The sequence below is a fragment of the Pacificoceanicola niger genome, from assembly GCF_048553275.1.
In the GTDB taxonomy this organism is placed as follows: domain Bacteria; phylum Pseudomonadota; class Alphaproteobacteria; order Rhodobacterales; family Rhodobacteraceae; genus Pacificoceanicola.
The window spans coordinates 55717-167272 of the sequence record NZ_JBLZMW010000004.1; the positions used below are offsets into that span (position 1 = coordinate 55717).

106 protein-coding genes, 2 tRNA genes and 2 riboswitches (2 of these 110 running past the window's edge) are annotated in these 111556 nt (G+C 63.9%); of the genes, 43 read left to right on the forward strand and 65 right to left on the reverse strand.

What is annotated here, in order from left to right; translation table 11 throughout:
• From ACN2XU_RS07270 to ACN2XU_RS07285, 4 genes are all read right to left on the reverse strand, one after another.
• Positions 1–67: the beginning of a serine hydrolase gene (locus tag ACN2XU_RS07270; protein WP_419409754.1), read on the reverse strand. The gene continues 1088 nt to the left of window position 1, outside the view; the window shows 67 of its 1155 coding nt (coding positions 1–67); it begins with the start codon at positions 65–67; its stop codon lies off the left edge, out of view.
• A 137-nt stretch (positions 68–204) separates the two neighbouring features.
• Positions 205–1794, reverse strand: coding sequence for a bifunctional phosphoribosylaminoimidazolecarboxamide formyltransferase/IMP cyclohydrolase (purH, locus tag ACN2XU_RS07275; RefSeq protein WP_419409755.1), 1590 nt, complete (start codon positions 1792–1794; stop codon positions 205–207).
• A gap of 30 nt (positions 1795–1824) precedes the next feature.
• Complete coding sequence (locus ACN2XU_RS07280; protein WP_419409756.1) at positions 1825–3573, reverse strand: heparinase II/III family protein; 1749 nt, start codon at positions 3571–3573, stop codon at positions 1825–1827.
• A 192-nt stretch (positions 3574–3765) separates the two neighbouring features.
• Positions 3766–5019, reverse strand: coding sequence for an RsmB/NOP family class I SAM-dependent RNA methyltransferase (locus tag ACN2XU_RS07285; RefSeq protein WP_419409757.1), 1254 nt, complete (start codon positions 5017–5019; stop codon positions 3766–3768).
• An 88-nt stretch (positions 5020–5107) separates the two neighbouring features.
• On the opposite strand from ACN2XU_RS07285, the gene ACN2XU_RS07290 reads away from it, so the two are divergent.
• Entirely contained in the window at positions 5108–5290 is a 183-nt protein-coding gene (locus ACN2XU_RS07290) for a DUF1674 domain-containing protein (RefSeq protein WP_419409758.1), read from the forward strand.
• A 159-nt stretch (positions 5291–5449) separates the two neighbouring features.
• Here ACN2XU_RS07290 and ACN2XU_RS07295 read toward each other — a convergent pair whose 3' ends face one another.
• The 13 genes from ACN2XU_RS07295 to ACN2XU_RS07355 form a co-directional block, all read right to left on the reverse strand.
• On the reverse strand, positions 5450–5983 hold the full coding sequence (locus ACN2XU_RS07295; protein ID WP_419409759.1) for an A24 family peptidase: 534 nt from the start codon (positions 5981–5983) through the stop codon (positions 5450–5452).
• An 18-nt stretch (positions 5984–6001) separates the two neighbouring features.
• The gene (locus ACN2XU_RS07300; RefSeq protein ID WP_419409760.1) at positions 6002–6862 is read right to left on the reverse strand and encodes a tetratricopeptide repeat protein; all 861 of its coding nucleotides are present in this window, start codon (positions 6860–6862) and stop codon (positions 6002–6004) included.
• 34 nt (positions 6863–6896) lie between these two features.
• Positions 6897–7460 carry a tetratricopeptide repeat protein gene (locus ACN2XU_RS07305; protein ID WP_419409761.1) on the reverse strand — a complete coding sequence of 188 codons (564 nt, stop codon included), beginning with the start codon at positions 7458–7460 and terminating at the stop codon, positions 6897–6899.
• Between the two features lie 3 nt (positions 7461–7463).
• On the reverse strand, positions 7464–8435 hold the full coding sequence (locus ACN2XU_RS07310) for a type II secretion system F family protein (RefSeq protein ID WP_419409762.1): 972 nt from the start codon (positions 8433–8435) through the stop codon (positions 7464–7466).
• 14 nt (positions 8436–8449) lie between these two features.
• On the reverse strand, positions 8450–9415 hold the full coding sequence (locus tag ACN2XU_RS07315) for a type II secretion system F family protein (RefSeq protein ID WP_419409763.1): 966 nt from the start codon (positions 9413–9415) through the stop codon (positions 8450–8452).
• 5 nt (positions 9416–9420) lie between these two features.
• Positions 9421–10884, reverse strand: coding sequence for a TadA family conjugal transfer-associated ATPase (locus ACN2XU_RS07320; protein WP_419409764.1), 1464 nt, complete (start codon positions 10882–10884; stop codon positions 9421–9423).
• Positions 10885–10899: 15 nt separating this feature from the next.
• Positions 10900–12138, reverse strand: coding sequence for a CpaE/TadZ family protein (locus ACN2XU_RS07325; protein WP_419409765.1), 1239 nt, complete (start codon positions 12136–12138; stop codon positions 10900–10902).
• A 321-nt stretch (positions 12139–12459) separates the two neighbouring features.
• Positions 12460–13146, reverse strand: a complete 687-nt coding sequence (locus tag ACN2XU_RS07330; protein ID WP_419409766.1) for an OmpA family protein — start codon at positions 13144–13146, stop codon at positions 12460–12462.
• A gap of 19 nt (positions 13147–13165) precedes the next feature.
• Positions 13166–14602, reverse strand: coding sequence for a type II and III secretion system protein family protein (locus tag ACN2XU_RS07335; protein ID WP_419409767.1), 1437 nt, complete (start codon positions 14600–14602; stop codon positions 13166–13168).
• A gap of 216 nt (positions 14603–14818) precedes the next feature.
• Complete coding sequence (cpaB, locus tag ACN2XU_RS07340) at positions 14819–15670, reverse strand: Flp pilus assembly protein CpaB (RefSeq protein ID WP_419409768.1); 852 nt, start codon at positions 15668–15670, stop codon at positions 14819–14821.
• A gap of 217 nt (positions 15671–15887) precedes the next feature.
• Positions 15888–16067, reverse strand: a complete 180-nt coding sequence (locus ACN2XU_RS07345; protein WP_419409769.1) for a hypothetical protein — start codon at positions 16065–16067, stop codon at positions 15888–15890.
• 83 nt (positions 16068–16150) lie between these two features.
• Positions 16151–16330 carry a Flp family type IVb pilin gene (locus tag ACN2XU_RS07350; protein WP_419409770.1) on the reverse strand — a complete coding sequence of 60 codons (180 nt, stop codon included), beginning with the start codon at positions 16328–16330 and terminating at the stop codon, positions 16151–16153.
• Positions 16331–16439: 109 nt separating this feature from the next.
• Positions 16440–16619, reverse strand: coding sequence for a Flp family type IVb pilin (locus ACN2XU_RS07355; RefSeq protein WP_419409771.1), 180 nt, complete (start codon positions 16617–16619; stop codon positions 16440–16442).
• A gap of 349 nt (positions 16620–16968) precedes the next feature.
• On the opposite strand from ACN2XU_RS07355, the gene ACN2XU_RS07360 reads away from it, so the two are divergent.
• Positions 16969–17817: a lytic transglycosylase domain-containing protein gene (locus ACN2XU_RS07360; protein ID WP_419409772.1), complete on the forward strand. Its 849-nt coding sequence runs from the start codon at positions 16969–16971 to the stop codon at positions 17815–17817.
• A 1-nt stretch (position 17818) separates the two neighbouring features.
• Here ACN2XU_RS07360 and ACN2XU_RS07365 read toward each other — a convergent pair whose 3' ends face one another.
• From ACN2XU_RS07365 to coxB, 10 genes are all read right to left on the reverse strand, one after another.
• Complete coding sequence (locus ACN2XU_RS07365; protein WP_419409773.1) at positions 17819–18664, reverse strand: MBL fold metallo-hydrolase; 846 nt, start codon at positions 18662–18664, stop codon at positions 17819–17821.
• A 105-nt stretch (positions 18665–18769) separates the two neighbouring features.
• A complete protein-coding gene (locus ACN2XU_RS07370) occupies positions 18770–19357 on the reverse strand; it encodes a GNAT family N-acetyltransferase (protein WP_419409993.1) in 588 nt (195 codons plus the stop codon).
• Positions 19357–20619, reverse strand: coding sequence for a M16 family metallopeptidase (locus tag ACN2XU_RS07375; RefSeq protein WP_419409774.1), 1263 nt, complete (start codon positions 20617–20619; stop codon positions 19357–19359). The genes ACN2XU_RS07370 and ACN2XU_RS07375 overlap by 1 nt, the downstream gene beginning before the upstream one ends.
• The gene (gene thrC, locus ACN2XU_RS07380; RefSeq protein WP_419409775.1) at positions 20616–22004 is read right to left on the reverse strand and encodes a threonine synthase; all 1389 of its coding nucleotides are present in this window, start codon (positions 22002–22004) and stop codon (positions 20616–20618) included. The genes ACN2XU_RS07375 and thrC overlap by 4 nt, the downstream gene beginning before the upstream one ends.
• 4 nt (positions 22005–22008) lie before the next feature.
• Positions 22009–22680, reverse strand: a complete 672-nt coding sequence (locus ACN2XU_RS07385) for an SURF1 family protein (protein ID WP_419409776.1) — start codon at positions 22678–22680, stop codon at positions 22009–22011.
• Between the two features lie 151 nt (positions 22681–22831).
• Positions 22832–23641: a cytochrome c oxidase subunit 3 gene (locus ACN2XU_RS07390; RefSeq protein ID WP_419409777.1), complete on the reverse strand. Its 810-nt coding sequence runs from the start codon at positions 23639–23641 to the stop codon at positions 22832–22834.
• Positions 23642–23659: 18 nt separating this feature from the next.
• Positions 23660–24244, reverse strand: coding sequence for a cytochrome c oxidase assembly protein (locus ACN2XU_RS07395; RefSeq protein WP_419409778.1), 585 nt, complete (start codon positions 24242–24244; stop codon positions 23660–23662).
• On the reverse strand, positions 24234–24401 hold the full coding sequence (locus ACN2XU_RS07400; protein WP_419409779.1) for a cytochrome c oxidase system small membrane protein: 168 nt from the start codon (positions 24399–24401) through the stop codon (positions 24234–24236). Before ACN2XU_RS07400 ends, ACN2XU_RS07395 begins: the two co-directional genes overlap by 11 nt.
• Positions 24398–25333 carry a heme o synthase gene (gene cyoE / locus ACN2XU_RS07405; protein WP_419409780.1) on the reverse strand — a complete coding sequence of 312 codons (936 nt, stop codon included), beginning with the start codon at positions 25331–25333 and terminating at the stop codon, positions 24398–24400. Before cyoE ends, ACN2XU_RS07400 begins: the two co-directional genes overlap by 4 nt.
• 97 nt (positions 25334–25430) lie before the next feature.
• Complete coding sequence (gene coxB / locus ACN2XU_RS07410) at positions 25431–26333, reverse strand: cytochrome c oxidase subunit II (RefSeq protein WP_419409781.1); 903 nt, start codon at positions 26331–26333, stop codon at positions 25431–25433.
• A gap of 193 nt (positions 26334–26526) precedes the next feature.
• Between coxB and tldD the strand changes: the two genes are divergently transcribed.
• The 7 genes from tldD (at position 26527) to ACN2XU_RS07445 (ending at position 34821) form a co-directional block, all read left to right on the forward strand.
• Complete coding sequence (tldD, locus tag ACN2XU_RS07415; RefSeq protein ID WP_419409782.1) at positions 26527–27948, forward strand: metalloprotease TldD; 1422 nt, start codon at positions 26527–26529, stop codon at positions 27946–27948.
• An 88-nt stretch (positions 27949–28036) separates the two neighbouring features.
• Complete coding sequence (locus ACN2XU_RS07420) at positions 28037–28372, forward strand: hypothetical protein (RefSeq protein ID WP_419409783.1); 336 nt, start codon at positions 28037–28039, stop codon at positions 28370–28372.
• 191 nt (positions 28373–28563) lie between these two features.
• A complete protein-coding gene (gene dprA / locus ACN2XU_RS07425; RefSeq protein WP_419409784.1) occupies positions 28564–29763 on the forward strand; it encodes a DNA-processing protein DprA in 1200 nt (399 codons plus the stop codon).
• A gap of 168 nt (positions 29764–29931) precedes the next feature.
• On the forward strand, positions 29932–32637 hold the full coding sequence (gene topA, locus ACN2XU_RS07430; protein ID WP_419409785.1) for a type I DNA topoisomerase: 2706 nt from the start codon (positions 29932–29934) through the stop codon (positions 32635–32637).
• A gap of 111 nt (positions 32638–32748) precedes the next feature.
• Entirely contained in the window at positions 32749–33312 is a 564-nt protein-coding gene (locus ACN2XU_RS07435) for a L,D-transpeptidase (protein WP_419409786.1), read from the forward strand.
• 181 nt (positions 33313–33493) lie between these two features.
• The gene (locus tag ACN2XU_RS07440; protein ID WP_419409787.1) at positions 33494–34198 is read left to right on the forward strand and encodes a CoA transferase subunit A; all 705 of its coding nucleotides are present in this window, start codon (positions 33494–33496) and stop codon (positions 34196–34198) included.
• On the forward strand, positions 34198–34821 hold the full coding sequence (locus ACN2XU_RS07445) for a 3-oxoacid CoA-transferase subunit B (protein ID WP_419409788.1): 624 nt from the start codon (positions 34198–34200) through the stop codon (positions 34819–34821). The genes ACN2XU_RS07440 and ACN2XU_RS07445 overlap by 1 nt, the downstream gene beginning before the upstream one ends.
• 155 nt (positions 34822–34976) lie before the next feature.
• Here ACN2XU_RS07445 and ACN2XU_RS07450 read toward each other — a convergent pair whose 3' ends face one another.
• The 3 genes from ACN2XU_RS07450 to ACN2XU_RS07460 are packed head-to-tail and all read right to left on the reverse strand — an operon-like array spanning position 34977 to position 37028.
• Positions 34977–35519 carry an adenine phosphoribosyltransferase gene (locus ACN2XU_RS07450; protein WP_419409789.1) on the reverse strand — a complete coding sequence of 181 codons (543 nt, stop codon included), beginning with the start codon at positions 35517–35519 and terminating at the stop codon, positions 34977–34979.
• Positions 35516–36139 carry a LysE family translocator gene (locus ACN2XU_RS07455; RefSeq protein ID WP_419409790.1) on the reverse strand — a complete coding sequence of 208 codons (624 nt, stop codon included), beginning with the start codon at positions 36137–36139 and terminating at the stop codon, positions 35516–35518. Before ACN2XU_RS07455 ends, ACN2XU_RS07450 begins: the two co-directional genes overlap by 4 nt.
• A gap of 7 nt (positions 36140–36146) precedes the next feature.
• Positions 36147–37028: an S-methyl-5'-thioadenosine phosphorylase gene (locus ACN2XU_RS07460; RefSeq protein ID WP_419409791.1), complete on the reverse strand. Its 882-nt coding sequence runs from the start codon at positions 37026–37028 to the stop codon at positions 36147–36149.
• Between the two features lie 245 nt (positions 37029–37273).
• Here ACN2XU_RS07460 and ACN2XU_RS07465 point away from each other — a divergent pair, with 245 nt between their 5' ends.
• Positions 37274–38890: a SulP family inorganic anion transporter gene (locus ACN2XU_RS07465; RefSeq protein WP_419409792.1), complete on the forward strand. Its 1617-nt coding sequence runs from the start codon at positions 37274–37276 to the stop codon at positions 38888–38890.
• A gap of 209 nt (positions 38891–39099) precedes the next feature.
• Here the strand turns inward: ACN2XU_RS07465 and ACN2XU_RS07470 are convergent, their stop codons facing one another.
• From ACN2XU_RS07470 to ACN2XU_RS07480, 3 genes are all read right to left on the reverse strand, one after another.
• Positions 39100–39762: a CatB-related O-acetyltransferase gene (locus ACN2XU_RS07470; RefSeq protein ID WP_419409793.1), complete on the reverse strand. Its 663-nt coding sequence runs from the start codon at positions 39760–39762 to the stop codon at positions 39100–39102.
• A 149-nt stretch (positions 39763–39911) separates the two neighbouring features.
• Positions 39912–40178, reverse strand: a complete 267-nt coding sequence (locus ACN2XU_RS07475; RefSeq protein WP_419409794.1) for a hypothetical protein — start codon at positions 40176–40178, stop codon at positions 39912–39914.
• Positions 40179–40509: 331 nt separating this feature from the next.
• Positions 40510–41115 carry a flavin reductase family protein gene (locus ACN2XU_RS07480; protein WP_419409795.1) on the reverse strand — a complete coding sequence of 202 codons (606 nt, stop codon included), beginning with the start codon at positions 41113–41115 and terminating at the stop codon, positions 40510–40512.
• A 94-nt stretch (positions 41116–41209) separates the two neighbouring features.
• On the opposite strand from ACN2XU_RS07480, the gene ACN2XU_RS07485 reads away from it, so the two are divergent.
• Both ACN2XU_RS07485 and ACN2XU_RS07490 read left to right on the forward strand, forming a co-directional pair.
• Complete coding sequence (locus ACN2XU_RS07485; RefSeq protein ID WP_419409796.1) at positions 41210–41704, forward strand: GNAT family N-acetyltransferase; 495 nt, start codon at positions 41210–41212, stop codon at positions 41702–41704.
• Between the two features lie 56 nt (positions 41705–41760).
• Entirely contained in the window at positions 41761–42513 is a 753-nt protein-coding gene (locus tag ACN2XU_RS07490; protein ID WP_419409797.1) for an EcsC family protein, read from the forward strand.
• A 511-nt stretch (positions 42514–43024) separates the two neighbouring features.
• Here ACN2XU_RS07490 and ptsP read toward each other — a convergent pair.
• The 6 genes from ptsP to ACN2XU_RS07520 form a co-directional block, all read right to left on the reverse strand.
• A complete protein-coding gene (gene ptsP / locus ACN2XU_RS07495; RefSeq protein ID WP_419409798.1) occupies positions 43025–45286 on the reverse strand; it encodes a phosphoenolpyruvate--protein phosphotransferase in 2262 nt (753 codons plus the stop codon).
• Between the two features lie 483 nt (positions 45287–45769).
• Positions 45770–47008, reverse strand: coding sequence for an aspartate kinase (locus tag ACN2XU_RS07500; protein ID WP_419409799.1), 1239 nt, complete (start codon positions 47006–47008; stop codon positions 45770–45772).
• A gap of 505 nt (positions 47009–47513) precedes the next feature.
• Positions 47514–47987 carry an SgcJ/EcaC family oxidoreductase gene (locus tag ACN2XU_RS07505; RefSeq protein WP_419409800.1) on the reverse strand — a complete coding sequence of 158 codons (474 nt, stop codon included), beginning with the start codon at positions 47985–47987 and terminating at the stop codon, positions 47514–47516.
• Complete coding sequence (locus tag ACN2XU_RS07510) at positions 47988–48416, reverse strand: DUF1178 family protein (protein ID WP_419409801.1); 429 nt, start codon at positions 48414–48416, stop codon at positions 47988–47990.
• 49 nt (positions 48417–48465) lie between these two features.
• Complete coding sequence (locus tag ACN2XU_RS07515; protein ID WP_419409802.1) at positions 48466–49686, reverse strand: 3-deoxy-D-manno-octulosonic acid transferase; 1221 nt, start codon at positions 49684–49686, stop codon at positions 48466–48468.
• Positions 49687–49889: 203 nt separating this feature from the next.
• Positions 49890–49964: transfer RNA gene (locus tag ACN2XU_RS07520), tRNA-Thr, on the reverse strand.
• 270 nt (positions 49965–50234) lie between these two features.
• On the opposite strand from ACN2XU_RS07520, the gene murA reads away from it, so the two are divergent.
• Together murA and ACN2XU_RS07530 are read left to right on the forward strand one after the other, a co-directional pair.
• On the forward strand, positions 50235–51503 hold the full coding sequence (gene murA, locus ACN2XU_RS07525) for a UDP-N-acetylglucosamine 1-carboxyvinyltransferase (RefSeq protein WP_419409803.1): 1269 nt from the start codon (positions 50235–50237) through the stop codon (positions 51501–51503).
• Positions 51500–51979: a DUF2948 family protein gene (locus ACN2XU_RS07530; RefSeq protein WP_419409804.1), complete on the forward strand. Its 480-nt coding sequence runs from the start codon at positions 51500–51502 to the stop codon at positions 51977–51979. The genes murA and ACN2XU_RS07530 overlap by 4 nt, the downstream gene beginning before the upstream one ends.
• 142 nt (positions 51980–52121) lie before the next feature.
• Here ACN2XU_RS07530 and ACN2XU_RS07535 read toward each other — a convergent pair whose 3' ends face one another.
• Complete coding sequence (locus ACN2XU_RS07535) at positions 52122–55313, reverse strand: 4Fe-4S double cluster binding domain-containing protein (protein ID WP_419409805.1); 3192 nt, start codon at positions 55311–55313, stop codon at positions 52122–52124.
• A gap of 104 nt (positions 55314–55417) precedes the next feature.
• Between ACN2XU_RS07535 and ACN2XU_RS07540 the strand changes: the two genes are divergently transcribed.
• Genes ACN2XU_RS07540 through ACN2XU_RS07575 form a run of 8 tightly spaced genes read left to right on the forward strand, consistent with a single transcriptional unit; the run spans position 55418 to position 62413 of the window.
• Entirely contained in the window at positions 55418–56008 is a 591-nt protein-coding gene (locus ACN2XU_RS07540) for a Maf family protein (protein WP_419409806.1), read from the forward strand.
• Positions 56005–57039 (forward strand): ribonuclease E/G, encoded by a 1035-nt coding sequence (locus tag ACN2XU_RS07545; protein WP_419409807.1) that lies wholly within the window; start codon positions 56005–56007, stop codon positions 57037–57039. The genes ACN2XU_RS07540 and ACN2XU_RS07545 overlap by 4 nt, the downstream gene beginning before the upstream one ends.
• On the forward strand, positions 57036–57230 hold the full coding sequence (locus tag ACN2XU_RS07550) for a DNA gyrase inhibitor YacG (RefSeq protein WP_419409808.1): 195 nt from the start codon (positions 57036–57038) through the stop codon (positions 57228–57230). The genes ACN2XU_RS07545 and ACN2XU_RS07550 overlap by 4 nt, the downstream gene beginning before the upstream one ends.
• Positions 57230–58474 carry an aminotransferase class V-fold PLP-dependent enzyme gene (locus ACN2XU_RS07555; RefSeq protein ID WP_419409809.1) on the forward strand — a complete coding sequence of 415 codons (1245 nt, stop codon included), beginning with the start codon at positions 57230–57232 and terminating at the stop codon, positions 58472–58474. The genes ACN2XU_RS07550 and ACN2XU_RS07555 overlap by 1 nt, the downstream gene beginning before the upstream one ends.
• Before the next feature lie 31 nt (positions 58475–58505).
• On the forward strand, positions 58506–59843 hold the full coding sequence (locus ACN2XU_RS07560) for an MmgE/PrpD family protein (RefSeq protein WP_419409810.1): 1338 nt from the start codon (positions 58506–58508) through the stop codon (positions 59841–59843).
• Between the two features lie 43 nt (positions 59844–59886).
• Positions 59887–60633 carry a 5-oxoprolinase subunit B family protein gene (locus ACN2XU_RS07565; protein WP_419409811.1) on the forward strand — a complete coding sequence of 249 codons (747 nt, stop codon included), beginning with the start codon at positions 59887–59889 and terminating at the stop codon, positions 60631–60633.
• On the forward strand, positions 60630–61640 hold the full coding sequence (locus ACN2XU_RS07570) for a 5-oxoprolinase subunit C family protein (RefSeq protein WP_419409812.1): 1011 nt from the start codon (positions 60630–60632) through the stop codon (positions 61638–61640). Before ACN2XU_RS07565 ends, ACN2XU_RS07570 begins: the two co-directional genes overlap by 4 nt.
• Positions 61637–62413 (forward strand): LamB/YcsF family protein, encoded by a 777-nt coding sequence (locus ACN2XU_RS07575; RefSeq protein ID WP_419409813.1) that lies wholly within the window; start codon positions 61637–61639, stop codon positions 62411–62413. Before ACN2XU_RS07570 ends, ACN2XU_RS07575 begins: the two co-directional genes overlap by 4 nt.
• Before the next feature lie 99 nt (positions 62414–62512).
• Here the strand turns inward: ACN2XU_RS07575 and ACN2XU_RS07580 are convergent, their stop codons facing one another.
• From ACN2XU_RS07580 to ACN2XU_RS07600, 5 genes are read right to left on the reverse strand one after another with little or no spacing between them, the layout of a single operon-like run.
• The gene (locus tag ACN2XU_RS07580) at positions 62513–63301 is read right to left on the reverse strand and encodes a cobalamin-binding protein (protein WP_419409814.1); all 789 of its coding nucleotides are present in this window, start codon (positions 63299–63301) and stop codon (positions 62513–62515) included.
• The gene (locus tag ACN2XU_RS07585) at positions 63298–64056 is read right to left on the reverse strand and encodes an ABC transporter ATP-binding protein (RefSeq protein WP_419409815.1); all 759 of its coding nucleotides are present in this window, start codon (positions 64054–64056) and stop codon (positions 63298–63300) included. The genes ACN2XU_RS07580 and ACN2XU_RS07585 overlap by 4 nt, the downstream gene beginning before the upstream one ends.
• Positions 64053–65033, reverse strand: a complete 981-nt coding sequence (locus ACN2XU_RS07590; protein WP_419409816.1) for a FecCD family ABC transporter permease — start codon at positions 65031–65033, stop codon at positions 64053–64055. The genes ACN2XU_RS07585 and ACN2XU_RS07590 overlap by 4 nt, the downstream gene beginning before the upstream one ends.
• A gap of 58 nt (positions 65034–65091) precedes the next feature.
• A complete protein-coding gene (locus ACN2XU_RS07595) occupies positions 65092–65940 on the reverse strand; it encodes an ABC transporter substrate-binding protein (protein ID WP_419409817.1) in 849 nt (282 codons plus the stop codon).
• Entirely contained in the window at positions 65927–67789 is a 1863-nt protein-coding gene (locus ACN2XU_RS07600) for a TonB-dependent receptor plug domain-containing protein (RefSeq protein ID WP_419409818.1), read from the reverse strand. Before ACN2XU_RS07600 ends, ACN2XU_RS07595 begins: the two co-directional genes overlap by 14 nt.
• A gap of 146 nt (positions 67790–67935) precedes the next feature.
• A riboswitch (cobalamin riboswitch) is annotated at positions 67936–68117 on the reverse strand.
• 734 nt (positions 68118–68851) lie between these two features.
• Between ACN2XU_RS07600 and mraZ the strand changes: the two genes are divergently transcribed.
• The 8 genes from mraZ to murD all read left to right on the forward strand — a co-directional run bounded on the left by mraZ (position 68852) and on the right by murD (position 78174).
• On the forward strand, positions 68852–69364 hold the full coding sequence (gene mraZ / locus ACN2XU_RS07605) for a division/cell wall cluster transcriptional repressor MraZ (protein WP_500797236.1): 513 nt from the start codon (positions 68852–68854) through the stop codon (positions 69362–69364).
• Positions 69364–70344 carry a 16S rRNA (cytosine(1402)-N(4))-methyltransferase RsmH gene (gene rsmH / locus ACN2XU_RS07610; protein ID WP_419409820.1) on the forward strand — a complete coding sequence of 327 codons (981 nt, stop codon included), beginning with the start codon at positions 69364–69366 and terminating at the stop codon, positions 70342–70344. Before mraZ ends, rsmH begins: the two co-directional genes overlap by 1 nt.
• Before the next feature lie 3 nt (positions 70345–70347).
• A complete protein-coding gene (ftsL, locus tag ACN2XU_RS07615; RefSeq protein ID WP_419409821.1) occupies positions 70348–70692 on the forward strand; it encodes a cell division protein FtsL in 345 nt (114 codons plus the stop codon).
• Positions 70689–72488 carry a peptidoglycan D,D-transpeptidase FtsI family protein gene (locus ACN2XU_RS07620; RefSeq protein WP_419409822.1) on the forward strand — a complete coding sequence of 600 codons (1800 nt, stop codon included), beginning with the start codon at positions 70689–70691 and terminating at the stop codon, positions 72486–72488. The genes ftsL and ACN2XU_RS07620 overlap by 4 nt, the downstream gene beginning before the upstream one ends.
• Positions 72489–72563: 75 nt before the next feature.
• On the forward strand, positions 72564–74045 hold the full coding sequence (locus tag ACN2XU_RS07625) for a UDP-N-acetylmuramoyl-L-alanyl-D-glutamate--2,6-diaminopimelate ligase (protein ID WP_419409823.1): 1482 nt from the start codon (positions 72564–72566) through the stop codon (positions 74043–74045).
• On the forward strand, positions 74042–75478 hold the full coding sequence (locus tag ACN2XU_RS07630; RefSeq protein WP_419409824.1) for a UDP-N-acetylmuramoyl-tripeptide--D-alanyl-D-alanine ligase: 1437 nt from the start codon (positions 74042–74044) through the stop codon (positions 75476–75478). Before ACN2XU_RS07625 ends, ACN2XU_RS07630 begins: the two co-directional genes overlap by 4 nt.
• 11 nt (positions 75479–75489) lie before the next feature.
• Entirely contained in the window at positions 75490–76572 is a 1083-nt protein-coding gene (gene mraY, locus ACN2XU_RS07635) for a phospho-N-acetylmuramoyl-pentapeptide-transferase (protein WP_419409825.1), read from the forward strand.
• A gap of 204 nt (positions 76573–76776) precedes the next feature.
• Complete coding sequence (gene murD, locus ACN2XU_RS07640) at positions 76777–78174, forward strand: UDP-N-acetylmuramoyl-L-alanine--D-glutamate ligase (RefSeq protein ID WP_419409826.1); 1398 nt, start codon at positions 76777–76779, stop codon at positions 78172–78174.
• A 38-nt stretch (positions 78175–78212) separates the two neighbouring features.
• Here the strand turns inward: murD and ACN2XU_RS07645 are convergent, their stop codons facing one another.
• Positions 78213–80786, reverse strand: a complete 2574-nt coding sequence (locus ACN2XU_RS07645) for a putative PEP-binding protein (RefSeq protein WP_419409827.1) — start codon at positions 80784–80786, stop codon at positions 78213–78215.
• Positions 80787–80904: 118 nt separating this feature from the next.
• Positions 80905–82620 carry a trypsin-like peptidase domain-containing protein gene (locus ACN2XU_RS07650; RefSeq protein WP_419409828.1) on the reverse strand — a complete coding sequence of 572 codons (1716 nt, stop codon included), beginning with the start codon at positions 82618–82620 and terminating at the stop codon, positions 80905–80907.
• A 305-nt stretch (positions 82621–82925) separates the two neighbouring features.
• On the opposite strand from ACN2XU_RS07650, the gene ACN2XU_RS07655 reads away from it, so the two are divergent.
• The 4 genes from ACN2XU_RS07655 to glyS all read left to right on the forward strand — a co-directional run bounded on the left by ACN2XU_RS07655 (position 82926) and on the right by glyS (position 87832).
• A complete protein-coding gene (locus tag ACN2XU_RS07655) occupies positions 82926–83855 on the forward strand; it encodes a glycine--tRNA ligase subunit alpha (RefSeq protein WP_419409829.1) in 930 nt (309 codons plus the stop codon).
• On the forward strand, positions 83852–84370 hold the full coding sequence (locus tag ACN2XU_RS07660) for a DUF6446 family protein (protein ID WP_419409830.1): 519 nt from the start codon (positions 83852–83854) through the stop codon (positions 84368–84370). Before ACN2XU_RS07655 ends, ACN2XU_RS07660 begins: the two co-directional genes overlap by 4 nt.
• A gap of 87 nt (positions 84371–84457) precedes the next feature.
• A complete protein-coding gene (locus ACN2XU_RS07665) occupies positions 84458–85318 on the forward strand; it encodes a DUF1206 domain-containing protein (protein ID WP_419409831.1) in 861 nt (286 codons plus the stop codon).
• 90 nt (positions 85319–85408) lie between these two features.
• On the forward strand, positions 85409–87832 hold the full coding sequence (gene glyS / locus ACN2XU_RS07670; RefSeq protein WP_419409832.1) for a glycine--tRNA ligase subunit beta: 2424 nt from the start codon (positions 85409–85411) through the stop codon (positions 87830–87832).
• 33 nt (positions 87833–87865) lie between these two features.
• Here the strand turns inward: glyS and ACN2XU_RS07675 are convergent, their stop codons facing one another.
• From ACN2XU_RS07675 to ilvC, 4 genes are all read right to left on the reverse strand, one after another.
• A complete protein-coding gene (locus ACN2XU_RS07675; RefSeq protein ID WP_419409833.1) occupies positions 87866–88774 on the reverse strand; it encodes a DMT family transporter in 909 nt (302 codons plus the stop codon).
• A 42-nt stretch (positions 88775–88816) separates the two neighbouring features.
• Complete coding sequence (locus ACN2XU_RS07680) at positions 88817–89464, reverse strand: hypothetical protein (protein ID WP_419409834.1); 648 nt, start codon at positions 89462–89464, stop codon at positions 88817–88819.
• A gap of 126 nt (positions 89465–89590) precedes the next feature.
• A complete protein-coding gene (locus ACN2XU_RS07685; protein ID WP_419409835.1) occupies positions 89591–90190 on the reverse strand; it encodes a GNAT family N-acetyltransferase in 600 nt (199 codons plus the stop codon).
• Between the two features lie 73 nt (positions 90191–90263).
• Positions 90264–91286, reverse strand: a complete 1023-nt coding sequence (ilvC, locus tag ACN2XU_RS07690) for a ketol-acid reductoisomerase (RefSeq protein ID WP_419409836.1) — start codon at positions 91284–91286, stop codon at positions 90264–90266.
• A gap of 147 nt (positions 91287–91433) precedes the next feature.
• On the opposite strand from ilvC, the gene ACN2XU_RS07695 reads away from it, so the two are divergent.
• Both ACN2XU_RS07695 and ACN2XU_RS07700 read left to right on the forward strand, forming a co-directional pair.
• Complete coding sequence (locus ACN2XU_RS07695; RefSeq protein WP_419409837.1) at positions 91434–91889, forward strand: Lrp/AsnC family transcriptional regulator; 456 nt, start codon at positions 91434–91436, stop codon at positions 91887–91889.
• Entirely contained in the window at positions 91886–92341 is a 456-nt protein-coding gene (locus ACN2XU_RS07700) for an Lrp/AsnC family transcriptional regulator (protein ID WP_419409838.1), read from the forward strand. Before ACN2XU_RS07695 ends, ACN2XU_RS07700 begins: the two co-directional genes overlap by 4 nt.
• 9 nt (positions 92342–92350) lie before the next feature.
• On the opposite strand, the gene ACN2XU_RS07705 is transcribed toward ACN2XU_RS07700, so the two are convergent.
• A complete protein-coding gene (locus ACN2XU_RS07705) occupies positions 92351–93118 on the reverse strand; it encodes a hypothetical protein (RefSeq protein WP_419409839.1) in 768 nt (255 codons plus the stop codon).
• Between the two features lie 148 nt (positions 93119–93266).
• On the opposite strand from ACN2XU_RS07705, the gene ACN2XU_RS07710 reads away from it, so the two are divergent.
• Complete coding sequence (locus tag ACN2XU_RS07710) at positions 93267–94394, forward strand: aminotransferase class V-fold PLP-dependent enzyme (protein WP_419409840.1); 1128 nt, start codon at positions 93267–93269, stop codon at positions 94392–94394.
• Positions 94395–94412: 18 nt separating this feature from the next.
• Here the strand turns inward: ACN2XU_RS07710 and ACN2XU_RS07715 are convergent, their stop codons facing one another.
• The 3 genes from ACN2XU_RS07715 to ACN2XU_RS07725 all read right to left on the reverse strand — a co-directional run bounded on the left by ACN2XU_RS07715 (position 94413) and on the right by ACN2XU_RS07725 (position 96634).
• Positions 94413–95603, reverse strand: coding sequence for a UbiH/UbiF family hydroxylase (locus ACN2XU_RS07715; RefSeq protein WP_419409841.1), 1191 nt, complete (start codon positions 95601–95603; stop codon positions 94413–94415).
• 56 nt (positions 95604–95659) lie between these two features.
• Complete coding sequence (locus ACN2XU_RS07720; protein WP_419409842.1) at positions 95660–95869, reverse strand: hypothetical protein; 210 nt, start codon at positions 95867–95869, stop codon at positions 95660–95662.
• Positions 95870–95983: 114 nt separating this feature from the next.
• Complete coding sequence (locus tag ACN2XU_RS07725; protein ID WP_419409843.1) at positions 95984–96634, reverse strand: pyrimidine 5'-nucleotidase; 651 nt, start codon at positions 96632–96634, stop codon at positions 95984–95986.
• Positions 96635–96735: 101 nt separating this feature from the next.
• Between ACN2XU_RS07725 and ACN2XU_RS07730 the strand changes: the two genes are divergently transcribed.
• The gene (locus ACN2XU_RS07730; RefSeq protein ID WP_419409844.1) at positions 96736–97380 is read left to right on the forward strand and encodes a GntR family transcriptional regulator; all 645 of its coding nucleotides are present in this window, start codon (positions 96736–96738) and stop codon (positions 97378–97380) included.
• A 23-nt stretch (positions 97381–97403) separates the two neighbouring features.
• On the opposite strand, the gene ACN2XU_RS07735 is transcribed toward ACN2XU_RS07730, so the two are convergent.
• Both ACN2XU_RS07735 and carA read right to left on the reverse strand, forming a co-directional pair.
• The gene (locus tag ACN2XU_RS07735; protein WP_419409845.1) at positions 97404–99290 is read right to left on the reverse strand and encodes a glycosyltransferase family 2 protein; all 1887 of its coding nucleotides are present in this window, start codon (positions 99288–99290) and stop codon (positions 97404–97406) included.
• Positions 99291–99356: 66 nt separating this feature from the next.
• Complete coding sequence (gene carA / locus ACN2XU_RS07740) at positions 99357–100505, reverse strand: glutamine-hydrolyzing carbamoyl-phosphate synthase small subunit (RefSeq protein WP_419409846.1); 1149 nt, start codon at positions 100503–100505, stop codon at positions 99357–99359.
• A 187-nt stretch (positions 100506–100692) separates the two neighbouring features.
• Between carA and ACN2XU_RS07745 the strand changes: the two genes are divergently transcribed.
• Positions 100693–101154, forward strand: coding sequence for a GatB/YqeY domain-containing protein (locus ACN2XU_RS07745; protein ID WP_419409847.1), 462 nt, complete (start codon positions 100693–100695; stop codon positions 101152–101154).
• 57 nt (positions 101155–101211) lie between these two features.
• On the opposite strand, the gene ACN2XU_RS07750 is transcribed toward ACN2XU_RS07745, so the two are convergent.
• The 3 genes from ACN2XU_RS07750 to ctaD form a co-directional block, all read right to left on the reverse strand.
• Entirely contained in the window at positions 101212–102114 is a 903-nt protein-coding gene (locus ACN2XU_RS07750; RefSeq protein WP_419409848.1) for a hypothetical protein, read from the reverse strand.
• A 24-nt stretch (positions 102115–102138) separates the two neighbouring features.
• Positions 102139–102630, reverse strand: coding sequence for a DUF2244 domain-containing protein (locus tag ACN2XU_RS07755; RefSeq protein WP_419409849.1), 492 nt, complete (start codon positions 102628–102630; stop codon positions 102139–102141).
• 221 nt (positions 102631–102851) lie between these two features.
• On the reverse strand, positions 102852–104525 hold the full coding sequence (ctaD, locus tag ACN2XU_RS07760; RefSeq protein WP_419409850.1) for a cytochrome c oxidase subunit I: 1674 nt from the start codon (positions 104523–104525) through the stop codon (positions 102852–102854).
• Positions 104526–104837: 312 nt separating this feature from the next.
• On the opposite strand from ctaD, the gene ACN2XU_RS07765 reads away from it, so the two are divergent.
• Entirely contained in the window at positions 104838–105053 is a 216-nt protein-coding gene (locus tag ACN2XU_RS07765; RefSeq protein ID WP_419409851.1) for a hypothetical protein, read from the forward strand.
• A 44-nt stretch (positions 105054–105097) separates the two neighbouring features.
• A riboswitch (cobalamin riboswitch) is annotated at positions 105098–105300 on the forward strand.
• 123 nt (positions 105301–105423) lie between these two features.
• Positions 105424–105726: a hypothetical protein gene (locus ACN2XU_RS07770; protein ID WP_419409852.1), complete on the forward strand. Its 303-nt coding sequence runs from the start codon at positions 105424–105426 to the stop codon at positions 105724–105726.
• A 28-nt stretch (positions 105727–105754) separates the two neighbouring features.
• Here ACN2XU_RS07770 and lipB read toward each other — a convergent pair whose 3' ends face one another.
• Both lipB and ACN2XU_RS07780 read right to left on the reverse strand, forming a co-directional pair.
• Positions 105755–106408 (reverse strand): lipoyl(octanoyl) transferase LipB, encoded by a 654-nt coding sequence (gene lipB, locus ACN2XU_RS07775; RefSeq protein WP_419409853.1) that lies wholly within the window; start codon positions 106406–106408, stop codon positions 105755–105757.
• 3 nt (positions 106409–106411) lie between these two features.
• On the reverse strand, positions 106412–107200 hold the full coding sequence (locus ACN2XU_RS07780) for a LytTR family DNA-binding domain-containing protein (protein WP_419409854.1): 789 nt from the start codon (positions 107198–107200) through the stop codon (positions 106412–106414).
• 91 nt (positions 107201–107291) lie between these two features.
• Between ACN2XU_RS07780 and ACN2XU_RS07785 the strand changes: the two genes are divergently transcribed.
• Entirely contained in the window at positions 107292–107807 is a 516-nt protein-coding gene (locus tag ACN2XU_RS07785) for a DUF2306 domain-containing protein (protein WP_419409855.1), read from the forward strand.
• 80 nt (positions 107808–107887) lie between these two features.
• Positions 107888–107974 (forward strand) — tRNA-Leu (locus tag ACN2XU_RS07790).
• Between the two features lie 271 nt (positions 107975–108245).
• Here the strand turns inward: ACN2XU_RS07790 and ACN2XU_RS07795 are convergent.
• The 3 genes from ACN2XU_RS07795 to ACN2XU_RS07805 form a co-directional block, all read right to left on the reverse strand.
• Entirely contained in the window at positions 108246–109727 is a 1482-nt protein-coding gene (locus ACN2XU_RS07795; RefSeq protein ID WP_419409856.1) for an inorganic phosphate transporter, read from the reverse strand.
• A 24-nt stretch (positions 109728–109751) separates the two neighbouring features.
• The gene (locus ACN2XU_RS07800) at positions 109752–110258 is read right to left on the reverse strand and encodes an NUDIX hydrolase (protein ID WP_419409857.1); all 507 of its coding nucleotides are present in this window, start codon (positions 110256–110258) and stop codon (positions 109752–109754) included.
• Positions 110259–110534: 276 nt separating this feature from the next.
• A protein-coding gene (locus tag ACN2XU_RS07805) for a UxaA family hydrolase (RefSeq protein WP_419409858.1) crosses the window boundary here: on the reverse strand, positions 110535–111556 show its 3' portion. It continues 487 nt past the right edge of the window; the window shows 1022 of its 1509 coding nt (coding positions 488–1509); its start codon lies off the right edge, out of view; it ends in the stop codon at positions 110535–110537.

Here is a 111556-nt window from a genome sequence, read left to right on the forward strand (position 1 = left end):
ACACAGCCTGGCCCAGTGTCAGACTCGCGAGGAGCCAGAACGTCAATGCGCGGAACGGCCTGATCATTCCTCTGATCCTTTTTGAACAGAATGGCGGCACAGGGCCAGTTGCGCAAGCACTTTGGCCGTTAAGTCGTGCGCGTGAAGGCCTTTTTCAAGGCGGCCCCCCGGCGCCTCCGACCGGAGGCGCCGGGGGCGGCGGCGTCAGTGCCGGAAGTGGCGCATACCCGTCAGAACCATGGCGAGACCGGCCTCGTCGGCGGCCTTGATCACCTCGTCATCGCGCATCGAGCCGCCCGGCTGGATGACGCATGTGGCGCCCGCAGCGGCGGCTTCCAGAAGGCCATCGGCGAAGGGGAAAAAGGCATCGGAGGCAACAGCGGAGCCGATGGTCAGCGGCTGCGGCAGGCCAAGGCTGTCGGCCATGCGCTCGGCCTTCTTGGCGGCGATCAGCGCACTGTCGACGCGGCTCATCTGGCCGGCACCGACGCCCACGGTCGCGCCATCCTTGACGTAGACGATGGCGTTGGACTTGACGTGCTTGGCCACCTTCCACGCGAAGAGCAGGTCGCGCATCTGGGCATCGGTCGGAGCCTTCTTGGTGACCACCTTGAGGTCATCGAGGTCCATCTGGCCGTTGTCCTTGTCCTGCACGAGCAGTCCGCCGGACACCTGGCGGTAGCTCAGCCCCGCTTCGGCGGTGTTGGCCAGACCCGGCGTCACCAGAAGGCGCAGGTTCTTTTTCCTGGCAAAGATCTCCTTGGCCGCATCGTCGGCGGCGGGGGCGATGACCACTTCGGTGAAGATCTCGCTGATCGCCTCGGCCGTGGCCACGTCCAGCTTGGAGTTCAGCGCCACGATGCCGCCAAAGGCAGAGGTGCGGTCACAGTCAAAGGCCTTCTGGTAGGCTTCGAGGATCGTCGCACCGCGCGCCACGCCGCAGGGGTTGGCGTGCTTGATGATCGCCACGGCGGGGCCGTCCTTGGGCAGGAATTCGGAGACCAGCTCAAAGGCCGCGTCGGTGTCGTTGATATTGTTGTAGCTCAGTTCCTTGCCCTGAAGTTGTTCTGCGCGGGCGATGCCGGGGCGCTCGGAGCCGTCAACGTAGAAGGCGGCCTTCTGATGCGGATTTTCGCCGTAGCGCAGGCCCTGCGCCAGTGTGCCGGCAAAGACGCGGCGGCGCGGGGTGTCCTCGCCGATTGCGCCGGCCATCCAGGTGCTGACGGCGGCGTCATAAGCGCCGGTGCGCGCGTAGGCGATCTGCGCCAGCCGCTGGCGGAAGCGGTAGGAGGTCTGGCCGTCGTTTTCGTCCAGTTCAGCCAGCAATGGGGCATAGTCCTCGACGTCGACCACGGTGGTGACAAAGGCATGGTTCTTGGCCGCGGCGCGGATCATCGCCGGGCCGCCGATGTCGATGTTCTCGATCATCTCGTCATAGTCTGCACCCCGGGCGAGCGCGGCCTCGAAGGGGTAAAGGTTGACCACCAGCAGGTCGATGCCGCCGATGCCGTGCTCTTCCATGGCGGCCACGTGTGCGTCGTTGTCGCGCAGCGCCAGCAGGCCACCGTGCACCATCGGGTGCAGGGTCTTGACCCGTCCGTCCATCATTTCCGGAAAGCCCGTTACGTCGGAGACGTCCCGCACCGCGATGCCCGCATCCCGAATAGCCTTGGCGGAGCCGCCGGTGGAAAGCAGCTCGACGCCGCGATCGGAAAGCGCCTTGGCAAGGTCGGTGAGGCCCGTCTTGTCGGAAACGGAAAGCAGCGCGCGGCGCACGGGATAAAGGTCAGTCATGGCAGCAAAGGTCCCCTTGGGGTTTTCGGATCAGGTCAGCATCTCGGCATCGTCACGGGCCAGATCGCGGACGGCGGTGGCCGTCTCCTGCGCCTTGGCCAGAGACCAGCGGATGCGGGTCGCATAATCCATTGCGCGCCCGGATAAAACGATTTGTTTGCTCGCGCGGGGGCGCATTCGGCCCTTTTCGAGATAAACCGATGGATCGATGGCCAAATCCACCTTGCCCGAGAAGCGGAAGACCCAGATTTCGCCCGACCGCAGCGCCAGCGAGACGGCGTTGCCGCCCATGTCCAGCGCCACATCCACCTCCGGATGCAGGTGAAAGCGGATGTCATAGGGCAGGCCCGCGAGCTTGACCGCGTCCATGGCCTTGTCGAACTTCTTGTTGGCGGCATCGTCGAGGGCGACGAGGTAATCCTCGCCCTTGATCTCGCGTCCGTCGAGGCTGAGTTCGAACGCGCGGGCATGGGTCAGCCCCTGCAGCCCGACATAGCCGTCATGCCCGGCTTCGAGCCGGAAGCCACCGTCCGCGTGGTCCATCTGCACCGGCACATGGCGCGGTGTGTCTTCGAGCAGCTCGCGGCGGGACAAGCCGATCCAGCGCTCGGGGCCAAGGCGCGAGCTGGAATAGCCCTGAAGACACAGGGTGGAATGGGACGGGGTGGCGCGGCCGGCCCGGCGCCAGTCAGCGCCGAACTCCGCGCCCGAGCCGCAATTGACGATCATCGGCCTGCGTCCCGAGGTCAGCTCGAAGGCCAGGGTAGAGGCATGGGCCTGCGAAGAGGCCTTGCCCGCCGGGGGCGCGGCGGTATCCACGATGATCGAGGTGCGCCCGGCGGACAGGCGGCTGTAGCCCATGGCGAGGCCGTCGGTCTGTCGCTTCTTGCTGCCCGACGCGGCGAGCGCCTGATCGAGCCGCCCGTCCAGACCGCGCCCGCCGCCGTGAAACCGCGCCAGCCCGCCATCCGCGTGACGCAGGGCGCGCAGGGTCGGGGCGATGCGGTTGATCGCGGAGAGATGCGCGGGGTCCGGGTCCTTGCGACCCTCCTGCAGCGCCGCCTGCGCCCAGGTCAGCAGGGTGAAGACCTCAAGCAGTTCTTCGGGATTGCGCGTCGGGATGCCGCCCTGATCGTCCACCTGCCGGGCGCATTCCGCCCCCAGCGCGAGGCGGGCCGGTTCGGCGCGCTCTTCCATCCCTTCGATCGACAGGCCGCAGTAGAGCAGCCCGGTCAGCGCCTCGAACCGGGGCAGGCCCGGGCTTGCCCCCTGCCAGCGACGGGCGAGGAACGTGGTCTGGGCTGCCAGCGCCTTGTAATAGGCTTCGGCCTCTTCGGCGCTGGTGCCGCGCAGCAGGAACAAGGCATGATGCACCCAGCGGATGACCCGCCGTCCGGTCAGCTCCGGCGACCAGCCCGGCCCGGTGCCGCCGCCATAGCGCCCGATCCAGCCCCAGAGCCATTGTTGCGCCAGCTTGCGGGCCTTGGCATCGCCCACGGCAGCGAGATCGTCGAGCCAGCCAAAGCCGTGCACCGCTTCGGCAAAAGCCTCGTCCGGCAGATCCAGATCCCAGAGGATGGCGTCCTGAACTTCCAGAAGATGCCCGGCAAACATGACATTTCCGGCCAACAACTGCCGCCCGCGGGCGAAATAGCCGATGGTGCGCGGTTCCGGCTGCGAGACAAAGCCCCTGGCCGGACGCGCCCGCGCCGCAAGACGCGCGTGCACACGATTGAGAAAGCGCGCCTGCCTGGCCCGCCAAGTCCGCCCCTTGGACATGTCACTGCCTCTGTCTTACGGCCTGCTGTGCCGCCTCACCCACGCCCCTTCTGGAGCTGTTGTTGTGGTGAATGTACCGTTAACGACGGCCCGCGTCACGTGGCTTTGTTCGGCTTGCGGCGCTTTGCGCGGGAATTGGCGTTGAGCGGGGGCGTTTCGCGGTCGGATTGGGCGCAAATTGACGCCCATGCGTCAGGACTTGCGCAGCCGCGCCATGTAAAAGCCGTCCATGCCGCCCCGATCGGCCCAGAAATCCGGTCGCAACCGCAGACCGCCTTCGTCGCTGCGCCACGGTTCTTCGATCCACGCGGCCTCGGGCGGTTCGACAGTCAGGCCGGTGTGGCGTTTGAGAGCCTCGTCAATCTGGCATTCGCCCTCGTCCGGAATCAGCGAGCAGGTGGCGTAGACCAGCAGGCCGCCGGGTTTGAGCAGGCTCAGCGCGTGGTCGAGCATGTCTTGCTGAAGGCCGATCAAGGCGCCGATGCGCTCGCCCTGATGCAGGTGCGGCAGGTCGGGATGGCGGCGGATGGTTCCGGTGGCCGAGCAGGGCGCATCGAGCAGGATGGCGTCATAAGCCCCCGCGTGCTCCAGCGCGTCGTCCGCAACCAGCGTCGCGGTGAGCCGTGTGCGTGACAGGTTTTCCTCGACCCGTCCGAGGCGGGCATGGGAGAGGTCCAGCGCAGTGACCTGTGCTCCGGCGGCTGCCAGTTGCATGGTCTTGCCGCCTGGCGCGGCGCACATGTCCAGCACGGTCAGGCCGGTGACATCGCCCAGCAGCTTGGCCGGGAGCGCGGCCGCCGCGTCCTGAACCCAGAAATCGCCCGTGTCATAGCCGGGCAGGGCGCTGACCTGCCCGCCGCTCAGCCGCACCGAGCCCGTGGGCAGGAGGGTGCCGCCCGTGGCCTCGGCCAGCGCGGCGGGATCGCCCTTTGCCGTCAAATCGAGCGGTGCGCCGGCGAAGTGTGCGGCTTCCATGGCGGCGACGGCCTGCGGCCCCCAAGCCTCGACCAGCGGGCCGCGCAGCCATTTCGGCAGGCGCGGGATGCGCAGTTTTTGCCATTCGGTCGGGCCGGTTTCGGCGACCTTGCGCAGCACGGCGTTGACGAGACCCTTGAACTGCTGTGTCCGCTTGCCTGCGCTGATGAGGTTGACCAGATCGTTTACGACGCCATGCGCCGCACCGCCCGCGCAAAGCTCGATCGTGCCAAGCCGCAAAGCGTTCATCACCACCAGCCCCGGTGCCTTGCGCAGGTGCGGCTTCAACACGCGGTCGGCCCGTTCAAGCCCGCGCAGCACGTCCGCGGCCAGACGCTGCGCCGCCGCGCGGTCGGCCGGTTCGAGCGCATCGAGCCGTGTGGCCGCTTCGCTCAGCGGGCGCGCCTCGCCCAGAACCTGTGTCAGGATTTGCACGGCGCCCTTGCGCGCGGGGCTGAAGGATTTGCTCATTGGGTCTCCGGGGGTCGGGATTGCGGGCGCCGGGCTTGCCCCGCCATGGCTGAGGCGTATATCAATGGTGCAGTTCGAGGAAAAGCCAATGTCTGATACCCGCAAGGATCTTCCCCCCGCCGCGCAGCGCGCCCTGGCCGAGGCCGAGGCACGCCGCAAACAGGCCGAGGAAAATGGGAACGCCATGCCCAAGGAGCTTGGCGGGCGCGATGGCCCGGAGCCTGTGCGCTATGGCGATTGGGAGAAAAAGGGACTCGCGATCGATTTCTGATCGGCGTGGCCTGGCGGTTTCGAAGATTTGCCGGGTCAGATTTTTGGGGCGCTGTCCCCGCACGCCCCCGAGATATTTTTGGACCAGTGAAGGCTTGGGCGTGGCTTTGGTATGATCCGGGGCGGCGCGAGAGTCTGATTTTGGCTCTTGGTCGGTGCGTTACCGGCCGTAGAGCGCCCCCATGATCAGATAGGTGCTGAGCATCAGGGCAAAGCCGGTGCCCATGGGGATTGTGAAACGATTGCCTTTGCCCACCGAGGTCTTGGTATCGGCTGCCGCGCCTTTCCAGGTCTTCCATTCGGGCGCGAGCCGGTGCAATGGCGTCCAGCGGACGAGGAGCACGGTGATCGTGGCCGCCAGCATGGCCGACGCGGCGACAAAGAGCATCATGCGGATGTCGCCGGGATGGATGAAGAGCGCCAGAACGGCGGCGAACTTGACGTCGCCGGCGCCGATCTGGCGAAAGAACCAAAGCAGCAGCCCATATGCGAACACGACGGCGTAATGCGCAAAGCGCCATGCGAAGTCATAGAACGGCAGGGTGGCGAGGCCGATGATCACGAATACGGCAAAGAGCGCCCAGACGGTCACATTGGTGATCTTCTTCGTGCGCATATCGACGTAGAAGGTCAGAATGCAGATCGGCACCACGAAGATCGCGAAGAGCGCCGCCTGAAAGGCCGGAATGGTCATGGGCGCCCTCGCGCGGAATTAGCGTGTGACGGTGGATTCGAGCGCTTCGAGCGAGCGGGAGGCGGCTTCGAAGTGCTGGGGGTGGGTGTCGATGGCGTCGCGCAGGAGACCTTTGCCGATCTCCGTGTCGCCGCGTTTGATCGCCGCGAGGCCCATGGAATAGAGCAGTTCCGCGCGCTCTTTCTGCGTCATCGGGACGACGGGCAGGGTGTAGTTGCCCTGTGCGCCACGCGCCAGAACGAGGTTGTTCTTGGCCGTGAAGTTATCGCGGTCGCGTCGGATGGCGTCGTTGAACAGGCGTTCGGCCTCGGCGTAATCGCCACGGCTCAGTTTGGAATAGCCCCAGTTGTTCAGCACATTGGCGGGCGTCGTCGTCAGGCCGATGGCGATTTCGTAGAAGCTGTCCGCCTTTTTCCATTCCTTGTTGCCGTCGGCGATCATCGCTTCGAGGCGATAGCGCTTGTAGGTCTCATGGGTCGGGGGGATCGAGTCGAGCACCTTCTCCGCCGCATCCCAGTCGTTGGAGCGGATCAAAACATCGGCGAGTTGGACGCGGTCGTTGTCGGTGGCATCCTTGTGCTCGACGACGCGGGCCCAGGCGACCTTGCCCTCGCTCACGCGTTTGGCCTTGACCAGTGAGGTCGCGAGGCCGCGCTGCAGGTCGATGCGGTCGGGGTCCTGGCTCAGGGCGCGCTGAAAATAGGAGACCGCCTCGTTCGGGTCGCCCACGGTCAGCATCACTTCGTTCAGGTTGGTTTCGTCGATGACGTTGACGCCCTGGAACTCACGGTCCACGGCGTCCTTGTCGATGCCCTTTTCGCAGGCCGAAAGCGCGGCAAAGCCCGCAACGGCCAGTGTCACAACCAGGGATTGGCGCATGTTTCCTGCGTCCTTTTGCTGCTCTGCCTCAGTGTCACCCGTTTGTCAGCGTGATCTGGTAGACGCTGCTACCCCGCCGCACGAGTTTGTATTCTTGTTCTATACTCTCATCGTAGCTGGAATTGTCCATTTTTGCGAGAGCCAAGCGCAGATTGTCCCGAATTGAGTCGTTTTGGCCATTGTCGAGTGCATAGGCACGGCGGAATACTTCGACCGCTTCGGCAATTTTGCCACGCTCCATGAGCACGACACCCAGATTGTTCCAGGCTTCGGGCCAGTCGCCTTCGACCTCGATGGCGCGGCGCAGGAGCTTTTCCGACTGATTCAGCCGCCCGAGCGCGAGGTTGGCGGAGCCAAGCGCGGTGAGCACCTCGGCGTTCATCCCGTGGGCGCCGGCGGCGCGGATGTAAGCCTCCAAAGCCAGCTCGTGTTCGCCCGCATCCATCAGGCGATGTCCAACCACGAGACCGTCGACGGCCTCGCCGCGCGGGTCGAGCGACGGCGCGTAGACCTGCCCCTCCGGCACGGCTTGGCCGCCTGCGGAACAGGCGGCCAGAACGATCAGCGAAAGAATTGATCCCATGCGGATCAGCGTCATGATTTATTGTCCGATACTGCCCATCTGCGTGATGCCGACAGCCGAGGGACCCACAAGGATGATCAGCAGCGGCGGCACCGTCAGCATCATAGTGGTCAGCGTCATCTTTGTCGGCAGCTGGTTTGCCTTTTCTTCGGCGCGCATGACCCTTTTGTCACGCATTTCCCCGGCATAGACGCGCAGCGCGTCAGAGATCGAGGTGCCGAAGGTCTGGGCTTGGTTGAGCACGGTCACGAAGCTGCTGACGTCCTGCACACCGCAGCGTTCCGACATGTCGTTCAGCACCTGGGTCTTGTCCTTGCCGGCCTTCATCTCGTGGGCAATGATTTCATACTCATCGGCGAGCGCGGGGTAGGAGGCGCGCAACTCCTTGGACACGCGGACAATGGATTGGTCCATGGACTGGCCCGCCTCGACGCAAACGAGCATCATGTCCAGCGCATCGGGAAAGCCGGACTGGATCTCGTCCTTGCGTTTTTCGACGCGCTTGTTGATCCAGTATTTCGGCGTCATGTAGCCTGCGGCGCCGGGACCGAGAATGTACATCAGCTTTTGCTGCATGGTGGCCGACGCGCCATCGACGAACATCAGAAAGTAAACCGTGCCGCAGGCGAGCAGACCAAGCCCGAGGGCGAATTGGGCGAAATAATAGATCTGCACCGCATCCTTGGTCCGATATCCCGCCTGAAGCAGCTTCATGCGGATGTCGGAGAGTTCCTTGGCGTCCTGCGGTTCGAGGAACTGTGCGTATTTGTTCAGCTTCTCGTTTTTCTTCTTCTCGCGCAGAACCTGGCGGGTCTCCGCGTTCATGCGCTCCTGTCCGGACTTGCGGAGCTTGTCCATCGGGTCCGGCTTCGAGCGCAGCATCATCGGGATTGTCGACAGGATCAGCAGCGCCGCAAGGCCGGCAACCACCAGCAGCGGGCCGGCGGGCCCGAGCATGTCGGTGATCATGGTATTGAGTTGATCAAACATGGAAGTGTTACCCTTCAGACCTTGATATTAACGAGCGCCTTCATGACGATCATGTTGAGCGCGAGCATGATGAACACGATGAAGCAGGCCGGGATGAACCATTCGTGGTCGAGCACTTCGTCGTAATAATCGGGCTTGGCCACCTGAATGAAAACCAGCGCACCGAGGGGGAAGGCGGAGAGGAACTTGCCCGACCATTGCGCCTCGGCGGTGATCGCCTTAACCCTACGGAACAGGCGGAAGCGGGCGCGGATCACCTTGGCCAGACCTTCGAGGATTTCGGCGAGGTTGCCACCGGCCTGTTGCTGGATCGCCACGGCCACGGCGAGGAAGCGCAAATCCTGCATGTCGAGCCGTTCGGCCATGTGCTTGAGCGCCTCGCCGATGTCACGGCCGTAGGTCGCCTCATCCGCGATGATGCCGAATTCGGTAGCCAGCGGGTCCTTGATTTCCTTCGAGACGATGGAAATGGCGGATGTGAAGGGATAGCCGGTGCGCAATGAGCGCACCATCAGTTCGACGGCGTCCGGAAGCTGCTCTTCGATCATCGACAGGCGCTTCTTGGCCTTGTGGTTGACCCACATGTAAACGCCGCCGACGCCCATGGCGACGCCCATCGCCAGCCGCACGGCAAAGCCCGCCTCGGTGCCGATGGTCAGGCCGAAAAAGGCGACGACGCTGACTGCGGCCATCACGAGGATGAGCTGCTGCGGGGTAAAGGCGATCGCGGCCTTCTGGGCCTTGTCCGCCAGCACCGAATAGAGCGGCAGCGAACGCGATTGCATATGCTGGTCCATCTCCTTTCGGAGCTTGGCAAGCACGTCCTCGCGGCCTTCGCCCTTGTCGAGCATCTCAAGGCGGCGGTTGACCTTGTTATTGAGGCTGATGGATTTGCCGAAGGCGACGAGATAGACCCCTTCGACCAGAACCAACACGGCAATGAAGATAATGCCGTAGATGATCGGTTGTGCGCTGAGCATTAAGGTTACTCCGGTCTGAAGGGTTCGTAGATGGAGGCGGGAATGTCATAGCCCCACATCCGGAAACGTTCGGAATAATGCGAACGCACGCCGGTGGCGGTGAAATGGCCGATGATCTTGTTGTCGGGGGTCAGGCCGACGCGTTGGAAGCGAAAGATCTCCTGCATGGAGATCACGTCACCCTCCATGCCGGTGATCTCGGTGATCGAGGTCATCCGGCGCGAGCCGTCCTGCAAACGGGATGCCTGCACAATGAGGTTTACAGCCGACGAAATCTGAGAGCGCACGGCCTTGAGCGGCATTTCGATACCGGCCATGGCGATCATGTTCTCCAGACGGGCAACACCGTCGCGGGCGCTGTTGGCGTGGATCGTGGTCATGGACCCGTCGTGGCCGGTGTTCATGGCCTGCAACATGTCGATGACTTCCTCGCCACGCGTCTCGCCAACGATGATCCGGTCCGGGCGCATCCGCAGGGCGTTCTTGAGACAGTCCCGCGGGGTGACCGCGCCCTTGCCTTCGACGTTGGGCGGGCGGCTTTCCATGCGCCCCACGTGGGTCTGCTGGAGTTGAAGTTCCGCCGTATCCTCGATCGTCAGGATCCGCTCGGCATCGTCGATGAAGGACGACAGCGCGTTGAGCGTGGTCGTTTTACCCGAACCCGTACCACCGGAGACGATGATGTTCAGGCGTGTGGCGACGGCAGCCTGCAGATAGACGGCCATTTCCTCGGTAAAGGCGCCGAACCTGACCAGGTCGTCAATGCCCAGCTTGTCCTTCTTGAACTTACGAATCGAGACCAGGGAGCCGTCGATTGCAATCGGGGGAACCATGGCGTTGAAACGCGAGCCGTCCTGAAGACGGGCGTCGACATAGGGGTTGGATTCGTCGACACGGCGGCCCACGGCGGAAACGATCTTGTCGATGATCCGCATCAGGTGCTTTTCATCCTTGAAGGTGACGTCCGACAGGGACAGCTTGCCCTCTTGTTCGATAAAGATCTGATGCGGGCCGTTGACGAGAATATCCGAGACCGTCTCGTCCTTGAGCAGGGTTTCGAGCGGGCCAAGGCCCTTCACTTCGTCATACAGGTCGTTGATCATCGCGCGCCGCTCTTCGCGGTTCAGCACGATGCCGCGTTCCTGCAGCGACTCGGTGGCGATGGCGTTGATTTCTTCGCGCAACTCGCCTTCGCCGGCCTGATCGAGCGCGGCGAGGTTCAGGTTTTCGAGAAGCGCGCGGTGCAGTTCGAGCTTGACCTCGCCGAGGCGCTCCTTGCGCTTCTTTTCCTTGTCCATCGGCGCGGTCGATGCGGGCGCTTTGACCTTGGTCTTGCGCGAGGCCGTCGTGATCGCCGATGTTACATGCGGTTTTTCGGTGGGCGCCGCGGCGGGCGCGGGGGCCTTGACCGGATCCTTTTGGACCGGCACGGCCCCCTTCATCTGAGGTTTCTTATATCTGGAAAACATTTAACCCCCGGGCTCTCAAGCCGCTTCTGCGTCTGAATTACCAAGCGCGAGCAAGTTCGCGGCCAGTTTTGAAATTTCCTTGCGCAGCGGATTTTTTGCCGCGTGATTGGCAAGAGGCTGGCCATGATCGCAGGCCTGCATGACGACCTTCCCGCCATCGGGGAATTGCACGTCGAGCGCGATCCCGAGGCTGTCGGCCATGCGCTTGACCCGCGCCTTGCCCTGAAGATCGGTGAATTTGGGTGCGCGGTTCAGAATGAAGCGCAGCTTGTCGAAGGGCAGGTCCTCGGACATCAGCGCCTTTTTCAGGCGCAGCGTGTTCTGGGCTGACCGCATGTCGAGTTCGACCATGGCAAAATAGACCTGCGCTTCGGTCAGCACGGTTTCGGTCCAGTTGACCAATGTGCCCGGCATGTCGATGATGACATAGTCAAAGTGCTCGCGCGCCACGTCGAGGAGCCGCTGCACATCGGTTGGAGACAACATGTCGAGCGGCAGAATATCGGCGGGCGAGGTGAAGACCTGCATTTTGTCTTCGAAACTGACGAGCGCCTGCCCGAAGCTGTCGCCGTCCATGGATTCGGTATCCGACAGCAGTTCAAGCACCGACTCGCGGCGGGGCAGGTCGAGATAGGTCGCGATGGAGCCGAATTGCAGTCCAAGGTCGATCAGGCAGACGCGCGGCGGCTTGTCCTTGCTGACGCTGACCAGTTCGTAGGCAAGGTTTGATGCCAGGGTGGAGGCCCCGGCGCCGCCAGCCAGCGATTGCACCGCGATCAGGACGCCATCGCCATCGCCCTTGAGTTTGACGCCCTGTGCCTGCGGCGCGGCCTGCAGAACCGGATCGGGGCGGCGGATTCGCTCCACCGCCGCGGCCAGCTCCCCCTCCGGCAGCGGGTAGGGAATGAACTCGTCGGCGCCCAGCCGCAACAACTGGTGCAGGGCCGAGGGCGTGACATCCTCGGCAATGAGCACGATCTTCACGCCGCGCGCCTTGGCGCCTGCGATGATCTTGCCCAGCTTGGCAATATCAGGCTCGTCAATGGCGTCGATGGCCATGGCGATGAATTCAAGATGGGCGGCGTCGGGCTGGCCAAGGAAGGGCAGGGCTTCGTCAAAGCCGAGGTCCCCCCAGCTCTCTCCCAGGATTGCCTCCATGTCCTCGATGAGGAGATCAAAGTTCTGGACGTCGCGGCTGACAGTGCAGGCCACGATCGGGGCCGGGTCAGTTGCCGATGCAGATGTACTCGTCATTATGCCTCACGTCCTGTTTTTTCAGAGCGGACCCGGGCAGGCGCGACTTCCAACAAACCTCAACCACCCAAGTTCCGGACCCTGTAGGCGCCGACTCGGATGCCGGGACCTGATCCTTCGAGGGTCAAACTGCTCCTGAAACGGGGCAACATTTTGGCCAAAAAACCGAAATTGTACGGTATTTCTGGACAGAGAGGTTTCGTTGAGCTTGGTTAACTTGTTTGTATTCAGAGGCTTATGAATTGTGGCGCGAAACAGTCGGCAAAGAAAAAGGCCCCGCTTGGGGGCCTTTTCGGAAACGATCTGACATTTTGCGAAGGATCAGCCGCCACCGCCGCCCGCGCCGGTTTCGGTCTGGAAGTCCTGGCCCTGGATTCCAGTCAGGCCGGTCTTCGGCACGCCGGAGCGGACATACTCGCGGTAGACCACCTCAGCATATTTGCCGTCCATGACCGTGGGATGGCCGGCCACAAAGCCAGAGACCTCGGTCACGGTGCGGCGATTGCGGCGCTCCTTGCCTTCGGTGACGATCAGCGGCTGCGTTTCGCCATAACTGACCAGTGCCTCCAGTCGCGAACGCTCAACCCCTTGCGATGCAAGGAAATTCACCACGGCATTCGCGCGGCGCAAGCCAAGGTTCTTGTTGTAGGCCGCATTGCCGACCTTGTCGGTGTGGCCATAGACGTTAAAGCGGACTTCGGGGAACTGGCGGATCCAGTTCGCCTGCTCGCGCAGGGTGTCGCGGGCCCCGGCATCGAGCGCATCGCTGTTGAAGGCGAAGTTGACCGTCGTCATGACTTCGGTCGCAAATCGCTGTCCGAGATCGTAGACGTATTGTTTCTCGCCGTTCTGATACTGGGTGTTGTTCATCGTGGCGTAGCCGAAATCGCCGGTATCGGTCAGCGATCCCGCTTCGCGGTTGAAGGAGGCATAGACCGGATCCCGGCTCTGTGCGCTGCATCCGGCCAGCACGCAAAGCGTTAGGCCCGCCATGGTGATCCTGCTCATCTGCTGTCCCCGCATCTGATTATTCCATCACATAGCCGTAGGAACCGCTGAAGTCTTGTTTTGCGACTTCGCCAGCGGCGCCTCGGGGTGTTTTCTTGGAGGTATCGCTCGCAACGCGGCCATACAGGAAGAGATCCTTTTCCGACGGCGGACGCACGCGGTCCGTCGGAAGCGCCAGGGCTTCGCCTTTTGTCGGTGTCACAAGGTGCGGCGTGACGATGATCACCAGTTCTGACTGCTCGCGCACGTATTCCGCGCTACGGAAGAGAGCGCCGAGAACCGGCACATCGCCGAGCCATGGCACCTGACCGTTCAGGTCGCGGAAGTCGTCTTCGAGAAGGCCGGCAATGGCAAAACTCTCGCCGTCGCGCATTTCAACGGTGGTCTGTGCCTCCCGGCGGCGGAAGGCCGGGGCGGAAATGGTCTCAAACTGGAAGGCATTGTCGAAGTCGAGCGCCGAAACCGCTGATTCCAGTTCCAGATTGATCAGATCGCCATCCACCACGCGGGGGGTGAAGTTCAGCTCGACACCAAAGGGTTTGTATTCGATCGAAATCATGCCGCCCTGTTGGGCGACCGGGATCGGGAATTCGCCGCCGGCGAGGAATTTTGCTTCCTGACCGGAAATCGCAACCAGGTTCGGCTCCGCGAGGGTACGCACGACACCTTTCTGTTCCAGTGCTTCGAGAAGGATGCCCACTTCGAGGCCACCGGCGTTGAAACCGAAGAGCACCGCGCCCTCGGCGGCGTTGGAGCCCGACTGCGGGTTCAGCTTGCCGACGATCGTGTCCACATCTGCCAGCGGTGACGCGTTGCCGGTGCCGATCTCAAGGCCAAGATCCCCGCCCAGAACAGACCCGCCGGTGCCGATGGAGGCGCGCAGCGTCTTTGCGACCGAGCGGCTCATTTCAGCAAAGCGGACCTTCAGCATCACCTGCTGGATGCCGCCAACACTCATCAGGTTGGACACCCGTTCAGGGGCGTAGCGCTCCGCGAGGTCCAGCGCGCGCTGCATCTTCAATGTCGAAGAGACCGTCCCGGACAGGACGATCCCGTCATTGGCGGTGCGCACCTCGATCTGCTCTTCGGGCAGGATCTGGCGCAGCCGCTCCTTGAATTCGGTGACATCCGCCGCGACCCGCACATCGACGTTGGTGAGCAGATTGCCCTGCGCGTCGAGAATGGTCAGCGTCGTGGTGCCGGGCGTCTTGCCCAGAACATAGATCGACCGATCCGAAAGGGAGTTGATGTCGGCGATGGCCGGGTTGGCAATCGAGAGCTCGGCGAAGGGCACGTCACTTTCAACCACGACTGCCCTGTTCATCGGCACGCTCAGTACCGATTCCGTGCCTGTTCGCACAATGCGCAGCTGCTCTGCCTGAACATGACCTGCCACCGGGGCAACAGCCATGGTCAGCCCGAGAAGGGCTGCTTTGAGAAACCTATCGTATGTCATGTGACCTGCCTTTCGATCACGCCTCAAAAATGCAGGTCTATTGCCTGCTTATTGCCGGGGAGGATGCGCCACTTTCCCTTTCGTTGCAAGAATCAATGACTTCGTACGTTGCGTTTATGTGGATAACGCGCAACAGGCTGCCAAAAAACAACAGTGCCGTATCGCAAAACGGGCGCCCGTTTCCGGACGCCCATGCGTGGTGAATCGTGATTTGGCTCAGTTGCAGGGGATCGGAATTTCGATCCGCTCCGTTCCTTTGTTGGTCCGGATGGTGCAGACTTCGAGCGATTTTTCGGCGCGCTGCTCCTGCTTCTGAATGCCCAGGAGGGAGCGTTGGTCGACCTCGATGGCCTCGGCCACGGTGTCGTCATTGTGCGACATCAGAGACAGCGACAGACGGCCGGTGGATTGCGCCTGTGCCAGCGCGGCCACCTGCTGCGGGCTTGCGGCCACGGTGACGGTGCGGGCAATTGTTGCGTCGGGGCTGTCGGAATGCGCCATCTGGTCGATGGCGATAAGGCCGATACCGGTCTGGATCAGTTTGGTCACGTCACCCACGGGCAGGTTGGGATCGTTGCCCGGAATGCGGCCGGTCCAATAGATGTCGACGCGGTCACCGGGGCGCAGGAAGCCGGACACGCCGGAGGCGACGTCCACCTTGATGGCAAAGGCACGCTGGCCTCTTTCGAGTCGCGAGGTCAGACCGGCATCGCCGCCAGGCTCGGAAACTTTCACCGCCACGAGGGCTTCGTTCTTTTCCATCGCACGGACAGCGACCCTGGGGCCTTCATTGTCGGCGAAGAAGGGATTCGCCTCGTCGAAGTAGCCTTCGGGCAGGATCTGCGTGGGCCAGGGCGCCAGGGCCACATCCTCCGCAGAGATCTGTTCGCCGAAGGCCAGGGGCCGGGTCGCGATATAGATTTCCTGTGTCGGAACAGCAGCGGTCACTTTGGCTCGCTCTTCCTCAAGCGCACTTTCATAGGCGCCGATGTAGTTTTGCGCCATGTAGACGGCAAAGCCGGCCAACCCCAGCCCCGCTATCAACACCAATCCGAATACAAGTCGCATGGTTCATCCTCATGGGTTCACGTTCGTCCCCGCATCGCGGAGTATTCCGGTCCGTTTTTCGCCGAGGATTGTGGCCAAAACAGGTCCGGCGCACGGCTGTTGTGTGAATTGAACACGTCTTGGCAACTGAAAAGGACGGGATAACTGATTGCTAGAAATGAAAAAAGGCTGCCCCGTTCTGGATCAGCCTTTCTCGCGTAAGGAAGTCTTGTCGCGGTCAGAAGTCGTTCTCGGCGGCAATCGCACCACCGGCGGACGTCATGAGCGCATTCGAGTTGTCCTCGATCACGAAGAACGAGATGGCCGACATGCCGACGACGGCAGCGGTTATGATAACCCAATCGACGGTCACGGCTCCGGACGTATCGTCCCGAAACGTTTTCAGAAGCTGAAACATCCTCTACCCTTTCTTTCTCAGAGGTTATGCCCCGAGCCGATGGGGCGCATCGGCTCGAAAGACATGTCTTATGCGAGAAAGACTTAGAAGTCGTTTTCGGCTGCCACTGCACCACCGGCTGCGGTGATCAGGTTCGAAGCGTTGGTCTCGATGGTCGAGTAGGCAGCGATGGCCAGGCCAACGACGGCGGCGGTCAGAACCACCCAGTCAACAGTCACGGCGCCGGCTTCGTCTTTGCGGAAGTTCTTGATCATGTTCAGCATTGGTATTCTCCTGCTTGCCCGCCTGGGGCATGAAATTTCAAAGGGTGCCGGCGCGTCCTGGGCCATGCCCGCGCGCCGGGCTTTATGCGGCGATCATGCCGCGATCGACTTAGAAGTCGTTTTCAGCTGCCACTGCACCACCGGCTGCGGTGATCAGGTTCGAAGCGTTGGTCTCGATGGTCGAGTAGGCGGCGATGGCCAGGCCAACGACAGCAGCGGTCAGAACCACCCAGTCAACAGTCACGGCGCCGGCTTCGTCTTTGCGGAAGGTGCTAAGGAATTTCATCATGGTCTCTCTCCGTAGATATATGTTTGCTCACGTGGACCGCGTCGATGCGTTGATGGGCCTCTCTCACTTGCCCCGTCTCGCTGCGGTATGAGGATAATTAACACTTGGTTTGCGGCGAGAATTTGGCCTGATTGGTTTCATTTTGCAGCGGCGCGAAAACTTGCGCTGGGATTGTCTAAGTGTATGAAAATAAATGTGTAATAAGTTTATTTCGGCACGGAGGCAGAGCGCACCTATGCAATAGTGTAGGGAATTTGCACCGTTTAGTTTACGTCTTGGCAACACTGGTGGAGGTGGTGCGGCATTTGTGTCATTATCGGAAAAAACAATAGGCAGACGAGCACAGAGCATGGCCCCCAGATTTTTCCTGGCGCTGATTTGCGCCTTGTCGCTTGCTGCGCCGATTGCGGCGGAGACGACGTTTCCCTCGTTCAGCGCAAAGCGCGTGAAACCGCCCGCACCGGGCACGAAGAAGCGCATCACGGTTCAGATCGCGCCGCGCGCCGAGCCCGCGATCCCGCCGCGTCCGGTGGCGCCGGAGGCTCCGGCAAGCAAGGTCACGGCCGCCGTTGCGCCGGTGGCTCCAGTGACCCCGGGCGGCAGCTATGACTGGTATTGGGATGTGGTCTCGCCCGCGTTTTCGGCGACGGGGCCGGGCCGCTTGCCGCAGGCGCTCGCGGGCTTGTCCAAGTCACCCCGGGGCGGGGCGGTCAGTGCGCCACGGCTGCAGGCACTGCAGGATATCGCCTCTGCCCATGGCAAGGACATTCTCATGGCGAGCATCGGCACGCGGGTCTCTCCGGCGTTGGCACTGGCGGTGATTTCGGTGGAATCCGCCGGTCGGGCCGATGCCAGGAGCGGCGCGGGCGCCGAGGGGCTCATGCAATTGATGCCCGCCACGGCAGAGCGGTTTGGTGTCGCGGACAGCTTTGATGCGGCCCAGAACATCAAGGGCGGCGTCGCTTTCCTCGATTTCCTGATGGATAAGTTCGAGGGCGATCCGATCCTCGTGCTTGCCGGGTATAATGCAGGGGAAAACTCCATCGCCAAGCATGACGGTGTACCGCCCTATGCGGAAACGCGGGATTATGTGCCGAAAGTCCTCGCCGCCTTTCAGGTGGCGCGCGGTCTGTGCGTCACACCGCCCGAGCTGATTTCGGACGGCTGCGCCTTTCACTTCCTGACGGCAAGCAACTGACTCAATCCGGATCGCGCAGCCATTGCGGGCGCAGTACCTTGATCGTTGGCCGGGAGGGAAGGTCGCGCAGCGAAACCTCGATTGAAGGGCCTTCGACATAGTCGATGGCGAAAGTCTCTTCCATGCCGCGCAAAAAATTTCCCAACGCAAAGTCGGAAAACCAGTGCATCGGAATGACGATGGACGAACGCAACCGCTCCGTCACCCGCATCACCGTAGGCAACGGAAGGGTATAACCGCCATCGACCGGCACCATCAGCACGTCGATCCGGCCAAGCGCGGCGTATTGCTGCGGCGTCGGTTCGTGGTGCAGGTGGCCAAGGTGTCCGATACACAGCCCCTCCACCTCAAAGATGAAGATCGAATTGCCCGCATCCTCGCGCCCGCCGAATCGGCTGCGAATGTCGGTCGAGACGTTGCGGACGAGCATCTCGCCCAGGTCGAGATGATGCTCGATGCCCGCGCCATGCGTCTCGCCCCAGCCTTGCAGCACATGCGGAATGGCCGGGTCCGGAGCAGCGGTCCAATGGGTGTCATGAGCGTGGTTCATGGTCACGATGTCGGGCATCAGTGCCGTGTTGCCGGTAAAGCCGGTGAAATCGGTCACCGCGTCCAGCCCGCCACGTGTCTGGATCAGGAAAGACGCATGAGCCAGATAGTGAATGCGGACGGAATACTCCGGCACCGGCTCCGTCCATGATGCCTTGTGCAGGTATTCGATACCAGGCGCGGCCTCGGCGATTGCGATGCAATGGCTGGGCCTGCGTTGGTCGGGGGCCGTGTTCTGCGCCTGGGTGGCAGGGGCAAGGCTCAGGGCGATCAGGCAAGCGGCAAGCAGTCGAAGCATGGTCTCTCCTCCGGATACTCCGAAAGGATAGTCCAGCTGTCCCCTTTCCCAAAGCGCCGGAGACGCACGGGTGTATCAACGCTTTGTGATCTGCCCGCGTAGCGATCAGATTCCGACGGTGGTCTTGCCGCGTCTGTCGCCGCGCAGGGCGGCGTACAGCACATGGGTGCGCCAGCGTCCATTGATCTGCAGGTAGCTTTGCGCAACGCCTTCGTATTTGAAACCGGAGCGCTCAAGCAGCCCGCGCGATGGCACGTTCTCCGGTAGGCAGGCCGCCTCGATCCGGCTCAGTCCCATCTTTTCGAAGGCATAATGCACCATGGCTTCGATCGCCTCGGACATGTAGCCATGCCGGGCAAACGGTTCCCCAATCCAATAGCCCAGCGTTCCGGACTGGGCCGGACCGCGCCGGATGTTGTCGAGCGTGATCGCGCCGAGCAGCCGGTCATCCTCGCGGCGAATCAGAAACAACGGAATCGCGCTGGAGCCGTTGATCGAGCGCGAGGCCCAATAAACACGATTGGTGAACGAGCGACGCGAGAGGTGATCGTTGGCCCAGGTCGGCTCCCACGGGGTGAGAAAGTCGCGGCTGTCGCGCCGCAGGCTGGACCATGGCGTGAAATCGGCGTGCACAGGGGGGCGGAGCGTCAGACGCTCTGTCTCAAGCTTGAGCTTGCGCCTTACCCTCAACATCATGCGGTTCGGCGCTCCTGCAACTCCTCCAGCGCCGGAGCGCCCGAGACCGGTCCGTAGAGCGCCATGGCCGCCGGCGCCTTCGTGGCCTGATCTTCGGCAAAGGCGCAGACATCCGCGAGCGTCACCGCGTCGATCCGGGCCACGGTCTCTTCGATCGGAGGGACCTTGCCCCAGATCTGGATCATCCGGGCCATGCGCTCAGCGCGGCTCGACGAGCTTTCCAGCCCCATCAACAGGCCGGCCTTCATCTGCGCGCGGGCCCGGTCGATCTCGGCCTGGCTCATGTCGTCGGCGGCGCGCTTCATCTCGTCGATGGTGATATTCGCCAGCTCGCCGATCTCCGCGCCGGAGGTGCCGGCATAGATCGTGGTCATCCCGGTGTCCGCATAGGCGCCGGAATTGGCGAAGATCGTATAGCACAGGCCGCGCTTTTCGCGAATTTCCTGAAACAGCCGCGAGGACATGCCGCCACCAAGCGCCAGCGAGTAAATCTGCGCGGTATAGAAGGAGGGGTCGCGGTAACCGGGCCCTTCGAAGGCCAGCGCCCAATGTGCCTGTTCGAGATCCTTCTCACGGCGGCTTTCGCCCCCGGCGAAGGACGCGCCGTCGGCGCCGGACGCGTTGCGCGGGATCATATCGCCGAACAGCGCCTGCGCCTGTGCGACGAGGGTGTCATGATCAACCGCACCGGCGGCGGAGAGGATCAGCTGATCAGGGCCGTAATGCTCTTCGACAAAGCGCGACAGGTCATCGCGCTGAAAGGCTTTGACGCGCTCCTGTTCACCCAGAATTGTGCGTCCGATCGGCTGATCGGGGTAGGCCTTTTCCTGCAGCCAGTCAAAAACGATGTCATCCGGCGTGTCGTTGGCTTGGCCGATTTCCTGCAGAATCACATGCCGTTCCGTCTCGATTTCGTGCGGATCGAAAACCGGGTTGCGCAAGATATCGGCGATCACGTCCAGCGCCAGTGCGGTGTCCGCTTCGAGCACGCGGGCGTAATAGGCGGTTACCTCGCGGGAGGTGTAGGCATTGATATAGCCGCCGACATCCTCGATCTCCTCGGCGATCCGCAGCGCGCTGCGGGTCTTGGTGCCCTTGAAGGCCATGTGTTCGAGAAAATGCGCGATGCCGTTCTGCTCGGCGCGCTCGTGCCGCCCCCCGGCGGTTACCCAGATGCCAAGCGAGGCAGACTGCAGGCCGGGCATGGTTTCTGTGACGATACGGAAGCCGTTGGGCAGGGTGGCGGTTTGAACGGTCACTTGGCGATGCGCTCCGAAATGAGGGTTTCCAGCGCGGACAGGTCGTTGGGCACCCGCGTCACGCGCTCTAACCGCTCATACAGGTCTGCCATGCGGGAGGGAAGAGGGGGGCGGATGCCGCTGGCCTTTTCCACCGCATCGGGGAATTTCGCCGGATGGGCGGTGGCCAGCGTGATCATCGGTGTGACCGGATCGCGCAGCGTCTCCGCAACCTTCACCCCAATGGCGGAATGCGGGCAGAGCAGCTCGCCCATGGTGGCGTTGGCCTCGGAAATGGTCGCCAGGGTTTCTTCCTCGGAGACGCGGCCGCTGTCGAAATGCTCGCGCAGCGCCTGTAGCGCGCCCTGGCTGACGTTGAAACCACCGTCTTTCAGCTCGTCCATGAGCTGGGCCACGGCCTTGCCATCGCGATTGTAGGCGTCAAAGAGCGCGCGTTCAAAATTCGAGCTGACCTGAATGTCCATCGAGGGGCTGATGGAGGGGTGGACCTCGGAGGTCTTGTACTCCCCCGCTGACAGGCAGCGGTGCAGGATGTCGTTCTGATTGGTCGCGACGATCAGACGGTCGATCGGCAGGCCCATTTTCTTGGCGATATAGCCTGCGAAAATATCACCGAAGTTGCCGGTGGGCACCGTGAAGCTGACCGTGCGATCCGGCGCGCCAAGCGATACGGCGGAGGAGAAATAGTAAACGACCTGCGCCAGGACCCGGGCCCAGTTGATGCTGTTCACCCCGGCGAGCCGCACGGAATCGCGAAAGTCGAAATGGTTGAACATGTCCTTCAGACGGGCCTGGCAATCGTCGAAATGACCGTCCATGGCGAGGGCATGGACGTTGGCCTCGTCCGGTGTGGTCATCTGGCGGCGCTGCACCTCGGACACGCGGCCATGCGGGAACAGGATGAAGACATCGACATTGTCGAGCCCCTTGAAGGCCTCGATCGCCGCAGAGCCGGTGTCGCCGGAGGTCGCGCCGACGATGGTCACGCGCTCTCCGCGCCGTTCCAGCGCCTCCTGAAACAGCTGGCCGATCAGCTGCATGGCAAAGTCCTTGAAGGCCAGCGTCGGCCCGTGGAAAAGCTCCAGCAAGAAATGGTTCGGAGCCAGCTGCACAAGGGGCGCGCGGGCGTTGTGGCCGAATCCGGCGTAGGCCTTGGCGATCAGGTCGGCAAAAACCTCGTCGGTGAAGGTCTCTCCGACGAAGGGGCGCATGACGCGAAAGGCGATCTCTTCGTAGGACAGACCGTTCAGCGCACGGATGTCCGCGGCGCTCATCTGTGGCACGCTCTCCGGCACGTAGAGGCCGCCATCGCGGGCAAGACCGGACAGCATGGCCTCTTCGAAGCTCAGGGCAGGGCTTTGGCCACGGGTGGACACGTAACGCATTGGATCAGTCTTCCTTGCTGCGGCGCCAGAGGAAGGCACCAGTCATGAGCAACCACACCACGGCAAGTGAGAACCATGTGATGGCGTATTGCATGTGATCATTGGGAATACCGGCGGTATCGACCGGCATCAAGGTCAGGCCCGGGTCGGGGGGCGTCATGCTGCGGGCAATGACGAGCAACGGCTCGGTTTTCAGGACTTCCGACATCTGGTTGATGTCGCGGGCGAACCAGGTGTTCTTGGCCACGTCGTTGTCGGGGGTGGAGCTGTTGCGGTCGTCCGGCCAATGCAGATTGCCGGTGATCGTGACAGGCTCGGGACGGGCGGGGGCGGCCTTTTGCGCGACGGGGATAAAGCCGCGATCGAGCAGGAGCGTGCGGCCTTCTGTTGTCGTGAAGGGAGAGATCACCCGCCAGCCCGCGCCGATGCGCTTGGCCGAGACCAGAACAAAGAGGGCGTCATCCGCGATCGTGCCTGTCAGCTCCACCGGCTGATATTTTTGCTCGGCGGGAGAGATCAGCGTGGGCAGCGGCTGGGCCGGGCCGGAAATGGTGGTTTCGATCTCGGACAGAATACCCCGTTTCCAGTCGAGCCGCTGCAGTTGCCACGTGCCAAGCGCCACGAGGATCGCCGCGCCGATCAGGCCGAAGAGCAGGGGAGGCAGGATGCGTTTCACGTCTGGTTTATCCGTCTCGAAACAACAAAGGCGCATCCGTGGGGATGCGCCTTGTCTTTTTTCACTCTGTCGCGCCGGGTTCAACCTCTGAAAGCGGGTGCGGGGTATAACCCCGCCCTACGAGGCCCGGAGCGCCTGGCATCCGGTCGGATCAGCCGCCCCAGATGTAGACAGCTGCGAACAGGAAGAGCCAGACCACGTCAACGAAATGCCAGTACCATGCCGCCGCCTCAAACCCGATGTGCGATTCCGGCGTGAAGTGACCGGCGTAGACCCGCATCAGGCAGATGAAGAGGAAGATGGTGCCGACCACGACGTGGAAGCCATGGAAGCCCGTCGCCATGTAGAAGTTGGCGCCATAGATGTTGCCGGCGAAGCCGAAGGCCGCGTGGCTGTATTCATATACCTGAAACACGGTGAAGATGGCCCCGAGAGCGATGGCAAGGATCAGGCCCCACTTCATGTCCTGGCGGTTGTTGTTCTCATGCACAAGCGCGTGGTGCGCCCACGTCGCCGCGGCACCGGAGCACAGCAGGATCAGGGTGTTGATCAGCGGCAGGTGGAACGGATCGAATGTTTCGATCCCTGCAGGCGGCCAGACCCCATCAACCTGTGGCGAAAGGCCATCGGGGTGCATCGGGTACATGGCATGTTTGAAGAACGACCAGAACCAGGCGAAGAAGAACATCACCTCGGACATGATGAACAGGATGAAGCCATAGCGCAGGCCGATCTGCACGACCGGGGTGTGATCGCCAGCCTTGTTTTCTGCGACAGTTTCGGACCACCAGCCGAACATGACATACAGAACGCCGACGAGGCCGATCAGCATGATCCAGGGTCCACCATCGTGGAAGAACCGGACTGCGCCGTAAAGCATGATGAACCCGGCCACCGATGCGGCGAGCGGCCAGATAGAGGGGTTCAGGATGTGATAGTCGTGGTTTTTTTCATGCGCCATCTTCAGTCCTCTTAGGCGTTAGTTCACGGACGCTTTCGAGCCCGGATCGGTGGCAAGAGCGGCCTGCGTGTCTTCGGGCAGGTCGATCTCGAAAAAGGTGTAGGAGAGCGTGATGTGGTTGGTGAACTTCGCGTCGGGATCGTCAACGATCTCCGGGTCGACATAGAACACCACCGGCATCTCGACACGCTCGCCAGGCTGGAGAACCTGCTCGGTAAAGCAGAAACATTCGATTTTGAAGAAGAAATTGCCGGCATCGAAGGGGGCAACGTTATAGGTCGCCTGCCCGGCGATGGGGCGATCCGTGGGGTTGTAGGCCTCGTAGAAGGCCAGGCCTTCTTCGCCGATGCGCAACTCCATTTCCGGCTGCATGGGTTTGAATTCCCAGGCCATCGACGGTTCCTTCGACGCGTCGAAGCGGACCTTGATGGTGCGGTCGAGAATTACGTCGCTGGAGGCCGTGGCCACGGAGGTCGAGCCGCCGTAGCCGGTCACTGCACAAAACCAGCTGTAGAGCGGGACGGAGGCCCAGGCCATCGCGCCCATGAACCCTACGACGCCGACCAATTGCAGAACGGTTTTGCTCTTGGGATCAATTGCCATTCTGAACCTCCGTCGGTTGCATCTGGAAATCGCCTCGCGTGACCTTGACGACGGACATGCCGAAGAAGATCGCGACAAGCGCAGCCAGTGTCAGCCCAACGCCAAGATTTCGGCTGAACCGACGTCCATGCAGTTCGTGTTGTTTGCTCAGGCTCATGCGAAAATTCCCATACGGTCAATGCCCGCCTCGATCAGGATCGCGCCGAAGTGCGCGAAAAGGTAGAGCAGCGAGAGTTTGAAGAACTTCTTTTCCGTTAGGAAGTTGTCCGTTTCGGACGCCTCTTCGTCACGGCGCCAGATCTGCCAGGCACCCTTGAGGAAGAGCGCGTTCAGCACCACCGCAACAGCGAGATAGACCGGGCCGCCAACCTGCGTGAAGCCGAGCGCCAGGGCAAAAATGGCCAGCAGGATCGTGTAGATGAGGATATGCGTACGGGTCGCGCGACGGCCGTGTGTGACGGTCAGCATCGGCACGGTGGCATTGTCATAATCCATGCGCACGAAGAGGGCGAGGGCCCAGAAATGCGGCGGTGTCCAGAGGAACGTCAGGCAGAACATCAGAACCGAGGCGGTAGAAATATCGCCCGTGGCCGCGGCCCAGCCGATCATCGGGGGAAAGGCCCCGGCGGCGCCGCCAATGACGATGTTCTGCGGGGTCAGCCGCTTGAGCCACATGGTGTAGATCACCACGTAGAAGAAAATGGTAAAGGCCAGAAGCCCCCCTGCCAGCCAGTTGGTGGCGAGGCCAAGGAACACGCAGGCAAAGACCGACAGGGTCATGCCGATGGCAAAGGCCTCTTCGCGGGTCACTTTGCCCGAGGGAACCGGTCGCTTCCTCGTGCGCTTCATCACCGCATCGATGTCACTGTCGTACCACATGTTCAGCGCGCCAGAGGCCCCGCCGCCCAGAGCGATGAACAAGATCGCCACGAAGCCGATGAAGGGGTGCACAGGGACGGGCGCAGCCAGCAGGCCGACAAAGGCCGTAAAGACGACAAGGGTCATCACGCGCGGCTTCAGCAGAGCGAAATAATCGCTGAACTGTGCTTCGCCTTCGATTGGCCGACTGTCAAAGCTTGCGTCGCTCATGGCATTCCCTTGGGGTGCGGTTGTTTCGTCTTTGGAAGGGCCAGCGCCGCCCGGGCGCTGGCCTTTGTCAGGGCGGGGCGAGCAGCCCCGGAGGCGCTCAGTTCGTCAGAACTTCACGAACGTCGGTGTAACCACCTTGCTCGACCGAACGTTCGAGCCAGGCCTGATACGCCTCTTCGCTGACCACTTTGACGGTGATCGGCATGTAGGCGTGATCCTTGCCGCAAAGCTCCGAGCACTGGCCGAAGTAGACGCCTTCACGCTCGGGCTTGAACCACAGCTCGGCAAGCCGGCCGGGAACCGCGTCCTGCTTCACGCCAAAGGCCGGGATGGTCCAGGAGTGGATGACATCGGCGCCGGTGATCTGCATCACGATGGTCTTACCAACCGGCACCACGACGGCAGTGTCCGTCGCGAGCAGGAAATCGTCGCCTGAATAACCGGCGCGCTCGAGGCGCGCGGTCATGGCGTCGCTGCGGACGAAATCCTGTGCACCGGCGTCGTAATCCTCACCGGTCATGGTGGCCGGGTGGCCTAGCATGTAACTGTCGTAGCCGAGATCGGTGCCGACGTACTCATAACCCCAGTACCACTGGTAGCCGGTCGCCTTGATCACGATGTCGCCATCGGGAATCTCCTGCTGCTTGAACAGCACCGGGAGCGAGAATGCACCGATGAACACGAGGATCACGATGGGACCAAGCGTCCATGCGATCTCGATCGGCGTGTTGTGGGTAAAGGTGCCGGGCGTCTTGTTGGCGCGTTCGTTGAAGCGGATGTAGGCAACGACCAGCAGGGCCACCACGAGGAGGCTGATGACCGTGATGATGAACAGCAGCAGGCCGTCAAGCCACTGAAGGTCACGCGCCAGTTCGGTCGCGGCGGGCTGAAAGCCCATCTTGCCGTCGGTCGGGCGACCGACCACTTCGAGATCTTGCGCCAGGGCCGGCGCGGCGATGAAGGCTGTGGCAAGGCCGGTCAGCATCGATTTCAATTGCATGTGTCACCCTGATCGGTTGTGCGTCTGTCAGTATATCATGTTGGCGTAGAGAGGCGTTAACGCGCGCGACGGATTGAGAATCCGCTCCTCCCATTGCGTATCCTGTGCTTAAAACCATATTCTGACGCACCATTAAAGACATACTCTTGCGGCAAAGCGCCGCTTTTTTGATCTGGATCAAACCGAGGACCTCATGACCGACGCGCTCTTCCGCCCTTTCGAGACCCATCTGGACCGCGATGCGGCCACGTCCTTCCTGCGACAGGCGCTTTCGGGGGCCGAAGATGGCGAGCTCTTTCTTGAACGGCGGCGATCCGAGACGCTGGTGCTGGATGACGGTAGAATCAAGACCGCGAGCTATGACGCGTCCGAGGGATTCGGCCTGCGTGCGGTGAAGGGCGAGGTGGCGGGCTATGCCCATGCCACCGAAATCAGCGAAAGCGCTCTCAAGCGGGCGTCCGAAACCGCGCGGCTCGCTGTTGGCGATGGTGGCGGGGTCATGGCGCCCCCGCCCTCGGGCACCAACCGCACACTTTATACCGATGCCGATCCGATCGCTGGTGCCGCGTTCCCGGTCAAGGTCGAGACGCTGCGCGAGATCGACGCTTTCATGCGCGATCTCGACCGGCGCGTTGTCCAGGTGACGGCATCCATCGCGGCGTCGCTGCAGGAGGTGGCTATTCTGCGTCCCGAAGGCGGGTTGGTCACGGATGTGCGCCCGATGACCCGTGTCAATGTCAGCGTGATCGTCGAAGAGAACGGCCGCCGCGAGACCGGTACCGCCGGGGGCGGGGGGCGTGTGACACTCGATGGACTTCTGGACCCGCAGGATTGGCAGAGCAAGGCGCGCGAGGCGCTGCGCATCGCCTTGGTCAACCTGAAGGCCGAGGCGGCACCCGCGGGCACCATGGACATCGTGCTTGGGCCGGGCTGGCCCGGGATCTTGCTGCACGAGGCCATCGGTCATGGGCTGGAAGGGGATTTCAATCGCAAGGGCAGCAGCGCCTTTGCCGGGCTGATGGGGCAGCAGATCGCCTCCAAGGGGGTGACCGTTCTGGACGATGGCACCATCCCGGACCGGCGCGGCAGTATTACGGTGGACGACGAAGGCACGCCGTCGGGCAAGAACGTGCTGATCGAGGATGGCAAGCTGGTCGGCTATATGCAGGACCGGCAGAACGCCCGCCTGATGGGCGTAAGCCCCACCGGCAATGGCCGCCGCGAAAGCTATGCGCATATTCCCATGCCGCGCATGACGAACACTTACATGCTGGGCGGTGACGCGGATCCGCAGGATATTGTGGCGGATCTGAAGGATGGGATCTGGGCCGTGGGTTTCGGCGGCGGTCAGGTGGATATCACCAATGGCAAGTTCGTCTTCAGCTGTACTGAAGCCTACCGGGTCAAGAACGGCAAGGTCGGCGCGCCGGTGAAGGGAGCCACGCTGATCGGGGACGGCGCCACGGCGCTGCAGCAGATTCGCGCGCTCGGCAATGACATGGCGCTTGATCCCGGCATGGGCAACTGCGGCAAGCAGGGGCAATGGGTGCCGGTGGGTGTGGGCCAGCCGACCGTGATGATCGGCGGGCTGACCGTGGGCGGCTCGGGTGTCTGAACCCGGCTGGAGGCCGGTGCGCTCAACCCATCTGATCGCTCCGCGCCTCGGTCATCATTTATCCTCCGTCCTGCTGGCGATTGTGGCCATGCTGTTATTTGGCGGGCTTCTCGCGCTTGTCGGCAACACGGCCAAGGGCTCCCTGCCGGTCGTCGGTGCCGCGCTTGAAGCCTTCGGACTTCTGGTCGCCTATTCTTTCTTGCTCAGCTGGCTCGGCCACCTGCCGTTGGCTGTCGTGCTTCATATGGCGTTTCGGCGGGGGCGCGGCGGCTGGCTGGTCGCGGTTCTGGCTGCTGGCGGGATCGGGCTGTTCTGGGCGCAGGTGCTCGCCACACCGATCATCCTGCCTTTCGCTTTGGTGGGCGGTGTCTTGCAAGCCTGGTTGTTGCGGCGTGCGGTCTTGGTCCGGGCGAGCCTGTCTTGATCCGCCAAATGCGGGCGACTCCCAAATCCCAGCCGCATCGCACCGCGCAAACGCCTGCAATCATGATGAATTCAAATTAATGTCACCCTTTTTCAAAGCGTTGGTGATTTATCGCAAATCCACGCGCTGCGGTTTACCTTTGATTAACCGCGCTCGCGCTAAACCTGTACCTGCAAGATGACGGAGCCGGGATGTTCGAGGATACACACTCTTCCACTCACCCCCCACTCCCACCCACCACGGAAGATGATCGGGTGTCGTGGCTCCGTCTCTTGCGCTCACGCCGGGTCGGCGTGGCGACATTCTGGAGATTGATGGCTGAACATGGCTCCGCGCAGGCCGCGTTGGAGGCCCTGCCGGACGTGGCGCGCTCCGCAGGCGTCCACTCCTATTCCGCCTGTCCCGAAAGCACCGCCCTTGCAGAGATGAACGCCGCCCGGCAGCAGGGCGCGCGCATGCTGTGTTGCGGGGATCCGCTTTATCCGCCCGACCTTGCCGAACTCTCGGATGCGCCGCCGATCCTCTGGCTGATCGGCGATCCCGAGGTGATGCTGCGGCCCATGGTTGCGTTGGTAGGCGCGCGCAATGCCTCCTCTCTTGGCCTGCGCATGGCGCGCGGTCTGGCCGAAGGGCTATCGGACGCGGGTTATGTGGTGTCGTCGGGTTTGGCGCGCGGCATCGACACCGCGGCCCACCTTGCGTCCATGCCCGGCGGCACCGTCGCGGTTCTGGCTGGCGGGGTCGACATTCTATACCCGGCCGAAAACACGCCGCTGGCCGAGCAGATCATCGCATACGGTGGTGCCCGGATCAGCGAGCAACCAATGGGGATGCAGCCGGTTGCGCGCCACTTCCCCACCCGCAACCGCATCATCTCCGGTTTGAGCCAGGCCGTCGTGGTAATCGAGGCCGCCGCAAAGTCCGGTTCTCTGATCACGGCCCGCAACGCGCTTGATCAGGGACGCGATGTGCTGGCGGTGCCGGGACATCCGCTCGATGCTCGCGCCGGCGGGTGCAACATGCTGATCCGCGATGGCGCTCGCCTGGTTCGGTCGGTGGATGACGTGCTGGAAGCGTTGCCACCGATGCGGGCCGCGCGCGCGCAGCCTGAACTCGACCTCGCCCCGCCAGAGCGGCCTGCGGCCGGCCCGGTCGCCAATCCGCCACAGGAAAACCCAAGGCCGCGCAAGAGCAGGAGCCTGCAGGATGTCGCACGGCTGCACAGCGAGATCCTTGCCCGGCTCGGACCCTCGCCGGTGGCCGAAGATCAGCTCATGCGCGATATCGGAGCGCCGTCCGCCGCGCTCGCGCCGGTGCTGACCGATCTGGAACTCGAAGGCCGGATCGAGCGACAGCCGGGCGGTCTGCTGGCGCTGATCGTGTCGCGGTGAACGGGGCAAATCGCCGCGCGGCACAGGCTTGAAAACATGTCCACTTTATCGCCGTTACCGCCGGGGCGCGAGTGCCGCGATTGACATTTCCCCCTTGCGCCCCACATCCCTGATCGCCATACGCTGGCCGTCAAGAGCCGGAATTTGATGTAAGAGGTTTGCCAATCCATGCCCGTCGTTGTCGTCGAGTCGCCTGCTAAAGCCAAGACAATCAACAAGTATCTGGGATCCGATTACACGGTTCTGGCGTCCTATGGGCATGTGCGCGACCTGCCGCCGAAAAACGGTTCGGTCGATACAGAAGACAATTTCGCGATGAAATGGGAGATCGCCAACGACTCGCGCAAGCATGTCGCGGCTATCGCCGAAGCGCTGAAAACCGATGACAATCTGATCCTCGCGACTGACCCCGATCGCGAAGGCGAGGCGATTTCCTGGCACCTCAAGGAGGCGCTGACCAAGCGCCGCTCGATCAAGAAATCGACCCATGTCAGCCGCGTCACCTTCAACGCCATCACCAAACAGGCGGTGACAGAGGCGATGAAGAACCCGCGCGACATCGACGCGCCGCTGGTGGAGGCCTACCTCGCCCGGCGGGCGCTCGATTACCTCGTCGGTTTCAACCTGTCGCCGGTCCTCTGGCGCAAACTGCCCGGCGCACGGTCGGCCGGTCGGGTGCAGTCGGTCTGCCTGCGGCTGATCGTCGAACGCGAGATGGAAATCGAGGCGTTCAACCCGCGGGAGTACTGGCAGGTCAAGGCACAGTTGACCACGCCGCGCAATCAGAGCTACGAGGCGCGACTGACGACCCTGGCGGGCAAGAAGCTCGACCGCTTCGACCTGGCCAACGAGACCGATGCCGAAATGGCGGTCAGCGCGATCGAAAAGCGCCAGCTCAAGATCGCGTCGGTCGAGGCGAAGCCGGCCAGCCGCAATCCCTCCGCGCCCTTCATGACCTCGACGCTGCAGCAAGAGGCCAGCCGCAAGTTCGGCATGGGCGCTCGCCAGTGCATGAACACGGCGCAGCGGCTTTATGAGGCCGGGCACATTACCTATATGCGGACCGACGGCATCGATATGGCGCCCGAGGCGGTGAGCGAATGTCGCGATGCGATCAAGGATCGCTACGGCGCCGAATACGTGCCGAAAGAGCCGCGCATCTACAAGAACAAGGCCAAGAATGCGCAGGAAGCGCACGAATGTATTCGCCCGACCGACATGACCAAGGACGCGTCCGCGCTGAAGCTCAAGGACGAGGACCAACGTCGGCTCTATGATCTGATCTGGAAACGCACGCTGGCCTGTCAGATGTCTGGCGCACGGCTGGAGCGCACCACGGTCGAGATCGAGAGCGACGATCGTCAGGTTGGCCTGCGGGCGACCGGCCAGGTCGTGGTTTTCGACGGCTTTCTGAAGGTCTACGAAGAAGGCCGCGACGAGCCGGAGGATGACGGCGACGGAAACCGCCTGCCGCAGATCATGCAAGGCGAGCCGGCGAAATTCGACGGAAGTGCGCTCGAAGCGGCTTATGACAAGGCGGGCGAGAAAGCCGAGACACTGGTCGAAGGCGCCGCGCCGCAGGGCATGCAAAAGAACGGCGTCGCGGTTCTGGCCAAGAACGGCGCGGTCCTGGCCCTTCAGAGCCATACCCAGCCGCCGCCGCGCTATACCGAAGCGACACTGGTCAAGAAGATGGAAGAGCTCGGCATCGGTCGCCCCTCGACCTACGCCTCGGTGATCACGACGATTCAGGACCGCGAATATGTCCGCAAGGAACAGAACCGTCTGTTCCCGGAGGACAAAGGCCGGATCGTCACGATCTTCCTGCTGAATTTCTTCAAGCGCTATGTGGAGTATGACTTCACGGCTGCGCTGGAAAACGAGCTTGATCAGGTTTCGGCAGGCGATGAAGATTACAAGGAACTGCTGGCCAAGTTCTGGCGCGATTTCAGCGCCGCCATTGCCGAGACGTCTGATCTTCGCATCGCCGAAGTGCTCGATATCCTTGACGATGCTTTGGCACCGCAGCTCTATCCGCCCCGCGAAGATGGCACGGACCCGCGCGTGTGCCCGAAATGCGGCAAGGGGCAGCTCCACTTGAAGACCTCCCGGTCGGGTGGGTTTGTTGGCTGTGGCAACTATCCCGAATGCACTTACACGCGCCCGATCACCGGCGAAGGCACCGAGGCCGAGGAAAAGCTGCTTGGCCACGATGATGGCGACGAAATCTGGCTCAAGAGTGGCCGCTACGGGCCGTATCTGCAGCGCGGCGAGATCAACCCGGCATCGAAAGAAAAGCCCCACCGGGCCAACCTCCCGAAGGACCGCGCCAAGAAATTCATGCCCGGCTGGGCGCCCGACGACATCACCTTGGAAAAGGCGGTGACGCTGCTGACGCTGCCACGGATTGTTGGCCTGCACCCCGATGGTGGAGAGATCAAGGCGGCGCTCGGCCCCTTCGGCCCGTACATTATGCATCAGCTGCCTGACGAGGAAAAACCGGTCTACGTGAACCTCAAGGAACTGGTCGAGGTCTTCGAGATCGGCATGAACCATTCGGTCGAGCTCTTGGCCGAAAAACGCGCCAACCCCGGTCGGGGCAGGGGGGCTGCGGCCAAGGCGCTGCGCGAGCTCGGCGATCATCCGGACGGCGGCAAGATCGCGCTCTACGAAGGGCGCTATGGCCCCTATGCCAAGTGGGAAAAGATCAACGCGACCTTGCCGGACGATGTGGACCCGGAAAAGCTGACGCTGGAAAAAGCGATCGAGCTGGTCAATGAACGGGCGGCAAAGAGCGGCAAGAAGAAACCTGCGAAAAAGCCGGCGGCCAGGAAAGCGCCAGCCAAGAAGACGGCGGCAAAGACAAAAAAGTGACAGGGTTGGCGGCAAAGTGCGCAGTCATATCCGGTAAACGGTATGTGATTTCTCTTTGACCGTCACCTATGATCCTGTGGCGCCCGAAACGGCGACAGAAAGGTCTCTCTCATGACCAAGAACACGATGTCCCGCCGCGGCCTGATGGCGGGCGGCGCGGCGCTTCTCTTTACTCCTGCGATTGCGCGGGCGCAGCAGGCGGACCCCTTGATCCGCCGCAATGTCTCCAGCTTTGTGAGCCAGGACTGGCGCGAGCACTTCGACACACTCGGCGTTGGCTGTATCGTTTGCGACACGGGCAGTCGTGCGCTGCACTACTGGTCTGCCGATGGCAGCGATTACCGGGTTTATCCGACCTCCGTGCCGAAAACCGATGAGCTGACCAAACGCGGCTACAGCGAAATCGTGCGCAAGAAGGTCGGGCCGAGCTGGACCCCGACCGCGAGCCAGATGGAACGCTTCCCGGACTGGCATCCGGTCGAGGGCGGCGCGCCGGACAATCCGCTTGGCACACATGCCATGTATCTTGACTGGCCCGCTTACCTGATCCACGGCACCCATGACACGCGCAAGATCGGACGCCCGTCGTCGGATGGCTGCATTGGCCTGTACAATGAAAAGATTGCGGAGCTCTTCGCGATCACCGAGATCGGCACTCAAGTCCGGATGATCTGAACCGCTCCGGGCCTGAAAACACTCCCGAATCCTCTGTCAAAGCCGCGCTTGACCGCGCGGCTTTGGTGTATCTGGAGATTCCAGAGCATGTTAACGCTCGCAGTGCCGGGGGCTGTCATTGACTCTCTGCTGCCCTGCGGCGAAAACTCGCGGCAACTCATGATCTCAAGGGAGTAGCTCGATGAAAAAGGTTTACGGCTCGGCGGCGGAGGCCCTTGACGGCATCCTGCACGACGGGATGCTGATCGCCGCGGGGGGCTTTGGCTTGTGCGGTATTCCCGAACTGCTGATCGATGCGCTGGTCGAGAGCGGCGTCAAGGATCTGACCGTCGCATCGAACAACGCGGGCGTGGATGGGTTCGGCCTTGGCAAACTGCTGGAAACCAAGCAGATCAAGAAGATGATGTCGTCCTATGTTGGGGAAAACGCCGAGTTCATGCGGCAGTACCTGTCCGGGGAGCTTGAGTTGGAATTCAACCCGCAGGGGACCCTGGCCGAGCGCATGCGCGCCGGCGGAGCGGGTATTCCGGGCTTCTACACCAAGACCGGCGTCGGCACCCAGATCGCCGAGGGCAAGGAAGTGAAGCAGTTCCATGGCGAGGACTACATCCTCGAAGAGGGCATCTTTGCCGATCTGGCTATCGTGAAAGCATGGAAAGCGGACGACACCGGCAACCTCGTGTTCCGCAAGACCGCCCGCAACTTCAACCCGCCCGCTGCCATGTGCGGCAAGATCTGTGTGGTGGAGGTCGAAGAAATCGTCCCGCGCGGCTCCATCGACCCCGATCACATCCACCTGCCGGGCATCTATGTGCACCGGATCATTCAAGGCGAGCACGAAAAGCGGATCGAACAACGCACCGTGCGCAAGCGGGAGGACGCATAATGCCCTGGGATCGCAATCAAATGGCGGCACGTGCCGCAGAGGAACTCGAAGACGGCATGTACGTGAACCTCGGGATCGGTATCCCGACGCTCGTTGCCAACTACGTCGGTGACAAGGACATCACGCTGCAATCCGAAAACGGCATGCTCGGCATGGGCCCGTTCCCCTTCGAGGGCGACGAAGATCCGGACCTGATCAACGCGGGCAAGCAAACCATCACCGAGCTGTCGCGCACGTCCTACTTCGACAGCGCCATGAGCTTTGGCATGATCCGTGGCGGCAAGATCGCCGCGGCCATCCTCGGTGCCATGGAAGTGGCCGAGAACGGCGATCTGGCGAACTGGATGATCCCGGGCAAGCTGGTCAAGGGGATGGGCGGCGCCATGGACCTCGTGGCCGGCGTGAAAAAGGTGGTTGTGGTCATGGATCACACCAACAAACACGGCGACAGCAAGCTGCTCAAGGCTTGCACGCTGCCGCTGACGGGCAAGGGAGTGGTGAATCGTATCATCACCAACCTTGGCGTTCTGGACGTCGTCGAGGGCGGCCTGAAGATCGTCGAATGCGCCGATGGCGTGACCGAAGAAGAGCTGCGCGCGGCGACCGAAGCAACGATCGTCTGATCATTCATCAACGCGCAAAACAAAACGCCCCGGCTCTCTGAGCGCGGGGCGTTTTTCTTTCGCGGGCCCTGGTCTTCACGGGTCCACAAATATCCTGGGGGGCCGGGGGTGAACCCCCCGGCGGTCGGGGCAGGCAACGCCTGATCCGAAACCCCTCAAAGCCCGTCATAGGTGCAAAGTGCATGCACCTCCATACCCATCGCCTCAAGCTTTTTGCGCCCTCCAAGGTCCGGCAAATCCACGACAAAGGCACAGCCGATGATCTCTCCGCCAAGTCGTTCGACCAGCTTGATCCCGGCCTCCGCGGTGCCACCGGTGGCCAGCAGGTCATCGACCAACAGGATCTCTTCGCCTGGCAAGATCGCATCGTCGTGGATCTCGACCACGGCCTCGCCATATTCGAGCTGGTATTCCTCCGAGATCACGGCCCCAGGCAATTTGCCTTTCTTGCGGATCGGCACGAACCCGGTGGAGAGCTGGTGCGCGATGGCGCCGCCAAGGATGAACCCGCGCGCCTCCAACCCCACGACCTTGTCAAAGCGCACCCCGGCATAGGGGTGCAGCAGCTGGTCGATGGCCATGCGAAAGCCGCGCGGATCGGCAAAGAGCGTCGTCACGTCTCTGAACAGGATCCCCTCATGGGGAAAATCGACAATGGTTCGGATATAGTCCTGAACCTGCTTGGTTTTCACACTCATGTCGCTCTCCTCAGCGAAGCGGTCAGCACGCCCATGGCGATCAGCGTGGCCCCGCCGGCGCGGGTCAGCCATGTGATTACGGAGGGGCGCGCGATGGTCCGGCGCAGCCGGTCTGCCGCCAGTGCGTAGGCCAGCGCATTGAGCGCGGCAAGGCTGACGAAGGTGGCGATCAGGATTGCGAATTGCGGCAGCAGGGACGCGCTTGCGTCGATGAACTGCGGCACAAAGGCGATGAAGAAGGCGATGCTCTTTGGGTTGAGCGCGGTGACGAGGGCGTTGTGCGTAAACACGCCCTTTGCCGTGACTTCAGCCGCGGGCAGGTTCAGCCCAGTTGATGGCGCGGAGCGGAGCAGCTTGATGCCCAGCCAGATGAGATAGGCCGCGCCGATCCATTTGAGTGCCGTGAACAGCGCGGCAGAGGTGGCAACAAGCGCGCCAAGTCCCAGCAGAGACAGGCTCATGGCGATGAAATCCCCGGTGGCGACCCCGGCGGCGGAAGCCATGGCAACGCTGCGCCCCTTGCTGAGCGCGTAGGACAGGACAAGCAGCACAGTCGGGCCGGGGATCAACAGGAGCGCGGTCGAGGCGGCGACGAAGGTCAGCCAAAGGTCAAGCGACATCAGCGGTTTATCCTGCGTTCAGGACACGGCCCGCCACCGCGTCCAGCTTGGCCAGCACTGCCGGATCGCGGCGGTCAGGGGCGGTCATGACGGCGTGTTCAAGGGCGCGGTCGCAGCCATGCGGGCAGGGCGTGCGATCCGCGCCGAGCAGTGCAGGCAAGCGGCGCACAAGATCGCGGCCTTTTTCCGCATTGCCCATGAGGACCTTGATGATTTCGTTCACGTCGACCTCGCCATGCTGCGGATGCCAGCTGTCGTAGTCGGTGACCATGGCGATGGAGGCATAGCACAGCTCTGCCTCGCGGGCGAGTTTGGCCTCGGGCATGTTGGTCATGCCGATCACATCGGCGCCCCACTGTTCGCGGTACATCTTCGACTCGGCAAGGGTGGAGAATTGCGGACCTTCCATGGCAAGATAGGTGCCGCCGTTATGGATGGTGATGCCCGCGTCCTGCGCCGCCGCGAAACACGCCGCGCCGAGGCGGGGACAGGTGGGATGCGCGACGCTGACATGGGCGACGCAACCTGTTCCGAAAAAGCTTTTCTCGCGGGCAAACGTCCGGTCAATGAACTGATCCACAACGACAAAATCACCCGGAGCCATCTCTTCCCGGAAGGAGCCGCAGGCGCTGATGCTGATCACGTCGGTCACGCCGAGGCGCTTGAGCGCGTCGATATTGGCGCGATAGGGCACGTCGGTCGGGCTGTGGACATGGCCGCGCCCGTGGCGGGGGAGAAAGGCCATTTTGACACCATTGAGGCTGCCGGTCAGGATCTGATCCGAGGGCGCGCCCCAAGGGCTGTCCACCGTGGTCCAGCTCGCCTCTTCCAGGCCGTCGATTTCGTAAATGCCCGATCCGCCGATCACGGCAATCATCGTCTGGCTCATGCCCAATCTCCATTCGTTGGTCGGGGGCAGGGTGCAATGACGGAGGATTGAAGGGAAGAGCCTTCACCGCAATGTGCGCGAATTCTGCGCGGCGGTGTGAAGGGCTGGCGCTGCGTACAAAAGTATTCCGTGATATTTGCAACAGTCCCGACTAATAGGGCTTTAAGGGACCGCACGGTGGGGCCGCTCTGGCCTTTTATGCCGCATCGCAGTAGACGCAGTCGCGCGAACGAAAGGACCCCCCCATGAAAAAAGCTCTGCTGGCGCGTTTCGCCAATCGCCTGGAATTGCCCGATCTGTCTTTGATGCCCGATGAGAAACTGACCGTGGGACGGCTCAGGATCGAATTGCTGGCCGGGCTGACCGTGGCGCTGGCGCTGGTGCCTGAAGCGGTGGCATTTGCCTTTGTCGCTGGCGTCCATCCCTTGGTCGGTCTCTACGCCGCCTTCATGGTTGGCCTGATCACGGCGCTGTTTGGCGGTCGTCCGGGCATGATCTCGGGCGCGACCGGCGCGCTGGCGGTGGTGATGGTGGCGCTGGTGGCGCAGCACGGCGTGGAATACCTGTTCGCAACAGTGGTCCTGATGGGAATCTTGCAGGTTTTTGCGGGGGTTATGCAGTGGGGTAAGTTCATCCGGCTGGTGCCGCATCCGGTCATGCTTGGCTTCGTGAATGGTCTGGCGATCGTGATTTTCCTTGCCCAAATGAGCCAGTTCAAGGTGCCGGGCAGCGCGTTGGAACCGGGGGGCGGTGAATGGCTCAGCGGACTGCCCTTGATCCTGATGCTCGGGCTGACAGGGCTGACCATGGCGATCATCTGGGGCGTGCCGAAACTGACCCGCGTGATCCCGGCGCCGCTGGCCGGTATCGGCATCGTGGCGGCCATCGTGATCGCCTTTGGCCTTGATGTGCCGCGTGTGGGCGACATGGCGTCGATCAAGGGCGGGCTGCCGCCGTTCCATATCCCGAGCGTGCCGTTGAACCTCGAAACCCTTGAAATCATTCTGCCTTATGCGGTCATCCTCGCGGCCATCGGCCTGATTGAAAGCCTGCTGACGCTAAACCTCGTTGGCGAGATGACCAATAAACGCGGCGGCGCCAGCCAGGAGTGCATCGCGCAGGGCGCGGCGAATCTTGTCACGGGGTTTTTCGGCGGCATGGGCGGCTGTGCGATGATCGGGCAGTCGATGATCAACGTGAAGTCCGGCGCGCGGACGCGAATCGCGGGAATCGCGGCGGCGTTGTTCCTGCTGATCTTCATTCTCTTTGCCTCGCGGCTGATCGAATTGATTCCGCTGGCCGCGCTGGTCGGGGTAATGTTCATGGTCGTGATCGGGACCTTCGCGTGGAACTCATTGAAGATATTGGCAAAAGTCCCTGCGATGGATGCCTTTGTCATCATCCTCGTGACTGTGGTAACGGTGATGGAAGACCTTGCCGTGGCGGTTGTCGTGGGGGTGATCGTGAGCGCGCTGGCCTATGCGTGGAACAATGCGCGGCGCATCCACGCCAAGACCTACACCACGCCGGAAAACGCCAAGGTCTACCAAGTGCAGGGGCCGCTGTTCTTTGGCTCCTCGGACGGATTTATCGAGATGTTTCAACCGGATAGCGATCCAAATGTGGTTATCGTCGATTTTGCGGACAGCCGGGTCGTGGACCAGTCGGCGCTGCAGGCCATCGAGGCCGTGGCGGCAAAATACGAGGCGGCGGGCAAGTCAATCCAGTTGCGCCACCTGAGCCGCGATTGCCACCGTTTGTTGAACAAAGCCGGGCACTTGATGGTCGATAGCGACGATGATCCGGACTACCAGATCGCGGTCGATTACGAGGTCCGCACGGGCATCCTTGGCGGTCACTGACAAGGCGAAGGGCGGTCCGGTTAAGGGACCGCCCTTTTGCTTGAGGGGGACACGCTGCGGTTGCATCGCCCGGAGTTTGGTACGATTCGCGGCCTGTTTGGTACAAAACGCCGGGACCGTCTGCGCGGCGATGTCGGCCCGGTTAGCGAGTTTGGTACGTTTTCCACTCTCCGGCCGATCGAGCGGCGGTCGCGCCCTTTGACGTTGCGTCAATTCGGCAGAGAATGTTCCGCCGCATAGCCCGCGAGCGCATCCACGCTGCCAGTCTCCAGGATATGCCGCGCCGCAGCGATCCGCTCTGTCGGCCAGTCCCACCAACGCAGCGCGGTCAACGTGGCGATCTGCTCTTGCGAAAACCGCATCCTTACCACCTGCGCCGGGTTGCCGGCGACGACGGCATAGTCGGGCAGGCTGCCGCGCACGACCGAACCGGCGCCGACAATGACTCCGTTTCCGATCTGCGCCCCCGGCAGGACCAACGCACCGTAGCCAAGCCAGACATCGTGACCGATGGTCATGGGCCGGGTGTCGGGCTGATAGCCGAGCATGGTCTCGGGGTCGAAGACCGCGAAGGGAAAGGTGGATGGGCCACGCATGGCGTGATTGGCCGAAGAGCCGATGAAGCGGACGCCGTGGGCGATCTGGCAGAACTTTCCGATGGTCAGGGTCTCCTGACTGAACGGGAAGAGATACGGGGCGAGGTGTGCCGCCCAATCCGCAACCTCGCCAAAATCGCTGGCATAGGTGTGATCGCCGACGATCATGCGCGGGTGGTCGATGACCGATTTGAGGTAAACGGTGCCGGGATGGGCCGTGCCGTCAGGCAGCGTGATGGGGTGCGACAGATGCGCAGGGGGAAGGGCGTAAGGCATGGAGCCTCCTTTGAAATCCGAGCTGTGTTCAGGGGTTCAAAGGGTCTGGTCCATGGTCGCCTCCATCGATTGATGGCAGCAGTTTACGGGAAAAGCAGGTCGTTGGCGAGTGTTTCACTCATACGGGGATGCATGGGTCCTATGCGGACTCAGTTCCCGGTTTCACCGCACTCCGCCGGAGAGGAGCCCGCATCGCCGCAAGTCTGCTCGGCCATAGGCAGATCCGAACGGACGACGTCGTCGGACAGCACGACGCTCTCCCACTCCTGACCGAGCACCTCTTCGGGCTCTTCATGGGTATTGGTGGGCACGGAGGGCTTTTCCGTCTCGGCCACCGCGCCGCCCGACAAGGCGATGACAGGCAAAAGGGCGGTGAGGGCCGCGATATGGGCACGTGTCTTGAAAGGCGCAGGCATGACGATCCTTCTCCGTAAGAAATCGGATGCAGACTAAACGTTTTGCCCCGGCGCACGAAATGTAATCGGGGGAGTTGGTAAAGCGTCGGGTAACCTTGTCTGGGTTGGTCTGCGGGCGACCTCTGCCACCAGCCGAAAAACGCGGGGGGTGTTGCGCCCGGAGTGATCTGGGCGTGGCGTCGACAGTTTTGCGGGGCAAAACTGCGACTCTGCCACCAGCCGAAAAACACGGGGGGTGTTGCGCCCGGAGTGATCTGGGCGTGGCGTCGACAGTTTTGCGGGGCAAAACTGCGACTCTGCCACCAGCCGAAAAACACGGGGGTTTTTCGGCTTACTCCCCCGGGCGGTTCAGGGCGAACTTTTCGCGCACCACGGTGTAATCCCGATAGCCCATGCGGCTCAGCGGGTTGAATTTCAGCACGTCGAAAATGCCATCGGTCAGGCAATCATCGCGCATGTGGATGCCGGTGACCTCGCCGAAGACAGCGAAATTGGCCTCGCCGGGCAGTTTGACGATGTCGGTCAGCTTGCATTCGAGGTTGGCAGGGGCCAGCGCCACGCGGGGGCAGTCGATGGTCTCGCACTGCGCCTTCTCGATGCTGGCTTCGGCGAATTCATCAACGCCCGCGGGATAGAAACCGGAGGTCGCGTTCATCGCATCGCGCATCGCGTATTCGACGATGTTGACACAGAAGACGCCGGTCTCGCGGATCTGGGCGACGCTGTCCTTGGTGTCCCCCCGGTCGGGCTTGGCCGAGGTCGAGGAAAACATCACCTGCGGCGGGACATAGGCCACGGCGTTGAAGAAGGAGTAGGGCGCGAGGTTGTCGCGGCCATCGCTGCCGCGCGTCGAGATCCAGCCGATAGGCCGAGGCGTGACGATGGCATTGAAGGGATTGTGCGGCAGGTCATGGCCGTCTTCCGGGCGGTAGAACATCACGGTCTCCTTGTTGGATATCGGCCACCGCGTTGTTTGCGCGGCGGTTTGGGCCGTGATACCCGCAATCAAAGAGGATTGCACGGGGTCGGATGTGTTCACACTTGCACAGGAACTGCCGCAGGATTGGTGGGAGGTCGAGGCGCTGTATGACAGCTGTTTTGCGCCCGGACGGGTGCTTCTGAGCTCCTATCGTCTGCGCGAGGACGTGCCGCCCGTGGCGTCGCTGTGCCGTGTGGCCAAGGATGAAGACGGGCGCATCGGCGGGGCGATCCGCTACTGGCCGGTGCTGGTGGGCGCGAGCGAGGCGCTGCTGTTGGGCCCGATTGCTGTGCACCCGACGACGCAGGGCGAAGGGCTGGGGGCTTCGCTGATCCGCGATACGCTGGCGCGGGCGGAAGAGGAGGGCCATGCGCGGGTGCTGCTGGTCGGCGATCCGCCCTATTACCGGCGCTTTGGGTTCGAACCTCTGGCGGGGGTGGAGATGCCGCCGCCGACGAACCCGGACCGGATTCTGGGGGTGTCCCTGATCCCCGGCGCGTGGACTGGCGTGCGCGGAGAGGTCACGCGGATGCCGCAGAAGGGTTGAAATATCGCCAAAGGTTTACCAGCTATTAGCGAGTGGGGCCTTATGAGGGTACGGATATGGACGACACGGAACTGGTACAGCGGGACGTGGACATCGACGCGGCGATCGCGGATCTTGCACGGCGCTATCGCGCGGCCGGCAATCTCGGGGTTCAGGTCCTGAACGTTCTGAACTGGCCTGCGGAAGGGGTGATGGACCGGCTTCCGGAAAACGCTCGCGCCAGGCTCGAAACCGCGACGGTCCGGGGGCTTGAGGCGGCGATGAGCGCGGCATCGGGCTCGCGCAGCCTCGTCAAGGATCAGAAACCCTGGGTCAATACCGCAACGACCACGATGGTTGGTGTGGTCGGCGGGCTTGGTGGTCTGACGACGGCGCTGGCGGAACTGCCGCTGACAGTGACGATGCTGATGCGCTCGGTGCAGGCGGTGGCGGCGGAGCATGGCTTCGATCCGGACGAAGAGCAGACGCGCAAGGATGCGCTGCTCGTCTTCGCGGCGGCCGGTCCGATGGTTCAGGGCAAAACCCCCGATCTGACCTTCCTGTCCTCCCGCGTCACGCTGACCGGCGTGAATGTCTATGTCGGCATTGGCCTGATCGCGCCGCGCCTCGCGGTGGTTCTCGGTCGCAAGCTGGCGGCGCAGACGATTCCGGTGATCGGCGCGGCCACGGCTGCGGCCACGAACTACTCCTACTCCGGCTACTATCATGAGATGGCGCAAGTGGTGTTCGGCCTGCGGCGCCTCGCGGACCAGACTGGCACGCCCTTTGACGCACTGGTGGAGCTGCTCGCGGCCCGTCTGGACGATTGATTCCGGGGCAGGGCATTTCTTGCAGGATGTTCACCATCTTTTAGGCAATTTTACCTAAAGTGAGTCGGGAAGGGACAACGATTGCTCCCGAGATCGGTCCGTTGGTGAAACAGGCCCGGAATGCGTGCTCCTTAATGCTGCGCATTTGCCGTGGATTGCCGGCGCAGGCCCGACAACTGCGCAGAACGCGTGGAATAAGTGCCGCAGGCCAGAAGGCCAAGGTGCAGGCAGACGTCAAAGTCTTTTCATCCGGCCGCCGGAATAACTCCGCGGCCGGATGTTTTTATGTTTGGGCCCCCTGTTGCCCGATCGAGAGGACGGCCCGGCGTCGACCGCTGGTCGTAGTCGCGAGCCGCGCCCGTCTTTGGTCCGAAAATACCTCGGGGGAGGCCCGCAGGGACGGGGGCAGCGCCCCCAACCAAAACTCTGCTCCGGCAGAGTTTTCGCGCGCGCCCCGCGCGCGCCGGTCGCTGCGCCATGCGCAGCGAAACACCTCCGGGTCAGTCGGGCCTCAGGCCACCGCCCAGCCGTTGTCCCGCAGATAATCCATCACCGCCCCACGCAGGTTCTGTTCGCCCCGCTCGCGCGCCGCGTAGAGGGTGGCTTTGACCTCGGCGAGATTGGTGCGCATCAGGATGCTTTTGACCGGGCCGATGGAGGCCGGGCGCATGGAGAGGGTATGGATGCCGATCGCCGCGAGGCACAGCGCCTCGACCGGTCTGCCGGCGTCCTCTCCACAAAAGCTCAGCCGCGTGCCGCTCTCGGCGCAGCGCTGGACGATGATTTCCAGGAAGGTCAGGAAGGAGGCGTTCAGCGTATCATAGCGGCGGCGCACCCGTTCGTTCTCGCGGTCGGCGGCGAAGAAGAACTGTTTGAGGTCGTTGCCGCCGATGGAGAGGAACTGCACTTCGGAAAAGAACCGGCTTGAGGCGTAGGCGAGGCTGGGTGTTTCCAGCATAGCGCCGATTTCCACCGTTTCCGGGATCGGATGGCCGAGGCGGCGTTCGCGGGCGAGCGCCTTGTCCATTTCGGCGCGCGCGTCGCTGAATTCCGAGTATTGGGCGACAAAGGGGAACATGACCACCAGAGGCCGGCCACTGGCGGCACGGATCAGCGCCTGCAGCTGCATGCGCAGCACGCCGGGCTTGTCGAGGCCGACGCGGATGGCGCGCCAGCCGAGCGCCGGGTTGGGCTCGTCCTGCGGCTTCATGTAAGGCAGCACCTTGTCCGAGCCGATGTCGAGCGTGCGGAACACCACGCGCTTGCCGCCCGCCGCATCGAGCACGCGCGCATAGATGTTGGCCAGTTCGGTACGCCGGGGCATCTGGTTGCGCACGAGGAATTGCAGTTCGGTGCGGAACAGGCCAACCCCTTCGGCGCCGGAATTTTGCAACGAGGGCAGGTCGGCCATCAGGCCGGCGTTCATCAGCAATTCGATGCGGCTGCCATCGGCGGAGACACAGGCGGTGTCGCGGATCGAGGCATAGCGTTCCTGCGCCTGCGCCTGCATGGCGATCTTGTCACGGAACGCGGCGACAACGGTGTCGTCGGGCCGCAAATGCGCAATGCCCTGATCGCCATCGACCATGATATGATCGCCGTTCAGTGCCTCGTTGGTGATGCGCCCGGCGTGGATGACCAGCGGGATCGCCAGCGCCCGTGCGACGATCGCGGCGTGGCTGCCGACAGAGCCTTCCTCAAGCACGATGCCCTTGAGCGAGCGGCCATAGTCCAGCAACTCGCCGGGGCCGATGTTGCGGGCGATCAGGATCGGATCGTCGGGCATGGCACTACCGGTTTCGCGACCTTGTCCGGTGAGAATGCGGAGCAGGCGGTTGGACAGGTCGTCAAGATCGTGGAGCCGTTCGCGCAGGTAGGCGTCCGCCACCTGGTTCATGCGGTTGCGGGCCTGCGATTGTTCCTTTTCGACGGCGGCTTCGGCAGAGAGGCCCCGGTCGATGTCGGTTTCCATCCGGCGCAGCCAGCCCTTGGAATTGGCGAACATCCGGTAGGCTTCGAGCACTTGCATCTGGTCGCCCTCACCGGCGACGCCGCTGGCGCCTTCGAGCATCTGGTCGACACTGACGCGCAGGTCGTCCACGGCCTTGAGCAGGCGCGCGCGTTCGGTTTCGGGATCGTCGCCGACGAGGTTGGTGACGACCACCCGCGGCTCGTGCAGCCAGACGTGGCCCATGGCCGTGCCTTCCTGCCCGGTGGTGCCGCGGAACATGACCGGTTGCACGTGGCGCCGCGAGAGCGCCGCGCCCTCGCCGACAAAGGCGCCCAGTTCGGTCATCTCGGCCAGCACCATGGCGACCACTTCGAGGGCGTAGATTTCGTCGGCGGTGAATTCGCGCGCCTGTTTCGACTGGACCACCAGCACGCCTAGTTTCTCCCCGAGCCGCTGGATCGGCACGCCGAGGAAACTGGAATAGATCTCTTCGCCGGTCTCCGGCATGTAGCGAAAGCCCGGCGCGGCGGGGGCGTCCGCGGCGTTCACGGTCTTGCCGGTGCGCGCGACGCGGCCGACGAGGCCTTCGCCCAGCTTCATGCGGGTTTCGTGGACCGCTTCGGGCTTGAGGCCCTGCGTGGCACAGAGTTCGAGGGTTTCGCTGTCGCGGAACAGGTAGATCGAGCAGACCTCCGTTCCCATGGAATCGGCGGTCAGGTGGGTGATCTTGTCGAGCCGTTCCTGGCCCGCGGCCTGCTCGGCCATCGTGTCCCGCAACCGTCCAAGCAGCTTGCGGCTTTCGCTTTCAAGACCATCGGCCATGGGATTGGCGCCTCATGAGTGTTCGCCCCAGATATAGGCGAGTTGCGGGGGAATTGGAAACCGGCAATTGCCCGGAAGCCTTTGGTTTGCCTTTAATTGCACAGCCGCTTGGCAGGGTTGGCGGTCGCGCCGTCCGGCAATCGAAGATGCCGCGCTGCGGCGTGGGTGCGTGCTTTGGTCCTGGGGCCGGCGCTGCGCTTGCAGGGGCGCTGTGCCGGGCGGCGGCGGTCGCGTCTTGAGGACACAGGTGGCTGTGCCGGGGCCTGGTCGGGCGGGGATTCGGGGCGCATGGGGGGCTGTCCTGACCGTGTCGGTGTCCCCGCCGTGATGGCAAGCGGTGGCGGCAAGTGCAACCCGAAATGCCCGCTATGCGTGTAATTTGTGCACCGCTTGGCCGAGGGGCCTGCAGCGGAGGGGCGTGCGAACGCAATCGGGCGGCCTTTGCGGGCCGCCCTCAGATCTCATGCGCGGTGCGCGGCGGTGTCAGGCGGCCTTGTCCAGCTCAAACGCGTCGTGCAGCGCCTGAACCGCCAGTTCCATGTATTTGCGGTCGATCAGCACGGAGATCTTGATCTCGGAGGTGGTGATGACCTTGATGTTGATGCCTTCGCTGGCAAGAATGCGGAACATCTTGGCGGCGACGCCGGTGTGGCTGCGCATGCCGATGCCGACCACGGAGATCTTGCAGACACTCGTGTCGGCGATGATCGAATGGAAGTTGATGTCGCCCTTTTCCTTGGCCGCTTCCATTGCCTGTTCGGCGCGGGCCACCTGATTGGTGGGGCAGGAGAAGGTCATGTCCGTGCGGCCCTCGTCCGAGATGTTCTGCACGATCATGTCGACGTTCACTCCCGCTTCGGCCAGCGGGGTGAAGATCGCCGAGGCGATGCCGGGGCGGTCGGCGACGGACACGAGGGTCATCTTCGCCTCGTCGCGGGAATGGGCCACACCGGCCACAACGTTGCTTTCCATGATATCCTCCTCGTCGCAGACCAGGGTGCCTGCTTCGTCAGACTGTTCCTCGAAGCTGCTCAGAACGCGCAGCTTGACCTTGTAGCGCATGGCCAGTTCGACCGAGCGGGTTTGCAGGACCTTGGCCCCCAGCGAGGCCAGTTCGAGCATTTCCTCGAAGGCGATGCGATCGAGTTTGCGGGCCTTGTCGCAGATGCGCGGGTCGGTGGTATAGACACCATCGACGTCCGTATAGATGTCACAGCGCTCGGCCCCGAAGGCGGCGGCAAAGGCGACGGCGGTGGTGTCCGATCCCCCCCGGCCCAGCGTGGTGATGCGGCCTTCGTCGCTGATGCCCTGAAAGCCCGCCACGACGGCGACTTTCATGCCCTCGCCGAACTTGGCGGTGATGTTATCGGTCGGGATCTCTTCGATGCGGGCGTTGGCATGGGCGTTCGTGGTGCGCACCGGCACCTGCCAGCCCTGCCAGCTGCGCGCTGGCACGTCCATTTCCTGCAGGGTCAGCGCCATGAGGCCCGCCGTGACGTTCTCGCCGGAGGAGACAACGGCATCGTACTCGCGGGCGTCGAAAAGCGGTGAGGTTTCCTCGACATAGCCGACCAGCTTGTTGGTTTCACCGGACATGGCCGAGACGATGACGATGACGTCATAGCCCTTGGCAACCTCGACACCGACGCGCTTGGCGGCGCGGCGGATGCGGTCCAGCGTGGCGACAGAGGTGCCGCCGAATTTCATGACAAGGACGGGCATTGGAGTCCCCCGGAATTGCGTTGCGCGCGGTTTAGGCGCGGTTTTGCGAAAGGGCAAGATAATTAAGCCGCGCAGGGCCGCTTCACGGCATGTGTGGCGAATTGTACGAACTTCCTCCCGGCGCATGGCAGGAAATCTATACGGTTCTGCGGCAGACTTGTCCTGGCATGCGACTGCAGCGGCGTGCCGTGCGAGGGGCTGGCAGATCCTGGATCGGGCGGGGCCGGAGCAGCCCTGAACGGAAGCATCAGCATGGCGCGGGAGAGCGCCCAACACCGCACGCGGGCGGCCGGGCTTGCCTTGCCCGATGGGATGCCGGGCAAGGTGAGTTCGTTCGTGCACCGGCCGGGCCAGTACGGATCGGCAGGAGGCTGGCGATCGGGCATATCCATGGGGCCTGTGGCGCCCAAGCGGAAGTCAGCGGGCGCGGCAGGGTCGCACTGTGCGGACAGTGCAGGGCCACCGCGCCTCCACAGATCGGCCACCTCTCAAGGAGCCTCTGGCGTTACGGTCCGCCGGGTTTCCGGTAGGTCACCGGTTTCGGACCCTGCGCACCGGCCAGATGGGTTTCCATGCCGGGGCTGATTTCGGTGTTTTGCCCGGATACGGCGAGCCAGCCATCAGTGCCGCGGGTCAGCACGAAACTCAGGATGGTCTGGCGGGCGTCGGCGGCACTGCCATCGGGGGCGATCTGCCCGGTCATGTGGACGCGGGCGCGGACGATGGCGGCATCGGGGCCAAGCATCCGGCATTCGCTGCGTCCGATGCGCAGTCGGGTCTGCGCAAAGAAGGATTTCAACGCTTCGTCGTGCGGGCGGGCAATGGCGGCGCGCCCATGCCACCACAGACCGGTGACATTCACGAAATCCGCGTCTTCGGTGAACAGGGCCGCGATGCGCGCGCCGTCGCGCGTTTCCCAGGCGTCGGCGAAGGCGCGGGGCATGTCTGCCGGATCGGCGAGGGGCGTGGCCCCGCCCATTCAGTTGCTTTTTCGCGTCGGGGTGAAGGGCAGCGGGGCGATGGGGATGCCATCCTCGATCAGGGCCTTGGCCTGCTGGACGTTGGCCTCGCCCCAGATCGGGCGTTCGGGCGCGTCGCCAAGATGCATGTCGCGGGCTTCCTTGGCGAAATTGCCGCCGACATAGGTGGCGTTTTTCTCCACATGATCGCGCATCCGCGCGATGGCCTGCTCGGCGGGGGTGGCGGGGCGGCTGAGGGTGTTGGGCGCTGAATCGTCCTTCGGCGCGCTGCTGACTCGCGGGGCCATCAGCGCCTTTTCAACGTCGGACGCACCGCAAATGGCGCAGGCCACATGGCCGGCGGCCTGCAGTTTGTCAAAGGCGCTGGCCGATTGAAACCAGCTGTCGAACTGATGCCCTTCGGCGCATTTGAGGCTGTACTGGATCATATCCTGAACCTGATGTCCTACCGTTAAGATATAGCGAAGTTTTCCGGGATCAAGCGGGCCGCGGCGATGGCAGAGCGTCCCGGATACGCGCGGTGAGGGCGTCGAGGTCAATATCCTGCGCCAGCGCGTCCTGTGCGGCGCGGCCAAGCGCCATCTGATCGTCGGGTTTGCGCAGGGCGGTCAGCGCCTCGGCCAGCGTTGCGGCGTCCTTGACATGTCGCGCGGCCTGGGCCTGCGCCAGGCGGTCAAACGCCGCACGGAAGTTGCGGGTGTCGGGACCATGCAGCAACGCCGCGCCGAAATGCGCCGGCTCATAGGGCGTGTGCCCGCCGCGATCGGTGAGGGTTCCGGCGATGAAGACACGCCCGGCCAGCGCGTACCACAGCGCCATTTCTCCCATGGTATCGGCAAGATAGACCTGTGCGTCCGGCGCTTCCCCGGCGCTGCGGCGCGCGCAGGTCAGCCCCTTGGCGGTGATCAGCGCAGCCAGCGCTTCGGCGCGGCGGGGATGCCGGGGGGCGAGGATCAGTTTGAGGTCCGGCGTGCTGCGCAGAGCGAGGATGTGCGCGTCGAGAATGGTCTCATCCTCACCGTCATGGGTAGAGGCGGCGAGCCATGTTTTTGCACGCGGAAAGGCGGCGCTCAGGGCTGCGTCCGGTGTCTGATCCTCCGGGGGCAGGTAGAGCGCCTTGAGATCGACGACCGGTCCGCCCGCAGGCTGCGGCAGGCCGAGGTCGAACAGGCGGCCAAGGCTGCTGCCGTCCTGTGCGATGGCAAGGGTCACGCGGGAGAGAACGCGGTTGGCCAGCGCCGGCAGGCGCGCCCAGGTGCGGGCGGTTCCGGCGCTCATGCGCGCGCCGAGCAGAATCACCGGTCCGGGGCAAAGGCGGAACCGGTGCGGCCAAAGCTCTGATTCGAGCGAGATATGGGCCACCACCGGCCCGGCGCGCATGGCGCGGGTGCTGGCCCCGGCCAGGTCGAGCGGGGCGAGGCACGCAAGTGTGCGCGGCAGTCCCCAACCGTTGACCATCGCGACGGCGGTGTCGGTATTTGCGGTGATGCGCCAGTGCAGGTCGGGGCGATCCGCGATGAGCCGCTGCAGAACTGCGCGGACCGAGGCCAGCTCGCCGTTCGACGCCCCGTGTAGCCAGACCGTGGGGCCGGGGCTTGGCAAATCGCGCCCGAGCCGAGCGCGCCAATAGGCCGGAAGCGGGCGTTTGAGCAAAACGCCTGCGGAAAAGACGCTGATGAGAAGACGATAAAGCAGCACGGCGGATGGATGCCCTTTGGCAGCGGCAGGTCCGAATGGCATAGGACGCAGGGCTTTGCCTTGGCAAGGGCGCGCGCCCGGGATGCCGTGGGGTGTGATGGCGAAAAGTCACGAAAAAGTTTGCGCTTAGGCGGCGATCTTCATGTTTTGCGTCATGGGAATTTTTTGCTTCGAGCGGTGCGCCGGACCCCGTTCAAGCGGGATGGTGCTGCTGGAGAGAATTGAACTCTCGACCTCTCCCTTACCAAGGGAGTGCTCTACCTCTGAGCTACAGCAGCGTCGCCGTCGAAGCGTGGGCGGTGATTAGCCTCAAACTTTTTCGAGTGCAAGCGCAAACTGGACGGTTTTTTTCACCTGGGGTACAGAGGGGGCATGGAGCGCAAATCAACACCCGGAAAAACCCCGCAAAGCGAGAGAGATGCCCGTTTGAAGGCGGCCCTCAAGGCGAATCTTGGCCGCCGCAAGGCGCAGGCAAGGGCGCGGGCGACGGAGCCGGGTGACAAGACTGAGCAGACAGACAAGAGCAGCGGTAACAAGGACTGACAGGCATGGATTCGATTTTGGTGACGGGGAATGGCCCGCTGAACGGGGATATTCCCATCGCGGGCGCAAAGAACGCCTGTTTGACACTGATGCCGGCGACGCTGCTCAGTGACGAGCCTTTGACGCTTACGAATGCGCCGCGCTTGTCGGACATCAAGACGATGACCGCGCTGCTGCAATCGCTTGGCGCGGAGGTGCAGAGCCTGCAGGGCGGGCAGGTGCTGGCCATGAGCAGCCATGATCTGAACAACCTGCACGCCGATTATGACATCGTGCGCAAGATGCGGGCGTCGATCCTTGTGCTGGGGCCGATGCTGGCGCGCGCGGGCCAGGCGGTGGTTTCGCTGCCCGGCGGCTGTGCCATCGGGGCGCGGCCGGTCGATCTGCACCTCAAGGCGCTGGAGGCGATGGGCGCGGAGCTGGAGTTGCGCGACGGCTATGTGCATGCCAAGGCGCCGAGCGGGCTCAAGGGCGCGGTGGTGGACTTTCCTTTCGCATCGGTCGGGGCGACGGAAAACGCCCTGATGGCGGCGACGCTGGCGAAGGGCACGACGGTGATCAAGAACGCCGCGCGCGAGCCGGAGATTGTCGATCTGGCCGAGTGCCTGCGGGCGATGGGCGCGCAGATCGAGGGCGAAGGCACATCGCAGATCACCATTCAGGGCGTCGATCGCCTCGGCGGGGCGACGCACCGTGTGGTGACGGACCGGATCGAGCTTGGCACCTATATGCTGGCCCCGGCGATCTGCGGCGGCGAAGTGACCTGCCTTGGCGGCAAGCTGAGCCTTGTCGAAGCCTATGTGGAGCGGTTGGACGCGGCGGGGATCAGCGTCGAGGAAACCGAGAAAGGCCTGAAGGTTGCGCGCAGAGGCGACCGGGTGCAGGCGGTGGATGTGGTGACCGAGCCATTCCCGGGCTTTCCCACGGATTTGCAGGCGCAGATGATGGCGCTGCTGTGCACGGCGGAGGGGACCAGCAATCTCGAAGAGCGGATTTTTGAAAACCGCTTCATGCATGCGCCGGAGCTGATCCGCATGGGCGCGGACATCGAGGTGCAGGGCGGCATGGCACGGGTGCGCGGTGTCGAGCGGCTGAAAGGCGCGCCGGTGATGGCGACGGACCTGCGGGCTTCGGTCTCGCTGATCCTTGCCGGTTTGGCCGCGGAGGGCGAGACGGTGGTGAGCCGGGTCTACCATCTTGATCGCGGCTATGAGCATGTGGTGCGCAAGCTGTCCGCGGTGGGCGCGCAAATCGAACGGATCAAGGGCGAATGAGCGACGATGCACGATTCGAAGACGGGGCCGAAAGGCCGCTGAACCTCGGGGCCCTCGACGGCGAGGACCTCGGGGTGATTTCTGCGCTGGTGCAGGATGCGGTGCTGCCGGTGACGGAGATTTCCTGGCAACCGGGCAAGCGGCGGCTCGGCCTGCTGCTGAACCGGGTGCGTTGGGAGGATGTGGAGGCGGCCACGCGGCGCGGACGGCCGGTGGAGCGTGTGCAATCGCTGCTGGTGGTTGATACCGTGCTGGGCATGTCGAGCCAGGGCTTGGACCGGACGGACCGGGACGTGGTGCTGTCGGTTCTCTCCGTGACGTTCGAACCGGGCGAGGCGCCGGGCGGACATGTGGTTCTGACGCTGGCGGGGGATGGTGCGATCCGGGCGTCGGTGGAGGCGCTGGAGGTCAGTCTGCGGGATGTGACGCGGCCCTATGTGGCGCCGTCGGGCAAAGCACCGTCGCACCCCGAATGATGTCGGATCGCCTGCGCGATCCGACCGGCGCGGTCTCTGCGAGACCGCGTTTTTGGGGGCGCTGCCCCCGCCGCCCTTGGCGGCTCCCCCGAGGTATTTGAGGACCAAAGAGACGGGGCGGTGCGAGCGCGCGGCGGTTCGATCAGAGGTCGATGTCGAGAATGCCGTCCGGTTCGGCGGCGCGGCTTTGGCACAGGATGATGCGGGTTTCGCGTTGCGCGTTCGAGAGGACGAAGTCGCGGTGCTCTGCCTTGCCGCCGCGCAGGCCGCATTGGCAGACGCCGCAGATGCCATCGCTGCATTTGACATCCACGTGGATGCCCGCGCGGGCGAGGGCTTCGGTCCCGGTTTCTTCTTTGGATACTGGGACTTCCCGTCCGTCCTTCAGGCGAAGGGTGAAGGGATGGTTAACGTGGTCCGGCTGTTCCGGGACGGCGAAATATTCGCTGTGCCGGGACACTTCGGGGAAGCCGGCGGTCTCGGCTGCGGCCTGGACGGCGGCCATGTAGGCTTCCGGACCACAGGTATAGAGATGGGCGCCGGGGCGGTACTGCAGTGTTTGCGCGAGGTCGAGGCGGGTGTTTTCGTCCGAGATGTGGACATGCACGTTGCGGGCCCAGGGCATTGCCGCGAGATCCGTGAGAAAACCGGCGGAGGCTCTTGATTTTACGGAATAATGCAGGGCGAACGGTCGGTTCAGCGCGTGCAGGCGGTGGGCCATGGCGATCATCGGCGTGACGCCGATGCCGCCTCCCATGAGCCATGTAAAGCTGGCCTCCTCGACCAATGGGAAATGGTTCATCGGTTTGGAAATGAAAACGTTTCGGCCTTCGTTGAAAATCCGGTGCAGCAGGGCGGAGCCGCCGCGTCCCTGATCCTCGCGCAGCACGGCGATCTGGTAGCGGCTTCGGTCAGCGGGATCGCCACAGAGCGAGTATTGCCGGAGGAATTCGGGGGCGACGACGATATCGATATGCGCCCCTGCGGTCCATTCCGGAAGCGGCGTGCCGTCGATGTTGGAAAATTCGTATTTTGTCAGGCCGGGGGCCATGTCCTCGGCCGTTGATATCGTGACCCGCAGCACTGGGGCGTCGGTGGCGGCATCGTATTTGTGCAAGTGATCCGTGTTGCCGGCGGCAGCGCGGTGGCGGTATTCCTCGGCGGTGATCATCGCCTGATAGGCCTCGATCCCGGCTTCGCGGTCCATCGGCGCGGGGTAAGGCCAAGGATGCGGGGCGAGCGGCGCGGGATAGACGGCGAGGGTCTGATCCTCGTAGCGCAGATCGAGGTCCGTTTGCAGATCGCGGGCGTTGAGCTGGTGCCGGGTCGGGCGGTAGGCGCCGTCCGGCTCAAGCTCCAGATCCCACCACCATTTCTTGACCGGGTTTAGGCCACCACGGCCCGCCATGTCGTCGAGTTTTGCCAGCAAGGGTGCGGCGGCGGGCAGGCGCATCGCGAGGCTGCGCATGGGGTTTTCGGCGAACAGCCCTTCGAGGTTCCACGGGCAGGTTTTCATACAGCGCCCGCACATGGCGCCGCCCGGCGTGGTGATGCGGTAGGTGGCGCATTTCTGGCTGTCGGATTTCCAGATCTCATAGCCGTTGAACATCAGTTTCGGCCCGGCGGTGATGGCGCCAGAGGGGCATTCGCGGGCGCATTTGTTGCAGCTTTCGCAGAAGGTCTGCAGGCCGAAGTCGATGGGTTTGTCGTGGGCCAGCGGCATGTCCGTGGTGACGACGCCGGATTTCAGGCGGGGGCCGAGGAAGGGGTTGAGGATGACCTCGCCGATGCGGGACACCTCGCCCAGACCGCTGAGCAGCAGGAGCGGCGGTTGCAGGACTTCGCCATCGAGGACCGTGTGCGCCTTGGCTGAATAGCCCATGCGGCGGATCTGTGCGGCGATGACGCCGCCGAGCAGGGAAAACCGCAGGTAAGCGCGCATGGATTGGGCAACGCTGATCCAGTCGTCGCCGGAGGCGCCGTCCATGGTCTCATAGCCCTGATCGACGATCATGGAGATGGCGTTGGTGTGGGCCGGGTGGATCGGCGCGCCGGCGGCATCGTGGCTGTACCAGGCCCAGTCCGGGCAGCGGGAGATGCCGACGGCGTCGAGGCCGAGCAGGTAGGACGCTGCCTTGATCGCGTCGGCATTGTCGCGCGGGGACGCATCGCGGGGCAGAGCCAGCGGTCCGCCCCCTTGCAGGAGCACGAGGGCCCCGAGCAGGCGCCGCTGCGCACCGGAGGGCGCGGCCTTGCGCGCGTAATGGCCGCCGGTCGCGCCTTTTTGCACGGTTTTGCCCATGTCCCCGAACTGGGCGCGGGCGAAAATGTCGGCGCGTTTTGGGACGCGGGCGACGTTGGCTTCGTCGATATAGGTGGTGGGCGCGTCCACGCGTTTGAGGGTTTCGAAGGGGTGCGGTCCAAGGGCGAAGTCCCTGTCGTCGAAGGGGTCCTGCGTGCGGCCGGATTTGGCGGAATGGAGGCCAAGCTGCCACGGCAGGCCGGTGAGCAGGCTTTCGGGCTGCTGGTCGCGCGGCGCAAGGGGCGTGTCCGTGGCAAGGTCCAGCGTGGTGGTCACGGCGGCGAGGCCATAGCGCTCCCCGAGCCATGGAAGGCTGCCATCCGGGAAGGCGATCCCGGCGGCCACGGCGGCGCGCGTGAGGTGAATGTCACAGGTGGTGCCGGTGTGCGCCTTGGCCTCCCAACCCAGAAGGCGGATGTAATTGGCGATGACGGTCGCGGTTTCGGCGGCGCGCAGGCAGGCACGCTGGGGCAGGGCGTCCCCGATCCAGTCGAAGCCGGGTTCATCGGGGCGCGGATCGCGCGGATTCTCGACGGCAAAGACGATGACATGGGTGTGGCCGTCGATGCCGGCCGGCGGCGCCATCATCGAGTCCTTCAGATCCGCCATGATCATGTCAATCCCGGCCGCGAGGGTCTTGGTCTGGCGGGTTTTCAGCGCCTCGGCCAGCGCGGCAATGCCGGGGTTGATCACCGGGGCGCGCAGGCGGGCCGCATCCGGCAGGCGGGCGATGCCCACCATGGAGGCGTCGGAGAAATAGCCGAAAGCCTTGAGGTGGTTGGCGCGCTCCTGCGGATCCTCGGGGATGGCGGAGCGGACGCGGTTGACCAACCCGTCGCGGATCGCGTCCATCATTGCCTGATGTTCGGACATGGCGTGGATCAGGCTTTCCGGATTATCGCTGTCGAAGCGCTGGGGGGCAAAATCCGGCAGCGTCGCAAGGTCCGGCAAGGGGCCGCGTTTCAACCGCTCCAGCGCATAAGGACCGAGGTGCACGGGCCGGTTGCGGCTCGAAAAAATTCGCGATTTCATGGTGATCCTCCCGCGCGACAGAGTATCGGGGCGCGGAGCCGTGGCAAGGGGCGTTTGCCCTGACGGGACGGACGGGCTAAGGGCAGGACGAAGGAAGGGACCGTATGACTGACACTCCGCATTTGATTCTGGGCTCCGGCAGTCCGCGACGGCGCGAGCTTTTGCTGCAGATTGGTGTGGTGCCCCATGCCATCCGCCCGCCTGACATCGACGAGGACCCTAAACCCGGTGAGTTGCCGCGCCCCTACTGTGTGCGGCTGGCGCGGGAGAAGGCGCTGGCGATCGAGGCGCGCGCGGATGAGGTGGTGCTGAGCGCCGATACCACGGTTGCCCTTGGGCGGCGGATCCTTGGCAAGCCTGCGGACGCGGGCGAGGCGGCGCAGTTTCTGACGATGCTGTCGGGGCGGCGGCACCGGGTGATCACGGCGGTGGCCGTGCGCCGGGGGGATCGCGTCTGGGAAAAGGACGTGGTCACACAGGTGAAGATGAAGGGCCTGTCGAATGCTGAGCTGAACGCCTATCTTGCGTCAGAGGATTGGCGCGGCAAGGCGGGCGGCTATGGCATTCAGGGCATGGCCGGGGCATTCATCCCGTGGATCAACGGATCGTTCACCGCCGTTGTGGGCTTGCCTTTGGCGGAAACGGCAGGATTGCTCGGCGCAGCGGGATATCCGCTTTATGGAGGCGCGACATGAAGGGTTTGACAATCGCTTTGGACGAGATCGGCGGCCGCGAGGCGGCGGCGCTGATCCGCGATGGTTTGCTGGATGATCTGATGATCGACAGCGACGCCCCGCGTCCGGGCACGATCTATCGCGGCGTGGCGGAGCGGCCGGTGAAGGGGCAGGGCGGCATGTTCCTGCGCACCCCGGACGGCAGCGCGTTCCTGCGGCAGGTCAAGGGGCTGGTGCCGGGGCAGACGCTCCTGGTGCAGGTGACCGGGTTTGCGGAGCCGGGCAAGGCGATTCCGGTGACGCAGAACATCCTGTTCAAATCCCGCTATGCCATTGTCACGCCCGGCAAACCCGGTGTGAACGTCTCGCGCCAGATCAAGGATGATGACGCCCGCGAGGCGGCGATGGAGTCGGCCCACGAGGGCTTTGCCGAGGCGCCGCTGCCGCAGGAGGCCGGGTTGATCCTGCGCTCGTCCTGCGCGGATGCGGCGCCAGAGGAGATCGCGGAGGATGTTGTGGCCATGTGCCGCCTGGCCGCGCATGTGCTTGCCGATGAGGGGCGCGAGGCGGAGGTTCTGGTCGAGGGCGACGGGCCGCACGCGCTGGCGTGGCGCGAGTGGACCGAAGAGGCGGACGTGGACGGCGATCCGGGCAGTTTCGCGCGGCAGGGCGTCGACGAGATGGTCGAGGACCTGCGCCGCCCGCACGTGCGCCTGCCCGGTGGGTTTTCGATGATCATCGAGCCGACCAGCGCGCTTGTGGCGGTGGATGTGAACACCGGCGGCGATACCTCTCCGGCGGCGGGGTTGAAGGCCAATCTGGCGGCGATGCGCGATCTGCCGCGACAGCTTCGGCTGCGCGGCCTTGGCGGGCAGATCATCGTCGATCCCGCACCCTGTCCGAAGAAGGACCGCAAGCAGCTTGAAGGGCTGTTGCGCGCCGGGTTGAAGAAGGAGGCGACGGAGTCGGTGCTGACCGGCTGGACCACGCTTGGCCTGATGGAGATTCAGCGCAAACGGGACCGTCAGCCGCTCAGGGATCTGCTGAAATGAGCTGTCCGATGTGTTCGAAGCCGACCGATGCAGAGTATCGCCCGTTCTGCTCCAAACGCTGCGCCGATCTGGATCTGGCGAAGTGGCTGGGCGGCAGTTACGCGGTGCCCTCCACCGATCCCGAAGATGTGGAGAAGGCGGCGGAAGAGACGATCCGCGCCCTCGAAGAGCAACAACGAAAGCCCCACTGATGTTTTCCGATGACCTTCTGGCGCAGGTGCGCGCCCGGTTCGCCCATGTCGAAGAGTGCCCCCTGAGCGGGCCGCGCGTGTTTTTCGAGAACGCGGGCGGAGCGTTGACACTTAAGTCGGTGGTGGAGACCACGGCGAAATTCGCGGCCATCCCGGACAATCAGGGCCGCGACAATGTGGCGAGCCAGGCTCTGGTTGATGTGATCTCAAAGGCGCGGGCGGATGTGCGCAGCCTGATGGGCGCGCCGGATGGCGCGGTCTTGTGGGGCGAGAGCGGCACGGAACTGCTGTTCCGGCTGGTGCAGGATGCCTGCCTTGGCTCCGAGAAGGGCGGGATCGTGCTTGGCTCGACGGTCGAGCACCCGGCCTCGCGCAGCGCCTGCGCGCGCTGGGCTTTGATGAGCGGACGGGAGCACGTTCTGGTGCCGCATGACGATGCGACGGGCCGGGTCACGGCGGCGGCCTATGGGGACTATGTTACGCCGGACACCCGCGTGGCGACGATCCTGCATACCTCGCCGGTGACGGGCATGAGCAATGACGTGGCCGGAATCGCGGCGGCGATCCGTGCGGTTGCGCCGGACTGTTACATCATCGTCGATGGTATTCAGCACGCCTGCCACGGGCGGATCGACGTCAGCGCGGCGGCGATCGACGGCTATGTCATCTCGCCCTACAAGGTGTTTTCGCGCCATGGCTATGGCGTAGCCTGGGCGTCGGAACGGCTGACCATGCTGGCGCATGATGCGCTGGTCGGCGGGCCGGATGGCAGCTGGGAGCTGGGCACGCGGGACACTGGCGCCTATGCCACGATGTCCGATGTGGTGGGCTATTTCGACTGGCTCGGCGGGCAGGTGTCGGATGAAAGCGACCTGCGCGCGCGTATCGAAGCGGCGGGTGCGGCGATCCACGCGCAGGAGGCGGCGCTGGTCCAGCTGATGCTGGAGGGCTCTGGGAACCTGACCGGGCTTGCGGATCTGCCGGGCGTGAAGATCGTCGCGGGGGCGGACAACGACGCCCGCGAAGGGCTTGTCAGCTTCTGGATCGCGGGCAAACCCTCCGGAGAGATTGTTGCGGCGCTCAATGATGCGGGCATTCGCACGCACATCCGCAAGGCGGATCATTATTCGGGCAACATCCTGACGCCGCTCAACCAGCCGGACTGCATTCGCGTCTCGCTGGCGCATTACAACAGCCCCGGTGAGGTGCGCGCGTTCCTGAGCGCCATGGCCGCGCAGACCTGAGCGGCTTGCACCCCGGCGGCACGGCGGTACGATGCCTGCTGACCATAGCGAAGGGGCAGCGATCATGCGCGTGATGGAGCATCTGTTGGACTTGGCGGGGATGCCCGGGGCGGAAATCCCGGTGGGAGCGCGGCAGATGGCGCGAACTTCGCTGTTTGACTGGCTGGTCTGCGGGCGCGCCGGTCAGGCAGAGCCGCTGGCGCGCATCCTGCAGGAAATGGCCACGCGCGAGGGCGGCGCGGCGCAGGCGGCTGTGTTCGGGCTGGAGGGGGCGTATCCGGCGCGGATGGCGGCGCTGGTCAATGGCGCCATCAGCCATGCGCTGGATTATGACGACACGCATTTCGCCCATATCGGGCATTTGTCGGTGGGGATCTACCCGGCGGCGCTGGCCATGGGGCAGGCGCAGGGGGCAACGCTTGGGCAGGTGATCGAGGCCTTCGTGATCGGGGCGGAGGTGGCGATCCGGGTTGGTCTCGTGCTGGGGGCCGGGCATTACAACCGGGGCTTTCACATGACGGCGACGGCCGGGGCCTTTGGCGCGAGCGTCGCGGCGGGGCGTCTGATCGGGCTGTCGCGCGAGGAGATGCGCCATGCGGTCGGCCTTTGTGCGACGCGGGCCTCCGGGCTGAAGGTGCAGTTCGGCACCATGGGCAAACCCTACAATGCCGGGATCGCAGCCTCGGCGGGGGTGGAAACGGCGCTGCTGGCCTCCATGGGGATGACCGCGCCGGAGGACGGTCTGATGGGCGCGCAGGGTTTCGTGGCGACGCAGTCCGACGCCCCCGATGAGGCGGCCTTCTGGCGCGATCCGCCGGTGGAGCGGTTTCTCTTCGAGGACATCAAGTACAAGCTGCACGCCTGCTGTCACGGCACCCACGCGATGATCGAGGGGCTTCTGGCGCTGGAACCTGCGGTGCGCGATCGGGTGCGGGCGGTGCAGCTGCGCACCAATCCGCGCTGGCTCGGCGTGTGTGACAAGACGGCGCCGCAGACCGGGCTGGAGGTCAAGTTCAGCTATGCCTGGCTGGCCGGGATGGTGCTGCGCGGCATTTCGACGGGCGATGAGCGCAGCTATGACGATGCGCTGGCGTCGGACGGCGCGCTGCGCGCCTTTGCCGAGGGTGTCACGGTGACGGGGGACGCGACGCTGAGCGATATGCAGGCGGAGGGCGTTGTGGTGCTGGACGATGGAACGCGGGTGGCGTTTGCCCACGATCTGGCCGTGCCCTTGGCGCAGGCGAATCTGCAGGCCGCTTTGCTGCGCAAGGCGGAAGCGGCGATTGGTCCGGACGGGGAAGCCCTCTGGCGGCAGATCGAACGCGGCGGCGCGGCGCGCGATCTGGCGGCGTTTGTGCGCGGGGGGTGAGCCCCCTCTGGACAGTGCTCCGCACCCGTGCCTTCATGCGGCCATGACGACCGTTTCTTTACAGACAGAGTTTCCCCGGATCGACGCGGTTGGGCTCGACGGGCTCCTGGTGCGCTTTGGCGAGACATTGGACGAACCGGCGAACCGGGCGGCGCTGGCCTATCGCGCAGCGCTGGAGCGGGCGAGCCCGGAGGGCGTGGAGGAATGCGCGACATCGCTGGTCTCCTGCTTTGTGCGCTTTGATCCGCTGGCCGTGACGCCGGACGCTTTGTCGACGCGGCTGCGCGCGATTCTGGATCAGCAGGATTGGTACGCGGCGGCGCTGCCGGAAGGGCGGCGGCTGCTGAGCATTCCCACGGTCTACGGCACGGAGCTTGCGCCGCAGCTCGAAGAAGCGGCGCAGGTTGCCGGCATGAGCGCCGAGGAGGCGGTCAAATCGCTGTCGGATGCGCAGGTGCGGGTGACGGCGATCGGTTTTGCGCCGGGGCAGCCCTATATGGGCAGCTTGCCGGAGGCGTGGAACATCCCGCGTCAGACGGCGCTGACGCCACAGGTGCCGGTCGGGGCGCTGGTCGTGGCGATCCGGCAGCTCGTGCTGTTTTCTGTCACAACGCCAACCGGTTGGCGGCATGTGGGGCAGACGGCGGTGCGGCTGTTTCAGCCCGATAGCGACACGCCGTTTCTGCTCAGACCGGGCGATGAGGTGCGCTTTCCCAGCATCTCGCGCGCCGCGTTCGAGCGTCTGAAGGACGACCCGATGGGCGGGTTGAGCACGGAGGCGCTGGAATGAGCGGAACGCTTGAGGTGCTCTCTGCCGGGCCGGGGGTGACGGTGCAGGACATGGGCCGATCTGGGTATTTGTCGCAGGGCCTGTCGCGCGGCGGCGCGGCGGATCGGCTCGCGCTGGAAGAGGGCGCGGCGTTGCTTGGCCAGCCGGTGGGCACGGCCCTGGAGCTGGCCGGAATGGGCGGGCGGTTCCGGGCGGATGTGCCGCTGCGCATCGCCCTGAGCGGCGCGCCGATGAAGGCGGCGGTGGATGGCGCTGCGCTGCGCTGGCATGCTTCCCACGCGCTGCCTGCGGGCGCGGTGCTGGAGATCGGCGGGGTCACGGCGGGCAGCTATGGCTATCTGAGCATTGGTGGCGGGCTTGCCTGCCGCGAGCGGCTGGGCGCGCAGAGCGCGCATCTGGCGGCGGGGCTGGGCGCGGCGCTGAAAGCGGGCGAAGAGCTGCCGCTGGCGCCGGATGCGGGCGGCGAGACGGGGCTGGTGCTGGACGTCACCCCGCGCTGGAGCGGCGGCGAGATCCGCATCTTGCCGAGCCTGCAGACGGGGCTGTACCCAGAGGCGGATCAGGTGCGGTTCTGCGAGACGCGGTTCAGGCGCGATGCGCGGGGCAACCGGATGGGCGTGAAGATGATGCCGGAGGGCGATGGGTTCGGGCTTGAGGCCGGGCAGACGATCCTGTCCGAAGTCATCACACCCGGCGACATCCAGATCCCCGGCGATGGCGCGCCTTATGTGCTGTTGGCCGAGTGCCAGACCACCGGGGGCTATCCGCGCATCGGCACGGTGATCCCCGCCGATCTGCCGAAGGTGGCCCAGGCGGCGGCCGGGGCGGAGGTGCGCTTTCGGTTTGTCACCCGCGATGAGGCTCTGGCGGCGCAAGCGGCGTTTGTGAAGGATATCAAGGGGCTGCGGGCGCGGGTTGCGCCGCTGGTCCGGGACCCGGCAGGGATGCCGGATCTGCTGGCCTATACGCTGATCAGCGGCGTGGTGACGGGGAAGGAAGAGACATGACGACGGTCGATCTGAATGCGGATATGGGCGAGAGCTTTGGCCCGTGGGTGATGGGGCAGGATGAGGCGCTGCTGGAGGTGCTGAGTTCGGCCAATATCGCCTGCGGCTTTCATGCGGGCGATCCGGACGTGATGGCGACAGCCATGGCGCAGGCGCATGAAAAGGGCGTGGGTATCGGCGCGCATCCGGGATTTGCCGATCTGCAGGGCTTTGGGCGGCGGCGGATGCACCTGCCGGAAAAGACACTGCGTCACATGGTGCAGTACCAGCTTGGCGCGGCGCTGGCCATGGCGCGGGGGCAGGGCGCCGATGTCCGGCATCTGAAGCTGCACGGGGCGCTGGCCAATATGGCCGCCGAGGATGAGGCGATGGCGCAGGCGTGTTATGGCGCGGCGCTGGAGGTCGCGCCGGAGATTATCGTGATGGTGCTCACGGCGACGGCGCAGCAGCGCGCGGTGGAGCGGCTTGGCTGTCTCTGGGCCGGGGAGATTTTCGCAGATCGCGCCTACAATGCCGATGCGACACTGGTCGATCGGAGCCTGCCCGGCGCGGTGATCCATGATCCGGCTGTGGCCGCGCCGCGCATCGTGAAAATGGTGGAGGCGGGGGCAATCCTGCCGGAAACAGGCACGCCGATCCCGGCGGCAATCGACACCATTTGTCTGCACGGGGATGGCGCGACCGCGCTGGAGATTGCGCGCGCGGTGCGCCGCGACCTTGAGGCGGCGGGCATTGCCGTGCGGCGGTTCGAGGGGCGGCGCGGGGCGTTCTGACGGGTGCGGCGCTCGTCCCGCGTTGCGGAACATCGCCCCGCCCACCGTCCCGTTTCGCCTCCGGCGGAGGTATTTGGAGACCAAAGACGGTGGCTTGCCTCAGTCTTCCAGAGCGTTCGCGATATGCAGGGCGATCTGATCGAGGCCGTCGGTGAGCGCGGCGGGGCCGGGCGCTAGGATGAAGGGGGCCTTGATCTCGTGAATGCGGCCCGCGCGGACGGCGGGGAGCGTGGTCCAGCCGGGGCGGCCGGCGATGCGCTCAGGCGCAATTTTCTTTCCACACCATGAGGCGAGAATGAGGTCGGGCGTTCGGGCGGCGACCTGATCGGCCGTCACGATGCGATCCGCCGCGTTGGCGCATCTGGCGCGGTCCGCGAAGATGTCCTGACCGCCGGCGATTTCGATCAGGTCGGAGATCCAGCCGATGCCGCAGATCAGCGGCTCGTCCCATTCTTCGAACCAGACCCGGGGTCTGACTGTTCGTGTTGCAGCCTCGGCGGCGAGCACGTCGCGGCGCGCTTCGAATTCACCGAGGAACGTCGCCGCCTGTTCGGAGGCGCCGGTGAGGCGGGCGAGCGTGTTGATCATGCGCAGGATACCCGCCACGTCGCGTTGGTTAAAGGCCAGAACCTCGACCCCGGCGCGGATCAGGTCGGCGGCGATGTCAGCCTGCAGGTCGGAGAAGGTCAGCACGAGATCCGGGTTCAGTGCGAGGATCTTGGCGGTGTCGGCAGAGGTGAAGGCGCCGACGCGCGGTTTTTCCCGGCGCACGCGTGACGGGCGAACAGCATAGCCGGTGACCCCGGCGATGCGGTCCTCCTGCCCCAGCATATAGAGTGTTTCGACGGTTTCGGCGGTCAGGCAGACGATGCGCTGCGGGCCGGTCATGACAGCGGATCCAGGCGGGACAGCGGTTGCAGAAAGGGGCCTTCGGGGGTGTGGTGGATGCGGGCGCGGATGTGGAAGACCTCGGCGAGGTTGGCCTCGTTCAGCACTTCGGCGGGCGGGCCATCGGCGCGGAGCTGGCCACGGTCGAGCAGGATCAGGCGGGTGCAGTAGCGCGCGGCAAGCGACAGATCGTGCAGCGACAGGACGACGCCGCGCCCCTCTGCCGCGATGGTGCGCATGACGTCGAGCGTTGCGAGTTGGGCGGCGGGGTCGAGGCCCGCCGTGGGCTCATCCGCGAGCAGAAGCGGAGTGTCCTGCGCCAGCGCGCGGGCGATGAGGACGCGGGCCTGCTCGCCGCCGGACAGCTCGGTTGCGGCGCGGCGCCGGAAACTGTCGAGACCCATGCGCGACAGCGCGCCGTCGATGGCGGCGTGGTCGGCGGCGCTCAGTCGGGTGCCATGAGGCATGCGGCCAAGCCGGACAAGATCCTCTACGGCGATGGGCCAGGCAATTTCGCGGTTCTGCGGCATCCAGGCGGCGGCGCGGGCGCGTGCGGCGGCGGGCAGAGCCGCAAGCGAGGCAAAGCCTTCGTGCGGCAGCAGGCCAAGCGCGGCGCGCAGCAGCGTGGTCTTGCCCGCCCCGTTGGGGCCGATCAGCCCAACGCATTCGCCCGCGCGAACGGAGAGGGAGACCGCATCGACCACCGGGCATTCGCCGCGCCGCACGGTCAAGGCGTTGAGGTCGAGCAGGCTCATCCGAGGTCCCTCCGCGTCTTGTAGATCAGGTGAAGGAAGAGCGGTGCGCCGACGATGGCCATGAGAACGCCGAGCTTGAGATCGCGGTCCGGCAGGATCAACCGCGTGGCGATGTCCGCCGCCAGCAACATGGAGGCCCCGCCGAGCGCCGAGGCGGGCAGCAGGCGAGAGGGCATGTGGCCGACAAGGGGACGCAGGATATGCGGCACCACGAGACCGACGAAACCCACGGCCCCGGCGACGGCGGTGGCGGCGCCGATGGCGGCGGCGCTGCCGATCAGCAGGCGCATACGCAGCGAACGCAGGGAAATGCCGAGGCTGTGGGCGGTGTCTTCGCCCAGGGTGAGAGCGTCGAGCCCGCCGCGCAGCGTCATCAGAAGGCCGAGACCGGCAAGGATCAGCGGCCCGGCGAGCCAGACGTGGCTGAGGGAGCGGTCGGCCACCGAGCCCATCATCCAGAAGATGATCTCGGAGGCGGCATAGGGATTGGGCGAGAGGTTCAGCGTCAGAGAGGTCAGCGCACCGGCAAGCGCGGAGATCGCGATGCCCGCGAGGATCAGCGTCAGAGACGCGCCGCGCGGACCGGCAAGCAGCACGACAAGCAGCACGGCCCCGAAGGCAAAGAGCAGCGCGGTGAGCGGCAAGGCCAGCGCGAAGGCGGCGGCGAGGCCGGTTTGCAGGGCCAGCACCGCGCCGAGGGCGGCAGAGGCGGAGACGCCGATCAGCCCCGGCTCCGCGAGCGGATTGCGCAGGAAGCCCTGCATGGCCGCGCCGGACATGCCAAGCGCCGCGCCGACGAGCGCCGCGAGCAGGGCCCGCGGCAGGCGGATGTCCTGCAGGACCATCTGGTAGAGCGGATCACCCATGCCAAAGAGCGCGCCAAGCGCGGTGCCGAGGGGGATCGGGCTGTAGCCGATCAGCAGCGAGGCCAGAAACAGCGCCACCGTCAGGGCCGTGAGGGCGAGCAGGGATTTCATGCGGAGCTCCGGGGCGCGCGAGGGCTGTGTTCGCGGCGGTGGTGCGGCGGCGTTCGGGTCATTGCGTCTCACTCCATTCCAGCCGCAGGGCGACAAGGTCCTCGACGACGTCGAGCAGGGCGGGCGTGGCGCAGAGCCAGTTGGCGCCATTGGCGAGCGTGCGCAGCTTGCCAGAGCGTTTCAGCACCGGATGGGTGAGCAGGTCCGTGGCACGGGCCGGGCTGCTGTAGGGTTGGCCAACGAGAATGAGGTCGGGATCGGCAAGCATCAGCGCTTCGAGCGGCAGGGCGCCGCCGTAGGGCAGGCCCATGTCCGCAGCGATGTTCCGGAGCCCGGCGGCTGCGAGCAGGTCCGCGCCGAGCGTGTTGGTGCCGGCGGTGTTGCCAAGCGCATAATAAAGAGCGACGCGCGGCTGCGGGCCGGGGGTGGCGCGCAGCGCGGCGAGCCGTGCATCGAAGGCCTGCAGGAGCACGGCGGCGCGGGCTTCGGCCTTCGGGCCGAGCAGGCGGCCCATGTGGGCGATGTTCTCTCGGGCCGTGGCGAGGCTGTTGGAGGGCTCGAAGATCTCGACGCGATAGCCTAGGCCGGTGAGCATCTCGACCGTGGCGCGGGTGGTGTAGCGGCCCGCGAGGATCAGGTCGGGCTGGCGCAGCACAACGCTTTCGGCAGTGACCTCCGTTTGGTCAAAGGCCTCGGCTTGCGCGGCGTAAACCGCGCTGCGCGGATCGGTGGAAATGGGCGAGAGCGCGGCGATCTGACCGGGATCGGCCAGCAGCAGCGCCATTTGGTCGGTGCAGACATTGAGCGAGACAATGCGCTGCGGCGCCTCGGGCGGTGCGGCCCGGGCGGGAAGGGCTGCGGCGAGCAGGGCCGCCGCAGCCAGGGGTATGAGATCAGAAAGAGCCACGGACGCCGAAGAAGGCGGTGCGGCCGAGCGCGTTATAATCCGCGGCGGTCTGATATTTCTCGTCGGTCAGGTTCTCGACGCGCAGGTACATCTCGGTCTGCGGTGCGATGTCGTAGGACACAGAGGCATTGACCAGTGTGTAATCATCCATGTCGCGCGCCGGAAAACCGTCCTGCGGGCGGTCTGCGAGGTGCTGGATGGACAGGCCCATGCTCAGATCGTCGGTAAGATCGGCGGTGAGGCCGAGTGTGATGTCGTGACGCGGCGTGCGGGGCAGCGGGTTGCCGTTCGGGTCCTCGGTGTCGGAGAAGGTGTAGTTGCCGAAGAGCGTGATGCGATCGGTTGCATTGTACTCGCCGGACAGCTCCAGCCCTTGTGTGACGGAGGTTCCGTTGATCTGGGTGTAGCCGCTGCCAACAAAGCCGATCAGATCGTCAATCTCCGTATAAAACAGCGTGGCGCGGGCAAAGCCGTTGGCATAGCCCTTTTCCAGGCCAAGCTCATAGCTGCGGCTGCGTTCTTCCTCCAGGGAGGCATTGCCGTAGAGCTGCGAGTGCAGTTGATAGAGCGACGGGGCGCGGAAGCCGTTGGCAGCAGAGGCGCGCAGGATCGTCTGATTGCCGAAGTCATAGGCGAGTGCCACGCGGCCGGAGGTGAATCCGCCGAAGGACGAGTGCGTGTCGTGCCGGATCGACCCGGTGACAGACAAGGCGTCATATGGACGATAGGTGGCTTCTGCAAAAACGCCGGTGGTTTCGATCTCCTCGGAGGTGCTCAGAAGGCGGCTGCCGAGGAATGCAAATGTGATCGGATCGTAGAGGTACTCTTCCTCCGTGGTGCGGAAGCCTTCCCGCGTGTTGTCAGCGCCGAAGCTGATGGAAAGTGACTCGTTCGGAGTCCACGCGCCCTTGTAGGCCAGCACCTTGCGGGTGCCCTGGAACGGGTCGGTTCGGCCCGATGAGGTGGAGGTGCGCTCGTTGGTCAGGTTCGTGTAGGACAGCTCGTTCGAGACCGCACCCAGGTCGAATTGGGCATAGAAGCGCATCGCCTTCGTCTGGGAGGTGTATTCCTGATCAAAGGGAGCGACACCATCGCCGCCAAAGGGGTCGAATTCCCCCTTGGCCTCGATCAGCAGCAGGCTCCCGCCAAGGCGCAGGTTCTCTGTCGCGTCATAGTAGCCTTCGAGCGTCAACTGGGTTCCGGAATAGCCATCCTCTTCGCTGCCGGCCGCGCTGGCGGAGATGCCGGAGGTCTGCAGGTGGGAGCCGGTAAAGGCGATGCCGCCGCGCTCGCCGGTGTGGGCGACGCCGAAATTGCCTGCCTTGGTGGCGTTGCCGCCCATCTCCACGCCCCAGGTGCCCCGGGTGCCCGGTTCGGCGTCAGGGTCGAGCGTGGTGATATTGATCACGCCGCCAATCGCTTCGGAGCCGTAGACCGCCGACTGCGAGCCCTTCAGCACTTCGATCCGGTCGATCGCACCCATCGGCAGGACGCCCCAGTTGAAGCTTGTCGCGGTGCTGCTTGGGTCGGTCACGTCGATGCCGTTGATGAGAACCGGCACGTAGGCGCCGTCGAGACCGCGAATGCGGATGTTGCTCTGCGCGCCGACGCCGCCGTTGGACGATACGGTCACTCCCGGCACGGTGGCGAGAAAATCGGCGAGGGAGGTGGTCGGCGCGGTTTCGAGATCTTCCTTGTCGATCACCTCGACGGTGCTGCCGGAGTCTTCGAGCGCGATGGGCAACTGATTGCTGTAGAGGGTGATGGTGCCGAGATCGACCTCGGCCAGAGCAAAGCCCGCCGATGCGGCGAGGGTGAGAACCGAGGCAGAGAGCCTGAGACGGATCATGGCTGTGTTCCTTGTACAGAACGGCCCGCGGCGAACCGCGAAGCTGGGTAACGATGTGTTCATGGAAGAGCCAATGGCTCTCCGCGAACGGCTAAAGAGATGCCACCACGCCGGAGAACCGTACCCGAATGCGCGCCCCGCGCCCGGGATGGGTGATCACTTTGGCAGGTCTCCTGACTTGCGGGTCGCTGCGATTGTCGGGCCTTCCCGGGGTGTCCCAGTGGCTGTGCCGATATCGCTCGCCGCTTACAGTTGCGGGGGCAGTCGCGGTCTTGCACCGCGTTCCCTATTACCCGGGCGAGCCCGGACCAAAGTGCACTCCGAGTACCGGGCCGACGTGCGAGTCGCAATCAAAGAATGCCGCGAGGCGTGCAAAGTGGGGCAGGTGTGCAACGGATGGCAGGGCTGTTCGGGGTCTTGATGGGATATCGTGGGGCACCCCATGGGAATTCATGGGCGAACTGTGGTTCAAGTCGTTGCAAGCCGCGAATACGAATCGCGAAAGCAGGATTTTTAGGGGATTCAGGAGGAATCTGTGTCGATTCGCGGTTGAGTTTGGCTCTTGAAACACACGCGATGCCGACATGCGTGAAAAAAGTTGGGATTTTGTGGGGCAGGCTTTGCCCTGTTTCCTTCACGAACCGGTTACTACATGTGGTGAGAACAGACGGGAACAGCCACCAAATAGGCTGAATTTTGCCTATATTGACCCGCTATATATAGTTTTCCACAGGGGCTGTGGACAATATGATGTGCCGAAGTCCCGCAGAAAACAGTTGATTACCATGAATTCCCATGGCATCCCTGTATCACACGATGAGGGACGGCAAGGGGCGCAAGACCCCGCACCAAGTTCCAATAATAAAAAAAGAGCAGGTATCATACAGGCACCGCCCTTCATCGTGACAACAAGGATCCGGCGCGCGGGCGAGCAGACATCCCCCCAGGTGGCGCGCGCAGTCGGAGATACCCGCCAATGCGGGTCAGCGGCGGGTTGATCAGTGGCAGCAGATCAACCCGCCGTATTTCGTTTCAAGGGGGCGGTATAGAGGGGCAGGCGGAGTGAGCCGCAGGCTGAGGTTCAGAGGTGAGTTCACCAACAAGGTGGACACGAAGGGCAGGGTGAGCATCCCGGCCCCGTTTCGCCGTGTGCTTCAGGCCGGTGATCCGGACTGGACCGAGGGTTTGAACCCGAACTTCGTCATCGTCTATGGCGACCCGAAAAAGCCCTATCTGGAATGTTTCACCGTCGAGGAAATGGAAGCGGTCGAAGATCGCATCGCCGCCATGCCGCGCGGTTCCAAGAAGCGGAAACTTCTCGAATACATCTATTCGACGCAGAGCGTGACCACCTCCGTGGATGAGACAGGCCGCATCGTACTGTCCGCCGCGCTGCGCAAGAAGGCCGGGATTTCGGGGGAGGCGTACTTTGCCTCCAACCTCGACACCTTTCAGGTGTGGAACCCCGAAACCTTTGAAGAAGAGAACCGGGCCAACGCCGAGGCTCTGTTGGAGGATCTGCCCGAGGACTTCGATCTCGCGCAGCTTCTGGACGAGGAAGACGAGGTGCTGTGATGGCCGATCCCCAGGGCGCGCCGCATATTCCCGTTTTGTTGCGCCCGCTGCTTGACGCGGTGGCGCCGGTCAAAGGTGTCTGGATCGACGGCACCCTTGGGGCGGGTGGCTACGCGCGCGGCCTTCTGGAGGCCGGTGCAGAGCATGTCATCGGCATTGACCGCGACCCGCTGGCACATGATCTGGCTATCGACTGGATTGCGCCCTACGCGGATCGCATGACGCTGGTCGAAGGCAATTTTTCCGAAATGGATCGCTGTGCGAAGGACGTGGACGGCGTGGTGCTCGACCTTGGCGTGTCCTCGATGCAGCTTGACCGCGCCGAGCGCGGCTTTTCCTTCATGAAGGACGGTCCGCTGGATATGCGCATGGCACAATCGGGCCCCTCGGCGGCGGATCTGGTGAACGATCTGCCCGAGGAAGAGCTGGCCGACATTCTGTATCACTATGGCGAGGAACGGCAGTCGCGCAAGCTCGCGGGCCGCATCGTGCGGGCGCGCGAGATCAAGCCATTCGAGACCACGCTGGAGCTTGCCGAGTTGATCGAGGGAGCGCTGGGCCGGACGAAGCCGGGCCAGGCCCATGCCGCAACCCGCAGTTTTCAGGCCCTGCGCATCGCCGTGAACGAAGAGTATCAGGCGCTGTGGCAGGGGCTTCTGGCGGCGGAGCGGGTGTTGAAACCGGGCGGTTTGCTGGCGGTTGTCACCTTCCATTCGGTCGAGGATCGCATGGTCAAACGCTTTTTCCAGCTCCACGGCGAGGCCAAGCGGCATGTGAACCGCTATTCCGACGAAACCCACGAACCCACCGCCCCCTTCGATGTCATCACGCGCAAGGCGGTCGGGCCGGACAAGGAGGAACTGGCTGTCAATCCCCGTGCCCGCTCCGCCAAGCTGCGGGTTGGGCGGCGGACCACGGTTTCGGCCATGGACCTTGCCGCCGATGAAATTTCGACCCCGGATCACAACAGGAGAAAATGACCCATGCGCACCTTGTTGTTTCTTCTGACCGCCATGGCGGTGATCGGTTCCGGCTTTTGGGCCTACCGCGAGAACTATGCCACGCAGGCCGAGCTGGACCGGGTTCAGGCACTGCAGCAGGAGATTGGCGCGGCGCGGGAGCGGCTGGCCATCCTGCGCGCGGAATGGGCCTACCTCAACCGGCCTGACCGGCTTCGCGATCTTGCGGATCTCAACTTTGCCCGTCTGGGCCTGCTGCCGCTGCGCGCCGATCAGTTCGGCCGTGTCGATCAGGTGGCCTTCCCGATGCCGGAAAAGATCGACATCAGTGAACCCATAGACGTGACCAGCGCGGGAGCCGACGAATGATCCGAACCCCACTGCGCCCGCTTGCCCGCATTCTCGAAGCCCGTCAGAAGGGCGAGAACCCGGACGCCATCGAACGTGAGAACCTGCGTATTCGCCATGAGCAGATGCGCGACAAGAGCCGCGTGCGGGCCGAGGGCCGCCTTCTGGTGCTTGGGCTGACGTTCTTCTGTGCCTTTTCGGTGATCGGCGCCCGTATGGGTACGCTGGCGGCCACGGAGCCGCGCGAGCCGCGTGCGCATGCCTCTGGCAATTCAATCATTGCCAGCCGCGCCGATATCACCGACCGTCGGGGGCGGGTGCTGGCCACGAACATGTCGACGCACAGCCTCTATGCCCATCCGCATCAGATGATCGAGCCGGAACGCACGGCTGCCGAGCTGGTCAGGATCTTCCCGGATCTCGATCACGAACGGCTGCTGCGCGATTTCACCAGCGGCAAGCGCAAGTTCCTGTGGGTCAAAAAGAAAATCAGCCCCGAGCAGATGCAGCAGGTGCACGATATCGGTGAGCCCGGCCTGCTGTTCGGCCCGCGCGAGATGCGGCTTTATCCCAATGGCGCGCTGATGGCGCATGTTCTCGGCGGGTCGAGCTTTGGCCGCGAGGGCGTCCACGCGGCGGAAGTGATCGGTACGGCGGGGATCGAGAAATACCTCGACGAACAGCTGCGTGATCCGGCCCGCGAAGGCGCGCCGGTGCAGCTTTCGCTCGACCTGACGGTTCAGTCCGTTACCGAAGAGGTGCTGGATGCGGGCATGAAGCTGATGAACGCAAAGGGCGCGGCTTCTGTGCTTATGGATGTGCACACCGGCGAGGTCATCGCTATTGCCTCGCTGCCGGATTTCGATCCCAACAAGCGGCCACGTCCGCTGGTCGAGGGCAATCCCTCCGACAGCCCGCTGTTCAACCGCGCCGTGCAGGGGGTGTATGAGCTTGGCTCGACCTTCAAGATCTTCGCCGCCACGCAGGCGCTCGACCTCGGGCTGGTGAACACCAATTCGATGATCGACACCCGCCCGCCGTTCAGGGTGGGGGGGCACAGCATTGGCGAGTTTGAAAACCACAACTATGGCGAGATTTCCGTCGAGCAGATCATCGTCAAGAGCTCGAACCGGGGCACTGGCAAGCTGGCGCTGGCGATCGGGCCGGCACGGCAGCAGGAATTCCTGAAGAGCCTAGGCCTGTTCGAGCCGACGCCGCTGGAAATCGTCGAGGCGCAGGGCGGGCAGCCACTGTATCCGACACGCTGGACCGAGCTGAGCGCGGTGACGATTTCCTATGGTCACGGGCTGTCCGCCTCTCCGCTGCACCTTGCGGCGGGCTATGCGGCGATTGCCAATGGCGGCCTGCAGGTCAAGCCGACATTGCTGAAGCAGAACGGACCGCATCTTGGGACGCGGCTGATGTCCGAGGCGTCTGCGGCAGCGGCGCGCGACATGCTGCGCAAGGTTGTAACCGAGGGCACCGCGAGTTTCGGCGAGGTTCCGGGCTATTTCGTCGGCGGCAAGACCGGCACCTCGGAAAAGCCGAAGGAGCGCGGCGGCGGCTATTATAAAGACAAGAACATCAACACCTTCGCCAGCATCTTCCCGGCGCATGACCCGCGCTATGTGCTGGTGGTGACGCTGGACGAGCCGGTGGAAACCTCCGGAACCAAACCGCGCCGCACAGCGGGCTGGACCGCGGTGCCGGTGGCGGCGGAGATGATCGGGCGGATTGCGCCTTTGCTCGGGCTGCGACCGGATGTGGCGCGTCTGCAGCTTGAACGCGTCATGCAGACCTCGGCGCCGGTGCACTAGGGCGATGGTCGATCCATATGGCAACTTGGCGGGCATTGGCGTATGCAGCGGCGCGAAGTGAGTCAGGGGGCGGATATGGGCGTTGAGGCCAAAAGTCTTGCACAGCTGGGGCTGACGGCCCGGGGCGGGCGCGAAGCGCGGATCACCGGTCTTGCGGTCGACAGCCGCGAGGTGCGGGCAGGGACGTTGTTTGCTGCCATGCCCGGCACGCGGGTGCACGGCGCGACCTTCGTCGAGACCGCTCTGGCGCAGGGCGCGACAGCAATCCTGACCGACAAGGAGGGCGCCGAGATCGCAGAAGCGGCGTTGGCAGGCTCGGACGCGGCGCTGATCATCGCGGGCGATCCACGGCAGGCGCTGGCCTATACGGCGGCGCTCTGGTTCGGCGGACAGCCCGATGTCATGACGGCGGTGACTGGCACCAACGGCAAGACCTCGGTCGCCACTTTCACGCGGATGATCTGGCAAGGGCTTGGCCTGCGGGCGGTCAATGTCGGGACCACCGGCGTCGAGGGCGACTGGCAGGCTCCGCTCAAGCACACCACGCCGGAGCCGATCACCCTGCACCGGATGCTGGCGGGCGCGCAGGAGGCGGGCGTGGAGTATGCCGCGATGGAGGCATCCAGCCACGGGCTTGAGCAGCGGCGGCTTGACGGGGTGACCCTGCGCGCGGCCGGCTTTACCAATTTCACGCAGGATCATCTGGACTATCACAACAGCTTCGAGGCCTACTTCGATGCCAAGGCGGGGCTGTTCGCCCGTGTTCTGCCCGAGGATGGCACGGCGGTTATCAACATCGACGATCCACACGGCGTAGACATGCTGGCCATTGCGCGGGCGCGCGGTCAGCAGGTCATCACCGTGGGCCGTGAGGCCGCCGATCTGTGTCTTGAAGGCCAGCGCTTTGATGCGACGGGTCAGGAAATCCGACTGTCCTTCAATGGCATGGTTCGTCAGGCGCGGCTGAACCTGATTGGCGGGTTCCAGGCGGAAAACGTGCTTCTGGCGGCGGGTCTGGTGATTGCCTGCGGGGCGGATCCGTCCGATGTGTTCGACACGCTGCCGAGCCTCGGAACGGTGCGCGGGCGGATGCAGCTTGCGGCGACCCGCGACAATGGCGCGGCGGTTTTCGTGGACTACGCGCATACGCCGGACGCCGTGGCGACGGCAATTCAGGCGCTTCGCCCGCATGTGATGGGCAAGCTGGTCGCCATCGTTGGCGCTGGCGGCGACAGGGATACATCCAAGCGGCCCCTGATGGGGCAGGCTGCGGCAAAGAACGCCGATCTGGTGATCGTGACGGACGACAATCCGCGCAGTGAAGATCCGGCGCTGATCCGTGCGGCGGTCAAGGCCGGCGCGCCCGAGGCGCTGGAATTTGGCGACCGTGCCGAGGCGATCCTGCGCGGCGTGGACGCCATCGGTCCGGGCGACGCGCTGCTGGTGCTCGGCAAGGGCCACGAAAGCGGGCAGACCGTGGGCGACACGGTTTATCCCTTTGACGATGCGGAACAGGCAAGTGTCGCGGTTGCGGCGCTGGACGGGAGGGGCTCGTGACGCTCTGGACTTCTGATGAGGCCGAAGCGGCCACGGGCGGCAAGGCGCTTGCCCCCTTTGCCGTGGACGGCGTGTCGATCGACACCCGGACCATCGCTCCGGGTGATCTTTTCGTGGCGCTGACGGCGGCCCGCGATGGCCATGACTTTGTGGCGCAGGCCCTGGAAAAGGGCGCGGGGGCGGCATTGGTCAGCCGCATTCCCGAGGGCGTCGCCGAGGATGCGCCGCTCTTGCTTGTCGAGGATGTCCAGGCCGCGCTGGAGGCTCTCGGAGAGGCGTCGCGGGCGCGGTTCGAAGGGCGCGTGGTCGCGGTCACCGGCTCTGTCGGCAAGACCTCCACCAAGGAGATGCTGCGCACGGTTCTGGGAACAATGGGCACGGTTCACGCCGCCGAGAAGAGTTACAACAATCACTGGGGTGTGCCGCTGACGCTGGCGCGGATGCCGCGCGACGCCGATTTTGCGGTGATCGAGATCGGCATGAACCACCCCGGCGAGATTTCTCCGCTGGCCTGCTTTGCCCGCCCGCATGTGGCGATGATCACGATTGTCGCGCCCGCGCACCTTGAAGCTTTCGAAAGCCTTGAAGGCATCGCCGGGGAGAAGGCGGCGATCTTCGACGGGCTGGAGGAGGGCGGCACCGCCGTTCTCAACGGTGATCTGACTGTCAGTGACATCCTGCGCGAGGCCGCCCGTGCGCACGCGGCGCATGTCTATGAATTCGGAGAGAAATCCGGCAACACGCACCGCGTGGCCGATGTCACTCTGCGCGATACCGTGACCGTGGCCCATGGCCAGATCGGCGCGCATGGGGTGCTGTACAAGGTGATGGTGCCGGGGCGGCATTTCGCGCTGAACGCCATGGGGGTGCTGGCGGTGGTCGATGCGCTGGAGCTGGACCGGGCGGAGGCCGTGATGGCGCTGGCGCAATGGAACCCCGGCGCGGGGCGCGGCGCGCGCGAGCGGATCGTCCTCGATATCGCGCGGCCCGAGTTCTCGCTCGAACTGATCGACGATGCGTATAACGCCAATCCCGCCTCGCTTGGGGCGGCGCTGGAGGTGCTGGCGGCGGCAGTGCCGGTGGACGAAGTTGGCCGGGTTGGCACAGGCCGCCGCATCGCCATCCTCGGAGACATGAAGGAACTGGGGCAGAGCGAAGCCGCACTGCATGCCGCCATTGCGGATCTGCCTGCGATGGCCGGAATCGCGCGCGTGCACTGCATCGGTCCGCTCATGCGGCACCTGTGGGAGGCATTGCCCGAGGAAAAACGCGGCCGATGGGAGCCCGACGCTGGGTCCATGGTGGAGGGTTTGGGCCACGGGCTTGATGCGGGCGACGTTGTGCTGGTAAAGGGCTCGCTTTCGATGGGGCTGGCCCGCGTGGTTGACGCAATCCGCAAAATGGGCCAAGGCCCAGCGAACCTAGAGACGTAAGGACGACGGAAATGCTCTACTGGCTGACGGAACTGAGCGACGGGGGAGATTTCTTCAATCTTTTCCGCTATATCACCTTCCGTGCGGGCGGCGCTTTCCTGACGGCGCTGATCTTCGGGTTCATTTTCGGCCTGCCGCTCATCAACGTTCTGCGCAAACGGCAGGGCAAGGGCCAGCCGATCCGGACGGACGGGCCGGAGGGGCATTTCATCAAGGCGGGCACGCCGACCATGGGCGGTCTGCTGATCATCGGGGCGCTGACGACATCGACGCTCCTTTGGGCGCGCCTGGACAATCCGTTCGTCTGGATGGTGCTGTTTGTGACGGTGGCCTATGCCGCCATTGGTTTCGCCGATGACTATGCCAAGGTCTCGAAGCAGAACACCGCGGGCGTGTCCGGTAAGGTGCGGCTTTTGCTGGGTTTTTTGATTGCGGGCCTTGCCGGGTTCTGGGCTGCGCAGTTCCACCCGGCGGAGTTGACCTATCAACTGGCGCTGCCGATTTTCAAGGATACGCTGATCAACCTCGGCTATCTGTTTGTGCCCTTCGCAATCATCGTCATCGTCGGATCGGCCAATGCGGTAAACCTGACCGATGGGCTTGACGGTCTGGCGATCATGCCGGTGATGATCGCGACCTCGACGCTGGGCGTGATTGCCTATGCGGTGGGGCGCGTCGACTTTACCGAATATCTTGACGTGCACTATGTGCCGGGCACGGGGGAGATCCTTGTCTTTGCTGCCGGTGTTGTCGGCGGTGGGCTTGGCTTTTTGTGGTACAATGCCCCGCCGGCGGCGGTCTTCATGGGCGATACCGGCTCTCTGGCGCTTGGCGGCGCGCTTGGCGCGATTGCCGTGGCGACCAAGCACGAGCTTGTCCTGGCCATTGTTGGCGGTCTGTTCGTGGTTGAGGCCCTGAGCGTGATCATCCAGGTGCTCTACTTCAAGCGCACCGGAAAACGCGTATTCCTGATGGCACCGATCCACCACCACTACGAGAAAAAAGGCTGGGCCGAGCCGCAGATCGTGATCCGGTTCTGGATCATCTCTCTGATCCTCGCCATTGTGGGCCTCGCCACGCTGAAGGTGCGCTGAGCGGGTGTGATCTGGCGGTGCGCCTTCGGCGCGCTGGTTGTCTCGTCCTTTCGCCTCCGGCGACGTCCTCGGGCGGGCGCGCTGCGCGATCGGAGCGGCGGGGACGGACGGGCCGCTTGTGGCGGCGTTGCATTTGAGTATTTTGCCAGGAAGACGTGGGGTGGGCCGTGAGAGCCGCCCCGCCTGGCCATGGGGAAATCGGACATGATTCCAGTCGTTGGATTTGAAGGCCACACAGTGGCGGTTCTGGGCCTTGGGCGCTCGGGGCTGTCGGCGGCGCGCGCGCTGCGCGAGGGCGGCGCAGAGGTGATGGTCTGGGACGACAATCCGGCGGCGCGGGCGCGGGCCGAGGAAGAGGGGTTCGAGGCGCGAGAGATGACACGCCCGGCCGCCTTTGCGGATCTGGCCACGTTGATTGTCTCGCCGGGCATTCCGCATCTTTACCCCGCGCCGAACCCGGTGATTGCCGCCGCGATGGAAGCCGGTGTGCCGGTGGATAACGACATCGGTCTGTTCTTCCGGTCAATGGGGCACGGGTGGGAGGCCTTCGATCGCATGCCCAAGGTCATCGCGGTGACCGGCTCCAACGGCAAATCCACCACCTCTGCGCTGATCCATCACCTCCTGCACGCGGCGGGGCGTGACAGCCAATTGGCGGGCAACATCGGGCGCGGCGTGCTGGACATCGATCCACTTGAAGACGGCAGTGTCGTTGTTCTGGAATTATCGAGCTATCAGACCGATCTGGCGCGGGCGCTGACGCCGGATGTTGCAGTGCTTACCAATCTCAGCCCGGACCATCTTGACCGGCATGCCGGACTTGGCGGGTATTTCGCGGCCAAGCGGCGGTTGTTTTCCGAAGGCGGGCCGGATCGCGCGGTGATCGGGGTCGATGAGCCGGAGGGCCGGTATCTGGCGAACCAGATGGCGGAAGGACCGGGGGATGATCGCGTGATCCGCATCTCGTCGGGTCAGAAGCTGAGCGGCCCGGGCTGGCAGGTTTTTGCGCGCAAGGGATTCCTGACGGAATGGCGCAAGGGGCGTCAGGTGGCATCCATCGACCTGCGCGGGATCGGCGGCCTGCCGGGGGCGCACAACCATCAAAATGCCTGCGCGGCCTATGCGGCGTGTCGGGCACTTGGCCTCGGCCCGCGCGAAATCGAGGCCGGTTTGCACAGTTTCAAGGGCTTGCCGCATCGCAGCCAGACCATCGCCGAGGCGGGCGGGGTGCGCTATGTCAACGACAGCAAGGCGACCAATGTGGACAGCGCGCTCAAGGCGCTGCTGGCGTTCGGCAACATCCGCTGGATCTGCGGTGGGTTGATGAAGGAGGGGGGGCTGGCGGCGCTGGCGCCCGGTCTGCCGCATGTGACCAAGGCTTACGTGATCGGCCGGGAGGCGGAGACCTTTGCGCTGGGGCTTCCCGGGGTGGAGGCGGAAATTTGCACAACCATGGAGCGGGCCGTGGCGCAAGCTGTGGCCGAGGCTGAGGAAGGGGACGTGGTGCTGCTTGCGCCCGCCGCGGCCAGCTTTGATCAATACGACAACTTCGAAAAGCGCGGTGAGGACTTCGCCGCTCAGGTGGAGGCCTGTCTGGGCTGATCACAGGCCGGATACGGCCGCCTGATGGCAGGACGCGCTCAGACGTTCTCGCCCAGGCGGTCGCGGATGGCGAGCTGTGCCGCCGCGAGGCGCGCGACGGGCACCCGGAAGGGCGAGCAGCTGACATAGTTCATGCCGAGGGCGCGGCAGAACTGGATCGATTCGGGATTGCCGCCGTGCTCGCCGCAGATCGAGACGGTCAGATCGCGCCGCGCCTGGCGTCCCCGCTCGACCCCGATGGCGACAAGCTCGCCGACGCCTTCGATGTCGAGCACGTGGAAGGGGTCCTCGGGAAACACGCCCTGCTGGACATAGGCCGACATGAAACGTCCGGCGTCGTCGCGTGAGAGGCCATAGGCCATCTGGGTCAGGTCGTTGGTTCCAAAGGACAGGAAATTGGCGTGCTGCGCGATTTCGTCGGCGCGCAGACAGGCACGGGGCGTTTCGGCCATCACGCCGAGGCGATAATCGAAATCCGCGTCGCGTTCAGCACGGACACTGGCGGCGACGGCGTCGATCCTGGCCCGCAGGATTTCCACCTCGCGCTTGGCAGAGACCAGCGGCAGCATGATTTCCGGCACAACCGGCGCGCCGTCGCGGCTGGCGTCGAGCGTCGCCTCGAAGATGGCGCGGGCTTGCATATCGTAGATTTCCGGCACCGTGATCCCAAGCCGGACACCGCGCATGCCGAGCATGGGGTTGTATTCGCCCATGGCCTCGACCCGGCGGGTCACGTCCGAGACCGGAAGATCCAGCGCTTCGGCCAGATCGCGCAGACCGGCGCGGCTGGTGGGCAGAAATTCATGCAGCGGCGGGTCGAACAGGCGGATGCAGACGGGCAGTCCCTCCATGATGCGAAAAAGCTCGGTGAAATCGGTGCGCTGCATGGGCAGCAGCACGGCGAGCGCAGCCTCGCGATCCTTGGGGCTGTCGGCGAAAATCATTTCGCGCATGGACGTCAGGCGATCTTCTTCGAAGAACATGTGTTCGGTGCGGCACAGGCCGATGCCCTGCGCGGCGAAATTGCGGGCAGTGGCGGCGTCGGCGGGGGTGTCGGCGTTGGCGCGCACGCCGATGTCGCGGGCCTCGTCAGCCCATCCCATGAGCGTCTGGAAGCTGTCATCGAGCACCGGCTCGATCATGCGCGGCGCACCGGCGAGGATCTGGCCCCGGGTGCCGTCGATGGTGATCACGTCGCCCTCGCGGAAGGTGCGGCCATCCTCCGCAACCAGGATCTTGCGCTTGAGCCCGAATTTCATGCGGGCGGCGCCAACGACGCAGGGCAGGCCAAGCCCGCGTCCGATGACGGCGGCGTGGCTGGTCATGCCGCCGCGTTCGGTCAGCACGGCAACGGCGGCATGCATGCCGCGAATGTCTTCCGGGGCGGTTTCGCGGCGGACAAGAATGCAGGCCTCGTCGCGCGCGGCGCTGGCCTGCGCTTCGGCGGCGGAAAACACGATCTTTCCGGTGGCGGCCCCGGGCGAGGCGGCGATGCCCTGTCCGATGACATCGCGCCGCGCGTCCGGGGCGACTTGCCGGTGCAGCAGCTCGGAGAGTGAGTGCGGATCGACGCGCATCAGCGCCTCCTGCGGCGGGATGATGCCATCCTCGGCAAGCCGGACCGCGATACGCACGGCGGCGCGGGGCGAGCGGTCGACACGCACCCCGTCGAGAATGTGCAGCCGGCCGTTTTCGAGCGTGAATTCGATCTGCATTTCCGCCCGCAGTTTGCGGCGCATCAGCTCGGCATGGGCCTTGAGCGCCTCAAAGGCTTCCGGCGCAAGCTCTTCGAGCGACGGGCCACGGGGATCGCGGGTCAGGTACAGGCTTTGGCAGCCGCGCTCCAGCGCCTCGCGGCCCTGGCTCTGGCTCAGGTAACGCCCGGTGATCTGGCGCAGGCCAGTGACACTGTCGACAAGCTGCAGCACACCGGAGCCGCATTCGCCCTGACCGACGCCAAGCGCCATTTGTTGCACAACGAGGCCGAGCCCCGCATCCGTGGGCGCGCCGCGAGCCTGCCGCAACAGCCGCGCGGTCGTGCCCTCCCAGGCGCGGGCCATGGAGCGGAGCACTTCGCGCAGCTGCGTTGCGGGGTCCTGGGGAAAGGGTTCTTCGGCCTCTTCTTCATAGGCGGCGAGGGCGGCGGAGAGGCCTTCGTGCCCGGCCTCTTCGATATCGTCGAACATGTCGGGGTCGAGCCGCGCAACATGGATCGCATAGCCCTGCACAAAACGCAGGTAGAGCAGAGCGGCAGCCTCCGCCCCGATGCGGTCCGAGAGTTCCACAAAGCGCGCGTCGTTCATGCCGATGTTGAGCATGGCGCCGGGGCCGCCCCAATCGGGGTCCTCGGACGAGGGGCGCACACAGAGCAGCGCACCGTTCGGGAAGCTGTCCACCAGGGCCTCGACATCGGGCAAATTACCCGCAGCGATGCCATGCACCGCGTCGAAAGACAGCGCCACGGTGTGCGGAACCGGCAATTCGAGCCGGACAAGCCGCTGCAGACACTTCGCCCGGCCCCCGTGGCTGCTTGAGGCCATGGGAGAAGTGGACGTTATTACAGTCACATCGCGGCTGTCTTCGGCCGGTTTCTGCGGTGCGGCGTGGGTCATGATTGTCACAATAACTTTGCGCGGCGTTCGCGCAAGTTGGAATAACGTCGCGACCGCACACAAAAAGAGCGGCCCCGTGGGACCGCTCCTTGGAAATTTGCCGGTGGTGGTTCGGTGCTTACCAGCAGCTCACCAGCACGGTCATGTCCCTGCCAAGCGCCGTCAGGTCCTCGGGTTCCATGGGGCTGGAGGTGCCGCGGGCGATCGGTTGAATGCCCTGCGCGCGCAGGAATTCGAGGATTTGCACCGGTTTGGTGGCGAAACTCACACCTTCCGGCAGGCGGCGGGTGCCGTCCTCTTCGCGCGGAAGCAGCATGCCGACGACCGTGCCGCCGGTATCAAAAACCGGCCCGCCCGCATCGCCGGGCATGGAGGCCAGTGCGAGGCGCTTGAGCTGCTGCTCTCCGCCCAGCCCCTGCAGATCCTCCAGCGTGCCGAAGGTCAGCGAGGGCGCGCCGAGAACACCGCCGAAGGAATAGCCGGAAACGGCAACCTCCGATTGCAGGCGCGGGGCGTCCACGTTGAACTGAGCCACCTTGCGCGGGGCGAGGGTGCTTGTGGGGCGCAGGACGGCAACGCCAAGGGCAGCATCGGAAGCCACGACCTCCGCGTCATAGGCCCCTTCGAGCGTCACACGCTCGCAATTGGCCACCGTGTCGGCGCTGGTCAGGACCGCGCCGCGCGTGTCGATGAAGAAACCGGAGGCAGAGCCTTTGGGCTTTCGCACCTTGAGGCCGGAGACCAGATCGACCGACTGCCCCTGATCGGTGACCGTGGCGGGATCGAGCACGCCGCCCGTCCGCTCGAAGCTGGCTTTCATCAGGCCAAGCACGCGCTCGCGGCGGTCCTCGTCGCCCGCCGGCCAGATCAGTGTGAACCCTTTCAGCGCGCCATTGCTCAGGCCGACTTCGGTGTGGCTGTGGATGCGGTCGTTCTGACCGGTCAGCACGAATCCGTCGCTTTCACGCGCGCGCGTACCCTCCAGAGGTACGATTTCGAGCGTCTGCATGATCTCGTAGAGGCCGTTCATGGTCTGCCGGTCGCCCGGTTGCGAGATCAGCAGCACCTGGGCGCCAAGATCGCCGCGTGATTTGAACAGGGCAAACGGAGCCTCGTAGCGGTCGAATTCCACCACGCCCATCGGCAGTTCCATGGTGATGCCGGTGCGGGCGTCCGCAACGCGGGCCATGCCCATTCCTTCGAGAATGGCGTAATACTGGCCAAGGAGCTGTGCGCGCTGGCGCGTGGTCAGAACGCCGGTGGCCTCAAGGCCGTTGGCGCTTTGCCATGCGGCCATGGCCCGGCGCGTGCCGGCGCCGAAGGCTCCGTCGATTCGGGCGTTGTAGACCCCGGCCCACCGCAGCGCGATCTGAAGCTCGTCGCGTTCCGCGCGGGTCAGGCTGCGTTCGGAGGCGCGGGCCTCGCGGACGGTTTCCTCCGGCTCTGGCGCTGGCTCGGGCGCGACCTGGGGTGCGGGGTCCGGCGCAGCGGTGTCGGCTTGTGCAATCACGGGCGCTTCGGGCACCGGGGCGGTGGCTGCCGGATCGGATTCGGGCTGAACCACATCGCTCTGTCCGACCTGCGCGCCAACCGGCCAGAACTGCTGACCATAGGAGCTTTCGGTTTCAAGGTAGGAATCGGGCGGGATCGCACCGGCACGTCGCAACTCACCGAGGCGGGCCTCCGCATCGGCGCGGGAGAACGGGCCAAGCGCCACGCCATACCACCCGCCGCCAAGTGCGAATCCGTTTACGTCCTGAAATTCTTCGGAAAAATTCCGGATGCTTTGTTGGGCACCGTTCAGACTGGTGCGCGCCTCGACCTGGATATACACTCTGTCTTCTTGGGCAAATGCAGCGCCTGCGGCGATGCTCGCTGCCGCAAGGGCCGCAAAAATACTTGTTTTCATTACTGATTGGACCTCTGGGTCGACTGTTCCATGTCTCGTGGTGCAATCCTGTTTAACAGATGCCCCGTGGCGCGCACGTCAAAATATCCTTACCTTTTCAATTCCGGGTGATCTCTTGTACACCCGCTACACTTTGGTGCTGCGCCGGAACGTCCCGGCACGCGCCATTCGGGTTGATATTCGCCCCTGCTGTGCCTAATCAGGCGTCAATCAGGATCGGGAAGGACGTCATGGCCGAGACCAGCCTCAAACCGCGCAGTTTCCAGGAAATCATCCTGCGGCTTCAGACATACTGGGCCGCGAAGGGCTGCGCCGTGCTGCAGCCCTATGACATGGAAGTGGGCGCGGGCACCTTCCACCCGGCCACGACGCTGCGCGCGCTCGGCTCGAAGGCCTGGGCCGCAGCCTATGTCCAGCCCTCTCGCCGTCCCACTGATGGCCGCTATGGCGAAAATCCCAACCGGCTGCAGCACTATTATCAGTATCAGGTGCTGATCAAACCGTCGCCGCCCGATCTTCAGGCGCTGTATCTTGGCTCGCTTGAGGCCATCGGCATCGACCTCGGCCTGCACGACGTGCGCTTTGTCGAGGACGATTGGGAGAGCCCGACCTTGGGGGCATGGGGCCTTGGCTGGGAGGTCTGGTGTGACGGGATGGAAGTCTCGCAATTCACCTATTTCCAGCAGGTTGGCGGACATGATTGCCACCCGGTTTCGGGCGAGCTGACCTATGGTCTGGAACGTCTGGCGATGTATGTGCTCGGCGTCGATCACGTGATGGAGATGCCGTTCAACGACCCGAGCGCGCCGATCCCGCTGAGCTATGGTGACGTGTTCCGCCAGACGGAAGAGGAATACTCGCGCCATAACTTCGACGTGGCCAACACCGACAAGCTGTTCAAGGACTTCGAAAACGCCGAAGCCGAGTGCGCGTCCATCCTCGCGCAGGAGCACATCGACCAGAAAACTGACAAGCGCATCATCATGGCGCATCCGGCCTATGACCAATGCATCAAGGCCAGCCATATCTTCAACCTGCTCGACGCCCGCGGCGTCATCTCCGTGACCGAACGGCAGGCCTACATCGGCCGCGTCCGGGCGTTGGCCAAGCAATGCGCCGATGCCTTTGTGCTGACGGACGCCGGGGGGAACGCCGCGTGATCGGGAAAATCATGGCGGGGGCCATCGTGATCAGTGCATTGGCCTTTGGCGCGGTGGTCTATTACGCGCAGGTTTACCAGTATTATGAGCCGGTCGAGGCCAATGGCACAACCGATGTTCTGCTGACCAACCTCGTCACCGGTGAGCCGGAGCCGATCCTCTACGACAGCTTCACAGCCATCGACGCGGACAGCTCTCCGATCCGGTATCGCGCCTGCTTCACCACCACGATGTCGTTGCCGATGATGACCGAAACCTATGAACCCTACGAAGGGGCCGAGCCCCGGCTCGCGCCGGACTGGTTCGAGTGTTTTGACGCCGCGATGATTGGCGAACAGATCGACGCGGGCAGCGCGCTGGTCTTTGCCGGGCAGCGCAACATCGAGTTCGGGATCGACCGCGTCGTCGCCATTACCGACGATGGGCGCGGCTATGTCTGGCAGGAAATCAACGAATGCGGTGACAAGGCCTATGACGGCACGCCGCTGGGCGACGATTGCCCCGAGCGCGACTGACGCAGGCTCTGCGCCGCTCTTGATGCGCCCTGTGTCGGGAACAAAACAGGAGGTTCGCGCGCTCTCTCTTCAACCGAGGAGACAATCATGCCCGACAAAGCCCCCGCCTGGGTCGTTCCCGTCATGCGTGCCGGGTACTTTGCCCGCGCCGCCGTTTACACCGTGGTGGGCGCGCTTGCCGTCACGGCTGCGATCAAAGGCGGCGCGGCGCAGGGGACCACCGATGCCCTGGCGGACCTGAAGTCCGAACCCTGGGGCACGCCATTGCTCTTTGCCGTGGGTCTGGGATTGTTTGCCTATACACTCTGGCGTCTTGTCGATGCCTGGATGGACCTTGAGGATTATGGCCACGATGCGAAGGGCATTCTGGCTCGCGCCGGTCTGACAATCACCGGTTTGATCCATGCCGGGATCGGAGTATCCGTGATCAGTCTCGCTTTGGGGCAGGGCGGCTCCGGTGGCGGCGGTACACAGAGCGCCGTGCAACGCATCATGGAACTGCCTTATGGGAAGTGGGTTGTGGCCGGGGTCGGGCTCGTGACGATCGGCGCCGGGATTTACTACGCCTACAAAGGCATCGCCGAGAAATACAAAGAGCACATCCGTGTCACCAGGACCACGCGTCGCCTTGATCCGGTGCTGAAATTCGGCTGCATTGCAGAGGGGGCGGTGATCGGGATCATCGGCATTCTGATCGTCTTTGCCGGGCTCACTGCCAACGCCTCCGAAGCGGGCGGCCTCGGGCAGGCTTTGGGCGAAATCCGGCAGGTCGCCTACGGCAGAATTTTGCTGGCGGTTGTTGGTCTGGGCCTCGTGGCCTTCGCGGTCGAGAACGTCATCGAAGGCGTGTATCGCGTCATTCCGCGCCGCGCCGGACCGGACGTGATGACCATGGCGCGCCGGGCAAAGCTCGAAGCGGAAGGCAAGCTCGACGAGGCGTTGGCCTAACCGCTTGCCCCTCGGGGCGCTGCCCGGTAATCACCAAGGCAAATCCATCCCAGCCCGTGCTCCGGCGCGGGCGCTTCTGCCGGTGAACCCATGCCCGACCTTCTGATCGAACTCTTTTCCGAAGAAATCCCGGCCCGCATGCAGGGCAAGGCCGGTGATGACCTGAAAAAGATGGTGACCGATGGCCTCGTCGAGGCCGGTCTGACCTATTCCGGGGCCGCCGCCTTCAGCACGCCGCGCCGTCTTGCTCTGACCATCGAGGGGCTGACCGCTGAAAGCCCGACGCTGACCGAGGAGCGCCGTGGCCCGAAAGTCGGCGCGCCGGAAAAGGCGCTGGAAGGGTTCATGCGCGGGGCCGGGGTCGCGCGCGAGGATCTCGAAGAACGCGAGGAAAAGAAGGGCAGCTTCTATTACGCAAAGGTCACAACGCCGGGCCGCAAGGCCGATGCCATCGTGGCCGAGGTTCTGGAGAAGGCGATCCGCACCTTCCCGTGGCCGAAGTCCATGCGTTGGGGGCGGGGCAGTCTGCGCTGGGTGCGTCCGCTGCACCGTATTGTGTGTATTCTGACCGATGAGGCCGGGGCCGAGGTTGTTCCGCTCGACATTGATGGCATCCTGTCCGGGCAAACCACCGAAGGCCACCGTTTCATGGGCAACGGCGCCTTCGATGTGTCGTCTTTCGAGGATTACGAGGCCAAACTGAAGCGAGCCAAGGTCATGCTGAACCCCGCAGAGCGGGCCGATGCCATCTGGCAGGAGGCCACATCGCAGGCCTTTGCCCAAGGGCTGGAGGTGGTCGAGGACGCCGGGCTGCTGCGCGAGGTGGCCGGGCTGGTCGAATGGCCCGTTGTGCTGGTGGGGGCGATTGGCGAGGACTTCCTCGGCCTGCCGCCGGAGGTGCTGCAAACCTCGATGAAGGAACATCAGAAGTTCTTTTCCGTGAAGAACCCCAAGACAGGCCGCATCGAGAAATTCGTGACCGTCGCCAATATCGAAACCGCCGACCATGGCGCGACGATCTTGGCGGGCAACCAAAAGGTGCTCGCCGCGCGTCTGTCGGATGCGAAGTTTTTCTGGGAGAACGATCTGCGCGTGGCGACGGGCGCGGGGCTGACGGCCTGGACGGACCGGCTGTCGAACGTGACCTTCCACAACAAACTCGGGAGCCAGAAGGAGCGCATCGATCGTATCGCCGCCTTGGCCCGGGAAATCGCGCCGCTGATCGGCGCGGATGCAGATCGCGCCGGGCAGGCGGCAGAGGTGGCAAAGGCCGACCTCTCGTCTGAAATGGTCTTTGAATTCCCCGAATTGCAGGGGCTCATGGGGCGGTATTACGCCGAGGCCGCAGGGCTGCCGGCGGACGTCGCAGCGGCTGCTCAAGAGCATTATTCGCCGCTCGGCCCGTCCGATGATGTGCCCACCGCGCCGACCTCCGTCGCCGTGGCGCTGGCCGACAAACTCGATACGCTAACCGGCTTTTGGGCCATCGACGAAAAGCCGACCGGCTCGAAAGACCCGTTTGCGCTGCGCCGCGCGGCCTTGGGTGTCATTCGGTTGATTGTGGGGAATGGGCTGCGGGTTGGCCTGCACAAAATCCTTCTGCAACAAATAGTCCAGACTACAGCGCTCAGATTGGACCGGTATGATGTTTACAACGCGATTGGTTACCAACTTGCAGACGACATAATTGACTCAAGGGATAAAGTCGAAAGGGCAGAGCTTGCCGAAAAGATCGCCGACAATTTGGCCGCAGTCACACGTACTATCGATGAATGCCTCGATATTTTCGATAATCAAGAGATGCTCGCCCCTGTGGAAGCTCTGATGGAGTGTGTCCGCTTTTTGCTTTGGGAACCAGGCGAAGAAAACGAAAGCCTGATTGATTGGGTTGTTCGCTTTGACGCAGCAGAAGAGGAAAAAAACAATAATTTCTCTGACAACTCTTTGAAGCTTTTTACCGCCTTCAAGCGCCACCTTAACGATATCGCCGCCGACCTCCTCTCCTTCATCCACGACCGACTGAAAGTCTTCCTGCGCGACCAAGGCATCCGCCACGACGTCATCGACGCCTGCCTTGCCATGCCGAACGCAGACGATCTGACGCTGCTGGTGAAACGCGCTCAGGCGTTGCAGGCCATGGTCGGCTCCGAGGAGGGCACGAACCTCGTGCAGGGCTTCAAGCGGGCGAACAACATCCTGTCTCAGGCAGAAAGCGCCGATGGCGTTGAATATTCCTTTGGGGCGGACATCAAGTTCGCCGAGGAAGACGCGGAAAAGGCGCTGTTTTCCGCGCTGGAGGCGGCAGATGAGACAATCAAGCCCGCGATGGCCGAGGAAGATTTCGCATCGGCAATGGAAGCCATGGCAGGTCTGCGCGTGCCCATTGATGCCTTTTTCGAGGCGGTGCAGGTCAATTCGGAGAACCAGATCGTCCGCCGCAATCGCCTGAACCTGCTCGGCACGATCCGCAAGACCTGCCTGCAGGTGGCGGATCTGACGAAACTGGACGGCTGAGACACTCAGATGGCGCGGCGGAAAAGGTCGCGCCTACCGTCCGAACAGGCGTCTGAGCGCGCCCCACTGGCTCACGAACACTCCGGCGAGGATCAGCACCAGCGCGATGAGCAGGCTCGGGCGCAGCGGCTCGCCGAGCAGCAAGACCCCGAGGCACACCGACCACAGCGGCACCTGATAATTCGTCAGGCTCATGAACACCGGCCCGGCGCTGCGGATCACCAGCACCCGTAACAGGTTGGCCCCGGCGGTGGGCAGAAGCCCCAGAATCGCCACCACAAGCAGCGTTTGCTGATCGGGCAGGGGGGGCGGACCTTCCTGCAGCCAGGCCAGTGGAATGACAAAGGCGCTGCCGATGATCAGGGGCACGGCGGCGAGGCCGAAACTGTCCACCGGTGGCATCCGCCGCATCGTGACCGAGCTGACGGCATAGCAGCCCGCCGCAGCGAGACAGGCCAGCCGGCCAAGCGGCTCCAGCGCCTCTCCACTTTGCGCCAGCGCTTCGGGGCCGATCAGAATGGCCACCCCGGCAAAGCCGACCAGGAAGCCGATCAACCGGCGCAGGGTCATGCGCTCTCCCGGTACGAAAAAATGCGCAAGCGGCAGCACCATCAACGCCACGGCGGCCATCGACACACCGGCGAAACCGGAGGTCACATACTGTAACCCCCATGACAGCAGCACGAAGGGAACGGCGGTGGACAGGACCCCCACAACGATCAACGCGCCCCAGGCTTTTTCCTGTGAGAGAAAGAGTTTGCCGCCAAGCATGCGCCAGATCACGACGGTCAGCAGCATGGCAAAGCCGATGCGCCCGGCGGCGAGCCAGAGCGGCGTGATGCCACGGAGGGCAATCTCCATGAACAGGAATGTCGCGCCCCAGACGAAGCCAAGCGCCAATACCATGGCCCAGCTGCGGGGTGTAATGTCAGGTGTCTGCATGGAGGCGGCGTAGACCGGATTGCCGCCCCCGGCAAGAGGCTGTCAGCCTGCCGGATTGCGCCTGCGCCGCAGCGTCGCGGCCCCGGCGCCAAGGGCACCAAGCAGGAGCAGCCCGCCAGCGGGAATGGGGACAGCGGCCATCGGCGATTCCATGGTGAAAACCCGGACGTAATCGCCCGGACTGCTGGCCGTGAAATCGAAATCCAGCCGAAACGGATTGCTGGCGTTGATCGTAACGCTGTCGCCGCCTTCAAGCCCGCGTAGCGAGGGATTCTCATAGGTTACGGAGTTGTTGATCAGGAAATCGGAGTTATTGAGATTGGTCGTGGAGGTGGCAATCCCGTAAATCTCGGCATCAAAGAGGACATAGCCGACGGCGCTCGTGGTGTTCAGCGGATCAAAGAGCACGTAATGGCTTGCCACAATCTGGCCGGTTGTCGGAGAGGTGCCGACGTTGACGGAAATCGGCGAGGGAATCGTAATGTTCTGATCCTCATTGAAGGCGTACACGTTGAAATCGTTGAAGTTGTCGTTGCCGACCGAAATGCCGGACAGGCTGCTGCCTGTCAGTTCGATGAAACTGCCGCCATTCGTGAGCGCGCCGCCTCCAGTAAGCGCGCCGCCGACAACGACCGCCGGGGATTGGCTGGCCATGCAGATGGCCGCAGCGATGAGGGAAATGCGGAACATGAAATGGACCTCCGGGAAAACTGATGAAAGTCCGGGAACTATACACGCAAATGGCGAAAAGTCCATTTTGACCACGTTGCGCCCTTTGGCGCGAGACGGATTTCGAAGGGTCAGAGGGTCAGAGGGTCAGAGGGTCAGGACGCTCAGGGCGAAGGCGATGAGAACAGGGACCGCCCCAAGCAGCCAGAACCAGCGCAGGAGAGGCCTGGGCAGGACCTTTCCCCTGCGCGGTCTAACCAGGATGTGAAAGCCGTGGCCATCATCCTTGAGGCCGTGGTTCTTCCATTCAAGAAACCCGGCCCGGCGGAAGGCTCCGAGGGACGCAGTATTCCAATCGGCGATCGTTGCGGCGAGATAGCCCCACCCGGCATCTTCCTGGTTGCGGATGGCCTCAGCCAGAAGGCTCGGCGCAATGCCTTTGCCACGGTGACGTTCGTGCACCCAGATGTCGTTTACGAAGGCCAGGGCGCTGCCCGGCTTTGGTGCGCTGATGAGCATGTACCCGATGAGACGGGCATTCAGAAACGCGGCAAAGACGCGGTGCTGTCCGTACCGATTCAAGCCCTGGCACAGAAACGCTTGCAGATCCGACCCTTCAAAGGTCTTTTCCTGTCCCGGACGGTGCGCGCGGTGCAGCTCGAAGGTGGTTTCGGCCGCGCTGAAAATCTGGTCCGCGTGTTCGGGTCCGGCAGGGCGGATCTCTGGCGTCGGGGGCGTTCGGGACATCATGGTTTCGGGTATCTGCAAAAAAGGGCGGCGCCTTGACGCGCCGCCCCGAACCCTGACCCTTTGGTCGGGATCAGTTCTTGGACTTGTCGACCATCTTGCCAGCGGAGATCCACGGCATCATGCCGCGCAGAGTCTCGCCGGTGGCTTCGATCTGATGCTCGTCGTTGATGCGGCGGGTCGCCTTGAAAGACGGCTGGCCGACGGCGTTTTCGAGCATGAAATCACGCACGAACTTGCCGGATTGAATGTCGGTCAGAACCGCCTTCATCCGTGCCTTGGTCTCTTCGTAGGGCAGGATGCGCGGGCCGGAGACGTATTCGCCATACTCGGCCGTGTTGGAGATCGAGTAGTTCATGTTGGCGATGCCGCCTTCGTAGATCAGGTCCACGATCAGCTTCACTTCGTGCAGGCACTCGAAATACGCCATTTCCGGAGCATAGCCCGCTTCGACCAGCGTCTCGAAGCCCATGCGGATCAGCTCGACAAGACCGCCGCAGAGAACCGCCTGTTCACCGAAGAGGTCGGTTTCACACTCTTCGCGGAAGTTGGTTTCGATGATCCCGGACCGGCCACCGCCGATGGCGGCACAGTAGGACAGGCCGATCTCCAGCGCCTTGCCGGTGGCGTCGTTGTTCACGGCCACGAGGCAGGGCACGCCGCCGCCCTTGGTGTATTCGCCGCGCACGGTGTGGCCCGGACCTTTGGGCGCCATCATGATGACGTCGACACCCGGCTTCGGCTCGATCAGGCCGAAGTGCACGTTCAGACCATGGGCGAAGGCAATGGCGGAGCCTTCCTTCAGGTGGTCATGCACGTACTTTTTGTAGGTCTCTGCCTGCAGTTCGTCGGGCATGGTGAACATGATCACGTCGCACCAGGCGGCGGCTTCGGAGATGCCCATGACCTGAAGGCCTTCGGCTTCGCATTTCTTGGCCGAGGCAGAGCCTTCGCGCAGGGCGACGGCAACATTCTTGGCACCGCTGTCGCGCAGGTTCAGCGCATGGGCGTGGCCCTGGGAGCCGTAGCCGAGAATGGCGACTTTCTTGTCCTTGATGAGGTTCACATCACAGTCACGGTCATAGTAAACGCGCATGGGTTTGGTCCTTCCTTCAACGTCTCTTTGGTGTTGTTGATTGACGCGCACTCTACGCGCCGGAGCGCGAGAGTGTTTGCGTTTCGATTGAGTATTTGAGAAAGAGAAGAAGAACAATTCGTCAAATCGGTCTTTCCCGGTGTTTTCATGCTTGATGATACGGATCGGCGCATACTGCGCTATTACCAGTCCGCGCCTGAGTCTGCTGCGTCCGATCTGGCGGAGCGCGCAGGGGTCACCGCCTCGACGCTGGCGCGGCGGCTCGACAGGTTGCGCGACAAGGGGGTGTTGCGCGGTGTGCGCGGGGTCATCCATTGGCCCGCGCTCGGCTATGAGGTGGAAGTCAGCCTGCGTGTCACGCTGGACAAGACGCAGCCGCGCGCCTTTGACGAATTTCTTGGCGCGGCGCGCGAGGTGCCGGAGGTGCTTGAGATCCAGACCTTTCTTGGGCAGGTGGACGTGCGGCTCTCGGTCATTGCCCGTGACATGGCGCATTACCAACGGCTTTACCGTGAGCGTCTTCTGACCCTGCCGCATATCGCGGATATCGAAGCGTTGATGCACGTGGCGCAATTGAAAGCACAAGAAAGTCTGCCGCTGTGATCGTGCTTGACGAGATCGACCGCGCCCTGGTGCGCGCGTTGTCGCAGGACATGACGGCCAGTGCCGGGGCGCTCGGGCGGGCGCATGGTCTGTCGCAACCGGCGTGCTGGCGGCGGATCAAGCGGCTGCGCGAGGCGGGGGTGTTCCGGACCGCGCGACTTGACGTGGACGCGGCGGCGCTCGGGTTTGGTGTCACTGTGTTTCTCGGGGTGAAGCTGGCCGCGAAGGGCCGGGTCAGCCTTGAGGATTTCGAACGGGCGGTGACGGCGATCCCGGAGGTGCAAACGGTGGAGCATGTCCTTGGCGCTTATGACTACCGGCTGCGGGTGGTGGCGCGGGACATTTCGGATTTCGAACGCGTTCTGCGGCGGCGGATCATGACTTTGCCGGGGGTTGGCAATCTGGATGCCAATGTCTTGCTGAGCGAAGAGCGTCTGGCCGGTCCGCTGTAGGAGCGGCGCTCAGCCGGGGAAGATCGCGGCCATTTCCCGCTCGAACCGCGCCCAGCTCATCGTTGCCTTGTTTCCGGCATAGCCGCTGTAGTGCGATTTACCGGTCGAGTTCGGCAGTCCGGCCCAGATCTTTGCGATATTGTTCATGAAATCCCGGCGTGACAGTTTTCCGGCCATCAGGCTTTGCAAACCGGCCTCCAGAAGCAGTTGATCGGCAAGCCGGTCCTGCACTGCCGGGGAAAAACGCGTGTTCGGATCGACGCCCAGCTTGTTCACAAGGCGGCGCAGGGTGGCGGGGATGAACTGGTAGCGACCGATGGCATGATGCTGTCCCGGGGTCGCCTTGATCCAGGTGTAGATTTCCTGGATCGTCATGGCGGTCGGGCGCCGGGGCGTCTTGATCTTCGCGGCATAGACCACCGCGTCATAGCCCATGGGTCCGGCTTCCGCGCGCGCGATCAGATGGCGCAGACGCTCGACCTGTGTGCCGCCGACCATGGGCGCGGCGAACCGTGCCGGGGTGAGGCCACGCGGGACCGGATCGTCGGCGCGATCCGGCAGGGGCGCAAAGAAACTGTTGCCGGACTGCCCGACAAACAGGCTGGCCGCGCGGGTGTTACCCGCGTCCGGGTCGGGCCGTTGTAACGCGACAAGCGGCCTGCCGCCGCCACCGTGCAGGAACACGCCAACCGGTTCGGCGCGCAAAGCGCCGGACTGGCCAAAACCCATCATTATACAAAGCAAGCCGGTCAGGACCGCAGGGTGCGTCAGAGGCATTCTGCCCTCTTTGTCATATCATCCGATGCGGACTGTCGCCTATTCAGGTTGAGATTTCCTTGCGGATTGACGTTTTTGGCGATTTCAGGCTGTCGTGGCACTCTGTGCTGCGTTACGCCTTTTGACAGAACAACAAGGAGGAAGCGCCATGGGTGCTTTGCTTGAGACGGTCGATCCGGATGGAATGGACGAATTTTCGGTGGTTTTCACCGACCGCTCGCTCAACCACATGTCAGCGACGTTCCAGCAGGTCATGCGGGATATCTCGGCGATGCTGCGCGACGTTTATCATGCCTCGGGCGTGGCGCTGGTGCCCGGTGGGGGCACCTTTGCCATGGAGGCGGTCGCGCGACAGTTTGCGCGCGGTCAGGATGTTCTGGTGGTGCGCAACGGCTGGTTTTCCTATCGCTGGAGCCAGATCATCGAATCCGCCGATCTGACGCAATCGGCAACGGTCATGAAGGCACGCCAGACCGGCAACGCCAAGGACGCGCCCTTTGCGCCTGCACCGATCGAGGAGGTTGAAGCCAAGATCGCGGAGCTGCGTCCCGCTGTCGTCTTTGCCCCGCACGTAGAGACCTCCGCAGGGGTGATCCTACCGGACGATTACATCACCCGGATGGCGGCGGCGGCCCATGAGGTCGGCGCATTGATGGTGCTCGATTGTATTGCCTCGGGCTGTATCTGGGTGGATATGGTGGCGACCGGCGTCGATGTGCTGATCTCCGCGCCGCAGAAGGGCTGGTCTTCGACGCCCTGCGCGGGTCTTGTCATGCTGTCGGAGCGCGGTATGGCGCGGCTCGAAGAAACGCAGAGCGACAGTTTCGCGGTCGATCTCAAGAAGTGGCAGCAGATCATGGCGGCCTATGAAAATGGTGGCCACGCCTATCACGCGACCATGCCCACGGATGGTCTGAAGATGTTTCGCGACACAATGGCAGAGACGCGGGATTACGGGTTTTCGCGGCTCAAGAGCGCGCAATGGGCGCTCGGCGATGCCGTCCGGACGATGCTCGCGGCCAAGGGCGTGAAATCCGTCGCCGCCGAGGGCTTTGGCGCGCCGGGGGTTGTGGTCAGCTACACCAGCGATCCGGAAATCCAGTCGGGCCGGGCCTTTGCCGCGCATGACATGCAGATCGCCGCGGGCGTGCCGCTGCAGTGCGATGAGCCTGAGGGCTTCTCGACCTTCCGGCTTGGGCTGTTTGGTCTCGACAAGCTATATGATGTTGACGGCACCGTGGCGCGGCTCAAACGCGTGGTGGATCGGGTCATCTGAGATCGGGCAGGGCGGTGGTCAACCCGCCCCCAGACCCAGCTGCATCAAGGTCTTGCGCACGGGTTTGAGCGTGTACAGCGCATCGAGCGCCTTCGCTCGCGCGTCGCGCAGCGCCGGGGCCGATATCATGGACGTCTTGTTGAGCAAGGTGATCCCGGCCACACGGGCGCGGATGTCCGGCATCCGCCTGCGCTCGAAGGCATCGAGCATTGCCGCATCCCCAAGCCGCTCCGGTGCCGCATTGGCGAGCTCCAGCAGAACCGTCATATCCCTCAGCGACATGTTCAGCCCCTGCGCGCCAATCGGCGGCACCACATGCGCGGCCTCCGCAACGAGGGCCAGACGCTGACCGCTCAGGCGTTCGGCCTCTTGCGCGATGATCGGCCAGAGCGTGCGGCGAGACGCCAGCGTCAGCGGGCCCAGCAAATGGCAGGAGCGTTCCGACATCTCCGCCTCGAACCGGGTGTCATCCAGAGCAAAGAGCCGCTCCGCCTTCGGCCCTTCCTCCATCCAGACAATCGCAGAGCAGGGCCGTCCGTCCCTGTCGGGCAGCGGGACCAGCGTGAACGGTCCGCCGGTGCGGTGGATTTCCGTCGAAACATTGCCATGCGGGATTGGATGGGTCACCGCGAAAGCCAGCGCTTTTTGGCCAAACCGTGTGGTCTTCACGCCGATGCCCGCTGCCTGCCGCATTGGCGAATTGCGTCCGTCCGCGGCGATCACAAGCCTGCACCGGACGCGTGTTCCGTCCGACAGGCCAACCCGTGCTTCGCCTTCGCGGGTGAACAGGCTGGTGGTGGCGGTCCCGGGGCGGAAGGTGACGCGCTCCAGCTTCTGAAGATCGGTCACCATTTCCCGGCGGAGCAGCCAGTTCGGCAGGTTCCAGCCAAAAGGCTCGTCTGAAATATCCTGCGATTCAAAGTCCTTGATGACCCGAGGCTCCGGAGTCTCGCCGCCGGCGTCGACAATCCGCATGACCTCCAGCGGCGTCGCAAAGGGCGCAAGACCCGGCCAGAGACCGGCTTCCCGCAAGAACATGCGCGCAGGCTGCAGAAAAGCGGTGGTGCGCAGGTCCGCGCCCTCGGTCTTTGCATCGGTGACTGGCGGCGCGGGATCGACGCAAAGCACATCAAACCCTGCATGGGCAAAGGCCGCCGCCGCAGTCAGGCCCGCGATGCCGCCACCCGAAATGACAATGTCATGATCCATGGTCCGTACTCCTTGGTGGAGGATTTAGGCCGGGGCAGCGGAAAAGACCATGCGGCTTACTTGCCAACGGTGATCAGGATCAGCACGGCATAGACAATCGGCACCATGGTCAGCGCGGACATTGCCAGCCCCGGCAGGCCGAACAGGGCCGTGATCGCACCGACGACCACAACGAAGAGCGCCACAAACAGCAGGACCATCCATTCGCCGGAATCAAACCCGGTGGTCTTGGCGGCGGATGTGCGGGACGTCTCGGTGATCGACATGGGTTGGCTCCTGCAAGGGTGATTTCAGGAGACACATATGGTGCACGGTGCGCCGTAACAGGCACAAAATGTCGCATTTCAGCGGTATGTTTTCCGGGGCGGCACCCGATCCGCTCAGCGCGAGACAAGACGTCGCAGAAACGCCGTCAGATCGTCCGTGTGATGATGGATATGGGGATGGGGTTCCGGGTCCGGCGCCACATGCACGGTGCGCATGCCCATCTGATGCGGGGCGGCGAGATTGCGGGCGTCGTCTTCGAACATCGCCCCGATGTCCGGGTCGAGTCCGTCCATCGCGAACACCGTTTCAAACGCGCTGCGCTCCGGTTTGGGCAGGTAACCCGCATGTTCCACGCCGTAGATCGCATCAAACGCCGCGTCGAGACCGCGGCTGCGCAGAACCTGAGCGGCATAGGGCGCACTGCCGTTGGTGTAGACGATCTTGCGACCCGGCAGGGCCGCAATCAGCTCCGCCAGATGCGGATCCGGGGTCAGAGCGTCAAACTGGATGTCGTGCACCTCTTCGAGGTAGGCCTCGGGGTCGACATCATGCTCGCGCATCAGCCCGGCCAGCGTCGTGCCGTGGACCTCCCAATACTGCCGACGCAGAGTGTTAGCGGTGTCATGATCCGCGCCGGTCGCCCGCATGACGAACTGCGTCATCTTTACCTCGATCTGATCGAAGAGGCGCGCCGCCGGGGGATAAAGCGTATTGTCGAGGTCGAAGACCCAGTGACGCACGTGAGAGAAAAACGATTTGGCCATGGCGTGGACGCTATGCCTTGGTGCGCCCTGTGGCAATGGGGCTGCTTGATTGCCGTGAGCGGACAGGGCTAAGTTGCCGCGATGTGAAGGGGAGGAATTTCATGGCGCAGGCGCGCGCGTCCCAGAAGGATGCTTATACGCTCATTCTTGAGGCAATCGACGGGGGGATTTACCGGCCCGGGGATCGGCTCGTGGAGAGTGAGCTGGCGGAGCGTTTCGGCGTGTCTCGTACTCCGATTCGGGAGGCGCTGCAGCGGCTCGAAACCCAGAGTCTTCTGACGCGGGACGGGCGTTCGCTGATCGTGGCCTCGCTTGATCACAACCAGATGTCCGAGCTTTATGCGGTGCGGTGCGAGCTTGAAGGGCTGGCCGCGCGTCTGGCGGCGCGCCATGCCACCGAGGAGGAAATCCAGGTTCTGGCGGAAATGGTCGATGAAGATCGCGCTCTGCTGAACGATCCGACGGCGCTCAGCCGGGCGAATCGCCGGTTTCACAAGATGATTCATCTCGCCTCGCACAACCGTTTTCTGGTCCAGCAGCTTGATCTCGTGCACCGGTCGATGGCGCTGATGGCGACCACATCGCTGGCGGCGGAAGGGCGGGGCGAGAAGGCGTTGTCAGAGCATTCGGCCATCGTCGACGCCATTGCGCGCCGGGATGAAGACGCGGCCTACCAAGCGCTGCGGGATCATATTTCCGTTGCCTTTGTCACTCGGCTGAAGCTCGATTCTCTCTCACACGGCTGAGCGGCGTTGGAGCGTTCGGGGTCTCATGTATCGTTCGGGATGTCCGATGCCGGCGTATCCGGAGCGGAATGGCCATGTTGCGTCTTGTCCCAGTAGAAGGGGCGGAACACCGTTTCGTACAGAGCCTTGTAGAGCGCGATGGTCCCGAGCGGAAAATAGGCGAACAGCGTAGGCACCCAGGGCGTCAGGTTGCGGTGCGGGCTGCGCGCCACGGCGGCGAGGCCAATCACGATCGAAATCGCCTCGGCGGCCAGGAACAGGACGGTCAGCCCAAGGATCGCCCCCGAGGTCAGGTACCCATCCAGCGGATGCGGCAGGCCGAGCAATACCAGCCAGAACGACCAAAGCACCGGGGCCAGGGCGAATTGCAATAACGTGCCCATCAAGAGCACCTGCATCCCAACGAAACGGCGCGGCCCCAGCTCGCGCCAGAGCCGGGCCGGACGGCGGCTGTGGACCCACCATGTGATGCCATAGCCTTTGAGCCAGCGGGACCGCTGTTTGATCCAGGGCCAAAAGCGGTTGTTCGCCTCTTCCCGGGTGGCTGTCGGGATCAGTTCCGTCACAAAGCCCATGCGGGCGAGGCGAAACCCGAGGTCCGCGTCCTCTGTCACATTGTGCGCGTCCCATCCCTGCACGGATTCCAGCGCCGCGCGCCGGAAGAAAATCGTGGTCCCCCCCAAGGGCACCGCAAGGCCCATCCGCGCCAGTCCGGGCAACAACACACGAAACCAGCTCGCGTATTCGACGGCAAAGCATCGCGATAACCAGTTGGCCCGGGGGTTGTAAAAGTCGAGGATGCCCTGAAGACAGGCAACATTTGGCGGTGCACGGCTGAAATGCTCCGCGACCCGCGTCAGCTGATCTGGCGCGGGTGCGTCCTCGGCGTCATAGACACCAATAATCTCACCATGGGTGAATTGCAGGGCATAATTCATCGCGCGTGGCTTGGTCGTTACGGCACCCGGCGGCACCTCGACAACCCGGCACCATGGCGGCAAAACGGTCCGGTTCAAAGCGTCGCGGGTCTGGGCATCTTCTGCCTCAAGCACCAGCACAATATCGAGCAGCGCCTTTGGATACGTCAGACGGGTCAGGCGCGCGATGAGCGATCTGGCGATTTCCTGTTCCTTGTAGAGCGGAACCAGAATCGAGATGGACGGCGGGTTCCGCGGCAATCTGGGCGGCTCGATCGGTTCGCCGCGCCGTGGCACAGCAAACAGCGCGATCAGTTTCATACCTTGCGTCATGATCAGTGAGCCGAGGGCGAGCGCAAGGGCCGATCCAAAGAACACCGCTGGCGCGATTACAAGACCGGCGATGCAGATCATGGCGGCGATGGCTGACACGACGATGGCGGTCGGCCCGGCTCGGTTCATGTCACGGCAACTGTCCTCGGGGGCGCGCCAGCTCTCCGCGCGCGCGGCGAGGGCCTCCCCATGCCGTACGGCGATCTCGGCGTGGATGTCGGCTTCCAGGGTGAGGCCCATCATCATAGGCCCCATGTCGCCGGGCAGGATTTGAAGCAGCGCTTCGTATTCCTCTGGCCGGGCTGTGGCCAGAAGCAGCGTTTCACCGACCCGGGCCCAGGGCAACACCCCGTGCTGAAGACAGAAATCGGCGGGCAGGAGCATGGCCAGCGACGGGTCCGGCGGGGTTTCCTCGCGGCGGACGATCAGGGCGGAATAGTGGCTGGCCTGCGCGGCCAGAATATCCTCCCGACTGGCAAGCCCTTCGGCCTCCAGAACGCGGGACACGGGCGCGTTGGTGCGCGCGGATTCCGCAAGCGCGCCGAGCATGGTGCGCGGGGCGACCTGTCCGCCATCTATCATGAGCCGCGACAGAGGTTTTCCGCGGCTGTTCTCGGCCTGCGCCAGATGAGCGTCGATCAATTGGCTTTGGGTGCTCATGGTTCACATCCCTTACGATGCGTCCATGAACACCCAGAAGCCTTAAAAACTAGTTAAATTAACCTTTTAGGCTGCATCCATAGAGGTCGCGAACCGTTCGAACAGGTAAAAGCTGTCCTGCGGCCCTGGGCTCGCCTCAGGGTGGTGCTGAACACTGAAGACAGGCCGATTTTCCATGCGAATTCCGCAGTTCGATCCATCAAAGAGCGAAACGTGAGTCTCGACCACGCCTGCCGGAAGGCTCTGGCTGTCGACCGCGAAGCCATGGTTCATCGAGGTTATTTCAACTTTTCCGGTCTGTTTGTCCTTAACCGGATGGTTGGCCCCGTGATGCCCGTGGTTCATCTTGATGGTGCGCGCACCCAGCGCCAGCGCCAGCATCTGATGCCCGAGGCAAATACCAAAGACCGGCAGGTCGGTTTTCTCAAGCAGCCCCTGGATCATCGGCACCGCATAGGCGCCGGTGGCCGCCGGATCGCCGGGACCGTTGGACAGAAAGACGCCATCGGGGCTGTGGGCCATGACATCGTCATAGCTCGCCGTGGCGGGCAGGACGGTCACATCGCAGCCAGCGGACGCAAGGCAGCGCAGGATGTTGCGTTTGGCACCGTAGTCGATCGCGACGACCTTGTGCTTGGGCGCGGTCTGCGGCTTGTAACCCTCCGGCCAGGCCCACCGCATTTCGTCCCACCGATAGCTTTGTGCGCATGTGACGGTCTTGGCCAGATCCAGACCTTCGAGCCCGGAAAACCCACGCGCCGCAGCAACCAGCGCTTCGATGTCGAAGTTGCCTTCGGGATCATGGGCCATGGCCACATGCGGTGCGCCCTGTGCCCGGATCGCCCGGGTAAGCCGACGTGTGTCGATCCCGCCCACGGCAATACGGCCGCGCGCCGCGAGCCAGTCGGACAGCTCCTGGGCCGCACGCCAGTTGGAGCTCTGTGTCGGCATCCATTTGACGACCATCCCCTCGGCGACGGGATCGGCGGTCTCGTCATCCTCGGGATTGACGCCGGTGTTGCCGATGTGGGGAAAGGTGAAGGTGACGATTTGGCCGGCATAGGACGGATCGGTCATGATCTCCTGATATCCGGTCATGGCTGTGTTGAAGCACAGTTCGGCAGTGCACTGGCCCGTGGCGCCAAAGCCCTGTCCGTAGAACAGTGTTCCGTCGGCAAGCGCGAGGCAGGCGGTAGGTTTGAGCGCGGATGGCATGGCAGCGACTCCGGTGATGTGGGGCAAATTGCGCGGAACCTAATGCGGCGGCGGGGTGGGGTCAAGGCCAAGTCTGAATTGTCTTTTTCCCTATATTCAAAGGGTTAGCCCGGTGTGCGCGCGGTTGCGCGCGGTCGCGGGTTTGGGTAGTCTGCAAACTTGTGCCAGAATAGGGGATGTCAGGCTGATGGAATTGCGTGCCAGAGTGAATGCGGCGGTGAAACAGGCGATGAGAGACAAGGCCACGCATCGGCTTTCGACCCTGCGTCTGATCAATGCCGCGATCAAGGATCGTGACATCGCCGCCCGTGGGGAAGGCAATGAACAGGGCGTGGGCGAGCCCGAGGTTCTGGCGATCCTCGGCAAGATGGTCAAACAACGCCGCGAGAGTGCCAAGACCTATGAAGAAGGGGGGCGGCTGGATCTTGCGGAGCGGGAGCTGGCGGAAATCGAGATCATCCGGGAATTTCTGCCCAAGGCATTGAACGATGCCGAAGTCGAAGCCGCCGTTGATGCGGCAATCGCCGAGGTCGGCGCTGACTCGATCCGCGATATGGGCAAGGTGATGGGGGCGCTGAAGGCGAAATACACCGGCCAGATGGACTTTGGCGCGGTTGGTGGCAAGGTCAAGGAAAAGCTCTCGTCCTGAGCGGACCGGGGTGCAGGGCTGGCCGTTGCTACCTGTTCCTGGAGCGACGCTGGCGCGTCAGATCCGGGGAAATTCCGCAGCGATCTGATCGAGGATGGCCCTGTTGGTGATGCGAAAGCGTTTCACGAAGCGGGTCTTGAAGCCGACACGGCCCCGGCGCGCGCCGAAATTCTCGCCATGGTTCAGGATATACAGCACCGAGGGGCGCTTTAGCGCGGTCAGCCGCCGTCCCGCCAGAGCGGCGAGGAACGGGAACATGCGATGTTCATGCGCCATCATCGTGGCGAGGAACGGAGCGCTCTCCGGTTGCAGCGGATCATGGGTCAGTGCGGCACATGAGCCGCAAAGTTTCCAGAAGGGTTTGCGCAGGGGAAAGACCGGCGTCGGCGGGCCGGCAAGCGCATAGGTGCCGCTGGCGTGGTCCATGACAAATCCCGTCTGCACCAGATAGCCGCCCGGCGCTTGCTGCGTCAGCATCTCGCGCACCGTGCCCTGCCGCAGCAGATCGTCCGCATCGAAGCTCATGACATAGCCGCAAGGCAGGCTCATCTCCGGCAGATGCGCGCAAAGCGCGGCCAGTTTGCGCCATTTGTCGTTGCCAGGCGTCGGATCGGTGTAGGGCAGGTGGGTGATGCGCGGATCGTCGGGCAGGGGCGGGCGGTCCTGACAGCAGATCACCGCGCGCCAATTTGGATCGTCCTGATCGAGAAGGCTTTGCAAGGTTGTCTGCAGACGGTCGGTCACGGCGGACCAGTCCTTGACCGGGCCGGGGCCGACGAGGGGGATGAGGAACGTCACGGTTTGCCGCCGCTGCTGTGGAAGCGGGCGGTTGCGCAGCGCCAGCGCGGCGGCCTCGCTCGCCGCAGTGACATGGGGCAGAGCGGAATCCGGGCCGAACAGCGCCGCACGCAACCGCAGCAGGATGCGTTGTTTCTTCGGGGTGGCCGGAACTTGCGCCATGAGTCTTCCTTGCGGTGGGCCGCCTCAGGGGCGGGCGATGCGCCTCAGCGTGCCATCCAGCTCGGTGAACAGCGCCTTGCGTTCGTCTTCGCTCAGAAAAGCGCCGACCTCAACCTCTCTTCCGCCGCCCTTGAGCGTGACATAATTCGGCACGGGCCCGTCTTTCGGATGCAACGTGGCCTCGACCCAATAGGTGTTGCAGTGCCACTCCTGAACGTCGCCCTTCGGATTGGTGCGCGTGAGCCGCGTGTCCTCCCTGGAGATGGTCAGAACCTCCAGGATTTCGCGATCCCGCACATTGCGGCGCAGCGCGTAGTAGAGCGCGGCGGTGGCCGCGAGCATGAAAGGCAGCAGCCCCCAGAGCAGCACGGTGCCAAGCAGGCCATAAAGCGGCACGGACGCAAACAGGAAGAACGACAGGATCATTGCCGAAAAGCCCTCGGGCGAGAGGGAATTGTGCGGCCAGGCGCGCAGTTCGGCGATGTTATCGGAGGTGTCAGTCAGAGTGAATGGCATGGCGGAATAGTAAAGCGATTGCGCAGGAAGTTAAGAGGCAGACGGAGCCAGATGGTAGGTCGTTGGTCAAAGCGTTGGAACGCTGTCGTGGTGCAAGAATGGATGCCATGACGGCCATCCCAACCGGTGCTGGGCTGCGCCCTATCGGTGCTGTGCTATCGTCCAAAGAAAAGGCCCCGCAAATCAGCGGGGCCTTTTGATTTTCACTCAGGTCCCGGCGCTCAGTGCGCGTGACCCTTGTCCCAGTCTTCCCGCTTCGGCAGCTGCTCGAAGGTGTGCTCCGGCGGCGGCGAAGGCAGCGTCCACTCCAGGGTGTCCGCGTATTCGTTCCACGGGTTGTTCTCCGTGACGCGCTTGCCGCGAGTGAGGGCGTGGAAGATGATCCCGAAGAACAGCAGGAACGACGCGAAGGACAGGAACGCACCCCAGCTCGACACATAGTTCCAGGTCGCGAAGGCGTCCGGATAGTCGATGTATCGGCGCGGCATGCCCTGACGGCCCAGGAAGTGCTGCGGGAAGAAGGTCAGGTTGGCCCCGATGAACATCATCCAAAAGTGCAGTTTGGCCATCGGTTCGGAATACATCCGTCCCGCCATTTTCGGGAGGTAGAAGTACACCCCTGCAAAGATGGCAAACACGGCCCCCAGCGACATCACGTAGTGGAAGTGCGCAACCACGTAGTAGGTGTCATGATAGGCGCGGTCCACGGCGGCCTGGCTCAGCACCACGCCGGTCACGCCGCCGACGGTGAAGAGGAACAGGAAGCCGAAGGCCCAGAGCATCGGCGCTTTCATGTCGATGGAGCCGCCCCACATGGTGGCGATCCATGAGAACACTTTGACGCCGGTCGGAACCGCGATGACCATGGTGGCCAGCATGAAGTAGGACTGCTGGGTCAGGGACATGCCGACGGTGTACATGTGGTGCGCCCACACGACAAAGCCGAGTGCACCGATCGCGATGATTGCCCAGACCATCGGCAGGTAGCCGAAGATGGGTTTGCGCGAGAAGGTTGCGATCACGTGGCTGATGATGCCAAAGCCCGGCAGGATCACGATGTACACTTCCGGGTGACCAAAGAACCACAGGATGTGCTGATACAGGATCGGGTCACCGCCGCCAGCAGGATCGAAGAAGGTGGTGCCGAAGTTCCGGTCGGTCAGCAGCATGGTGATCGCACCCGCCAGAACCGGCAGGGACAGAAGGATCAGCCACGAGGTGACGAAGATCGACCAGGAGAACAGCGGGACCTTGAACAGGGTCATGCCCGGGGCGCGCATGTTCAGGAAGGTGGTGATCATGTTGATCGCACCGAGGATCGACGAGGCGCCCGAAACGTGCACCGCAAAGATCGCGAGGTCGGTCGAATAGCCGCCTTCGGTTGTCGACAGCGGCGGGTAGAGCACCCATCCAATGCCGGAGCCGAGCTGGTTGTTGCCGCCGGGCGAGAACACCGACAGAACCGCCAGAGTGGTGCCCGCGACATAGAGCCAGAACGAAAGGTTGTTCATCCGCGGGAACGCCATGTCCGGCGCGCCGATCTGCAACGGCATGAAATAGTTGCCAAATCCGCCGAACAGGGCCGGAATGACGACAAAGAACATCATCAGGATGCCATGGGCCGTGATCATCACGTTCCACAGATGCCCGTTGGGGGTACATTCACCCACGGCGGCGGCTGTCAGGCGCCAGCCTTCCAGACACATGTATTGCACGCCGGGCTCCATGAGCTCCAGACGCATGTAAACGGTGAAGATGACGGACACGAGCCCTGCGAACGCCGAGACGATCAGGTACAGAATCCCGATGTCCTTGTGGTTCGTCGACATGAACCAACGGGTAAAGAACCCGCGGTCGTCGTGGTGGTCGTGGCCGTGAATGGCGGCGTCTGCCATTGTGTGCCTCCTGCTGGTCTCTCAACAAACGCATTCCAAACGGGGGGAATCCCCCGGCGCATGCATTTCCTGACTGCTTTCTAAAATGTGAGGCAGGAGCGGGCAATGGAGGAATTTGACGCAGATCAAATAACATTGTCGCACCCCCCCCGTGCGGGGAATGCGCTGCACGGCACCGTGACCTTGCGGCAAACGTAAGGTTTTCCTGACCGCTCCTGCCCGCAGCAGTCAGGCATTCCTGACTGCCCTTTGCGGCTTGCCGCAGGCACAAAGGAGATCTCTGCTTCTGCTGCTGACCGAAAGGCACGACCCATGGCTCTTTTTGACACGAGCATCGCCCCGCGCCCGTCCATGCTGGCCCGCCTCGCGCGACTTTTTGACACGCCGTTCGATCAACGCAGCCGCGACATCCGGGCCCGCGCGGCCGCGCTGCGCAGCCTGTCCGACAAAGAGTTGGAAACGCGCGGCATGACGCGGGACACGATCTTGCTGCACGTGCTCGGCGCGCACCCGCAAAGCGCGAGATAACATCGGGGCCCTGCGCTTGATCGTTGCGCAGGGGGCCGCGATCTGGCACACTGATTACTGACAGTGACCGTGCCCCTCAAGGCCGGTCTGAAAAGGGAACGCGGTGCGGGCATATTGCCCAAGGCCGTGACTGCCCCCGCAACTGTATGCGGTGAGCGATCCGTCAATGCCACTGGCCATTCGGCCGGGAAGGGACGGTAAGCTGTGACCCGCGAGTCAGGAAACCTGCTGTCATGCCGCCCGAAAGGCGGTTGCAACGAAATCCGGGCGGGGTGCCTCGGGCGGGATGCGGACAGTGGCGCGGGGCCTGACCTTGCAGCTTTCCCCACTCTGACCGGTCGGCCGTCCGCCTCATCGCGCGGAGGGCGCTATGCTGATCGCAAGAACTCTGAACGGGCTGCAGGCCCGCGACCTTTCAGTGGAACGGGCCCAAGAGTTGGGCCAGATGGGCTATATGCAGTGGCTGGGCACCTTGCCCGCCGATGCGGACTACGAATACGAGGCGGTGCGCGCCTATCTCGCAGCCATGGACTTTATCGAAACCGATCCGGCCATCGCCGTGTTTTGCGGCCTGATCCGCGACTCGCTGCGCAAGCCCATGCGTCCGCTCGATCTTGCCATGCCAAAGGCACGGCGCCGGGGTGGCGCGCGAAAGCGGCGATTGCTGATCTGACAGGGTGCATGGGGGCGGTCGGACGCTGTCAGGGGGTCCCCATCACCAGATCGAACTGCCGGCGCAAGGCAACGTCAAGGTCGTCCATCCCCACCGGCAGCCCCAGATCAACCAGGGATGTAACGCCATAATCGGTGATGCCGCAGGGCACGATCCCGTCGAAATGGCTCAGATCCGGCTCCACATTGATCGAGATCCCGTGAAAACTCACCCATTTGCGCAGGCGAATGCCAATCGCGGCGATCTTGTCCTCGGCTTGCAGGCCTGATGGTGTCAAGGGCCGGTCCGGCCGCTCGATCCAGACTCCGACGCGACCCTCGCGGATGTGGCCGCTCAGGCCAAACTCGCCCAGGGTCGCGATAACCCAGGCCTCCAGCGCCTGAACGAAGGCGCGCACATCCTTGCCGCGGCGGTTCAGGTCCAGCATGACATAGACCACGCGTTGGCCGGGGCCGTGATAGGTGTATTGCCCGCCGCGCCGTGTGTCGTGGACCGGAAAACGGTCCGGGTCCCTCAGGTCCTCGCGTCGCGCGCTGGTTCCGGCGGTGTACAAGGGAGGATGTTCGAGCAACCAGACGCACTCATCGGCCTGGCCGGCGGCAATTTCCGCCGCCCGCGTTTCCATGAAGGCCAGGGCCTCGTCATAATCGGTCAGCCCGTCGCTGATCTTCCACTCTGCCATGGCCTACCGGGGCAGCAGCCCCGCCTCCCTGATCCGGGTCACATTGGTGCGGCTGACCGGCACCTCCGTTCCGTTTGTCATCGTCAGGATCGCCCGATCCCCCTCGCGCCGCGCCGCCTTGACCTGACCGAAGGCGGCCCAATGCGAGCGGTGCACCCTTGCGCCGGGGGTGTCGCCCACTTCGCGGATCGCATCCGAAAGCCGCATCAGGATCAATTCTTCGCCGCGTGTCGTCTGCACCCGCACATAATGGTCTTCGACACTCAACGCCAGCAGAGCGCCGCGTTTGTCGAGGGGCAAGCGTTCGAGGATCGGCGGCGGGGCAGGGGTCTCAGGGGGGCGGATCGCCTCCACGGGCGGCCCGGACCGATGCCGGGCGGCGACATGCAGTCCCCCGGTGACGATCAAGGCGATGCTGAAAAGCGTTCCCAGAAACTCGGGCATCTCCGACGCGTCAGGCACCCAGCCGAACACCAGCGCATTTTGTCCAAGCACGACCCCGCAGATGGCAGTGCCGATGGCCAGCGCCTCAATCAACACAGCGGCGACAGTCGGCATTCCCGCAAGACGCCTTCGGACCGCTGCGCTGACCAGAACTCCGGCGGCATAGGTCGCAACGACCAACACCAGCCAATAGGCCATGCGCCCGGGCAGAGACAAAAGCCTGTCCGTCCCGAACGGTCCCGCCAATGCAAGGATCAGCCCGATGCCGCCGGTGATAACCCACGTCACCGGATGGGAAAAATGGGCGCGCCATTCACGAAGCGCGGATTGCGGTTGCTCGTCACTCACGCATGAAGCCCTCTTGTTCACGCATCTGGGATGGCATGGCCGGGGCGGGGTTGTCTAGGCAAGGACAGCAACTCTTCGACATGAGGCATCCATGACTTTCGACCCGATCCTGACCGCTCCGCTGGTGATCCAGATCCACGCGGCCGCCGCCACGCTTTCCCTTGTGCTTGGACCCGTCGCGCTGCTGCGCAAACGCCGTGACCGGGTGCACCGCCTCACCGGATATACATGGGTGATGGCCATGGCGCTCACGGCACTGTCTTCCTTTGGCATCCATGGCTTTGGCATCATTGGTCCGCTCAGCCCTCTGCACCTTCTGGCTGTTCTGGTCCTGTTCTCGCTTTGGCAGGGCATGCGCTACATTCTTGCCGGCAATGTCGCGGGTCACCGGGCGACCATGCAGGGGCTCTACTGGCGCGGGGTCGTCGTGGCCGGCCTGTTCAATTTCCTCCCTGGTCGCACCGTGTCGCGCATGGTGCTGCCCGATGCACAGGAGGCTGGATACTGGGTGATCGCCTTTGGCCTCCTGGTGCTTTTGGCCCAGTGGTGGTTCGCCCGGAAAAACGCCCGGCCGCAGCCCGCGAGCGGCGAGATTCAGCGCGCCTGAAGAAACCTGAAAAAGACGCATTTTCCCTCTTGGCAACCTCGGCGGGCTTCGTTAGAGAGCCTCCACCAAGTCAAGACAGTGCGGTCGTGGCGGAATTGGTAGACGCGCAGCGTTGAGGTCGCTGTGGGGTAACTCCCGTGGAAGTTCGAGTCTTCTCGACCGCACCATCTCTCTCCCGGAGCAATCAGATTTAAGCTTTCGCGGCGCGTGTGTTCACGGGGCGAGCGTTGATCTTGTTTTCGGGCGGCAGCGACCGAACTCAGCCCTGTTCGTCCCCCTGATCCCAACGCTCTCTTTTGACGCGCGCGGATTGTGCCTCGGATTTCTGCGTAAGCGGGCGCATCAACAGGGCGGTGCAGGACAGCAAGCGTCCCGCCCGGTCAGCCGTTGCCGGGCCAGGGTCGCATGGAGCGCAGCCGGGCAAGCCGACCAACGCCCTCAGCCCAGCATCTTGGCCAGAAAATAGAAGCAGACCGCAGACATCATCGCGGCCGCAGGCACTGTGATGACCCATGCTGCGATGATCGTAAGGAAATGCGAGCGCCGCACCAGTTTGCGCCGTTTGCGCTCCTCGCGGGGCAGGGGTCGGGCGTTCGGACGGCTGCCGCTCAACCGTCGCACGCGCCGTTCGGCGTGCCATTCGCGGAAGAACCCGACACCGAAAACGCCGCCAACGGCGATGTGGGTGGAGCTGACCGGTAGGCCTAGCCAGGATGCGACGATCACCGTGGTCGCGGCGGACAGTGCCACGCAGTAGGCCCGCATCGGGTTGAGCTTGGTGATCTGGCCGCCGACCATGCGGATCAGCTTGGGTCCGAAGAAAACGAGACCAAAGGAAATCCCGAGCGCGCCGATTACCATCACCCAGAGCGGGATGCTGACCTTGGCGGCAAAATCTCCGGCCTGCTGCGCGTGCACGATGGCGGCCAGCGGGCCAACCGCATTGGCCACGTCATTCGCGCCGTGGGCAAAGGAGAGCAGCGCGGCAGAGAGCACCAAAGGCAGGCGGAACAGCACTTTGAGCGATTTGTTGCGGTTCTCCAACCCCTCAGCCTGACGGTGGATCAGCGGCCTGGAGAGTGCGGCAACCACGGTCCCGAGCACCGCGCCGATCAGCAGGGCCGTGCCCATGTCGACATGGACGATCTTTTTCAGACCCTTGAGCGCGAGATAAGCGCCGAAGGCGGCGCTCATCAGGCCGATCAGCACGGGCACCCAGCGGCGGGCGGCGGCGATCTTGTCCTCGACGTAGATGATCTTCCATTTGATGAAGGCCAGCACGGCGGCGGCGATAATCCCGCCAAGCACCGGCGAGATCACCCAGCTTGCGGCGATGGCGCCCATGGTCGGCCAGTTTACCGCGCCGATCCCGGCGGCGGCGATGCCCGCGCCCATCACTCCGCCAACGACGGAATGCGTCGTCGACACCGGCGCGCCGACCCAGGTGGCGAGGTTCACCCAAAGCGCAGCGGAGAGCAGTGCGGCCATCATTGCCCAGATGAAGGTGCGCGTCTCGGACAGGCCCGCCGGGTCGATGATGCCCTTCGAGATGGTCGAGACCACGTCGCCCCCCGCCAGCAGCGCCCCGGCGCTTTCACAGATCGCGGCGATGGCAATGGCCCCGGCCATCGACAGCGCCTTGGCCCCGACCGCCGGTCCCATGTTGTTGGCCACGTCATTGGCCCCGATGTTGAGCGCCATGTATGCGCCAAGACCGGCCGCGATGATCACGAAAAGCCCGGACTCGCTGCCCACCGGCGACAGACCGGCGAAGAGCGCCGCGAGGCCGATGAAGACCAGCGACAGACCGACGCCGATGAGCGGCCGCGAGGAGTAGATTGCCGCGCTCTCAAGGCTGCCGAAGCGTTTGAGGTCGCGGTCGAGCGTTTCCATGTGATCTGCGTCGTTCGGTTGGGACATGGCTGGGGTCTCCTGCCTTTTGTATCAGGATCCGTTCGTCGGGCTGAGCATTTCGGCCGCATCGGGATGGGAAATTCGATGGCGGAAGCCGCGCAGCAGCGTGGCAAGGCCCTCTTCGTTTACCCGATCGGCGGCGTCCTCCGGCGAGATCCAGACACGGGTCCGCTCGCTCGCCTCAGGAAAGTCTTCCTCAAGTCCGGCGACCTCGATGGCATAGACATCGACCGCCGTATCAACCGGTACGCCACCGTTGGTAACCTTCGGGTAGCGATACGCTCCGACGAGAAAGGACGGGGTTTCCGCAGGACGCACACCGGCCTCTTCCCAGGCTTCCTGACGCGCGGCACCGCCGGCATCGCGGCCGGACATGGGCCAGCCCTTGGGCAGAATCCACCGTTTGGTTTCGCGCGATGTTATCAGCAGAATGCGCAGGTCAGACCCTGTGCGCTGATAGCACAGCGCCGCGACCTGGTACTGTGGTGGCCGGATCAACATCGGCCGAATGAAATTTTTCCAGATGCCGGGAAACATGGCGAAGGTCCTTTCTGGCCGTCGCCCGTAACGGTTTTGTAACAAAAGGGCAATGCACTGGACGGGTATGGGCTGGTCGTCCAACGAATTCCCTCACGGTGTTTCACGAAAGGCGCGGACGGGTCTTGAGCGCTCGGTAACCAGACTTCAGGCCTGGCGCGCGTTCGGGCCGTCAACGCGCCGCCTGATGGGGCGCTGCTGCGCGGACCGGCTGGGCTTCGCCCGCTCGCGCCTCAAACTCTCCCCCGGAGAGTTTGCCGCTACGCGGATCGGCGCTCACCCAGTAACCCCGATGGGCCAGGGGGCGAATTCTTCCTGGCCGACGCCCAGGGCTTCGCTTTTCGAGGCCTGACCAGAGGCCACGGCAAGGATCGTCTCGAAGATCTCGCGGCCCATCTGGTCCAGCGTCTTCTCGCCATCCACGACCGGACCGCAGTTGATGTCCATGTCGCCTTCCATGCGCGCGAACATCGTCGAATTCGACGCAAGTTTGATCGTGGGGGCGGGGAAGGAGCCGAAACAGCTGCCGCGCCCAGTGGTGAAGCAGATCAGGGTGGCCCCGCCCGCGATTTGCCCCGTTGCGGCCACGGGATCATAGCCGGGCGTGTCCATGAGCACGAGGCCCCGCGCGCGCACCGGCTCTGCATAGCGATAGACCGCTTCGATGCCGGTGGAGCCGCCCTTGCGCGCACCGCCGAGGGATTTCTCGATGATATTGGCAAGGCCCCCGGCCTGATTGCCGGGTCCGACAACACCCTGCATCTGCACATCGCGCCCTTCGGTGTATTCAAGCCACCACTGGATGCGCTCAAGAAACTGCCGCCCGGTGGCCTCATCCCTGGCCCGCGCGGTCAGCAGATGTTCGATGCCGTAGAGCTCCGGCGTCTCCGACAGGATCGCGGTGCCACCGTTCTGCACAAGCAGGTCCACGGCCCGGCCGAGGGCGGGGTTGGCGGACAGGCCGGAGAACCCGTCGGAGCCGCCGCATTGAAGCCCGATCGTGATATGCTCTGCCGACACCGGCGCTCGCGTTGCCGCATTCGCCGCGGGCAGCATCTCCCAAACCAGCGCCTTGCCCGCCTCAATCGTCGCCTTCGTGCCGCCGAGCGACTGCATGCGCAGCGTCTTGAGCCTCTTGCCCGCCTCCAGCGCCGTGCTTTTGAAGAATGTGTCGAGGGTGTTGCGCTCGCAGCCAAGCCCGCAGACCACTGCCGCCGCGATGTTGGGATGCCGGATATATCCCGCAAGCGTGCGGTGCAGCAGATCCATCGGCTCTCCGGTCATCTCCATGCCGCAGC

What these genes read in the sequence shown, in the direction of transcription:
- purH (WP_419409755.1), bottom strand. Translation starts at nt 1,794, where the DNA reads ATGACTGACCTTTATCCCGTGCGCCGCGCGCTGCTTTCCGTTTCCGAC.
- ACN2XU_RS07280 (WP_419409756.1), bottom strand. Translation starts at nt 3,573, where the DNA reads ATGTCCAAGGGGCGGACTTGGCGGGCCAGGCAGGCGCGCTTTCTCAAT.
- ACN2XU_RS07285 (WP_419409757.1), bottom strand. Translation starts at nt 5,019, where the DNA reads ATGAGCAAATCCTTCAGCCCCGCGCGCAAGGGCGCCGTGCAAATCCTG.
- ACN2XU_RS07290 (WP_419409758.1), top strand. Translation starts at nt 5,108, where the DNA reads ATGTCTGATACCCGCAAGGATCTTCCCCCCGCCGCGCAGCGCGCCCTG.
- ACN2XU_RS07295 (WP_419409759.1), bottom strand. Translation starts at nt 5,983, where the DNA reads ATGACCATTCCGGCCTTTCAGGCGGCGCTCTTCGCGATCTTCGTGGTG.
- ACN2XU_RS07300 (WP_419409760.1), bottom strand. Translation starts at nt 6,862, where the DNA reads ATGCGCCAATCCCTGGTTGTGACACTGGCCGTTGCGGGCTTTGCCGCG.
- ACN2XU_RS07305 (WP_419409761.1), bottom strand. Translation starts at nt 7,460, where the DNA reads ATGACGCTGATCCGCATGGGATCAATTCTTTCGCTGATCGTTCTGGCC.
- ACN2XU_RS07310 (WP_419409762.1), bottom strand. Translation starts at nt 8,435, where the DNA reads ATGTTTGATCAACTCAATACCATGATCACCGACATGCTCGGGCCCGCC.
- ACN2XU_RS07315 (WP_419409763.1), bottom strand. Translation starts at nt 9,415, where the DNA reads ATGCTCAGCGCACAACCGATCATCTACGGCATTATCTTCATTGCCGTG.
- ACN2XU_RS07320 (WP_419409764.1), bottom strand. Translation starts at nt 10,884, where the DNA reads ATGTTTTCCAGATATAAGAAACCTCAGATGAAGGGGGCCGTGCCGGTC.
- ACN2XU_RS07325 (WP_419409765.1), bottom strand. Translation starts at nt 12,138, where the DNA reads ATGACGAGTACATCTGCATCGGCAACTGACCCGGCCCCGATCGTGGCC.
- ACN2XU_RS07330 (WP_419409766.1), bottom strand. Translation starts at nt 13,146, where the DNA reads ATGAGCAGGATCACCATGGCGGGCCTAACGCTTTGCGTGCTGGCCGGA.
- ACN2XU_RS07335 (WP_419409767.1), bottom strand. Translation starts at nt 14,602, where the DNA reads ATGACATACGATAGGTTTCTCAAAGCAGCCCTTCTCGGGCTGACCATG.
- cpaB (WP_419409768.1), bottom strand. Translation starts at nt 15,670, where the DNA reads ATGCGACTTGTATTCGGATTGGTGTTGATAGCGGGGCTGGGGTTGGCC.
- ACN2XU_RS07345 (WP_419409769.1), bottom strand. Translation starts at nt 16,067, where the DNA reads ATGTTTCAGCTTCTGAAAACGTTTCGGGACGATACGTCCGGAGCCGTG.
- ACN2XU_RS07350 (WP_419409770.1), bottom strand. Translation starts at nt 16,330, where the DNA reads ATGCTGAACATGATCAAGAACTTCCGCAAAGACGAAGCCGGCGCCGTG.
- ACN2XU_RS07355 (WP_419409771.1), bottom strand. Translation starts at nt 16,619, where the DNA reads ATGATGAAATTCCTTAGCACCTTCCGCAAAGACGAAGCCGGCGCCGTG.
- ACN2XU_RS07360 (WP_419409772.1), top strand. Translation starts at nt 16,969, where the DNA reads ATGGCCCCCAGATTTTTCCTGGCGCTGATTTGCGCCTTGTCGCTTGCT.
- ACN2XU_RS07365 (WP_419409773.1), bottom strand. Translation starts at nt 18,664, where the DNA reads ATGCTTCGACTGCTTGCCGCTTGCCTGATCGCCCTGAGCCTTGCCCCT.
- ACN2XU_RS07370 (WP_419409993.1), bottom strand. Translation starts at nt 19,357, where the DNA reads ATGTTGAGGGTAAGGCGCAAGCTCAAGCTTGAGACAGAGCGTCTGACG.
- thrC (WP_419409775.1), bottom strand. Translation starts at nt 22,004, where the DNA reads ATGCGTTACGTGTCCACCCGTGGCCAAAGCCCTGCCCTGAGCTTCGAA.
- ACN2XU_RS07390 (WP_419409777.1), bottom strand. Translation starts at nt 23,641, where the DNA reads ATGGCGCATGAAAAAAACCACGACTATCACATCCTGAACCCCTCTATC.
- ACN2XU_RS07395 (WP_419409778.1), bottom strand. Translation starts at nt 24,244, where the DNA reads ATGGCAATTGATCCCAAGAGCAAAACCGTTCTGCAATTGGTCGGCGTC.
- ACN2XU_RS07400 (WP_419409779.1), bottom strand. Translation starts at nt 24,401, where the DNA reads ATGAGCCTGAGCAAACAACACGAACTGCATGGACGTCGGTTCAGCCGA.
- cyoE (WP_419409780.1), bottom strand. Translation starts at nt 25,333, where the DNA reads ATGAGCGACGCAAGCTTTGACAGTCGGCCAATCGAAGGCGAAGCACAG.
- coxB (WP_419409781.1), bottom strand. Translation starts at nt 26,333, where the DNA reads ATGCAATTGAAATCGATGCTGACCGGCCTTGCCACAGCCTTCATCGCC.
- tldD (WP_419409782.1), top strand. Translation starts at nt 26,527, where the DNA reads ATGACCGACGCGCTCTTCCGCCCTTTCGAGACCCATCTGGACCGCGAT.
- ACN2XU_RS07420 (WP_419409783.1), top strand. Translation starts at nt 28,037, where the DNA reads ATGCTGTTATTTGGCGGGCTTCTCGCGCTTGTCGGCAACACGGCCAAG.
- dprA (WP_419409784.1), top strand. Translation starts at nt 28,564, where the DNA reads ATGTTCGAGGATACACACTCTTCCACTCACCCCCCACTCCCACCCACC.
- topA (WP_419409785.1), top strand. Translation starts at nt 29,932, where the DNA reads ATGCCCGTCGTTGTCGTCGAGTCGCCTGCTAAAGCCAAGACAATCAAC.
- ACN2XU_RS07435 (WP_419409786.1), top strand. Translation starts at nt 32,749, where the DNA reads ATGACCAAGAACACGATGTCCCGCCGCGGCCTGATGGCGGGCGGCGCG.
- ACN2XU_RS07440 (WP_419409787.1), top strand. Translation starts at nt 33,494, where the DNA reads ATGAAAAAGGTTTACGGCTCGGCGGCGGAGGCCCTTGACGGCATCCTG.
- ACN2XU_RS07445 (WP_419409788.1), top strand. Translation starts at nt 34,198, where the DNA reads ATGCCCTGGGATCGCAATCAAATGGCGGCACGTGCCGCAGAGGAACTC.
- ACN2XU_RS07450 (WP_419409789.1), bottom strand. Translation starts at nt 35,519, where the DNA reads ATGAGTGTGAAAACCAAGCAGGTTCAGGACTATATCCGAACCATTGTC.
- ACN2XU_RS07455 (WP_419409790.1), bottom strand. Translation starts at nt 36,139, where the DNA reads ATGTCGCTTGACCTTTGGCTGACCTTCGTCGCCGCCTCGACCGCGCTC.
- ACN2XU_RS07460 (WP_419409791.1), bottom strand. Translation starts at nt 37,028, where the DNA reads ATGAGCCAGACGATGATTGCCGTGATCGGCGGATCGGGCATTTACGAA.
- ACN2XU_RS07465 (WP_419409792.1), top strand. Translation starts at nt 37,274, where the DNA reads ATGAAAAAAGCTCTGCTGGCGCGTTTCGCCAATCGCCTGGAATTGCCC.
- ACN2XU_RS07470 (WP_419409793.1), bottom strand. Translation starts at nt 39,762, where the DNA reads ATGCCTTACGCCCTTCCCCCTGCGCATCTGTCGCACCCCATCACGCTG.
- ACN2XU_RS07475 (WP_419409794.1), bottom strand. Translation starts at nt 40,178, where the DNA reads ATGCCTGCGCCTTTCAAGACACGTGCCCATATCGCGGCCCTCACCGCC.
- ACN2XU_RS07480 (WP_419409795.1), bottom strand. Translation starts at nt 41,115, where the DNA reads ATGTTCTACCGCCCGGAAGACGGCCATGACCTGCCGCACAATCCCTTC.
- ACN2XU_RS07490 (WP_419409797.1), top strand. Translation starts at nt 41,761, where the DNA reads ATGGACGACACGGAACTGGTACAGCGGGACGTGGACATCGACGCGGCG.
- ptsP (WP_419409798.1), bottom strand. Translation starts at nt 45,286, where the DNA reads ATGGCCGATGGTCTTGAAAGCGAAAGCCGCAAGCTGCTTGGACGGTTG.
- ACN2XU_RS07500 (WP_419409799.1), bottom strand. Translation starts at nt 47,008, where the DNA reads ATGCCCGTCCTTGTCATGAAATTCGGCGGCACCTCTGTCGCCACGCTG.
- ACN2XU_RS07505 (WP_419409800.1), bottom strand. Translation starts at nt 47,987, where the DNA reads ATGGGCGGGGCCACGCCCCTCGCCGATCCGGCAGACATGCCCCGCGCC.
- ACN2XU_RS07510 (WP_419409801.1), bottom strand. Translation starts at nt 48,416, where the DNA reads ATGATCCAGTACAGCCTCAAATGCGCCGAAGGGCATCAGTTCGACAGC.
- murA (WP_419409803.1), top strand. Translation starts at nt 50,235, where the DNA reads ATGGATTCGATTTTGGTGACGGGGAATGGCCCGCTGAACGGGGATATT.
- ACN2XU_RS07530 (WP_419409804.1), top strand. Translation starts at nt 51,500, where the DNA reads ATGAGCGACGATGCACGATTCGAAGACGGGGCCGAAAGGCCGCTGAAC.
- ACN2XU_RS07535 (WP_419409805.1), bottom strand. Translation starts at nt 55,313, where the DNA reads ATGAAATCGCGAATTTTTTCGAGCCGCAACCGGCCCGTGCACCTCGGT.
- ACN2XU_RS07540 (WP_419409806.1), top strand. Translation starts at nt 55,418, where the DNA reads ATGACTGACACTCCGCATTTGATTCTGGGCTCCGGCAGTCCGCGACGG.
- ACN2XU_RS07545 (WP_419409807.1), top strand. Translation starts at nt 56,005, where the DNA reads ATGAAGGGTTTGACAATCGCTTTGGACGAGATCGGCGGCCGCGAGGCG.
- ACN2XU_RS07550 (WP_419409808.1), top strand. Translation starts at nt 57,036, where the DNA reads ATGAGCTGTCCGATGTGTTCGAAGCCGACCGATGCAGAGTATCGCCCG.
- ACN2XU_RS07555 (WP_419409809.1), top strand. Translation starts at nt 57,230, where the DNA reads ATGTTTTCCGATGACCTTCTGGCGCAGGTGCGCGCCCGGTTCGCCCAT.
- ACN2XU_RS07560 (WP_419409810.1), top strand. Translation starts at nt 58,506, where the DNA reads ATGCCTGCTGACCATAGCGAAGGGGCAGCGATCATGCGCGTGATGGAG.
- ACN2XU_RS07565 (WP_419409811.1), top strand. Translation starts at nt 59,887, where the DNA reads ATGACGACCGTTTCTTTACAGACAGAGTTTCCCCGGATCGACGCGGTT.
- ACN2XU_RS07570 (WP_419409812.1), top strand. Translation starts at nt 60,630, where the DNA reads ATGAGCGGAACGCTTGAGGTGCTCTCTGCCGGGCCGGGGGTGACGGTG.
- ACN2XU_RS07575 (WP_419409813.1), top strand. Translation starts at nt 61,637, where the DNA reads ATGACGACGGTCGATCTGAATGCGGATATGGGCGAGAGCTTTGGCCCG.
- ACN2XU_RS07580 (WP_419409814.1), bottom strand. Translation starts at nt 63,301, where the DNA reads ATGACCGGCCCGCAGCGCATCGTCTGCCTGACCGCCGAAACCGTCGAA.
- ACN2XU_RS07585 (WP_419409815.1), bottom strand. Translation starts at nt 64,056, where the DNA reads ATGAGCCTGCTCGACCTCAACGCCTTGACCGTGCGGCGCGGCGAATGC.
- ACN2XU_RS07590 (WP_419409816.1), bottom strand. Translation starts at nt 65,033, where the DNA reads ATGAAATCCCTGCTCGCCCTCACGGCCCTGACGGTGGCGCTGTTTCTG.
- ACN2XU_RS07600 (WP_419409818.1), bottom strand. Translation starts at nt 67,789, where the DNA reads ATGATCCGTCTCAGGCTCTCTGCCTCGGTTCTCACCCTCGCCGCATCG.
- rsmH (WP_419409820.1), top strand. Translation starts at nt 69,364, where the DNA reads ATGGCCGATCCCCAGGGCGCGCCGCATATTCCCGTTTTGTTGCGCCCG.
- ftsL (WP_419409821.1), top strand. Translation starts at nt 70,348, where the DNA reads ATGCGCACCTTGTTGTTTCTTCTGACCGCCATGGCGGTGATCGGTTCC.
- ACN2XU_RS07620 (WP_419409822.1), top strand. Translation starts at nt 70,689, where the DNA reads ATGATCCGAACCCCACTGCGCCCGCTTGCCCGCATTCTCGAAGCCCGT.
- ACN2XU_RS07625 (WP_419409823.1), top strand. Translation starts at nt 72,564, where the DNA reads ATGGGCGTTGAGGCCAAAAGTCTTGCACAGCTGGGGCTGACGGCCCGG.
- mraY (WP_419409825.1), top strand. Translation starts at nt 75,490, where the DNA reads ATGCTCTACTGGCTGACGGAACTGAGCGACGGGGGAGATTTCTTCAAT.
- murD (WP_419409826.1), top strand. Translation starts at nt 76,777, where the DNA reads ATGATTCCAGTCGTTGGATTTGAAGGCCACACAGTGGCGGTTCTGGGC.
- ACN2XU_RS07645 (WP_419409827.1), bottom strand. Translation starts at nt 80,786, where the DNA reads ATGACCCACGCCGCACCGCAGAAACCGGCCGAAGACAGCCGCGATGTG.
- ACN2XU_RS07655 (WP_419409829.1), top strand. Translation starts at nt 82,926, where the DNA reads ATGGCCGAGACCAGCCTCAAACCGCGCAGTTTCCAGGAAATCATCCTG.
- ACN2XU_RS07665 (WP_419409831.1), top strand. Translation starts at nt 84,458, where the DNA reads ATGCCCGACAAAGCCCCCGCCTGGGTCGTTCCCGTCATGCGTGCCGGG.
- glyS (WP_419409832.1), top strand. Translation starts at nt 85,409, where the DNA reads ATGCCCGACCTTCTGATCGAACTCTTTTCCGAAGAAATCCCGGCCCGC.
- ACN2XU_RS07675 (WP_419409833.1), bottom strand. Translation starts at nt 88,774, where the DNA reads ATGCAGACACCTGACATTACACCCCGCAGCTGGGCCATGGTATTGGCG.
- ACN2XU_RS07680 (WP_419409834.1), bottom strand. Translation starts at nt 89,464, where the DNA reads ATGTTCCGCATTTCCCTCATCGCTGCGGCCATCTGCATGGCCAGCCAA.
- ACN2XU_RS07685 (WP_419409835.1), bottom strand. Translation starts at nt 90,190, where the DNA reads ATGTCCCGAACGCCCCCGACGCCAGAGATCCGCCCTGCCGGACCCGAA.
- ilvC (WP_419409836.1), bottom strand. Translation starts at nt 91,286, where the DNA reads ATGCGCGTTTACTATGACCGTGACTGTGATGTGAACCTCATCAAGGAC.
- ACN2XU_RS07695 (WP_419409837.1), top strand. Translation starts at nt 91,434, where the DNA reads ATGCTTGATGATACGGATCGGCGCATACTGCGCTATTACCAGTCCGCG.
- ACN2XU_RS07705 (WP_419409839.1), bottom strand. Translation starts at nt 93,118, where the DNA reads ATGCCTCTGACGCACCCTGCGGTCCTGACCGGCTTGCTTTGTATAATG.
- ACN2XU_RS07710 (WP_419409840.1), top strand. Translation starts at nt 93,267, where the DNA reads ATGGGTGCTTTGCTTGAGACGGTCGATCCGGATGGAATGGACGAATTT.
- ACN2XU_RS07715 (WP_419409841.1), bottom strand. Translation starts at nt 95,603, where the DNA reads ATGGATCATGACATTGTCATTTCGGGTGGCGGCATCGCGGGCCTGACT.
- ACN2XU_RS07720 (WP_419409842.1), bottom strand. Translation starts at nt 95,869, where the DNA reads ATGTCGATCACCGAGACGTCCCGCACATCCGCCGCCAAGACCACCGGG.
- ACN2XU_RS07725 (WP_419409843.1), bottom strand. Translation starts at nt 96,634, where the DNA reads ATGGCCAAATCGTTTTTCTCTCACGTGCGTCACTGGGTCTTCGACCTC.
- ACN2XU_RS07730 (WP_419409844.1), top strand. Translation starts at nt 96,736, where the DNA reads ATGGCGCAGGCGCGCGCGTCCCAGAAGGATGCTTATACGCTCATTCTT.
- ACN2XU_RS07735 (WP_419409845.1), bottom strand. Translation starts at nt 99,290, where the DNA reads ATGAGCACCCAAAGCCAATTGATCGACGCTCATCTGGCGCAGGCCGAG.
- carA (WP_419409846.1), bottom strand. Translation starts at nt 100,505, where the DNA reads ATGCCATCCGCGCTCAAACCTACCGCCTGCCTCGCGCTTGCCGACGGA.
- ACN2XU_RS07745 (WP_419409847.1), top strand. Translation starts at nt 100,693, where the DNA reads ATGGAATTGCGTGCCAGAGTGAATGCGGCGGTGAAACAGGCGATGAGA.
- ACN2XU_RS07750 (WP_419409848.1), bottom strand. Translation starts at nt 102,114, where the DNA reads ATGGCGCAAGTTCCGGCCACCCCGAAGAAACAACGCATCCTGCTGCGG.
- ACN2XU_RS07755 (WP_419409849.1), bottom strand. Translation starts at nt 102,630, where the DNA reads ATGCCATTCACTCTGACTGACACCTCCGATAACATCGCCGAACTGCGC.
- ctaD (WP_419409850.1), bottom strand. Translation starts at nt 104,525, where the DNA reads ATGGCAGACGCCGCCATTCACGGCCACGACCACCACGACGACCGCGGG.
- ACN2XU_RS07765 (WP_419409851.1), top strand. Translation starts at nt 104,838, where the DNA reads ATGGCTCTTTTTGACACGAGCATCGCCCCGCGCCCGTCCATGCTGGCC.
- ACN2XU_RS07770 (WP_419409852.1), top strand. Translation starts at nt 105,424, where the DNA reads ATGCTGATCGCAAGAACTCTGAACGGGCTGCAGGCCCGCGACCTTTCA.
- lipB (WP_419409853.1), bottom strand. Translation starts at nt 106,408, where the DNA reads ATGGCAGAGTGGAAGATCAGCGACGGGCTGACCGATTATGACGAGGCC.
- ACN2XU_RS07785 (WP_419409855.1), top strand. Translation starts at nt 107,292, where the DNA reads ATGACTTTCGACCCGATCCTGACCGCTCCGCTGGTGATCCAGATCCAC.
- ACN2XU_RS07795 (WP_419409856.1), bottom strand. Translation starts at nt 109,727, where the DNA reads ATGTCCCAACCGAACGACGCAGATCACATGGAAACGCTCGACCGCGAC.
- ACN2XU_RS07800 (WP_419409857.1), bottom strand. Translation starts at nt 110,258, where the DNA reads ATGTTTCCCGGCATCTGGAAAAATTTCATTCGGCCGATGTTGATCCGG.